Genomic DNA, 104,951 nt, shown 5'->3' with positions numbered 1-104,951 from the left:
CGGGCCGGTTATGAAGGACTTGGGATGGCAATACCTATTCCCATCTTCGACAAGATGCGTTCACCCCATCGCTGGCTATGTGTGCCGGCACCATCTTCATCGTTCTTCTTATTCGCGGCAACTGAGGCAGGCGGTTCTGGATAGCGGCACCACCAAACGAGTGTCAGCACACACCTTTAGGCATGCTTTCGCGACGGAGTTATTGAGATCAGGGAGTGATATTCGAACAGTTCAGGAAATCCTCGGCCACAGCGATATTCGGACGACTGAAATCTACACCCACATTATTGGCGATCGACGAGCTGGAACAGTTAGTCCATTTGATCGCTTGCCAGGTTCTTGAGAAGCGACCAAGCGCTTAACTGGGGCAGATAACGCCAAGGATATGAGGTACTCCGAATGTTCGCTTTTGTTTAAAAGCGGCTTAATCGTTAATGACAGAAATTCCGGGTCGACTTGGCGGGCACAAAGCATCGAATGGCTTTTATAGTGCTCGCTCAAAACGGACAAACTAAGGCTTGAAAACCAAAAGCCCCCGAACGTGTCCTGACACGCCGGGGGCCCAATTTTACTTGAAATGTGGTTATAGACTCAGGGCTTCATGACCAGATAGATTGCCCGACCCTGCCTTACAATCCGGACCGAAACCGCCCGGTTTTCCGGCAAGTCGCGGACCACCGACCGGAAGTCCTCCACCGAGCGAATCTGCTGGCGGTTGATCTCGGTAATGATGTCCCTGGCACGAATACCAGCCTCAAAAGCCGGGCCACGATCCACCCCAGCGACTACAACACCGCCTTCCACGCCAACTGAGCGGGCAGTCTCGGGGGCCAGTGGCTCAACGGACAACCCAAGCGGTGCGCCCGCGCTATTGTCGCGGCTACCGGTTGAGGGCTGGGCAGCGTCATCGCCGTCTTCCGGCAACTTGCCAATTTCCACGTCGAGGGTGATTTCATCACCACCGCGCAACACGGTCAGGCGCGCCGATTCACCTACCGGTGTGCGGCCAACCATGGGCGGCAGGTCAGAGGACAACTGAACATCCTCGCCATTGTATTCCAGCACAATATCACCGGCCTCAAGGCCACCCTTTTCCGCCGGTGAATCCGGCATCACTTCGGCAATCAACGCGCCGCGGGGACGGCGCAGCCCGAAACTCTCGGCCAGATCCCGGTTCACTTCCTGAATAAGCACGCCCAACCAACCCCGGGCGACGGTGCCTTTGTCACGGAGCTGGCGGAATACGTTCATGGCATCGTCAATCGGAATGGCGAACGACACCCCCATGAAGCCGCCGGAGCGGGTGTAAATCTGGGAGTTTATGCCCACCACTTCGCCTTCCAGGTTGAACAGCGGGCCACCGGAGTTACCGGGGTTAATGGCAACGTCGGTCTGGATAAACGGCACGTAGTTCTCGGATGGCAGCGAGCGGCCCAGAGCACTGACAATGCCCGCCGTCACCGTGTAGTCAAACCCGAATGGCGAGCCGATCGCGAAAACCCATTCGCCGACTTTCAGATCCCGGGAACGTCCAACGCTGACCACCGGCAGGTCTTCACCATTCTCGATTTTGAGAACCGCCATGTCCGAGCGGGGATCGGTACCCACGATGGTGGCGGAAAACTCGCGGCGGTCATTCAGGCGCACAATCACCTCATCGGCACCCTCAACCACGTGGTTGTTGGTCAAGACGTAACCATCCGCTGACACAATAAAGCCGGAGCCCATGCTCCTGCGCGGCTGCTGCGGGCGAGGGGAACCACCAAAAGGAGACTGTGGGCCGCGGAAGAAATCCTGAAGGAAAGGCGGCAACTGCTCCAGTTGCCTTTCATCAAAAGGGAGCCCATGGAAGCCAGAGCTCTGGCTGCCCGGATCCGTCGTAGTGCTGATATTCACCACCGCACTGGAGTTATCTTCCACCAGCTCAGTGAAATCCGGCAGGCCTCTGGCTGCGACGCCCTGGCTCCAGAATACCGACACCATGGCAGCCAGCATCAGCAGAACGCCCAGCATGGCCCCGGGCCTGGCCAGGGAAGGCATACGGGCAGCTTCTATATTTTTTTCTGGCATGTAGAACCCCCTGATTTTACTTGCGTTTATTGAGCTATTCTGGGGCTGGGGCGTGAATTTTCAACTTAAAAAACGGTAGGGATCATGGACATGTCGAGGATGGAATTGTCTTTATCCTCAACAACCGCGGCTGGTAGCGATCACCGGCCCCGGCCTGCCAACGCTGCACCAGCCAGAACCCGACGCCCAGGCCTGCCACCGCTCCGGCTATGGCGCCCAGGTCTGACCCCGCGGCCCAGGTATGCGCCATCACACTGGCAAGCACCATCAGCACCAACGGCAAACCATAAATAATCAGCGAGGCATTCAGCAGCGACTGTTCATCCAGACCGATGACCACTTCATCCCCCACCCGGGCGCCCACGGAATTATCTACCAGTACCTGGTTCGCCCGGCCGCCGGATACCGCAGCCAGGGCTCGCTGCCCGCAGCCCGAGCGGGCCGAGCAACTCTGACAGGCACTGGTTCTTATCGTCTGAACCCAAACCTGATCACCCACCAGGGCCACGACTTTACCGGTTTCCGTGATCATGACCGGACAGCTCAGCTACGAAATCGTCATCCACTTCCACGGCATCTGCCACCTTTCGTGCAGTGCCCGGCGGAATTTCACCAACCACCGCTATCAGGAAGGGGCGATCAGAGACCATGACTTCGCGCATGTAGATGGTGGTTGCCCCGATACGGGAAGCGCCTGTCGGCATTTTCAGCCGCCCGACAGGCTCGACAAATACGGAAAACGCAGCCAGGCCATCGGAGAACGCCACGGCCTTGCCACTGCCCGAACGTGGTGCAGCCGCCGGCACAAAGCCCTCCGGCTGCCAGGACAGAGTCCAGCCATTCATCCGGCCAACCGATGACTCCTGTTTCCGGCCATCGTCCAGGGTACGGCTAATCTCACGACCACGGGTCTGAACCTCGAGTTCCTCGTCGGAAATATCGTCAGTGATCTCAAGATCGGTGAACTGAAAATGCTCCAGTACCTCACCGTTTACATCCCGCACCTGGCTCTTGACCAGTAGCCCCGTCTCTTTTTCCAGCCAGAGGCGGTGGCTGTAGCGATCATCATCCCGGGCCCCGAGCGCCACGATCACCACATCGTAGCCGGCGACCCGGTCTTCACCCGCCAGTTCAGGCAGATACCAGCGGCCAAACGGCATCAACTGACTGGTAAACGCTTCTGCGAACGGGCCCGAAGGAATCACCTCGTCCAGCCGGACCCTGCCCCGGTCAGGCAATACACAGACCACGTTCATGCCTTTACGGACGATTTCACCACTGCCGCCGTCCTGCATCACCAGGCGTTCCTCAACACGCCCGTTCCGGTAACGGTGGGCGATGCGCATGGAATGTACCTGTTCGCCCCGGGCATAAACAAAGACCCCGCGGTACGATGTCATGTTGAGTGCAGGGCCAAGCCGCTCCAGCCAGGCCATGGCCGCCGGGGCTTCACCGCTTTTCGTTGTCTCGCTGGCCAACTCGGCCCTCACCGGATTGATCAACAGGCACAGCAGAGCCACAAGAGCGGCAACCGCTCCGAATACCGACCTGCTGGATACCCGGTTGTTCATAAACCCATGCTCCCGGTTCAATAGTTACCACTGGCGCTGACCAGGCGGGCGTAACCCACCGAGCCACGACCTGCACCCACGCTGTTGTGCTGGGCATGCTCAAGCAGGTACTGACGCATCTGGCGCAACTGGTCTTCGTCCAGCCGCTGTAGTGCCACTTCCTCAACCGCCGCCGATAGCGTTACCCCAGAGGCTGAAGGCTCGGCACTGCCGCCGGCCAGTGCCTGAACAGGTACTCCGGTGCGGGTATCCCAGCCGGCTCCGGCGCCGAAGCCCACAATCAACGCCATGAACACCATGGCGGCCACCGGCCAGCGCCAGACCGACACCCTGGGCACCTCCACCGGCGACCGGGCCTGTTCTGAGCGAGCATGGCCATCGAGCGCTTCCCTCACCGCGCCGGCAACATCAATACCATCGGCAGGACCGTGCTGCTCGTGCATCAGATCACGTATCTGCTGCCATCGCTGCCACTGGCCGCGCACGTCCTCCTGGTTGCCATGTGACAACAACCGACGAACCGATAGCTCATCGGCCTCGTCATCCATCATCGAAGACAGTGTTTCTCTGAGACGCTCATCCATAGGATGCAACCTCATTCACGTTACTGACTGATCAAGGAGCGGGCCAAGGTGGCGATCCACCGAGTCCCGCGCCCGGAAAATTCTTGAGCGCACGGTACCTATGGGGCACTCCAGTATCCGGGCAATATCTTCATAACTCAGGCCATCGTATTCCCTGAGCAGGAACGCCGACCGCAGTTCCTCCGGCAGGCTGGCAATGGCTTCCGCAAGAGCTTTCTGCAACTGCTCCCTCTGCAGCAACCGCTCCGGCGAGGCCGGGTCACGCAGTCGGCCGCCATCATCAAAGTTTTCCGCATCGGTGACATCCGCCGATCCCTGGGGCCGCCTGCCGCGGGCCTCAAGGAAATTCTTGGCGGTGTTTACGGCAATCCGGTACAACCAGGTGTAAAACGCGCTGTCGCCGCGAAAGCGATCAATCGCGCGGAAGGCTTTGACAAAGGTTTCCTGAGTCAGATCCATGACTTCCTGGCTGTCGTAGACATAGCGGCTGATAATAGACGCGACCCTGGACTGGTATTTCACCACCAGCAGATCGAAGGCCGCACGATCTCCGTTCCGGACCTTGCGAACCAACTGCAGATCCGTCTGGCTGTCGGACTGCTCACCGGGTTTCCAGTCATTTTCAGGCGTCATGGACGAAGCAACAGAAAGTCCTGTTTTGGGAGCCAGTGGTCTGGCCTCGATACGAGTGGCTTGTGTCATTGGGCTGTTCCAGCGTTCGTTCACTAACCCTTGATGCAGACCGCACCCGGCTGACAGGGTTATCCGTTAGCCCAAATAGACAGCAAGCGTAAAGTTTAGTTCAATACACGTCCACATTATGGCCCGCGACCACGACTCAATGCCACAGTCCTACGAATACGATGTTCTGATCATCGGCAGCGGCGCTGCCGGCCTTACCGTTGCACTGAATCTTCCGGAGCACTTGCGGGTTTGCGTCATCAGCAAAGCCGATATCAGCTCTGGCGCCACCCTCTGGGCCCAGGGAGGCATCGCTGCGGTTCTGGACGATACCGATTCCGTGGAGAATCACATACAGGACACCCTCAACGCGGGCGGCGGTCTGTGCCACGAGGATGCGGTCCGCTTTACCGTGGAACACAGCAAGGAAAGCATCAAATGGCTGATCGACTCCGGCGTGAAGTTCACCAGGCAGGACGATGGCGAGGACTACCACCTCACCCGCGAAGGCGGCCATAGCCATCGCCGGATTATCCACGCCGCCGATGCCACCGGCCACGCGGTTTCCACCACCCTGGCGAGCCAGGCCCAGGCCAGGCCGAATATTCACCTGAAAGCCGGCCGGGTGGCTGTGGACCTGATTACCAACCGCAAGCTTGCGCTTCCCGGCAACCGCTGCGTCGGCGCCTACATCCTGAATCTCGAAGACAATCATGTGGAACTGTTTCGAGCCAGGTTCACCGTCATCGCCACCGGCGGCGCCTCCAAGGCGTATCGCTACACGACCAATCCGGACGGCGCTTCCGGAGATGGAATTGCCATGGCCTGGCGAGCCGGTTGCCGTGTTGCCAACATGGAGTTCAATCAGTTCCACCCCACCTGCCTGTACCACCCGCACGCCAAGTCCTTCCTGATTACCGAGGCGGTTCGGGGCGAAGGTGGCGTGCTCCGGCTGCCGGATGGCAGTCGATTTATGGACCGGTTTGATGAACGGGCGGAACTCGCGCCCCGGGACATTGTTGCCCGGGCGATTGACCATGAGATGAAGCGCCTGGGTGCAGACCACCTGTTCCTGGATATCAGCCATAAGCCGGCCGACTTCATCAAACAGCACTTCCCGACCATTTACGAAAAGTGTCTGAGCTTCGGGATCGACATTACCCGCGAACCCATCCCCGTGGTGCCTGCTGCCCATTATACCTGCGGCGGAATTGTCAGTGATGAACGGGCGCGTACCGACATCAACCAACTCTATGTCGTTGGCGAAGCCGCCTTCACCGGCCTGCACGGCGCCAACCGCATGGCCAGCAACTCGTTGCTGGAATGTCTGGTCTATGGCCGGGCCGCGGCTCAGGACATCACCCGCAGGGAGGCTGACATTCCACCACCACCGTCAGCCCCGGACTGGGACGAAAGCCAGGTGCGGGACTCCGACGAAGACGTCATCATCTCCCATAACTGGGACGAACTTCGGCACTTTATGTGGGACTATGTCGGCATCGTCCGAACCACCAAACGCCTGCAGCGGGCGAAACACCGGGTTGATTTGCTGTCCCGTGAAATCGGCGAGTTTTACAGTAACTACCGGGTCTCCAATGACCTGATCGAGCTGCGCAACCTGGTCACAGTCTCCGACCTCATCATCTGCTCGGCACTGCAACGCAAGGAAAGCCGAGGCCTGCATTACACACTGGATTATCCGGGCCTGTTGAATGACGCCCAGGATACCGTGCTGGTGCCGACGACTTACCGCACCCCGTCTCCCTGAGACCGGGCCTTACTCCGTTTCCAAAGGCAGAATCCGTTATGTCCGAAACCAATACTTCTCAGGATCACACTGAATTTCATCGCCTGTGGTGGCACAGCCGCCGCGGCATGCTGGAACTGGACGTCCTGCTGCTCCCGTTCCTTGAAGAGGTATACCGGGATCTTTCAGCGGAAGACCAGGCCCGTTACCGCAAGCTGTTAAGTTGCGAGGATACGGACATGTTCGAGTGGTTCATGCAGCGCAGCAAGCCGGAGGACCCGGATCTTCGTCACATCGTTGACATGATCCTGAACCGTGTCCAACCCGATTGAACTGAACCTGTCGCCCTCCAGGGCCGCGGGTATTTGCGCCAGCCTGCCCTGGCTGGCGCTGTCTGCTGTACTACTGGCAATCAGCCTGTCCATCACCCCGCTGGCACTGGTGTTGTTACCGGTTTCCCTGCTTCTGGGCTGGCAGGAATTCCGTCGTTGTGGCCGGCTCCGTGGAGCCAATGCCATTATCAGCCTAACCACTGACGACCGGCATCTTCGATGCCAGCTGGCCAATGGCCAGGAAGTTACCGCCAGAGTTTGCGGCTGCAGCTCGCTCGGTGCATCCTTTCTGGTCTTGAAAGTAGAGTCCGTTGTCACCAGATCAGACACCATGACCGCGATCCTGCTCAGCCCATCCCGGCTATGTCGTGGCAATGTTTCCGAACAGGCATTCCGTCGGCTGCGCATGTGGCTCCTTGCAGGGCCAGCAGCTATTTCACGGTGAACCCCCGATTCCATCCGGAGTTTTCGATGACTAACGCCAATACCGAAACGCCAGCCAATCCCACTTACGAGGGTTGGGCTCATCTGACCGACCGGGTTCTGGCCAGAATCAGCGGGCCGGGTACCGACAAGTTTGTCCAGGGCCAGTTCAGCCAGAGTGTGGACGAAGTCACTGCCGGACAGTCGCTCAGGGCAGCAGCCTGCACCCCGAAGGGCAGGGCCTACTGCATTACCCGACTGGTCCGGGATGGCGAAGACTTGCTGCTCAGCCTCGAGCGGGAGACCGCAGAAGACACCGTTCAGCACCTGAACAAGTACCTGATGCTGTTCCGGGGCACATCGCTTGCCGTTCTTGACGCAGGCCGGATCACCGGTCTGCTGGGGATCGAGACCGCCCGACAGGTTGCCGGCGCGGCCACAGACGAACTGACCCGCCCCGGTCAGGTGTTAAGTACCGATAACGGGTACCTGATTCGTGTCGAAGATGACAGCAACCACCTCGCTCGCTTCGAACTCTGGCAAACCGATGCCCAGCCTTCGTTGCCGCCCACCTCCGAACTTTCCATGCCGACCTGGCAGGCCTCGGAGATCAGCGCCGGCGTACCCTGGCTGACCGAGGCAACCCGGGAAGCCTATGTTCCCCAGATGCTCAACCTTCAGCATCTGCAAGGCATTCACTTCAAGAAAGGCTGTTACACCGGACAGGAAGTGATTGCGCGGATGCATTTCCTCGGCCAGTTAAAGAAAAGCCTGTTCCGGGTCGCTTTCTCCGGCACTGATGCCGCCCCGGCACCCGGTACCCGCCTGATCGCCGATGGCAGTGCCGTGGGCGAGGTGGTTAACTCAGTACTGACTGGCGAGCAGCAGGGGGAAATGCTGGCGGTGATCCGACATGACGCGGCCAGCAAGCATCTGGGCGTAGACGGTCATGAGGGCCTGCAACTTGAGGTGCGGCCGATACCCTATCCGGTCCCTGAACGAGAGAAAGCCGAACAGCCGGATACATAAGTTGACAGGAAATACCGGAAAAATTTGCTATAAATTAAAACACATACCGGTTTTATCCCCGTACGTGGGATGCCTCCAGACAAGTGGAACCTAACTGACCATGGCCAATATTGTTGAAACCATCAAGTCTGACCTGACGGCTGCCATTGAAAACGACAAGCTGGTACTTCCAACCCTGCCTGAGGTAGCGCTTCAGGTGCGGGAGATTGCCGAGTCCGAAGACTCTGCCATTGCCGATCTGGTGAAGGTCATCAGCAACGATACGGCGCTCTCGGCGCGTATCATCCGGGTGTGCAACAGCCCGCTGTTTCGCGGCAGTCGCGCCATCGAAAACCTGAACATGGCGGTCAGCCGGCTGGGTATGGCTTACACCAGTAATCTGGCCATGGGGCTGGCGATGGAACAGATGTTCCAGGCCACGTCAGATATGATCGACAAGCGCCTGCGCGCCACCTGGCAGACCAGCACCGAAGTGGCGGGCGTGTGCCATGTTCTGGCGCAACATTACACCCGCCTGAAGGCGGATCAGGCAACGCTGGCTGGCCTGGTGCACCTGATCGGTATTCTGCCGATTCTGCGTTATGTGGAGGATCAGGATATCCAGATCAGCAGCATCATGCTGGACAATGTGATTGATGAGCTGCACCCACGTATTGGCTCTATGATTCTGAAAAAATGGGATTTTCCAAAGGAACTGCAGAATGTGCCTCTGGAATACGCCAACTTCCAGCGTGAGGTGCCGGCAGCGGATTATGCCGATCTGGTCATGGTGGCCAACCTGCAGCTGGTTGCCGGGAGCGATCATCCCTGGAACGAGATGGACTGGACGAAGATTTCTGCGTTCGATCGGCTGGGACTGGATCCGAATGTCGATATGAGCGAGGAAGAGGATCTGAATGCGCAGATGGAAGCGGCTATGGCGCTGCTTCAGTAATACCTCGTGGTTTTGGGAGTTTGGCGCCCGTCCTTGCGATGGGACCAGCTCCCGAAACACGCTGTGAATACCTCCCTGTATGCTCGGCTCCGCACGGTTTCGGCAGCCTGCCCCGCCCTGAAGACTACCTTTGCATTGCCTTCGTCAGCGCGTCACTTTTTATACTTGGCAATCAACGCAGCTTTGCTTGGCAAAGCCCAATCAACGGAGGGCCTGCCCTGCTCCCTCAGCCATTCGTTAGCCTTCGAGAAATGCCGGCAACCAAAGAATCCACGGTAGGCACTGAGCGGTGACGGGTGTGGGCCATCCAGAACCAGGTGGCGGTTCCGGTCAATGTGCTGGCCCTTTTTCTTGGCGTAGCTGCCCCACAACAGGAACACCACGTTGTCGCGCTCCCGGTTGATAACTTCGATCACCTTGTCGGTAAACTGCTCCCAACCCTTGCCTTGATGGGCTCCGGCATTGCTCTGCTCGACCGTGAGGACACTGTTGAGCAGTAGCACGCCTTGCTCTGCCCACGGCTGCAGACAGCCGTGATCCGGTGGCGCGATACCCAGGTCGGTTTCGATTTCCTTGAAGATATTGACCAGGGACGGTGGTGGCGGAACCTGAGGGCGCACAGAGAAGCACAAACCATGGGCCTGGCCGGGGCCGTGGTAGGGGTCCTGGCCAAGGATCACTACGTTTACGTTGGCCAGCGGTGTGCTGTTGAGGGCATTGAAGCAGTGGGAGCTGGGGGGATACAGAACCTTGCCGGCCTGTTCCTCGGCGGCGAGGAATTCGGCCAGTTGCCGCATGTAGGGCTGGCGGAACTCGTCCGCCAGCCACTGGTCCCAGCCGCGGCCGGGCTTCAGTTGTTGAGCCAGTGCCTCGGCAGGGTGCATGGGCTTACTCGCTTTCCGGTTTCTGTTCGGCCTTGTGTTCCGGGCGCATGGCCGGGAACAGGATGACGTCGCGGATGGATGGCGAGTTGGTCAGCAGCATGGCCAGGCGGTCGATGCCGATACCTTCACCAGCGGTCGGCGGCAAACCGTATTCGAGGGCCATGACATAGTCGTCATCGTAGAACATGGCTTCGTCGTCGCCGGCATCTTTCTCAGCCACCTGGGCCTGGAAGCGTTCGGCCTGGTCTTCGGCATCGTTAAGCTCAGAGAAGCCATTGGCAATCTCCCGACCGCCCACGAAGAACTCAAAGCGCTCGGTCACAAACGGATCGCTGTCTTTGCAGCGGGCCAGAGGCGACACTTCTTTCGGGTACTCGGTGATGAACGTCGGCTGGGTGAGGCGATGCTCGGCGGTGGCTTCGAAGATTTCGATCTGCACCTTGCCCAGGCCCCAGATGTCTTTCACGTGGATACCAAGGTTCTTGGCCACTTCTCGGGCCTGTGCGTCGTCAGCCAGTTGCTCACGGGTGATGTCCGGGTTGTAGCGCAGGATGGCGTCGACCACAGTGAGGCGCTCGAACGGCTTGCCGAAATCGTATTCGATGGTCTCTTCGCTACCGTCTTTCAGTACCCGTGTGTTGATTACAGTGGTGGTACCCAGCACCTTCTGGGTGATGGTACGCAGCATGTCTTCGGTCAGGTCCATCAGGTCGTTGTAATCGGCGTAGGCCTGGTAGAACTCGACCATGGTGAACTCGGGGTTGTGCCGGGTAGACAGCCCTTCGTTGCGGAAGTTACGGTTGATTTCGAACACTCGCTCAAAGCCACCGACCACCAGGCGCTTGAGGAACAGTTCCGGCGCAATGCGCAGATACATATCGATGCCCAGAGCGTTGTGATGGGTCACGAACGGACGGGCGGTGGCGCCACCCGGAATCACCTGCAACATGGGGGTTTCCACCTCCATGAAATCACGCTCGGCGAAGTACTGGCGCATGGCGTTGATGATCTTCGACCGGGCATGGAACACACGGCGGCTGTCCTCGTTCACCATCAGGTCCACGTACCGGTGCCGATAGCGGGCTTCGGTGTCGGTCAGCCCCTTGTGCTTCTCCGGCAGCGGGCGCAGTGACTTGGTCAGCAGTACGTATTCGTCCATGGTCACATACAGGTCGCCCTTGCCGGATTTCGACAGGGTGCCACGCACGCCCACGATGTCGCCCATATCCCAATGCTTGGTGTCTTTCTGGACGTCCTTGGAGGCATAGATCTGGATGCGGCCGGTCATGTCCTGGACCACCTTGAACGCCTTGCGGTCGAGCATCATGCGGCCGGCAATGGCCACCTTGATGCCCAGACCTTCCAGCTCTTCCTTGGATTTATCACCGTACTTCGCCTGCAGTTCGGCGGCGGTGGCATCGCGACGGAAGTCATTCGGGAACGGATTGCCCTGCTCGCGCAGCGCAGCCAGTTTGGCGCGGCGCTCGGCAATCAGCTTGTTATCCTCATGCTGTGCGGCGTTCTGGGTCTGTTCAGTCATCTTGGCTCACTAAAGAAGTCGGAATGGTCCGGTTTGGTTTGGATGGCGCCGTCTACAGCGCCATCTTCAGACTGGCTTCAATAAACTTGTCGATGTCACCATCCAACACCGACTGGGTGTTGCTGGTTTCCACCTTGGTGCGCAGGTCTTTGATACGGCTGTCGTCCAGCACGTAGGAACGGATCTGGCTACCCCAGCCGATGTCAGACTTGGAGTCTTCGGCTTTCTGTTTCTCTTCGTTACGCTTCTGCATTTCCAGTTCAAAGAGCTTGGCCTTGAGCTGCTTCATGGCCTGGTCTTTGTTCTGGTGCTGGCTTCGGCCGGCCTGACAGGCCACCACGATGCCCGTGGGGTTGTGGGTCAGTCGCACTGCGGATTCGGTCCGGTTTACGTGCTGACCACCGGCGCCGGAAGCGCGATACACATCGACCCGCAGATCCGCCGGGTTGATCTCGATTTCGAAGCTGTCGTCCACTTCCGGTGATACAAACACGGAAGAGAAGGAGGTATGGCGACGGTTGCCGGAATCAAACGGGGATTTCCGCACCAGGCGGTGTACGCCGGTTTCTGTGCGTAGCCAGCCGTAGGCGTAGTCGCCCTGGATGTGGATGGTGGCACTCTTGATGCCGGCCACTTCACCTTCCTGCAGTTCAACGATTTCGGCCTTGAAGCCACGACGCTCGGCCCAGCGCAGGTACATGCGCAGCAGCATGTTGCCCCAGTCCTGGGCTTCAGTGCCGCCGGAGCCGGCCTGGATATCCAGGTAGGCGTTGTTGGCATCCATTTCGCCGGAGAACATGCGGCGGAATTCGAGCTTCTCGAGTTCTTTATCAAGGTTTTCGAGATCGGCTTCGATTTCCTGGACGGTGCCTTCGTCGTCCTCTTCCACCGCCATGTCGAGCAGGCTTTCTGCATCGGCCAGGCCGTTGGTGAGGTTGTCGATGGTTTTAACGATCAGTTCAAGGTCTGAGCGCTCTTTGCCCAATGCCTGGGCCCGCTCGGGATCGTCCCAGACGGTGGGTTGTTCGAGTTCGCGTTCGACTTCGGTCAGGCGTTCACTTCGCTGATCGTAGTCAAAGATACCCCCTCAGCGCTTCGGTGCGCTCGCGAAGCTCTTTGATCTTCGTCACTATGGGATTAATTTCCATGAAACCTTGTCTCGCTTTGGAAAATGGTGCGATAAAAACAGAGGGCGGATTCTACCGGAATTTGCGGGTTAAATCAGCAAGCCTAATCAGCCCAAAGGTTCCAGATAATCCACCAGAAGCTGCAAATTGGTCCGCCCCCGGAACGTATTGGCATCCGGCTTATAAACCACCCGCGCGCCACTCCGGGTAAAGTCCGGCACTTCCGGCCCGGTGTTGAAGGCAATGCCATCAATAATGCCCCCGCCGTCAACCGGCTGCAGCACCAGTTTCAGGTGGTTCTCGCCGACAATTCGCTGGCTCACTACCCGGAATTCGCCATCAAACACCGGCTCGGGAAAATGCTGCCCCCAGGGGCCGGCGCGTTTGAGCAGGTAGGCGGTGTCCAGATTTAGCTCTTCCGGGGCCAGTGGGCCGTCGGTGGTGATGGCGGCTTCCAGGTCTTCCGGTTTCAACGTGTCACGCACGGCCTGGTCGAAGGCGTTGCTGAAACGTTCGAGGTCGTCCCGGGCGATGGTCATGCCGGCGGCCATGGCGTGGCCGCCGTATTTTTTCATCAAGCCCGGATTCTTCGCATCGACCACAGCCAGCGCATCCCGGATATGCAGGCCGGGGATGGATCGGGCAGAGCCTTTCAGGTGTTCGCCGTCGTCGTCGGGCGCAAAAGCAATGGTGGGGCGATGGGTCTGTTCGCGGATGCGGGCCGCCAGGATGCCGATCACGCCCTGGTGCCAGTCCTGATCGAACAGGGCCAGGCCCCAGGGCAGGCCGTCAATATCGAGGGACATGGAGGCCAACAGGTCCTGGGCCTGGGCTTTCATGTCTTTTTCAATGGTGCGGCGTTCGCGGTTGAAGTTGTCCAGTTCCCGCGCCAGGCGCAGCGCTTCGTCGCGACTGTCGGCGAGCAGACAGGCGATGCCGATACTCATGTCGTCCAGCCTGCCGGCAGCGTTCAGGCGCGGGCCAACAACAAAACCCAGATCGGTGGCGCTGATTTCGGTGTAGTCGCGGCCGGCTACTTCCAGCAGAGCCAGGATGCCCGGTCTGGCTTCGCCTTTGCGGATGCGGCGGATGCCCTGCTCCACAAAGATGCGGTTGTTATGGTCCAGCGGAACCACGTCGGCCACGGTACCCAGGGCCACCAGGTCCAGCAGGCTACCCAGGTTAGGCTCCGGGTCCGGCAGCCGGTTGTTGTCTCGCAGGTACTTACGCAGCGCCGTGAGCACGTAGAACATCACGCCTACTCCCGCCGCATTCTTGCTCAGAAACGGGCAACCCGGCTGGTTGGGGTTCACAATAGCGTCGGCGTCTGGCAGTTCTTCTCCGGCCAGGTGGTGGTCGGTGATGAGCACTTTGATACCCAGCTTCCGGGCGGCGCGTACGCCTTCGATGGCGGAGATGCCGTTGTCGACAGTCACCAACAGGTCCGGCAAATCCCCGTCTTCCTGCAACCGGTGGATAATGCCAGGCGTCAGGCCATAGCCGTCAGAAAACCGGCTGGGCACCCGGAAATCGATGGCCGCCACACCGAGCATGGACAAACCCAGCATAGCCACCGAAGTACTGGTGGCCCCATCGGCATCGAAGTCCCCCAGCACCATTACCCGCTGTTTCTGCACTATGGCCTCGGCCAGCAGTTCAACTGCGCGATCAATACCGCGAAGCTGCATCGGCGAAGCCAGGTGTTTCAGGGTGTACTGGAGCTGGTCGTCGGATTGCACACCGCGGGCGGCGTACAGACGGCGAAGGATGGGAGGCAGGTTTTGCCCCCATCCCGTCACATCGGACGGCTGGGGGCGACGCAGGATCTTTTTAGGGGTCATGCCGGATCAGGCGTTCTTCCAATGCTTGGCGATAAAACCCTGCACCTCGGACACATTGTTATCCAGCACGGTGTAGCGCTCTTCCCGCTCGAACAGATCAGCCATGTGAGCCGGCAATTGCGGCTTCACGCTCAGGCCGGATTCGGCAATCGCATCCGGGAACTTGGCCGGGTGCGCGGTACCGAGGGTGATCATGGGCACAGCAGAGTCGCGGCGGCAGTTGCGGGCAGCGCGTACGCCAATGGCGGTGTGCGGGTCCAGCAGATATTCATTCTGCTCGTAGACGTCACGAATGGTGTCGCAGGTGGTTTTATCGTCCACCGCATCGCTGTCGAACAGCTTGCGGGCGTGCTTCCAGCGGTAGTCTTCAATGCTGACCGGGCCTTTGGCTGCGTTTTCCAGCAAGGCTTTGACCGCCGCCCCGTCACGGCCGTGCAGATCAAACAGCAGGCGCTCGAAGTTGCTGGACACCATGATGTCCATGCTCGGCGACAGGGTATGCTCCAGCTGGTGCTGCTCATACTTGTTGCCGCTCATGAAGCGATGCAGGATATCGTTGCGGTTGGTGGCAATCACCAGCTGGCTGATGGGCAGCCCCATTTTCTTGGCCAGGTAGCCGGCGAAAATATCACCAAAGTTGCCTGTGGGCACAGAGAACGCCATGCTGCGGTCCGGGCCACCCAGAGCGAGAGACGCCTGGAAGTAGTACACGATCTGGGCCATGATCCGGGCCCAGTTGATGGAGTTCACCGCCGCCAGCTGGGTTTTGCCGCCCAGGAAGGACTGATTGCCGAAGCTCTCCTTCACCATGCGCTGACAGTCGTCGAAGTTGCCTTTGACTGCGATGTTATGGATGTTGTCGCCCTGCACCGTAGTCATCTGGCGGCGCTGCACTTCAGATACTCGCTGATGCGGATGCAGGATAAAGATATCCACGTGCTCGCACCGGCGGCAGCCCTCGATGGCAGCAGAACCGGTATCACCAGAGGTGGCCCCCATGATCACAACGTGCTGGTTGCGCTTCTCCAGAACGTAGTCCAGCAAGCGGCCCAGCAGCTGCAGGGCAAAGTCTTTGAACGCCAGCGTCGGGCCACGGAACAGCTCCATCACCCACTCGTTGGTGTCCAGCTGAACCAGCGGTGCCACCGCCTGGTGGCTGAACACGCTGTAGGTTTCATCCAGCATCTTGCGGAAGTCGTCCGCCGGGATGGCATCCTCTACGAACGGATACATCACTTTATAGGCCAGCTCCGCATAGGGAAGCCCACGCCAGCTACGAATTTCTTCCAGGCTGAAGTGCGGCAACGATTCAGGCACATAGAGGCCACCATCGGTGGCCAGCCCGGTCAGAAGAACGTCCTCAAAGCCCAGTGCGGGAGCTTCACCCCGTGTACTGATGTATCTCACGTGCGTACCTGTCAGTTAAAGTTTTCTGCGCGAATGCGGACAACCTTGCCATCGATGTCGGCGAGGGATTCCATCTCGTCAATGGCCAGGTTCATCTGGCGCTCCTGAACCGTGTGGGTCAGGATGATGACCGGAATCCGGCCATCCTTGAATTCGGATTCTTTCTGCATGATCGACTCGATGTTGATGCCGTGCTCACTCAGAATCGCAGCAATCTTGGCCAACACACCCGGATGGTCAAAGGCCTGGATTCGCAGGTAGTAAGCCGACTGGACATCTTCCATTGGCAGCACCGGCAGGTCTTCCAGGGCGTCCCGCGTAAATCCGAGGTAGGGAATGCGCTGCTGGCTGTTGCTGGCCACCGCACGGGCGACGTCCACGATGTCTGCGATGACCGCAGATGCTGTAGCCTCATCCCCGGCACCAGGACCGTAATACATGGTCTGGCCAACAGCATCGCCATCCACCAGGACTGCGTTAAGAACGCCATCAACCTGAGCAATCAGATGACTCTGTGGCACCAGCGTCGGATGCACCCGCAGTTCAATACCGTCTTCACGACGACGGGCGATGCCCAGGTGCTTCACCCGGTACCCCAGCAACTCTGCGTGGGAAATATCATATGGAGTAATACCGGAAATTCCCTCGGTAAAACCTTTCTCAAACTGCAGGGGAACGCCGAACCCGGACGCCGCCAGGATGGTCAGTTTGTGAGCGGCATCAATGCCTTCCACATCGAACGTCGGGTCCGCTTCCGCGTAGCCCAGTGCCTGCGCTTCCTTGAGAACTTCACCAAATTCCCGGCCCGCGCGCATTTCGGTGAGAATGTAATTGCCGGTGCCATTGATAATGCCGGCAATGGTATCAATGCGGTTGGCGGCCAGGCCCTCGCGCACAGACTTGATCACCGGAATGCCGCCGGCAACGCCGGCTTCATAGGCAACCACGACGCCAGCCTTCTCCGCTGCGTCGAAAATCTCATTACCGTGCACGGCAATCAGGGCCTTGTTGGCAGTCACCACATGCTTGCCGTTGGCAATGGCCGCCAGCACCAGCTCTTTGGCCGCATCATAGCCACCAATCAGCTCCACCACGATATCAATCGAAGGATCGTTCACCACGTCATAAATGTCGGTACTGAACGGGACATTGCCCAGATCAAGGTCATCGCGGCTATGGCGGCTCGCCACCCGGGCAATCCGGATGTTGCAGCCGGCACGACCCGCAATAATCTCGGCGTTGCGAGTCAGGACATTGAATGTACCGCCGCCTACGGTTCCCAGTCCGCAAATTCCGACATTGACGTCTTTCAAGCTCTCACCTCTGATCCCGATGGGGGTGCTGATGGATTGCAATAAGGGGGCATAGTATACCGATTCAGGGCCGGCTGAATAAGCCCTGAATCGGTCACGCTTTCAACAAAGATGACGACTGGCGACGAACACCGACAGGGTCACAGAATACCGAGACCCTCGGCCAGATTTCGGGCCGGCACATAACCCCGAACCATATTGCCGTCTTCCAGCAAAATAGCCGGCGTGCCGGTCACACCAACCTGACCGCCGAGACGATACTGCTCTGCCACCGGGTTCTCACAACTCTTCTGCTCTACCGAACGCCCCGCTTTGGCGGCATCCATAGCGGCCTGCTGATCGTCAGCGCACCAGACCGAGATATATTTATTGAAGGAGGCCGTACCTGGCCCGGAACGGGGAAACGCGTAGTAATTGACGGTAATACCGTACTCATTCAACTGGGGCACTTCATCGTGCAACTTCCGGCAATAGGGGCAATCGATATCGGTAAACACATTAACGACCGCCTTCTCTTTACCCTTGGCCGGATACGAAATCACGCCCTTGCCACCGTAATCCGCCATCAGGTCCTTACGGGAACCCGCACGGGATTCTTCCGTAACGTTGGCAATGCCGTTTTCGGTGATTTTCAGCAGATCGCCCGTCAGCAGATAGGTGCCGTCTTCCGTGGTGTAGATGGTGTCGCCGTTGTTGCTCTGAACTTCGTACAACCCTTTTGCCTCAGATTCGCGAACAGAATTTACCTTGAGACCGGGAACTGCCTCGGTCAGCCGCTGGGCAATGCGGTCTTCGGCTTCGCCTGCCTGGGAGGCTGGCGCCCCGACCAGGGTCAGCGCCAGTCCAACGGACACTGCTACTGATTTGATGTTCATGAGCTTGAAACTACCTCTGTCGGTTTGTGTGGTGTCTGCGACACCGGAAAATCGGATTAGTTCAGCCTCCGGAGCGGCCGCCGTCAACCCCTGGGGTGATGGGCCTGATGAAGATCCTGCAATCTTTGCCGCGCAACATGAGTGTAGATCTGGGTGGTCGACAGATCTGAATGCCCCAACAGCATCTGCACCACCCGAAGATCCGCCCCATGATTGAGCAAATGGGTGGCGAACGCATGCCTGAGTGTATGAGGAGAAAGGTGTTTGGTGATTCCGCAGCGGATCGCATAATGCCGGATTCGATACCAGAAGGCCTGCCGGGTCATGGCGGTGCCACGATTGCCCGGAAACAGGGCATCACTGGTTTTGCCTCGCAGCAGCTCGCCCCGGGCCTGCCGCATATACTGTAATAACCAGTCCACAGCTTCTTCACCCAGCGGCACCAAACGCTCCTTGCCGCCCTTGCCCTGTATGCGAACCACGCCCTGCCTCAGGTTGACCTGGTCCACCGTCAGCCCCGTCAACTCCGAAACCCGAAGTCCGCAGCCATAGAGAATCTCCAGCATGGCCCGATCCCGCAGTTCTACCGGCAGCTCCGGGTCCGGCTCAGTCAGCAGCGACTCCACGTCGGCCTCGGTCAGGGTATCCGGCAAGCGCCGGGGCAACCTAGGGCTGTCAATCCGCAACGTTGGGTCTTCGGCAATAATGCCTTCACGCAAAAGAAAACGATAGAAGCGCCTTACGCCAGACAGGCGGCGGGCCGCCGTGCTGGTTTTCAGGCCGTCGGACAAGCCCCGCGACATCCAGGCCAGAAGATCTGTGCGGCGTGCGCTGCGCAGGGTTGGCGCCCCAGCTTGCTGCTCCAGCCACCCGGACAAACGGTACAGATCACTGGCATAGGCCTGCCGGGTTTTCTCGCCAAGGCCATCCTCAAGCCAGACCGCGTCACTGAAGCGCTCTATCAACTGCTCATCTTCTGGCCTTGGCACAGCACCCTCTTCGATTCCGGAGTCATCGCAGGCATTAAACCATAAAAAAAGCAGCCCCTTGAGGCTGCTTTTTGGTACTGAACAGACGAATCTGAATCAGTTAAGCTTTTCCTTGATACGAGCTGCCTTACCAGACAGGTCGCGCAGGTAGTAAAGCTTGGCCTGACGCACGTCACCACGACGCTTCACACTGACGCTGTCGATCAGCTTGGAGTAGGTCTGGAAAGTACGCTCAACGCCCACGCCGTAAGAGATCTTACGAACAGTGAAGGAAGAGTTCATGCCACGGTTACGCTTGCCGATAACCACGCCTTCAAACGCCTGCAGACGCTCACGGTTACCTTCAGTTACGCGAACCTGTACAACCACGGTATCGCCCGGCGCGAACGCAGGGATTTCCTTGGTCATCTGTTCTGCTTCAAGTTGACTGATGATGTTGTTCTTGCCGCTCATCGTAATGCTCCTGATACCCAATCTTTCAATGCCCTGATGACTCAGAGGCACCCGGTTCGTTCAAAATTTCTTCCAGTAACTGACGCTCTTCTTCCGTAAGTTCCCGCTTTTCCAGCAGGTCGGGGCGCCGCTCACTGGTTCGCCTCAACGATTCTTTCAATCGCCAACGCCGGATCTGTTCATGGTGACCGCCCAACAGAACTTCCGGCACCGCCTGACCTTCGTAAACCTCGGGCCGGGTGTAGTGCGGACAATCCAGCAATCCGTCGGCAAAGGAATCCTGCTCTGCCGACTGCGCATGACCCAGCGCTCCGGGGATGAGGCGTGTTACCGCATCAATTACAGCCATCGCTGCCAGCTCGCCACCCGAGAGAACGAAATCCCCAAGGGATACCTCCCGGTCGACCTCTGCCGCAATCAGGCGCTCATCCACACCTTCATAACGACCGGCAACGAGAATCAGCTGCTGCTCGGCGGCGAGTGACTCCACCACCGACTGATCCAGCCTTTCACCCTGCGGCGAAAGATAGACCACACAGGCCTTGCCGGGTGCCGATGCCCTGGCCGCCTGGATTGCGTCCCGCAGAGGCTGAATTTTCATCAGCATCCCCGGACCACCACCATAAGGCCGGTCATCCACCGTGCGATGACGATCGTGGGTGTAATCCCGAGGATTCCAGCTCTGAAAGGTCAACAGACCTTCACGCACTGCCCTCCCGGTAATCCCGTAATCCGTCACCGCAGAAAACATATCCGGGAACAGACTGACTGCGCCAATCCACACCCGTCAGAACTCCGGATCCCAGTCAACCACCATGCGAGAGCCTTTGAGATCCACCTGCTGAACCACTTGATCCGGCAGATAGGGAATCAGACGCTCGCGCTGGTCAATAGAGCCCGCCGTAGCGTGCACCACCAGGACATCATTGGAGCCTGTCTCCAGAAGGTGATGCACCTTACCCAGGCACTCACCTTCTACCGTGAAGACATCCAGACCTTCCAGCTGATGCCAGTAGAACTCCCCTTCGGGCAGTTCCGGCAGTTGCTCGGTGGGAACCCGGATCTCCGCTCCGCAATAGGTGCGGGCTACTTCACGATCATCAATACCTTTAAGCCTGACGACGATCCCCTGCCCCTGGCGGCGACCTTCCTCAAGCCTGATCGGAATACGCTTGCCGTCCAGGAGCAGAGTCCAGTCACGGTAGTTCAGTATTCCGTCTTTCGGGTCTGTGTAAGAGAAGACCTTAAGCCAACCCTTTACCCCGAACACCGAGGTGATCCGGCCGATCACAGTTTCCTGCGAATTCTGCGTCATGCCTTTACAACCCCGGTACCAACAATGCTATTACTGAGCAGCCTTCAGCAGCTGAGCAACACGCTCACTGGCCTGTGCACCCTGGCCCAGCCAGAAATCAACGCGCTCACGATTAACACGCAGACGCTCTTCCTGACCACGGGCAATCGGGTTAAAGAAACCAACACGCTCAATGAAACGGCCGTCACGGGAGTTACGGCTGTCAGTGACTGTCAGATGGTAGAACGGGCGCTTCTTGGAGCCGCCACGAGCCAAACGGATTGTTACCATTTCGACCAATATCCTGTTCTGTTGTACGAACTTTGTACGATTCCCGACACACCGTTTCACGGCTAACGGGAAGACCCATACTCGAAAGGGGCGCTATTCTATGCGAAAAAAGCGCCAATGAAAACAGGGAAACCACCGGTTTCCCCATTTTATATGTAAGGCTTTTTACATACGGCCAAACGGAGGCATGCCACCACCACCGCCGGGCGGCATCATACCACCCATACCGCGCATCAGGTTAGCCACCCCGCCCTTCTTGCCAAACTTTTTCATCATCTTCTGCATCTGCTTGTGCTGCTTGAGCAGACGGTTCACGTCCTGGATCTGGGTGCCGGAACCGGCGGCAATCCGACGCTTGCGAGAGTTATTGATGACGTCCGGATAGCGGCGCTCTTTTGGCGTCATGGAGCAGATAATGGCTTCCATCTGACCAACCGACTTGTCGTTAACCTGTGCCTGCGCCATCTGGGCCATCTGCCCCATGCCCGGCAACTTGTCCAACAGTCCGCCGATACCGCCCATATTCTTCATTTGCTGGAGCTGGTCGCGGAAGTCTTCCAGATCAAAACCTTTACCCTTCTTGATCTTCTTGGTGAGCTTCTCGGCTTTCTTTCGGTCCAGCTTGCGCTCAGCTTCCTCAATCAGGGAGAGCACATCCCCCATACCAAGGATGCGGGAGGCAACACGATCGGGATAGAAAGGCTCCAGAGCGTCTGACTTTTCACCAATACCCAGGAACTTGATGGGCTTGCCGGTGATATGACGCACGGACAACGCCGCACCGCCACGGGCATCGCCGTCGGTCTTGGTCAGGACCACGCCGGTTAACGGTAACGCGTCGTTAAATGCCTTGGCGGTATTGGCCGCGTCCTGGCCCGTCATGGCATCAACCACAAACAGGGTTTCAACCGGATTCACCGCCTTATGCAGGCGACCGATTTCACCCATCATCTGCTCATCCACGTGCAGACGACCCGCGGTATCCAGGATAACCACATCAATGTGCTTGCGGCGGGCAGCCTCGATGGCACCATTGGCAATATCCACCGGATCCTGCTCGGTGGTGCTGGGGAAGAATTCAACGCCCACTTCACCGGCAAGCGTTTCCAGCTGACGGATGGCCGCCGGCCGATAAATATCGGCACTGACCACCAGCACGGACTTTTTCTCACGCTCTTTCAGGAAACGGGACAGCTTGGCCACCGTCGTGGTTTTACCCGCACCCTGGAGGCCCGCCATCATAATGACCGCGGGCGGACGCGTGGCGAGGTTCAGGGATTCATTGCCCTCCCCCATGACCCGCTCCAGCTCCTGCTGGACAACCTTAACGAAGACCTGGCCCGGGGTCAGGCTGCGCTGAACTTCCTGGCCAATCGCACGCTCACGAACCCCTTCAATAAAGGCCTTGACCACCGGCAGGGCGACATCAGCCTCCAGCAGGGCCATCCTCACTTCACGGAGCGTGTCCTTGATATTGTCGTCAGTCAGGCGCGCCTGGCCCGAGATCTTGCGCAAGCTACCGGATAGCCGGTCCTGGAGATTCTCAAACATGTTGCTCTTCCGTACCCCGGAGAATTTGTTCACACAGATCAAGAAGCCAGCTCGGCCTGCTTGATTCCTGTTGCATAATCGCGACATTATACCCAGACTACGGAGCCTCTGAACAACTCCGCGCCGATTTCACTTCATCAGGCAACACGATTAAGGATGTCATGGGAACGCTGATTCTCGCGGTTACCGCACTTTTCCTCTATAGCGTTGGAACCGCGCTTCAGGCCCTCCATTTACGTGGAAAGGTGCACAGCAACCTGGCGGTTACGACACTGATTGGCGTGCTTGCCCTGATCGGCCATGGCCTGCTCATTGCCCAGACCGTGCACCTGGACGGCGGCTTCGACTTCAGTTTCTTCAAGAGCTCCGTTCTGATCTCCTGGCTCATTGTCTTTCTGCTTCTGGGACTTAATCTGAGCAAACCCGTACAAAGCCTGTTCATTGCGGCCTATCCGATTGCAGCACTGACCATTGTCATGGCGTTGATTACCCACACGCCGTCTCGCCTGGTGTCCGAAGAAAGCTACGGCATGCTGTCTCACATTGCCCTGTCAGTCACGGCATACAGCATGTTTACCCTGGCAGCCATACAGGCGGTTTTACTTTACGTACAGAACCGGCAGCTCAAGCGCAACTACAACAGCCTGCTGGTAAGGAACCTGCCACCGCTGCAAACCATGGAGTCATTGTTGTTTGAAATGGTCTGGGCGGGCGTTGTGCTGCTGGTACTCGCCATTGTCACTGGCGCTGTTTTCATTGAAGACCTTTTTGCTCAGGATCTGGCCCACAAAACCATTTTTTCCCTGCTGTCCCTGCTGGTTTTTGTCGGACTGTTGGTAGGCCGCTACACCAAAGGCTGGCGCGGCATCACCGCCAGTCGCTGGACACTGGCAGGCTGCGCACTGCTGATGCTGGCCTTCTACGGCAGCAAGTTTGTTCTCGAGCTGGTTTTCCACCGGGGCGTCTGAGACCCGCCCCCCCTTACTGACCTAACCCGCTTGACACCTGTTACCTTCAAATCCTATTTTCGCAACTTATCCTCAATATAAGGGCTGCTCTCTTGAACGAAACATCGCTCACCGCGCTGTTTATTCTACTTGTCGGACTGATCATCCTCTCTGCGTTTTTCTCCAGCTCTGAAACCGGCATGATGTCCCTGAACCGCTACCGCCTGAAACACATGGCGAACACCGGCCACAAAGGGGCCCAGCGAGCGCAAGGCCTGCTTAACCGAACCGACCAGTTGATCGGCGTTATCCTGATCGGCAATAACTTCGTGAACATTCTTGCGTCATCGATCGCCACGGTCATCGCAATTCGCCTCTGGGGCGACGCCGGTATCGCAATTGCCACCTTACTGCTGACGATCGTTATCCTCATTTTTGCCGAGGTCACCCCGAAAACTCTCGCAGCCCTGTTCCCTGAAAAAATTGCCTTCCCGGCCAGTCATATTCTTGGGCCGTTGCTGAAACTTCTGTACCCGCTGGTATGGACGGTCAACCTGTTTACGACCGGCATTCTTCGCGTTCTGGGCGTCTCCTCGGCCCAGGCCTCGGAAGATCATCTCAGCCGTGAAGAACTCAGAACCGTGGTGAACGAGGCCGGCGCACTGATTCCGGCCCGGCACAAAGACATGCTGGTCAGCATCCTGGATCTGGAGAATGTCACCGTCAATGACATCATGGTGCCCCGAAACGAAGTCGTCGGCATCGACCTGGAAGACGACACAGACACTATCCTGCGCCAGCTCAGAAGCAGCCAACACACGCGGCTGCCTATCTTCAAGGGTGACATCAACAACATTCAGGGCATTCTGCACCTTCGCAGCGCGGCCAGGCTGCTGCAGGAGACAGACATCAACAAGGCGATGATCATGCAGCTGTGCCAGGAACCCTACTTCATTCCGGAGAGCACTGCGCTCAATACCCAACTACTGAACTTCCAGAAAGGCAAACGCCGGTTCGGCATTGTGGTGGATGAATACGGCGATGTACTGGGCCTGGCTACGCTTGAGGATATTCTTGAGGAGATCGTCGGGGAATTTACCACCGATTATGCCGCCACCTCGCCCGACATCATTCCCCAGGACAACGGCACCTTTATCATCGATGGCAGTGCCGCCGTGCGGACGATCAACAAGACCCTGGGCTGGCATCTGCCAACCGATGGCCCGAAAACCCTGAACGGACTGATCACCGAAACTCTGGAAAATATTCCGGACACCAACGTGTGTCTGAAAGTTGGCGGTCATCGTATTGAAGTCCTGCAAATCAAGGACAACGTGGTTAAAGCTGCCATTGTCCACCCCAAACGCAAGAAAAAGCGTGGTCGGAGTTTATGAACCTGATCGCAGGTTAGCGTTTATTCATGTTAATGCAGATCAAAATGCGCTAAATTTATCCAATAATCAGAACAGACAAGAATCAGGCTCGGTCATGTATCCGGTTGAGGCGTAAACAGGAGTCGGCCATGAACAAGCAGTCCGGCATACATTACCTCCGCGAGCACAGGGAAGCGGCAAGCACCCGACCGGTTCCTGCGGAGGTAGCCCGCATCCGCGACACCGTTGTTGCGGGGCTGGGTGATTTGTTGCAGGGGGCTTTCGATGCCGTCGATGATTCACTCTTCGAACTGGCCAACAATGCCCGCAGCAACAATGAACAAAACCGCTACTTCGAAGCCATGCGCGAGATTCGCATCAAGCGCAAGGGTGTAGAGCGTCATTTTCAGAATACGGTTGCCCAGTTCTTTGCCAACCCGCCCCATGCCGGCCAGCTTCCTTCAACCGAAGCCAGCCCGCAGGCCAGTGCCGACACTCTTTCGCTGGTTGGCAATGACGACCTGGAAGAACAGGTTGCCTTCAACGCCATGACCACCAAGGCCAAGGCGCACTTCCAAGGCCCTTTACTGCAATTGCAGGCCCGTTTTACCGAGATCTATCCGGACGCCACCGAGCAGGAGCCAGTCAACCCGATGGCACCGGAGCACCTGTGCAGCGCTTTTACCGAAGCGATTCAGGCCCTCGATATCCAGATTCGCGAACGGCTCATCCTGCTCAAGCAATTTGACCGTTACGTGATCTCCAACCTGGGCATGCTCCTGGATGAAGCCAATCGCATTCTGATCCAGGCCGGCGTTATCCCGAACTTCCGTTATCACGGCAAGAAGAACCAGAGCCAGAAGCCATCTGCAACGGCAGACAGCTCTGCCGAAAGCCCCAGCGAGGCGACTGCCGGCTACGATCAACGCCCGGAAGACACCGTACTGTTTGACCAGATCCGTCAGATGCTGGCTCTGCAAAGGTCCAATGCCGGCATGCCCCCACGCAGCGCCGATCCCTCTCTGAGAGTGGTCGGAGGCCGGGAACTGGCGGATATGCTCAACGCCATTCCGCTTCAGCAAAACTGGCCGGAAACAGACGACCTTAGCACGGGTGAGCCCGTAACCGTCGACCTGCGCCAGGTCGTTCAGCAACTGCTGGCCAAGGCCGACGCTCAAGATGGTCGCCAGCCCGCACTGAATGAAGTGGATGAAGATCTGATCAATCTGGTCTCCATGCTGTTCGAGTTCATCCTTGATGACTACAACCTGTCCGCCCCGGTTCAGGTGCTGATCAGTCGCCTGCAGATTCCGATTCTGAAGGTTGTGATCAAGGACAAGAGTTTCTTCAGCAAGGCAACCCACCCGGCCCGCAAGCTGCTCAACTCCCTCGCCCGCGCGGGCATTGGCTGGAGCAGCAGCGATGAGAAAACCCGAGACAAGCTGTACGGTCAGATACACAACGTGGTGCAACGAATCCTCAATGAATTCGATGGCAACATTCAGTTGTTCGAAACCCTGAACGAAGAATTTGAGCAATTCCTGGAGCGAGAAAACCGTAAGGCCTCCCTGGTGGAACAGAGAACACGAGAATCGGAACGTGGTCGCATCAAATCCCAGAAGGCCCAGGAAGAGGTGGACCGGCTGTTACGGGAAAAAGTATCCCGTTACCGGCTTCCGGACTCGGTCAGCGATATTCTGATGAATGGCTGGAGCCGGGTTATGTTCCTGGCCTACCTGAAGGACGACACCGAACACCGCTGGCACGAAACAGCACGGGTCGTGGATGACCTGATCTGGTGCCTGCACCCCCATGAAGAAGATGAAGAGCGTGACCAGTGGGTTCGGGTTGTGCCCGGTCTGTTGAAATCACTGCGGGCAGGACTTGAGGAAGTCTCCTACAACGCCACCCGGCTTGATCAGATGATGGGGCACCTGAAGCATGAGCTGGCTGAGGCCTTCCGGACCAACGCCGCCATCGAAGCCCGTCAGGATGCACCGTCGGATGCCGAAGACGAAGCCCCGACCGTGCACCAGACCGCCGTTGAACGGCAACAGGAACTGGAAGATGCTGCGATTGCCGAATATGTGGCCAAGCTCGACACTATCGAAATTGGCAACTGGGTGGAGTTCCGCCTGGTCAACGGCACCAGCTTCCGCTGCAAGCTCTCAGCCATTATTGATGAAGCGGACTGCTTTGTGTTCGTCAACCGTATGGGCCTGAAAGTCATTGAGAAAACCCGTGTTGAGCTGGCTCATGAGATGCGCCGTGGCCGCCTGACGCTGCTCGAACAGGGTGCCTTGATTGACCGGGCCCTGAATGCCGTCGTGGGCAACCTGCGCACAAAAACCGCCTGATATAGATGCCGGACACGGGTTTTCGTTCACCCTCAATGCCGGCATCCTATCGGCTCCTGCTAGCGGTTTCCCTGGCCATACTGGCTCACACTCTGGTACTGGCCGGGCTTCCATCGCCTCTGAAGGAGGCCCGGGAACTGACTCACCGGCTGGTTTTTACGCTGACAACCCCGGCGGCCGTCCCGACACCAGAGAGCGTGGCAAGCCCGGAACCGCCAAAGCCCAGGCACTCCGAGTTCGAGATCCCGCCGGCCGAGCCGGTGGTAACCTCGACAGAATCTACCTTCAGTGCTCCGCCCGAATCGCAAACCGTCACTGCGACACAGCCAGATTCCCCGAAGCGGACAACCGAAAGCACCCAAACCCGGGCAACATCCTTCGAATCCCCTGCATCAGTTGCTACACCTGCATTGACTGCACGTGCAAGCGAGGCCGTAGAAACGCCGGAGCCAGTAAAGCAAAAGACTGAGACTCCCGATGAAAGAGACCCTTTTGTCGCAAAACTCTCAAGTCATTTGTCGGAATATCTCTTCCGAGAGACGATTAGGGTGCCTGTAGACTCGGAGGGATCAAAGACATGGATAGCAGAAATAGAACTCAGATTAATGGGAAATGGCGCGGTGACGGGCGCGAAAATCGTTAAATCAACGGACCTAAAGGATGTAGACGCCGCAATATACCGGGCGGCTTTAGAGGCAAGCCCCTATCCCGCTCCAGAGAGCGGGATAGGAGGTCGTTTTACGATAAAGCTTAAATACCGTTACGAGTAGCAGAATGATCAGGCCTCGGCCTGACCCGCAGCATCCTTGACCATCTTGGCCAGCTCGCCACTTTCTGACATTTCCAGAACGATGTCGCAACCACCCACCAGCTCACCGTTGATGTAGAGCTGCGGATAGGTTGGCCAGCTGGAGTAGACTTTCAGGGCCTCACGCAGTTCCTGATTGTCGAGAATGTTCACAAACGCAAAGCGCTCACCGCACGCCATCAGAGCCTGAACAGTACGTGCCGAGAAACCGCACTGCGGGGCTTGCGGGGTGCCCTTCATGTAAAGAATAACCGGGTTCTCTTCAAGTTGGCTCTTGATGGTTTCATTGATGTCCATGAACTCATACCTCTGGTTGGGAGTCAGCTTTGCCGCCAAACGGCAGTTGAACCTATTGTACACGGGTGCCTCAGGCCTCAACAAACCGTCCGTTTTGACCCAGAACAACAGCACCGCGCCCGGCGTTGTTTTCAGGGTAGCGACGGGCTAGACTTGTTGGCTTTTCCGAACGGGCAGTTTGCTTGAAACAGGGGCCTTTCATGGCAGCAAGACATTTTCTGACACTGAACGACATGACCACGGCGGAACTGGAAGATCTGCTCGATCATGCTTCCAAATTACGCAAAGAGTGGCGTTCAGGCCAGACCAGGGACACCCTTAAAAACCGGGTGCTGGCAATGATCTTCGAAAAATCGTCCACCCGGACCCGGGTTTCCTTCGAAGCCGGCATGACCCAGCTCGGGGGTAGCGCCATGTTCCTCTCGCCCAAGGATACACAGCTTGGCCGCGGCGAACCGATCGAGGATTCTGCCATTGTGATCTCCAGCATGGTCGACGCGGTGATGATCCGTACCTTTGCCCACGAAACGGTCGAGCGCTTTGCCACTGCCTCCAGCAAGCCCGTGATCAACGCTCTCACCGACGAATTCCACCCCTGCCAGCTGCTGGCCGACATGCAGACCTATCGGGAGCTTCGCGGCAGCATCCGTGGTGCCACCGTGGCCTGGATTGGTGACGGCAACAATATGTGCCACTCGTACATAAACGCTGCAGAGCGTTTCGATTTCCACCTGAACGTTGCCTGCCCAGAGGGTTACGAACCGGATCAACAGCTGATCGAACAGCATGCTGACAGGGTGACCGTTGTGCGCGCGCCAGAAGAGGCAGCACGAGGCGCCCAACTGCTGGTCACCGATGTCTGGGCTTCCATGGGCCAGGAAGACGAGCAGAAAGCCCGGGAAAAAGCCTTCCGCAGCTATCAGATCAACCCGGCTCTGATGGCTCAGGCCGACAAAGACGCCCTCTTCATGCACTGCCTGCCCGCCCACCGGGGTGAAGAGATTTCGGCAGACATGATGGACCACGAAAGCTCGGCAGTCTGGCATGAGGCGGAAAACCGGCTGCATGCCCAGAAAGCCTTGCTGGAATTCCTGATTCTCAATCGTCTGGACTGATCCATGCCCGAAGCCCTGGTGCCCCCCGCAGACTGGCTGCTGGAAGTAAACAATCTGTCCTGTGGCTACCGCGGTGATTCCGTCGTCAAGGACGTCAGCTTTGCCCTCAGCCACGGTGATATTGGCTGCCTGCTGGGCCCCAGCGGCTGTGGCAAGAGCACCATTCTCCGGGCGCTGGCTGGCTTTCTGCCGATTTCCCGAGGTGAAATCCGCCTGCAGTCACAGGCCATCAGCCTGCCCGGGCGGGCACTGCAACCGGAAAAGCGCAAGATTGGCATGGTGTTCCAGGACTATGCCCTTTTTCCGCACCTGAGCATTGCCGATAACGTCGGCTTCGGTCTCAAGTCATTAAGCAAAGCGGAACGTCGACAAAAGGTCATGGAGTTGCTGAACCTGGTGCACCTCCAGGACCTTGCAGACAACTATCCCCACGAACTGTCCGGCGGCCAGCAACAACGGGTGGCCCTGGCCCGGGCACTGGCACCAGAGCCAACACTGATCCTGCTGGATGAGCCTTTCTCCAACCTGGACACAGATCTGCGCCGCCGGCTGAGCCTGGATGTGCGGGAAATCCTCAAGACCCTCGGCATCAGCGCCATCCTGGTTACCCACGATCAGCAGGAAGCCTTTGCCATGTGTGATCAGGTGGCGGTTCTCCGGGACGGGCAGATTCAACAGTGGGATGTGCCCTACAACCTCTACCATGAGCCGGCGAACCGGTTCGTGGCCAGTTTTGTCGGGCAAGGTGGGTTTATTCCCGGCAAGGCCCTGGGCCCTGACACCATAGAATCGGAACTGGGCGTCATCCATGGCAACCGGGCCTACAAATGGCAACCAGGCACCCTGCTGGACGTCCTGATCCGGCCGGACGACATTGTTTTCGATGAAGACTCAGAGCTGAAGCCAAAGGTGGTGGAAAAAACCTTTGCCGGAACCTCCACGCTCTATCGTTTCCGGTGTTCAGAAGACACTGAATTTGAGGCCCTGTTCCGGAGCCACCTGGATTTCAATCTGGGTGAGCACGTACCGGTCCGGGTGGAGGCTGATCATCTGATCGCCTTCGAACGAACCGGCCACTGAACCTCAGTGATTACAGACCCGCTCAACAGCATCCAGCCAGCCGGCATAGAGTGATTCCCGAAGCCCCGGCGCCATATCCGGCCGGAACTGGCGCTCGCATTCCCAAAGCGACGTAATCTGCTCCAGGCTATCGAAAACCCCGGTCTGCAAACCCGCAAGATAGGCCGCCCCGAGAGCCGTGGTTTCGGTCACACTTGGCCGATCAACCGGCACATTGAGAATGTCAGATAAAAACTGCATCACCCAGTCGTTCACGGCCATGCCTCCGTCGACCCGCAGCGATTCCAGCCGGGCACCATCGTTGCGAATGGCGCGCACCAGATCCTTGGTCTGGTAACACACCGACTGCAAACCCGCCGTGACAATCTCGGCGATGCCGGTATCACGGGTCAGCCCCAGGATCGCACCCCGGGCGTTCGGGTCCCAGTGTGGCGCCCCCAGGCCGGTGAACGCGGGGACCAGATACACCGGATTATTCACACCGACCGCAGCCGCATGCTCGGCCGATTCCCGGGCATGGGATATCAGCCGAAGCCCATCTCTAAGCCATTGCATGGCGGCACCGGCAACAAAAATACTGCCCTCAATGGCATAACAGGGTTTGCCGTTGAGGCGGTAGGCAACCGTCGTCAGCAACCGGTTTTCAGAACGCAGAGCCTGCTGACCGGTGTTGAGCATCAAAAAACAGCCGGTGCCATAGGTGCTCTTGGCCATTCCCGGCTCAAAACAGGCCTGGCCGATCAGGGCCGCATGCTGATCACCGGCAATACCGGCAACCATCACCGAAGCGCCCAGGCATTCAGGTTCCGTCAACCCGTACTCTGCTGCACTGTCGAAGACCTCCGGCAACAGAGCGGCAGGCACCCGAAACAACTTGAGCAGTTGAGGATCCCATTCCTGGGTATGGATATTGAACAGCGCGGTGCGGGACGCATTGGTGGCATCGGTACGATGGTGCTTGCCGCCGGTCAGATTCCAGAGCAACCAGGTATCAATGGTGCCAAAGGCCAACTCACCGGCTTCCGCGCGCTGGCGGGCACCGTCAACGTTGTCCAGAATCCACGCTATCTTGGTGGCAGAGAAGTAGGGATCAATCAACAATCCGGTGCGGTCAACCACCAGGGATTCGTGGCCATCCTGGCGCAACTTGGTACACCAGGACGCGGTACGGCGATCCTGCCAGACAATGGCGTGATGAATCGGCTGCCCCGTCGCCCTGTCCCAGATCACAGTGGTTTCCCGCTGGTTGGTAATGCCGATGCCTGCGAGGTCAGATGCCTTGATCTTGCCGTTGTTCAGCGCTGCACGACAGACCGCCAGCGTACTGTCCCAGATTTCCATGGCATCGTGCTCAACCCAGCCATCTTTGGGGAAGTACTGGTGAAACTCCTGCTGGGCAACGGCTACCTGAGCGCCTTTGTCATCAAACACGATGGCGCGGGAACTGGTGGTACCCTGGTCTATGGCAAGCAGATATCGGGACATCAAAACCTCCTGTTGTTTTCAGGAGATTCTAACAGGACGGAGATCGAGCGGTGTGACGCGGCGCGGAAATAAAAAAAGGGCCGGAAAAACCGGCCCTCAAATGACGAATGAAACAAGGAAAGTTCGTAAGAACTACAACCTCAAAAGTCATCCCTTACGCTTTGAAGTATTACCCAGGGCTGCAGAGGGTTCAGTTGTGGTTGTGTAGAGCTTTGTTACATCAGGTGAGGCACCGAGCACTGGTTCACAAATCCGGGTGTGCGGGCTTCAGGCGCGGCCAGACCAGGCTGAACCGGGCTCCGCCCAAGACATCACTGCGGCCCACAAACGCCTGCCCACCGTGCCAGTACAGAATCCTGCGAACAATGGACAGGCCCAATCCGTAGCCGCCTGAGGTGCGGGTACGACTGTCATCAAGCCGGGCAAAGGCGGTGAACACCTTCTCCCAATCTTGTTCCGGAATGCCCGGACCATCGTCTTCCACATCAATCCGGCAATTATCTTCATCCAGATGGCAACTCACCCGCACACGGCCTGCGGCATAGCGCGCGGCATTGCCGACCAGGTTCTGAACCGCCCGGTGAATGTAACGAGGCTCAATATCGGCCTGTGCCCAGCGCTCCGAGGCTTCGTCAATCTGACACTCAATGTCGACTCCCTCCCGGATCAGCCGCTGTTCGGAGACAACCTGCCTGACTATATCCGTGACCGAGCCCTCCCGGAGACTGAACACCGGCCCGCCCTGCTCCAGCCGGGCATAGGTCAGGATCTCGTCAATCAGTTCGTCGAGCTCCTGGATGTCGCCATCAATGCCCTCGAGCTGCTTTTCGAGCACTTCCTGGGTACTACCGGATTCAATCATCTGGACGCCGAACCGGATACGGGCCACCGGCGTTCTCAGTTCGTGGGAAACCGCGTGAATCATTTCCCGCTGCACCTGCACCAGGCGCTGGATATGTTCCGCCATTCCATTGAACGAAGCCCCCAGCCGGGACACGAGCGTGCCCTGCTCGGATTCCACCCGGGCTCCCATCTCACCCCGGGCAATACGAATCGCTACCGACTCAACCTTGCGCAGATGACTCTCTACAAAACGCAACGCAAGAAACAGGGCCACTGCCAGCACGCCCCCGACAACAGCGGTCAGCAGCAAGATAATCGGCCAGCCCCAGGGATTGAAGGGGGGAGGCAATGTCACCACAACCAATGCGCCTTCCGACAAACGAACCAGCGCCCTGGCACGGTTATCACCGTGTTCAAAAATCGCCAGCCCGGTGTCGCCAAGCCGCTCAAGCGCCTGCTGATCCGGCAGATCCTCGGCCTTCTGAACCAGACGGATATCGAGATTCAGAGACTCTGCCAATTGCTGCGCCACATCCGCACGCTGAGCCGCAGGGCTGGTATCCAGATGCCAACGTACCATCAGCGAGATTGCCCGGGCCAGATCCCGGTAGGGTTGCTCCAGATGTATGCCGAGCACCTCGCCACCGAGGCCACGGACATAATAGCCATAGCCGCTATCGGTTGACTGCGCCACCACCTGCCCGTAACCCAGGCGTTCAAGCGCAACCGGGGAAAGCCCGAAGTCGGCCGCAACGCCACTGCGCAGGTCAAACATCGGGGCCATCCAGTGATACTGACTGAGCGGATCCGGAGCCGCGGCCAGCCAACGCATAACCGGTGTCATGGCCTGCTCATGCCAGTATTGTTCGCGAACGGAGTTGATGCCATTAAAGAGCAGGACGCACACCAGCACGACCGCCGCCGCAATGGCCGCAATACGAGCGTAGGCTTTCAGGAAAAAATTCAGGGACATCGGGCCAACCCTGGTAACCGGCGTTGCCACCTGCGGGGCGGCAACGCCTCAGGCGCGATCAGGCTTCCTTGACGAACAGGTAGCCCTTGCTTCGAACAGTCTTGATACGGCGCGGGTGGATGGGATCATCACCGATTTTCGGGCGAATCCTGGACACGCGAACGTCAATGGAACGATCCTGCCCGTCGTATTCGATGCCCCTGAGTGCGGTAAAAATCTCTTCCCGACTCAGCACTCGCCCTGCGTTACTGGCCAGAAGCCAAAGCAAATCGAACTCAGCACTGGTGAGGTCGATACTTTCGTCACTCAACCAGGCCTCACGCATGGAACGATCAACCACCAGGTCGTTGAACTGCAAACGCACCGGCTCCTCCCCGGACGTCTCCTGCCCGGTGACTGGCGAAGTTTCCACACGGCGCAACATGGCTCGAATCCGGGCCAGCAGGACGCGCGGTTGGACCGGTTTGCCAATGTAGTCATCCGCGCCCATTTCCAGGCCCAGGACCTGGTCCAGGTCGTCTGTCCGGGCGGTGAGCATAATAATGGGGCCATTGAAGAACGGCCGTACCCGCCGGCAGATGGACAGACCATCTTCGCCAGGCAGCATCAGATCCAGAACCACAAGATCAGGCTGCTCGTTGCGGATCCGCTCAACAGCGGCTCCCCCGTGGGTTTCCAACGACACTGTCAGGCCATTGTTCTCAAGGTACTCGCGGGTCAGATCCGCAAGCCGCTCATCGTCCTCTACGATCAGGATTCGCCAACTCTCGTTTGTTTGTTCCACGCCATCCATCTCTGATTATTTTATTCCGGTTTCAGGGTTGTACACCCGACGATACAGGCAACGTTCAGTTACAACAATTATACATGCTATTCAGAAATATACATGGAACCGCCAAAGGGTTACAGCCTGTGACACATATCCGTTTTCCTGAAAAGGGTCTCGCACTGTCACAGAGACGTCACTCCGGCGTCACCCATCTGTCATACCCGCTTCATAGCCTTGACCTGAAACAGAAACACAGAGGCCAAGCCATGACTGCAACCACCGCGAGCCTTCAACCCCGCCGGGGCCGTAACCTGAGCACCGAACTGACCCGTGACCCGGAGCTCATAGAAGCGGCCCAGCGCCTGCGTTACCGGGTGTTCTCCGAGGAGTATGGCAGCGATCTCGGCGCCACAATCCCGGGTATTGATGCCGATGCTTATGATGCGGCATGCGATCACCTGATCGTCACCGACGCAGACACCGGTGAACCGGTGGCCACCACCCGCATACTTCACCAGGACGATACGGCTTCCGTTGGCGGCTTCTACTCCCGAGGCGAGTTTGATCTCGCGGCTCTGGAAGCCCTGCCTGGAACACTGGCTGAACTCGGCCGCACCTGCGTGCACCCGGACTACCGCAATGGCGGCACCATCACGCTGCTGTGGTCAGCGGTGGCGGAGTACCTGGTGCAACGCGACGTTACCCATCTGATCGGCTGCGCCAGTATCAGCATGGCCGACGGCGGGGCAAAAGCCTGGCATGTGGCCCGGCTTCTGCAACAACAGCATCTGTCTGAGCCGCATTGCCGGGTAACGCCAAAGCGCCAACTGCCACATCTTGCCCATCCGGAATCAGAACGCTCTGTGGACATACCGCCTCTGATCAAGGCGTACATGCGCCTGGGCGCAAGGGTCTGTGGCGAGCCTTGCTGGGACCCTGAATTCCGCTGTGCCGACATGCTGGTGCTGCTGGAGGTCAGTAACCTGGCCGGCCGCTACAGCCGGCACTTCCTGCGCCGCCCCGCCTGATTCGGAGGATTGCCGATGAGCTGGCTTCGACTGAGCTTTCGCTTAGCAATGTTTGCAGGCTTCCTTGTCGGAGCCTGCGCGCTGGCGGCTTTGCTCCGGATCTCCGATCTGGCCAGGACCAGACCGGTGGACAGGAATCCCTGGGCCACAATCTGTTTTCGGAAGGCATGTCAATGCCTGGGCTGGCAGGTTCAGGTTTATGGCCAGCCCTGCCCGGAAAACGCCCTGTTTGTCGCCAACCACATCAGCTGGTCAGACATCCCGGTTCTTGGCAGCATCACGCCCATGCGGTTTCTGTCAAAAGCGGAAGTAGGTCAATGGCCGGTGATCGGCTGGCTGGCCCGGCAGGCCGGCACGCTGTTCATCAAACGTGGCGGCGGTCAGGCCAGAGCTATCAAAGCCAGTATCGCGCAATGCCTGCAGGCTGGAGAATCGGTGATGGTCTATCCCGAGGGAACCACCAGCACCGGGGTAGCCGTATTACCCATGCACGGACTGTTGATGAGCGCCGCCCGGGACAGCAGCACGGCCATACAGCCAGTGTCCATCGGCTATCGGCGAGAACGGCGCCCTGACGCACTGGCGCCCTTTGTGGGCGATGACAGTTTCCACTGCCATCTTTTCAGGCTGCTGCGACAGCCGCCGGGGCAGATCATCGTAATACTGCATCCGCCCCTTGGACCGGATCCGGATCTATCCCTGAATGAGCTGACCGGGAGCATACACCAGCAGATCAGCCAGGGCCTCGCACGCATTCACTCGGGCGAGTTCGACCAGGTACCCGAACGCCCTCTCAGAACAGCGGGCGACCCTGAGCTACCTCGTCTTCAGTAGCCTCGCGACGACCCACAATTTCCAGATCAAAATAGAGGGTAAAACCGGCTAAAGGGTGATTGGCATCCACTTTGACCAGGTTGCCGTCTATCGCCACCACCTGTACCACCTGGGCCTGATCGCCGGAGTTAGTCTGGAACTTCATGCCCACATCCAGGTTTTCAACGCCCTCAAACAAGGAACGGGGCACCTTGCGCACCAAGTCCTCGCGGTATTCGCCATAGGCCATTTCCGGTGGCACGGTCACTTCCAGGCAATCACCTACGTTTCGGTCTTTCACCGCCTCCTGAATGCCGGCAATGATCTCGGGGCTGCCGTAGATAAAGTGCAGAGGCTCGCTGCCTTCAGACGTATCCACCAGCTCACCGATGCGGTTCTTGAGCACGTAATGGACGGTAAAAACATCCGGCCGGGTGTTCGGGTTATCGGCTTGCATCAGCTGTTTTCGCTTCCTGTCTTTGTCGCGGGTTCAAGTTGCTGCAGGCCATGTATCACCAGTTTGCGATCCAGCTTCTCCCGAATGCCTGAGGGGTTGTTCAACCCCATGCGTTCGAGCAGCACCGCGTACTGGCCAGTATCGTCTTCAGCCCGGATGGCCTGCCAAAGGGTCGCCAGTTTACCACGGGGAGTGGCGGTTGCGGCTTTCAGTCCTTTAAGGGCTTTCCCCAGGGTCAGCTCCTCATCGGTGAAATCCCGGCCGAACGGGAACGCCGGGAACCAGTCGCCCTTACCGGGTGCAGCCAAAGCCTGGCGAACCGACGCCGGCGTATTGTTCTGCCAGTCCGCAGGCAAGCGGAAATCGTCACGGACCTTGCCCGCCTTCTGGGCCTGTTTCAGCAAATCCGCCTGGAAACGGGAATCGGCAATACGGATCAGCGCCAGGAACACATCTTCGTCGGACCGCCCCCGCAAATCGGCAATGCCGTACTCGGTGATCACAATGTCCCTGAGATGTCTTGGAATGGTGCAATGGGCATAGTTGAAGACAATGTTGGACACTACCTGCCCACCCGACATGCGGGTAGCTCTGAGAGCCAGGATGGAGCGCGCCCCGGGCAACTCATGGGCCATCGAAACAAAGTTGTACTGCCCCCCCACACCACTAACCACGCGACCATCATCGAGCCCGTCTGACACTGCCGCGCCATTGAGGGTGTACATCATCGCAGAGTTGATAAACCGACCGTGCAAACGCTGGGCGGCTTTGAGCTTCTGATCTCCGAAACGGTGATCGTAAAGGTGGTTGATGAAATTGACACTGGTCATGCAGATCTTGTCACGCTGCTCTGGCGACAGATCTCTCAGAGCCTGGTAGAAGGCCTCCGGCCCCACGTAGAAGCCCCCGTGCATGGCAATACCACCGCTGAGCCTTGAACCAAGACCCACGGCCGCCAGCGCCTCACGGGTCTGATCCTGGCTGAGATCTGCTTCTACAGCGTGATCTTCACTCAGGCGCAGGCGCCCGCCACGGAATTCCACTGTGTCCCGAAGAATGCCGTACTGAATCAGCCAGTTGACATCCCGCGCCCGCAATGGCGAGTCGATCAGCCCTTCCCGGACCAGCACATCCAGCATATCCAGCGACGGCGTCACGGTAATCTCGCCCCGGTTGATCAGAGTCTGCAAGCCGGCATGATCAAATACTTCCCGCTTCAGGATGCCCTCCTGCATCAGATACAGGAAGCCATCCACCATCATTTCACTACAGCCATACAGGCCGGTCTCGAACGTACCGGTACCGCCGCAGCTGTCAACCACAGGGAACCTGGATCCCACATCCAGGTGGTCATAAACTGCGCGCCAGGCATCATTGTGCTTGTGGCGCAGAATGGCGTTGTGAACCAGCGAGGCTCCCAGTGAACCGATGCCAACCTGAAGGGTTCCGCCATCCTTCAACAGGCAGCTGGCGTAGAATCCGATGAGGTGATCAGACGGACTGATGGCCATCTGAGGAGCCGAGAATAACGGATAGTCTGTGGATGGATGACTGAAGAGAAGATCAAACTGCTGTTCCTCGACGGCTGCATGGTGGCCAAACCAGGGCAGGTACTGATTGATTTCAGCCACCATGGCCACCGGTACCCCCTCCTGTTCACGCTCCCGCAGCAGCGGCAGGATATCGAGCGACAGGTCCGGGTTACAGCTAAAGCTCACCTGGCCCGGAAAACCATTGGGCTCGCCTGGGGAAACCATCTGCCCCACCACATTCACACCCTGCGCCATCAGATCGCGAACGGCATGGGTGTAGTTGGTGCATACATAGTTTCGCTGCTGGTTGCGATTGTTCAGGTAGCTGCCAGCTTTGAAGAAAAATTCAGACACCTGGACATTGCTTGGCAAGCGGTTATTGGCGACATCACGGGCATAGGCCAGTTCCGGAATATCGCCAAACAGGCGCTTGGCGAAGGGCCCCATGAAACGTTTTTCCAGTGAAGAACTGCCCTCAGGCGCTAACAGGGAGAGCGCGGTCACAATATGCAGCTCAACGTCCGGATCATCCTTGGCACGCTGATAGAGCGCATTCACAAACCTCACCGGCTTGCCAAGACCAAGCGGCAAGCCCAGGGTAATGCGCTTGCCAACCCGTTCAATCACCCGATCAACACACCGTTCTGCGTCGTCGCAATAGACTCCGTTCTCTGCTGCCATTACCGGCTCCTCGTCGCTTGAGAATCTCAATTAAGGTGGATGATCACACGGCAGATTCAAGCTGACAATGCGTCAGGTCATGACATTTTGACAAAGCGGAAGGTCGGGAGAAAGATGGCGGGCACGCCAGGGAACAGCGGTCAGAACTTCCAGCGCAGGTTCAGGCAGGCACCTTCGTTCAACAGGGCGATGCCGTGATCAGGCTGAGCCGGATCGGAAGCATAGGTCTTTTCAGCAGTGCGGGAGCGGCTGAGGCTCAGGCTGAGCAGACGGGAGCCGATAGCGGTAAGTGCATCGCTGCGGTCGTCTTCATAATCGCCGGACATCCATTCCTGAAGTTCGTAAACATCCTCCGCCGTCGTCATTTCGTCGCGCTCGGCCATCATGCGCTCGGAAAGCATCGGTTCCGACAACATGGGCTGCGCAGCGTCAGCCCGCATCGCAAAGGCGACGCTATTCAGGGCTAGAAGGACGACGAACAGGCGAAGAATCATGGCAACAGGAAATCCGGTATCGACATTGGCTTTATGTAATTCACAATACCAAAGTCTAATGATTGCGACGAAGATTGGTGTGATTTTGCACACAATTTCGCCAGCGTTCCGTCGCCTGGCACCAGCTTTTTTGTCAATAAATGATCACTTATATTGCAGTATGTAACGACCCTGCCGCTGGTCGGAGCGGCAGGATCGCACCTGGCTACTGCAAGCCCCTGTTCATACAGTCTTCAAGGGCAGGGATAGGTGAACTCGGCATGGATCGCCTCGATGGCGGACACGAGGTCGGGGCTCAGAGTCACACTGGCTGCCCCGATGTTCTCCCTGAGCTGCTCCATGGTGGTTGCGCCAATGATGTTACTGGTTACGAACTCCCGACTGTTCACCCAGGCCAGTGCCAGTTGGGCCGGCGTGAGACCATGCTGGTGAGCCAGCTCAACATAGGCTCTCGTGGCGTCCGCCGCCCGGTCATTGGTGTAGCGACTGAATCGCTCGTACAGTGTCAGTCGGGCCTTTTCCGGCCATTTCCCCCCCAGGTATTTGCCGGTCAGCATGCCAAAAGCCAGTGGTGAATAGGCCAGCAGGCCAGTGCCTTCACGATGGGCAAACTCCGCCAGCCCCGCTTCAAAGGAACGGTTCAACAGGTTGTAGGGATTCTGGATAGAGACCACCCGGGGCCAGCCACGCTGCTCCGCCAGGCGCAGGTACTGCATCGTGCCCCAAGGCGTCTCGTTGGAAAGCCCGATGTGCCTGACCTTGCCGTCACGCACCAGTTCATCCAGCGCCTCCAGGGTTTCCTCAATGGGCGTCATCTGCTCATCGGGATTGCGAGCATAACCAAGCTTGCCAAAGAAGTTGGTGCTCCGGTCCGGCCAGTGCACCTGATAAAGATCGATGTAATCCGTCTGCAGGCGCTTCAGGCTGTCTTCACAGGCAGAACGGATATGCTCCCGGGTCAGCCTCGGGCCACCGCGCAAATACCCGAGGCCATTGCCCGGCCCGGCCACCTTGCTGGCGATCACCAGATCATCACGCCGGCCACGGCGGGCCAGCCAGTTGCCCAGATACTGCTCGGTCAGGCCCTGGGTTTCTGATTTAGGTGGCACCGGATACACGGCGTATGGCTAAGAAAAGTAGCTCCAAAAACACAAAGTGATTTTATGTCATTGTTTTTTAATACCTAAAACAATCAGATTACTTTTTTAGAATACATCTCAGAGCAATTTTGTATTTTTAGCGCTATTTTTTCTGCAATTTAGGCCATTAAAAGACATTTTCGAGAGCTCTTACGACGCGCGTCGTTCAACAAAGGATAATACTCCAATGAACACCGCGACTAAGGAAACCGAACCGATCCTGCCCATTCAAGCAATGGCAAACTAACTGATCGCTGGTGAACCGCACAAAACTCTCCACATTACTTACCGTCATCAGGTATCAAGTCTTTCGGCGAGCACTTCAAGCAACGAGCAAGCATGTAGATTTTTTCGATCGTGATGTTTACCTCCCCCCTCTCAACCCTTCCCACATAGCTCCTATCTATCCCCGATTCGTGCGCTAACCGCTCCTGGGAGAGCCCTTTTGATTTTCGAATTGCACGTAGATTCCGTCCAAACGCCACACAAACCGGTGAGCCCATTTCTTGCCCTCACAAAAGGCAAGACTATGGTTTCTTGAGGCGTGAGGGGCCACGGCATATACTACCCATTTTATAGGGTCGACCAGATCGACACACAGACCAACTGGGCCTTTGGATGGAAAATTTACAGTCATTGCAAGTCGATAAGACGCTGATCGAACTGTTGCGGAAGCAATCAAACGCTCCTTTCTCGACCACTGATCTTCGGGATCTGTATGTGCTTCAGATTTCAGAAGGTCAGCGACCAGGTCGCAACCAGCTCCGAAAATATATCTATAGAGAACTATTGCGACTGGAATCAGCCAAGCTGATTGAAAGACACCACGGATCAACCGGCCGCGGGTGCAAATTCATTTTCTGCCCAGAGCGTTCAAATGTTCAGCTTGAGGATAGGCCGTCGCCGTTTGAAAGCCGTGATCATGATACTGAGTCGACGATGGATGGAGAAACGCAGCGGGCCCTGCAAGAAGAGCTTTCCCAAAGAAGAGTTGAACTTGTCGCCAGCATTGGGGAAGCGGAGGAATATCAACGTCTCTATAACAAATACCCCGCGCTTCGAAGCGCTGTGAAGGAGCAATATGTGGAGTCGCGGGAGAGAAGCACGAAACTTCTTGGGCAACTTCGCGCGGTTGAGTCTGTGATCACCAAGATTGGCCTTCCCTCATGATGAAACTCCGCGCTTGGCAGAGCGAGTGCATTGCTCAGGCCCTGTTATCCTTTGAGCGTCAATCCCATTTCCTGTGCCATGCAACACCAGCAGCTGGAAAAACCGTGATGGTGGCTTCTTTGGCCAAGGCACTGTTTGAGCAAGACAAGATTGATTTTGTTGTATGTTTTTCCCCTTCGCGAGCGATATCCCAAGGCGTTGCCACAACTTTCAGCCAGATTCTTGGAAGAACTTTTAATGGGCAAATTGGTGCTGCCGGCGGGTCGTATACTTACCAGTCGATGGCTACGCTACCTAAGGATCTTTGGCGCGTTTTGAACGATCACCGAGTGCTTGTAGTCTTGGACGAGATTCATCATTGCTCCGGGAGTTACTCAGACAATTTGGCGCTTGGTAACAGTTGGGGGCGAACCATACTAGACCGGATTCAGGGTCATGCGTCCTTTACCATCGCATTATCTGGAACACCCTGGAGGACAGACGATACACCTATAGTGTTGGCGCGATACTCCCAGCCTGACGGCGAGCTCCATTGCGACTATGAATATGGCCTCAGGCGAGCTGTTGCAGATGGCGTATGCCGAGCCCCAAAGGTCGTGCTCACCGACAACCGAGAAATCCACCTGAAATCTTCTGAAATCGGCCTTAAAACCTATTCGAGCATCCGTGAAACCATCAAGCACGGCCATATTTCTTATCCCGACTTTCTTTTTCGAGATGAGGTAATCGACCACACACTTTCGGAAGCATCAGACAAACTATCAGAGATTCGACATCGAACCCCCAATGCCGGCGGTTTAGTTGTCGCGGCGACCGTCGCGCATGCAGAACATATTGCGACCAGACTCACAGCTCTGGGCGAAAGGGCCGCCGTTGTCAGCTGTCGAACACCAGACGCCCACGAAATAATCGATAGGTTCAGGGTGTCCAAAGATCGCTGGATCATCTCGGTGGGTATGATTAGCGAAGGAACCGACATCCCTCGACTCCAAGTGTGCTGCCATCTCAGTAGAATTCGAACAGAACTCCATTTTCGGCAGGTCCTCGGTAGAATCCTTCGGCGCCAAGCGGACGAACCGCCTGACGTTGGAGGTTGGCTCTACGTACTTGCAGAATCGAGCCTGACCGAGTTCGCACGTAGAATTAGCGACGACCTTCCAGAGCAAAACGTGGTTTCGTTTTCACCAAAATCGTCAAAGCAAAACTCGGATGCCGCCTCGGAGTATGCGGCTCTAGCGAAAGACGGTGAAGCTTCAGACTGGGACGGCAGTATCGATGTGAGTGGCACATGGCTTTCTGGACCTGATCAAACAGAGCAAAAGGAAAAAACGGAGCTTTCTATGAGCAATCATTATTGGAGTGAGATTCTGTCGCTGTTCGAGGATCGGATCGTGTGACCCTTTACTCAGAAATGATTGCCGTCAATACCTATTATGCCCGCGAGTTCGCTGGTCAGGACGACCTGAACTCACCGCCGGCAGGGATGCCAGGCGAGCGCGACACCTGCACAGTGGTGTGACACGCCAGGGAGAGGCCTGGTTTCGACTTACCCTTCACCACCGACACTTTTCCTCTCCAGCGCAACTTCATCCAGAAATATTAAAACCCAATCGGCGATTTTCCTCGACTCTCTCGTCTCAGACGTGGAACAGTCGTCAACCATTCTCGCCCTTGCTTTCAAGTGCAATAATTCGCTTCATCAACTCTTCATATGTTGAGTTTTCTCTGAGTTGATTCACCTCGGCTTCAAGTGTGATTGCCTGTCGTTCGAACTGATAGCGGGCTTCATGCGACTGCTTTAACTCTTCCGCCGACTCAAGAAGTCGCTGCGTGGTCTCTGCCAGTCGCTGTTCTAAATCTTCAATGATGGTGTTCGCATCCAAAATCTCGGCTTCTATTTCTGACCTCAACTGTTTGAGCTCACGAGATGTCTCTGAGACCTGTCTTTGTGCTGCTTTCAAAGCACCTTCATAGAGCTGAACTGTCAGTGGGCGGACCTGTTCTATTAGATTGCTCTCAAGCTGCGTATTCCGGCGAACGTGACCGGTCATTCCGGGGATCGTGACCGGTTTGCACACGGCCATCACGCTGGAGTCAGTTTTGTACTCTGAGCGGTCACGATGGGTCAACCGATTCCGTGTTTTGTGCCTTGGCTTTTCTTAGTGATTCTCCTTTTAGATTGAGTCGGTGAGCGCCGTGCAGAAGCCGGTCCAGAATGGCGTCTGCGAGTGTGGCGGAGCCGATGTAGTCGTGCCAGTGTTCGGTTGGTAACTGACTAGCGATCAGGGTTGAGCCTCTTCCGTGCCGATCCTCAATCACTTCCATCAGATCCTGTCGTTGTTGCACGGTGACCTTCTGCATCCCCCAGTCATCCAGGATCAGCAGGTCGGTTTTCAACAGTTGGTTCATCAGGCGGGCGTAACTGCCATCGCCGTGGGCGATGCGCAGCTGTTCGAACAGGCGCGGTACCCGCAAGTAACGGACTGAGAGCCCCTGCCGGCAGGCCTGGTTGCCCAGGGCGCACGCCAGCCAGGTCTTGCCGCAACCGGTAGGCCCGGTGATGCACAGGTTCAGGGACTGGCGGATCCAGTCACAGCTGGCCAGCCCCGCCATACGGGAGCGCTCCAGCCCTCTCGGGTGGCGGTAATCGATGTCTTCCACGCAGGCCGAGACCCGCAACCGGGCCGCCTTCAGCAGCCGTTCCAGGCGGCGGTTTTCCCGGTGCAGCACCTCCCGGTCGATCAGTAAGGCCAGGCGTTCCTCGAACGCCAGGTCGTGGGTGTCGGGCTGTGCCCGCTGCTGTTCCAGGGCATCGCACATGCCGGTCAGTTTGAGTTGGCGCAGGGCGTCGAGGGTGTTTTGAGTCAACATCAGTTTCTCCGGGATCAGTGGTAGTAGCGGGGGCCGCGAACGTTGGTGTGTACTGGCAGCTCTGTCAGTTCCGACTCCTCCTCGGCCAGGGGTAACGGGAGCTGATCCAGCCCCTGTTTCAGGATCGAGCTGATGCTCTGGTAGCTGGCCGAGTTGATAGCTAGTGCTCGACTACAGGCCTGCTCCAACCGGTCACGGCTGTAACGTCGACTCAGGTTCAACAGCCCCAGGCATGATCGGTAGCCATGCTCCGGATGAGGGCGATCCTTAAGCTGTCGCTGTACCACGTCGAGCGTGGCGGGACCGATGTCACTGGCCCAGTTCAGGAACCGTCCCGGTGACCAGTTCTGATGGGCCTGATGGGACTTGGGCATGTGCTCGGTCAGGGTCACGAAGCGGCTCTTGCCGTGGCGAGGATGCAGGGCTACCCGTTGTCCTTTGTGCATGACCTCAACGGACGTATCGGTCACCCGAACATCCAGCTTCACACCCACCAGGGCGTGAGGCACGCTGTACAGGCGTTTGTCGATCTCGATGTGGTAGTCGATGCCCGGTCGTGCCTTGCGCCACTCGGCGTAGACGTAGGACGTTGCCGGCAGTGGCCTGAGTGCAGGTCGGTCCAGCGCTTCGAACAGGCTCTGGCGGCTCTCGGAGCGCCCCTGGAACGGGCGCTGGTTCAGTGCCGGTAGCAGGTCTGCAATCGCCGAGTTCAGTTCGGCCAGTGAGAAGAACGTTCGGTGACGCAACCGGGCCAGGATCCAGCGTTCAACCAGCAGCACAGCGGCTTCGGCCTTCGCCTTATCCTTGGGCTTGTAGGGGCGGGCCGGTAAGACCGCCGTCTGGTAATGGGTTGCCAGTTCCGCGTAGGTCTCGTTGAGCTGGGGCGTGTATCGGTCTGCCTTGGTGACCGCTGCCTTGAGATTGTCCGGAACCAGCAGTTCCGGCACACCACCGTAGAACGCCAGCATCCGCTGGTGGGAGGCGATCCAGTCCGGCAGGCTCTGGCTCCAGGTGGCCTCGGCGAAGGTATAACTGGACGCGCCCAGCACAGCCACAAAGACCTGGGCCTTACGCATCTCGCCGGTGCTGCGGTCCACCACCGGCACGGTGGGACCGCAGTAGTCGATAAAGATCTTCTCGCCGGCCCGGTGGACCTGGCGCATGCTGCGCCGCTGCCGGCCGCGCCAGAGCCGGTAGTGATGGCAAAACTGACTGTACCGGCGGGCCTTGTCGCCGTGGCGTTCGACGTACTCAGCCCAGAGCAATTGCAGGGTGACGCCCTTGGTCTTGAGTTCCTGGTGGACCTGGAAGTAGTCGGGCTCAGCAAATCGAGATGGGGGTGTCTTGGCCGGGAAGAGCTGGGCTTCCAGTCGTGCCTCGTCCGTGCCTTCCGGCAACGGCCAGGTGATGCCCTGCGCGGTGGCCAGGCTGACATACTTGCCGACCACGCCCTTGGAGAGTCCGCAGGCACGGGCAATGCGCTCATGGCTCAGGCCCGCTTCGTACTTGAGGCGCAAGACCTCGATGATCTGTCGCATGGAAATCCTCGCTGCCGGCATCCGCCCTTCCTCGTGATGAAAAAGGAAGGGGTATGCCGGATAAAGTTGAAGAATTCCAGCGTGTTGGCAATGATTCCGGAGGAACGTGACCGGGGATTCCGGCATCGTGACCAGCGATTCCGGAAAAACGTCCAAAATCGGTCACGATAAAACGGAATGAGCGGTCACGATCACCCGGAACAGGCGGTCACGTTCAAACGGAATGGGCGGTCACGATGGGCCGGAATATGCACAAGCTCGGTAACCAGATCTTCTAGCTCGGCAGGTAGGCGAAGATCGGCGTTGTTGTCCACCTTGTCTCTGCTGGCGTATTCGTCCCAGACAGACTTTAGGCGTTTGGGGTCTCCTGCCCCAAGAATTCGGCGGAGCCCATAACCAGTAATGTTTTTGCCAGAAGTTTGCAGTTTTTTACCTGTCTCAATGATCTCTTCATTCGAAATTTCCGCTGGTCGCATCAGTCATGCCTCCAAAAAGAACGCCTTTGATTATACGAAGAAAGAAAGAAAGAAAGAAAGAAACAAAACAGCCCGTTCGTAACTGGCGTAGAGGGTGAGGTCAGGTTCAATGCGGACCAGGGGAAAATAATCGGAGACATCGACTTATTCCAGCCGACCGAAAAATCAGGACGTTTCCGGGTGATTCTCGCCGGCTACTGTCCAGGTACTATCAGGTTCCTGAACGCTGTGCCAAAACGGTTTTAGTCGTCGCGAGAGGAGGAATGCACAGAGCCCCAAGGCCAGTGATGCATGGGAAGTATTATTCTCGTGCTCGTTATCTGGTTACCCCGTACGCTTTGCATCAAAGTAGCGTCGAGCTTCCATAAGATGCCTCATGGAACCTCGCGCCAGAAAGTCCAAGGCAGACGTTCCAGCGAAAGGAGCATCACAGGTTTCCAGGCGCATCCGGCGATTGGCGCGTTCGGCCGTTGGGTACATGGCTCTCAAGGATCTGTAGATGCCCAGGATGTAGCTGATGCGCTCCAGGGTATCCGGTGGGAGCTTAATGTGCGGCAATTTCTGATACTCGGTCAGCGTGCTCTGGGACACACCGCCGAGCATCTGCATCATTTCTTCCTGTGTGCAGTCCCACTCACTGCAGATACCAAAGAATCCTTTGAGCGCAACATGCCCTTTGGCTTCTTCGTCATCGAGGGCCATTATGATTGCCCTTGCTTGGGCTGATCTCGATCTTCCATAAAGTCGTCACTGACGCCTTCCGAGTCAAAATACTCATCCCAAACCGGGTCGGTTGGCCGGTCATAACGTTTGACGGAACCCTTGAGGCGCTCCAGCGGGGTTAGTTCTTGAGCCAGCGGCTGCGCCAGCTCATCGGCATGGGCGGTATGGGCATCGAGGCCGTCCAGGAGCTCTTTTTCGGTTGGGCACTTTGTTGTCATGGTCTGATGTACTCCACATCTATTTCTCTGCTAAACAAGAATGGGCAAATTCAACCGATAAAACTACATAGTGTCGGTACGATTCCCAGATTAGCACCAATTAGTAACGCAAATTATTAATTGATACTAAGCGGCACACCAGAGCGACCAACTCAACGGCGACACTTCTCGAGAAACTCTTGAAACCAGGCCGACTCCGCTGTCGAGGGTTTGAGATCATACCGCTTCACCACCCGAACAAACCGGGCCACATAGCCACACTGACCCGCCGGTGGCAGCCATTCGTCCGGCCCTTTAGCGCCCTTGCTCCGATTCAGGCTCGCCTCAACCGGCAGCAAGTTCACAGGATCATTAGCAAACCGCAATCGCGTCTCTCCGGGCCACTCGCGAGCTCCGCGATCCCAGGACCAGGCAAGCGGCACCGCGTGATCAATGTCAATGTCTGAGGCATTTTGGATGACGTTGCCGGTAAAAGAGCTCACCCAGCGACCGCTAATCACGCGACAGCCACGATCCGCCGCAAAGCGAACCTGGGTGGTGGAGCTGGCTACTAGAGCTTCGGCCCGACTGTCCCGACAGTCGCCATCCGCATCGGCCCAACCATGACCAAACGCCGAGCGCCGATAGTCGCTCAGAGACTCTGAGGACGCGCTTGTAGGCTTTTGGGCGCACCCAGAGACGCTGTCGATATTCCCTTGGGCAGCCGCCCTCCCGCCGCTAGGCACGCCTCGACAGTGTCGAAGGGCGTGTAGTTCTGAGTGCGGTCATACCAACCGCTTTCCGGTGGGTGACACAAACCGCTTGTCGATTGCTTTACGATGCCAGCGGTGACCGTGCCGCTGGCAAACAAGAAAGCGACGAAGACCATAAGATGAAAACAGACAACAACGTGTTTCATAGATCCTTAAGCTCAGGTACGTGATAGGTTGTTAAACGCCGCAAAGCACGAGATTCTGAACGCTTTCACAGTCCATGGCCATCCGTATTCCACGGACACGCAACCCCCAACCAATCCGGCACACTGGGCGAAGTGAGAATTATGCCAAATCGTCGTAAGATGGGTATGAACCACGACACTAACGCAATTAAGAGGGCCGGTTATAAATCTCTGGGCAGGCTTTTTGGGATATTCCGCGTTCGTGCTAACCATGCTTGCCATCGGCGGCCTGGGTTACTGCTACGCCGATGATCTGGAACGGTGGGCGAAACAAACACTGGGGAAAAAGTGATGCCCGCCGGAAACCGCGGTCTGGATCTCAGTGCCGATGAGGTTGCCCTGATGTCCCAGCTGGGCATCGCGGAGGCGCGGATCCGTGAGATCCTCGCCGCGGAGGCCTCGAGCCCTCATCCAAGCGGCCTTTCAACCACGGAACGGGACATCCTCAGAAGCGCGGGCGCTCGCGGCCTGGACGATCCGCCGGTGGCCCATCGTCGGCGTCAAAGAGCGAATCTCGAAGCCCTCATCCAAGCGTGCCGGGCGCTCCTCCAGAGCGCCCAGGACACCGCGACTGTGGCCTCGCGGCTTCATCTGTCAGAAGAAGTGGTGGTGAACCAAGCCCATCACGTCCCACCGCAACTGTCCGCGATCGTATTACCCGCAATAGGTTTAACGTTTCCAGCCTGGCAATTTACCGAGACGGGGACCATTCCGCATTTGCGGGACCTATTGGCAGTGGTCCGTACAGAGATGCCGACGCTTGTGTTGACCAGGACTATGATCATACCTCACGTCGATTTAGATGCCGGTAACGGGGGTTTGAGCCCTCGCGACTGGCTGATTAGCGGCTTCAATCCTGAGCCCGTTCTGGAGGCCCTGCGAGCGATCATAGGCGAGTAAGGCTTCACCATGGCGTCCGAGTATGCATAGCATAGATGACTTGGCTATAGGAGGACGAAAGAGTCGCTATTTAAACAAAAGCGGACATTCGCCCGAATGCAAATTTTTCAAAGCGCGAGCAGCGCTATGAAGGCCGCCGACCCAAAGATAACGCGTTGAAGAGTCGTTGTTATTGAGGGTGTGAATCAGGTTTGGACGGGGAGGCAGCGTTGGAATTTAATAAGAATGCCAACTAATAGGCTGTGAGGAGATAGGGATGTCTGTAAGCATTGAGGTGGCCGAGACCACTGACCAGTTTGATGTAGGTGGCCGGTTGATTCGTGAGTATGCTGAGTTTCTCGGGCTGGATTTAGAGTTCCAGGGTTTTTCCAGCGAGTTGGCTTCGCTGCCAACGATGTACGGCCCACCCAAAGGAGCGCTACTGCTGGCCAAACTGAAGGATATTCATGTTGGTGCTGTCGGTCTTAGAGAGTTTGAGCCCGGCATTGCTGAAATGAAGCGAATGCATGTCATTCCGGATTACCATGGCATGGGGGTGGGCAAGGCGCTGACCGAAGCGTTCTTTGGTCGAGCAAAGGAAATGGGTTATGGCTCGGTGCGGCTAGACACTATTCGTGAGCTTGATAAGGCATTGCGACTTTACAGCGATTATGGCTTTAAGGAAATTGAGCCTTACCGATTCAACCCTCACCCGGAGGCCGTGTTCATGGAGTATAAAATCTACTGACAATCGCGTACACGGAGACTGATTTTCCCCCATTTTTCGGCTCCAAACCGGCGCGCGAAACCGGGTGTTATCACACAAGGAGGTGCTTCAATGAAGCAAAGAGGTAGTTGTCTCTGCGGGGGCATTCAATACGAAATTAACGGTCCCCTTACCGATGTTTTGAACTGTCACTGTTCAATGTGCCGAAAGCTTCATGCCTCGGCCTTCAGAACTCGCGCTAAAGTGCGGTCTTCTGATTGGGACACCGTCAAAGGTCAGGAGCTGCTGAAGTTTTACGAATCTTCTCCGGGTGAGCACAAGGGCTTCTGCTCAAACTGTGGCTCCAGCCTCTATACCAGGTTCGATTCAGCACCCGAGATTTATGGTTTCCCTCTCGGAACACTTGATACCGACCCAGAGGTAAAAGCAGGGCGCCATGTATTCGTAGGCAGCAAGGCCCCTTGGTTCGAGATTACGGATGATCTGCCTCAGCATGCAGAGTATGACTGAGGCAGCGATAACAAGCCGCGTAAGGCGATCGTCCCTGACGAGCCGCGGCTTCGCTTCGCATTATGCACAAGTGGAGGCTTTATGAATCTCAAGGATGATTGGAAGAAGGTGAAGTCAGTTCTAGAGCAGGGCCCGGCTTCTACGGTTTACTGCTCGATTGCAACGGTTAATCCTGACGGCACACCCCACATCACTCCAGTTGGTACTGTTTTCCTTCGGGCAGATCAGAGCGGATACTTTTTTGATCATTACGCCGAGGCTTTGGGTAATAACATCGATCAGAACCCGAATGTTTGCATTATGGCAGTCAACGCCGGTCGATTCTTTTGGCTAAGGTCTCTTCTAAAAGGCCGTTTCGTTGCTCCACCGGGCGTGAGGCTTTACGGCAAGGTCGGACCAATACGCGAAGCCACGTCCGAAGAGATCGAGAAGATAGAAAAACGGGTTAAGCCATCTCAGTGGATGAAGGGGGCGAGGTTACTTTGGAGTGATTTCACTCATGTTCGAGACATTGAATTTACCCATTATAAGCCGATCACCTACCCAGTGATGATGGATGGGATGTGGCCGGAGCATGCATAAAGTGGTCAGCGAGACGCCAACTACGCTGCGTCAAGGCCACCGGTGCGCTCTGCGTTATGTGGCGAATTCCCAGCACACCAAGGAGATAGGTCTACATGGATGAAAGACAGGAACCCGCCGTAAAGGAGTTTTTTCAAGATTTTGTCGCGGTGTTTTCGAGCTTTGACGGCGACCGCGTGGCCACCAAGTTCAGCTTTCCTTATATGGCTAAAGGGCCAGGCGATGTTTGCCATGTTTTTGATTCACGGATCCAGCTGGCAGAGTATTTTCAGTCCTACCTGGATGAGTACTACTCACAAGGGTGTCGTGAATGTCGCTACTCGAACCTTTCTTTAAATTGGCTTGGTTCTGAATCCGTGGTTGCCTCTGTAACCTGGAATCTGGCGGATACCTCTGGCGCAACAGTCATCTCATGGTCAGAGTCGTACATGCTGACCTTTGTAAACGGGCGTGCCTTTGCTTTTGCTACTGTAGACCATGTGGGGGAGTAAATTATGCGCTTGGACGCAGGCTCACATAACCAGTTGTCCAAGTTCGTTCCGGCCTCAGCCGGACGCCCTTTTCATTGGTGCGCCTAAGGGCACATTCTGCTCTGCCTGGAAGTCAGGCACTCACAGCAAAAACATATAGGGGCTCTCTTACGGGGCTTTTGACCCCACTTCAAAGCCGCTCACGCTGGCTGGGGGGTAGGGCCTACAGGGAGGTAGTGGCATGGCAAGGCAGATTATCAGATGCGTGTGTTTGGCGGTTGTCCTCGTCATAGCTTCTTTGCTTGTGCCGGCAAAGGTTGATGGTAGATCTGAAATGGGTAACGTTCCTCACGGCCTCCCCTTTCCGTTTGTATGGCAGAGCTTAGAAAAACTAGACCCACCTTCGTTTCCGCGCTCCTATGCTGTCATGCTTCCCCAGGAATATCCGACGTGGGTATCATTTGCCAAACTATCTTTGAATATTGTGTTGGTTTGGGGCGTGGCATTTGCTGCGTTACAGGTTTTCAGGCGGTGGGGGCTTGGGCGCAATGTCGTATGAATTCAGCGGTTCTAACCAATGTGTAAACATCGCTGCTTCAGTTGCATCGCTGATTCGCTGCGGTTACCGGAAATCAGGGTTGATGACGCCTACCTGGCGGACGTGGAGGTAAAAAGAGCAAAATCGAAGCTGATCAGGCGGAATGCAAACCGAAAAACGATCAGGACTTTGAAACGATGCTTAAGGAAGAGTGAGATAATCTTCAATCAAGGAGCCAAATGTGAAACAGGGAATTCTAGTCTTGTCTGTCGCCTTACTGGCCGGCTGCGCTTCCTATCAAATGCCTGCAGCTACTTCATCCAGCGAACTGAGCGCCGTAGAGCCTGTTTTTGAACAGGCTGCCGTCGGTGAGGACTGGATCATGACTAATCAAGCCCTAAAGTCGTACCGGGAGGGCTACGTAAGTGCCACCAGGCACAAGGCGTTTGCCCAGTCTGCTGTTGGTGCCTGGTCCTGGAAATCAAACCGCACGTCAGCAACGCACGCCATACAAAATGCCTTGATCGATTGTCGGAAGAATAATGGGAGGCATGAAGCGGATCACCCGTGCAGGATTATTAACGTGGACGGTCAATGGTCCGGCAAGCGCTAGTGGCTTATAGCTCGGTGAATCCCGATTATGTTTCTAACGGACACCTTAAAAGAGTCATATACCTCCGTTTTTACTGGTTCTGGGGCAGGCCCGCTTGGGCGTGGTTCTAAGATCCGAATGCCCGCTTTGCGACCGCGCCGAGCTTTTAAACAAAAACGAACATTGGCAAGCCATCCGTAAAGATTCACTTTTATGGGGAAAGCGGATCTTTTTGCTGGGACAAGGTGATGGCCTCTTAGGGCCTGAATAATGCTTAGAAGAGCAAACTAATCAATTGCTGACATAAGAGAAGCTTTTTCAGATTAGCTGTAAGCAATGGGATGGACACCTCCTCGCCTAACTCCGGCGTCAACACGCCATAATGATGAGTGAGGCAAACCACCATCGTGAGGATGAGGAGAATTCCACATGACCATTACCCGAGTTGGCGTCGACATTGCAAAATCAGTTTTTCATGTTCATGGCGTTGACCGTCATGATCAAGTTCTCTGGACCGGCAAATACTCTTGCCAGAAATGGCTGGATGCTGGATGCTGGATGCTTTATGCAGACGCGTACCCGTTGGTGCTGAAATTGGCATTGAGGCCTGTGCTTCCTCCCATCACTGGGCGCGGCAGCTCCAAGCCCGGGGGTATCATGTGAGATTAGTTGCTGCTCAGTTTGTTAAGCCTTACGTGAAGAGCAACAAGAATGATCGGGTCGACGCTGCGGCCATCTGCGAGGCAATGAGTCGCCCGCATATGAGATTCGTGTCGATTTAAACGGTAGTTCAGCAAGACATTTAGGCCACTCACCGGATTCGGGAAGAATTAGTCGGACAACGAACAGCAAAGTCTAACCAGATTCGGGGCCTTGTGGGTGAATATGGCATCGTTGCTCCGGTAGGCATCCACCAATTGCGCAAAGCGTTACCCTGCTGGTTGGAAGATGCCGAAAATGGCCTGACTGATGCCTTTCGCATTCTGTTGAATGGTCTGGCGGAGGATCTTCGTCACCTCGATGACCGAATTACTTCACTTGACGAACAAATTTCTCAGAGTGTTCAGCAAGACCCCGTCGCAAGCAAACTGATAACGCTGCGTGGCGTCGGGCCATTGACGGCCAGCGCCCTGGATGGGGCCTTGGGGAATGGGAAAGCATTCCATAGAGGACGTGACTTCGCCGCGTCATTAGGTCTGACTCCCAGGCAACATAGTACCGGGGGGCGAGATCGAACGGGAAACCAAAGACCTGCCGCCGGATAAACGGCAGGAAATCCGGGAAACCAAGGCTCGACCGATTGCCGATGCACTGCATCAGTGGATGCTGTCGCATCGACAGAAGGTGCCGGATGGCTCCGGCACGGCCAAAGCCCTGGATTACAGCCTCAAACGCTGGGAAGCGCTGACGCGCTACCTGGACGATGGTGTTGTGCCCATCGACAACAACTGGGTGGAAAACCAGATCCGCCCCTGGGCGCTGGGGCGCAGCAACTGGCTGTTCGCGGGCTCTCTACGGAGCGGTCAGCGTGCTGCTGCGGTGATGACTCTGATCCAGTCAGCCAAGCTGAACGGGCATGATCCCTATGCCTACCTCAAAGATGTGCTGACCCGGCTGCCGACGCAGAAGAACAACGCCATCGACGAGCTGTTGCCCCACAACTGGACGCCGGCTACACCTGACAAGGTGTGATGGGCGGACGCTTACTCACCACGAAAACCTGCGCGGTGAAGAGTACTACCACTAACCGGCATCAGAGAGATCGCTATGTTTACCAACCAAACCCTGAACACGTTACGTAGCCTGAAACTTATCGGCATGGCCGAAGGCCTGGAACAACAACTGACGCAACCGGCCACCCACGCTGAGCTGGGCGTTGAAGAACGTCTTGCCCTGATGGTCGACCGGGAAACCACGCACCACAACAATAACAAGGAGGCCCGCCTGCTCAAGGCCGCCCGCCTGACACAACAGGCCCATCCTGGAGAGATCGATTACCAGCACTCCCGTGGCATGCAGCGCAGCCAGTTCGCCGCTCAGCAGGCGATGGATCCATCAGCATCACAACGTCCTCATTACCGGCCCTAATGGCTGCGGTAAGACCTATCTGCGGGTGCGCCCTGGCGAATCAGGCCTGCCGACACGGCTTATCCGTGCGCTACTTCCGAACTTCTCGACTGCTGGAGTCGCTTAGCATTGCCCATGGAGATGGGGGCTTCGCCAAACTGATCCTGCTGTCAATGGCCATTTATTTTGACTCACCTCCAAAGCAGTAAAAACTCACCGTTGTTTACAACCCCTTTCAAGCCCTGCGTGAGCGATGAAGCGCCGAGCGCAAAACGCATTATTTATCTCAAACTCACTCTCCGAAAGTCGTGCCAGCACTGGTTTACCGTCGTTAGCCCCCTTACCCTCTGCGAGTAGGCGAACATTCCCCGCCGAGAGGTAAACAGTGGCAGGATAGGTAGGCGTTTCATCAGCAAAGAATCTGCCTCACGGTAGAGTGACGTCCTGCTAGACGCTGCGGCTGTCTTTTTCGCTCGATCTAATAAAGCATCAACCTCTGCATCATCATTGTACCCAGCATTGAAACCGGCAGGTGATTGGTTTGCGCCATGAAGCACCTGAGCTAGCCAAAGGTCGGACGACATACCCCAACTCATCTCTGTGAAAGCAACATTGGCAGCAGCACCCTCGCGCCACTGGTTGCAGTACGTAACCCAGTCTTCGTGGAAAGTAATCTCTAATTGGATGCCGACTCTTTCTAAGTCCTGGGCCAGCCTCTTGTATATTCCACCCGGGTCGAGCTGTGCAGAACCTGCTCGGGCTGCCTCCACTTTAAGCACTAGCCCATCAGAAAAACCCGCATCTGCCAAGAGCTTTATGGCTAACTCTGGATCATACGAATAGAAGTCTGGCGCGAACTCATCATACGACGGAGCTCCAGGTGGAATTGCACTGACTGCGGGCATAGCAGCACCGGGAAAGAGGTCCGCACACAGTGCCTGGCGATCGATAGCATGTGCTATTGCATGCCGTACACGCAAGTCTGATATCTGTGGGTCTCTCTGGTTAAACACTAGATACCAGAGGTAAGGTGGTGCAAACTCCGGTACGTTAAAGCCCTGCGCAGACAAACTGTCCAAATCTGCCCCCTCCAGACTATACGCAAAGTCCACCCGTCCTTCGATTAGCGCTCTTACTCGATCGTCACGATCAGGAAAAGGCAAAAACTGAATAGCCTCAATCTGAGGACAACCATACCAATAATCTTCGTTTCGACGCAGTTCTACAGCAGAACCATACGCGGTTTCAAATCGACGATAGAACTGAAATGGGCCAGTCCCTGGTGCTCTATCAGCACACTCATCAGGACCATATTTCCGAATTGCTTCAGGACTAATCAATGACTGTGATCCCGGAGCGTCCTCTTGTGTCATATACCGGAGAAACTCCGGATTTGGCTCGGAAAGGCTAAGCTCAACCGTCATCTCATCAAGTGCTCTAACTCTATCGATCAGTCCAACTCCAGAGCGGTTCAAGTCCGCGGCCACAGGTGAGAAAAAAGGTGAATCCGGACAGCATAAGCGCTCGTAGTTGATAACCACAGCTTCTGCGTTTAGTGGAGCACCATCATGAAAGTTCACGCCGTCCCTTATTTTGAAAACATAGGTACGAAAATCTTCTGATATCTCACATTCGACTGCGAGCCTTGGGATAACATCTGTCGGGTCATTGAAATTAGCGGGAGCGGAATCAAAATCGTCTTCGAATAGGCTTTCATGGGTCTGCTGCACTACTCGACCCGTATTCCACCCCCCGAACGATCTGGGGGGATCAATCTCATCTACCGACCAATCAAGAGCAACCCTCAGGATCTTGTCTTCTTGCATATGCTTTTCCTAATTGAAATTTATTTAAGTGGCAAATAACCGACTATGATCTCGGGCATGGCGCATTGACGCGATCTCTAAACCTGCTGCGGCACCACATTCCATCTCACCGATCCCCGTGCCAAGAGATATCCCCGCAGACCCAATAATCTCAGGGGCAAGAACGACCAACATCGCTTGAGCTGCAGACGCAGGAATCACGTCCAAACGAACGGCAGCTGACAGGATCATCGTGACGACGCCTCGTAACTCCATAAGCACAGCATCTTCCCTGCTTATTCCCATTGCAGCTGCAACGGCTCCAGATACTACTGATACATGGCCTGGGGTTTTTTTGTCCGCGACTTCCTGGACAAATTTTACGAGCGTAGAGTTAGCGTGGAAAGCGGGTGCCAACGAAGCTAGCCTGCTACCGCAACGACGAGAAGCCGCTTGTGATGAAGCTGTCAGCTTGAGGAGGTCTAGCCGGGCATCTATCTCAAGCAAACCGCTAAGAAGGCCAGCTCCAAGCGCGTCATGGGCCAACGCGGCAGCTGCACCATCAGCTCGTGCAACCCCGTGAGTCAGAGCCGACGTAATCATGCTTTGCAGATCTTGTGGCGTTTCGACTCGCCCATCTCTGAACAAGCGCTCAAGACCAAATGCATGTGCATGCCTCCCAATCGGCAATGCTGAATCAGAAAGCTGCATCAGTGCCAATACAGAGCTAGCGTGAGTATCGAAGGTACAGTTAGTCATGGAGGTGACGATGGGAACCATGGTCTGAGACGGTCGCGCCACTCGGGGGCGCGTCAGCAGCAAAAGCTCGCTCCTCAAACCGAATCTGGATATTCCGGAAGCCTAGTGCGCGAACTGGCCGTGCGGTTAGGTCTGGTGTGTCAGTTACGGGTACCAGAATTTCATCATTGCGGAATTCAGCAGGGGTATGCCGATTACCTAGTGCATGACCAATCTGGAAGGCCTGTGAAGGTTCTAACTCGCTCAAGGCGACGACCATCACTAACTCAGGTCGCCGGGCAACAACTAGAATTCGTCTAGTGTCATCGTGGACTACAGCCCCATCAAAGAGCCAATCTGGTCTGGGTAAATCTATCCCGACTTGCTCTCCATTTTCACTAACCGCACGCAATCGGCGACGTCCTGCGTCTGCGGCTGTGATCCAGATTTTATCTCTAGCTCTTCCGTTAAAAGCCCTGTCATCGTAACGACCTAGAATTTCGTGTATTAGCAACATTGTTCTTCTACTTCCTTAATGTTGGTGCCGGGCGACCTCGAACATGATGTCGGGCGATAGCCCACACGCTCTGCATAGCATTTCGTAAAGCCGGAGCATCGTCGGCAAGAAAACGGACGATGGCGCCGCAACCGGAAGCGAGAGCTGCAGCCCCGCCATAGACCATTTTTAATTCCTCAAGCCGTGCACTAATTTTCGTGGCCAGCTCTTCTTGATCGTTTTTCTGGCTCAAGATCACAAGAGAGCCAATATATCCGGCTTGCCCCAACGCTCCTATTAACGCCGGGCTCGCTTCGCCCGGCCTAAACGTCGACGCGTCGACCAATACCGGCTGACCGTTAAAACTTGCCTCAAGGCGTAACGAGACCGCGTCATAAACGTATTCCTCACCGCGGGCAACCCTACCAGGAGCAATGCTTTCACCCAGGATTGCCTCTGCCCCCTCAGCCAGGTCAATGTGAGTTTCCTGCCGGTACACAGCCTTGGGATGCGCGATAATCATGTCCGGAATCGATTCGATAAACGCCCCTCGGCCCAGCTTGATGTGCGTTGTCTGAGCAGCCAATCCATTGCCTTGAATACGAGTTGCGGAGGGCGTTGAGATGCAAACTGAGGCATCGTCCTCAAGATGCAAATCGGTATGAAGCCGGTCCCCCCCAAAAACCGACCCCGCCGCATTCTGGGTGTAGATCAAGGCGCCAGATTCAGACTCAAATGGAAGCACTCCCGTAGTAGTCATCGGATACCGCTGCCTACGCTCCACTAGTCTAGTACGGCCGTATTTGTCGGTGCGAAAACGCAGCGCCAGCAGACCGTCGTTCATCCGGTCAGCTTTCCGAAAAGCGCACTTCGTTTAATTTCCTCAAACACTGCCTTTACTCCCAGGCCACTGCGGAGGTCGGTGAAAAGAGATGCTCTATCTGGGCGCGCTAACGAGACGTCGCCTGTGATCCGTTCCAAATCGGCATCTACATGCGGAGCTAGATCTATCTTGTTGACCACCAGCAAATCTGCTCTCAACACACCCAAACCTCGCTTTCGGGGAATATCATCTCCGCCAGATACATCTATGACAAAAGCCCACCAGTCCACAAGCTCACTAGAGAAAGTGGCAGCTAAGTTATCCCCTCCGCTCTCGATGAGAATGACGTCAGGCTGAAAGCGTCGCTCTAACCGTTCCGCTGCTTCAAGGTTTACAGATGGGTCTTCACGGATGGCAGTGTGAGGACAGGCCCCGCTTTCGACACCTAGAACTCTCTCGGGATCGATTAAGCCCGAACGCTTGACCCGCTCAGCATCCTCATCTGTAACAAGATCGTTTGTTATCACTGCGACAGAGATAGATTCCTCACTAAACAAAGGGAGCAAGCGTTCCACTAACCGCGTTTTTCCACTACCAACTGGGCCTCCGAACCCTAAACGAACCGCTGCCATAGCCTAGACTCCTTACTTAAGCATGTATGATTGTCCCAGCGTCACCCGAGTTAAAGGTGTGCTGATGAGTGGCTGACCATCGATTCGTACTTGAAAAGACTCTGCGTCAACATCGATGTTCGGCACTAGATCATTCAGCAACATATCGCTTTTTCTGGTCCCTCGTGTGTCAGCTACGGGTACCATGGCGGACTTGAGATCTAGTCGACGAGCAATGCCTGAAGTGATCGCGGCTGGAGAGACGAAGCGCACACCCAAAGCCTGAGGTGCCCGCCCGAAATAGCCCCACATAGGTCTGTAACGAAGTGGCTCACAGCTCATCAGCGATGCGTTGGCCTCACCCAACGGCGCCCACACAGGAAAGCCAGATTTCATAATGAGTTCCGGCTTGGCTCCAAAGTATTCCGGTTTCCAAAACACGAGATCGGCCAATTTCCCTACCTCTAGCGAACCAACTTCAGCATCAATGCCAAACATTCGTGCTGGGTTGATCGTATATTTTGCAAGATACCGACGAATTCTGAAGTTATCTGCTCCACTACCGCGGTCTTCCGGTAACGTCCCCCGAAGCTCTCTCATATGATCGGCAAGTTGCCAGCACCGCGTAATAGTCTCTCCGATTCTCCCCATTCCTTGGCTATCTGATCCGATCGCGCTTATGGCGCCAATGTCATGCAAGACATCCTCGGCCCCAATAGTTTCTTTACGGATTCGGCTCTCCGCAAATGCAACATCTTCGGGCAGCCGAGGATTAAGGTGGTGACTCGTCATGGCCATATCGAAGTGTTCATCGAAGGTGTTTATGGTGAACGGGTTCGTCGGGTTGGTCGATGAAGGCAAAATGTTGGCTTTTCCGCACATTCGAATGATGTCTGGCGCGTGGCCTCCACCAGCACCCTCTACATGGTATGCATGGATGCCACGTCCGGCGATGGCACGCATTGTGTGTTCGACGAATCCGGACTCATTAAGCGTATCGGTATGCAGCTGAATTTGACCCCCACCGATCTCGGCAGCCTTGAGAGCAGCATCAATAACCGCCGGAGTCGCACCCCAGTCCTCGTGAATTTTTAACCCCGCTGCGCCGGCGGCTAACTGTTCTAGTAACGGCTCAACTGTGTGGGAAGCGGCCTTTGCAATAAATCCAAAGTTGACAGGGAAGGCTTCTGCTGCCCGCAACATGTGCCCCAAATTTGTCGTTCCAGTTGAGGCTATAGGAACAGTAGTCGGGCCGAGACCGCCGCCCATCAATGTTGTGAAGCCAGCCGAAAGCGCTTCCTCTACTTGTCCCGGGTCGATGAAATGAACATGACAGTCAATCGCGCCAGCAGTGACGATTAACCCCTCAGCCGCTCGAACATCTGTGTTAACTCCCACGATAAGGCCAGCAGTCACGCCGTCCATTATGTTTGGATCACCTGCTTTACCTATGCCAGCAATCCGGCCATTCTTGATGCCAATGTCCGCTTTAATAACGCCAAGAACCGTATCGATGATCAAAGCGTTAGTGATGACGAGGTCAAGCACGCCATCAGCCGCAGTTAAAACACCATCGCATCCAGTGCCGCACCTCATGGTTTTACCTGCACCGAACACTAACTCGTCACCACCAACACAGCTGTCGTGCTCCACTTTTGCCCATAAGCCGGTGTCACCCAACCTAACAGAATCCCCTACAGTAGGCCCATAAAGCTGTACGTACCTCGAACGTTCGATTGAATGAGCCATACACTACTCCTGCAAGAAGTCTGATAGTCGGGATTTTGCGGCGGAATAGACGTTTGGGTCGTCCAGAGAGCCGTTAACCAAACCTGCAAGGCCGTTTACAATTCTGGCTCCGCCAATTGCCACTAGGTTGACCTCCCGCAGGTCCCCTGGCTCAAAGCGCAGTGTTGTTCCAGCAGGGATATCGAGGCGAAATCCGTATGCGGCCGTACGATCGAAATATAGCGCTGGGTTGACTTCGAAGAAGTGATAATGCGAACCAACTTGGACGGGGCGGTCAGCTTTGCTTTGGACCCTTAAGCTCGTCGTATCGCGCCCGCTGTTTACCTCTACTGGTGCTTTACCAAGCTTCCATCGCGGGTTGAGGGGTACCATAAGATCCGACGTTCCCGGCCCGATCGGATCATGGACGCAAACGAGTTTCTGCCCATCTGGAAAAAATGCCTCAACCATAACGACGTCGATCCGCTCAGCAACGCCCGGCATCACATCATCTTCGGTTAACAGGCTTGCTCCTAAGGAAACCATGTCAGAAACGGTTCCCCCTTTACGCGCACCTTCACAGATAGCGTCGGCGATCATAGCCCGGGCTTCAGGCTCACTGACAGAAAGTCCTTTTTTATGACGAGACCTCGCAAGCTCTGCTGCCTGGTGCAACAGAAGCCGATCAATTTCGCGCGGAAAAAGCCGCATTACTTACCTCCTAACAATTGCGCATGATCTGTTCACTACTGACCTTGCACTTGAAATGGGCGACCACACCCGCGCCTGTTTAGACCGCTAGATGAGCCGACAACTGATCGCTTGTTACTTGGCTATCCACTACCCCTTGGTCAACTATCTCGCCGAGCTTCAGGATCATGAAGCGGTTCGCAATGCTTAAAGCAAAGTCCAGGTGCTGTTCCACGAGCAGTACGGAAATACCTAGGTCATCACGTGCCTTGACCAATACTTCTGCCATACGGTCAACCATTGCGGGTTGGAGGCCTTCCGTTATCTCATCGATAAGCATCAATCTCGGGTGTGAAATTAGGCCTCGACACATCAACAACATCTTTTGCTCACCTCCAGAAAGAGTGCCGGCCCGCTGTTTCATCCGTTCAAGGATACGAGGGAAGAGTGACTCGATTGTTGGCAGGCGCTCCCTGAAGAGGCGGTCCGAATTGACCCCAAGCCGTAAGTTATCTTCGACTGATAGGTCAGGGAATAAGGTGTTTTCCTGTGGAATATGAGCAACGCCAGATCGCGCCATCATATGCGGGGGGGTCTGCGTAACGTCCTTATCTCTTAAGATTACTTGTCCGCCAAAAGGACTAACAAAGCCCATAATAGTCTTGAGAAGAGTAGACTTGCCCATACCGTTCTTTCCCAGTACTGCCAAGATCTCACCCTGTTTTATATCCAGCGAAACGTCCCTCACCACGGCAGCTGAACCGTACCCGCTTGTAATATCGCTTAGTGTTAGGATCGCATCGCTCATGCCGATTCATCCTCTTTGTGGCCCGCGTACACGGCCTTGACCAAGTCAGACGCGACGACCTCTTCTACAGTACCCTCCATCAGGATTGCCCCTTGATGAAGAACGACAACGCGATCACTAATCGCTCTAACAAAGTCGAGGTCATGTTCGATAAGAACGATGCAAAGACCGAAGTCCCGTGTCAGTTTTGTCAGGACACTACCTATAGCCATGCGCTCTGGTCTTGTTAGCCCTGCCGTAGGCTCATCGAGCAGAAGTACCGACGGTTCAGTTGCCAAAACCATCGCTAGCTCCAGGCCACGCTTCATCCCATGGGAAAGGTTCTTAGTTTCTTCGGAAAGTTTTTTGTCTAGGCCTGTTGCTTGCAGAATGTCCAGTGATGGCTGAGGTAGGGCGACAGTGTCGCTACGACTGAAGAGACTGGCGCCATCAATCCGGTAACGAGCCAGCTTAAGACATTCCGAAACGGTTAGTGTCTCGAATAGATTGGTGTTCTGAAAACTTCTGCCCACGCCCAGACCCACTACTTGCTGAGGTGAACTGTGCGCTATCTCGACATTGTTGATGTAAAGCGTCCCGGTCGTTCTTTCTTTTCCGTCGCTGATGCAGCGCATCAAAGTAGTCTTCCCCGCACCATTGGGACCAATAATACCCAGCAGTTCGGTACCCTTTCCTATGAGGTTCACATCCCTTAAGACCTCTAAACTACCGTACCGACGTGAGAGCCCTACTATTCTTAAGGGTGGTGCATCTCCGAAAGATCCCTGCAACATTCTGGTCCCCGGTGCTTTAACAACGCTGGCCTCAAAATCAATGGCATTTCGTTGCGGACGGAGGCGATTCCATAGGCCGCTGATAAGGGGTGCGAGACCACGGGGTAACGCAACTATAACCCCTACGAAAGCTATGCCGGTGAGCAGTTTCCAGAAGAAGGGCATTGCCCCTGAAAGCCAGGAAGACATGGTATCAATACCGATGGCCGCGAAAACGGGGCCAAGCAAGGTCGCCCTCCCTCCTAAAGCAGTCCAGATTAAAAGCTCGGTACCAAGCTGAAAACCCGCTAGCTCTGGCGCAACAACATTTGAGAACGCTGCGTACGCAAACCCGGCAACTGAGGCTACCATTGCCGCAGCCACCATCAGCATCGTTTTGATACGCGATACAGGTATGCCCAAGTATGCGCTGCGGTCCTCGTTCTCACGGATAGCAATAAGTACACGACCGAAGTCGCTACGAACCAGCAACCATCCTGCGGTAGTGGTTAGTACAAGAAAACACCCAGCTATCCAGAACCAAACTTCCAGGCTCCAGAAATACGTCGGAAAGCCCGAAAGTCCGCTGGACGATCCAGTGTAGCTACCGCCGGAATATATGACCTGAGTGAGAACGATAGGTAATGCGAGGGTTATAATAGACGCATAAATAGGTGACGAACCGTGGAAAAAGGCCAACCATCCCGTACCAGCTGCCACGACTGCCGCTGAACCCAATGCCAAAGCTAGGCCACCTAGAGCCCAGCCAGGCCCGAATCCGTAGTGAGTAAATACAAGGCCACATGCATACGCGCCTATACCAAAAAAGGCGGATTGGCCAAACGTCAGAATACCTGTATATCCCCAGAGTATATCCACCGTCATAACCACGGCAGCAAGAAGCAATGTCCTAATGAGGATGTTGGTAAAGTAAGTGTCAAGAAACAAAGGCGCGATGGCTACTGTACACAGCCCAACCAGACACCCAATAAGGGCTGTGCGATGAGTACGAGATAGCGTAATTTCTTTTCTAAGCACGACTAAACCCCTTCGGATTTAAACGGAGAATCATTGCTGCAAGAACCACGATTGTCATACCTCCGAGAATAGGGCTGATGAAAGTACTGATGAGCACTTGAGTTCCCCCCAGAACTAGCGAGGCAAGCAGAAGGCTTGGGAAAGAGACTCCCGATATCAGAACCAGCATGAAGCTGTTGACCAGCCAAGGTAGTCCCATATTGGGATCAACCGATAGTAACGGCGTTATCAGGGCGCCAGCAGCACAAGCCAATCCCGCACCTAAGCCAAAAGTGATGGCGCGGACCCTGGTGCTATCAATGCCCAAACCGCGGGCGAGATCCTCATTGACAATCACAGCCCGAGCATTGAGGCCAAAACGTGTCAGACTAAGTAATCCTATTAAGGCAATTGCGAGCAGTACGGCGATAACGCTAACTGCTAATCGGTACGCGGAATATTCAATCCCGAGAACCTCAATAGTTCCCGATAATGGGGATGGGGCAAACTGAACGCCGCGTCCAAAGGTCAGCGCAAATATCTGACTAATTACAATACCTAGCCCCCAAGTGGCGAGGATGGCATCAAGCGGTCGGCTATAAAGTGGCCTTATGATGGTGCGTTCGACAACCAATCCAAAAGCAACTCCAACGATCCCGGCGAGTGGCACGGAAAACCATGGGCTTATACCCGCAGCACCAGTTAGATAAGCAGCATATCCGCCGGCAGTAAGAAACGCGCCGTGGGCGAAGTTCAAAAGCTTCATTACCCCAAGGATGATCATAAGTCCGCTTGCGACTACAAATAGAATTCCGGCTGTCGTCAGAATGTCGAAGGTGACGCTACCCACATTGAACCTCTTACCAGTAGAGGGCGCGGATCTAAATATATAAGACCGCGCGCCACAAGCTAATTAGTCGGCGAATTGCGGGCACTGTTCGCCCGGGTCAACGTTCTTAAAAGACTTCACGACCTCGACGGAACCATCGCTTGCCACTTTACCAAGGTACATAGTTAGGGCGGCATGCCGTTGTTTATCCATCTTTATTGCCCCTCTTGGACCCTCGACAGTTACCTCGGAGAGGGCGTCTATGACTGCGGATGGTTCAGTAGATCCAGCCTTCTCGACAGCGGCAGCGTATGCGTATATCCCGTCGTACAGAGGAACAGACAGCTCATGAGGTGTCTCCGCATCATCGCCAAACTTATCCTTTATAGCTTGAAGAAACTCTCTGTTGGCTGGTGTGTCCAAGCTTGATATATAAGACGCTGCTAAATAGACTCCTTCCGCGTTCCCGCCCATGCTTTTTGCAGTGCCCTCGTCGATCGCATAGTTCCCGTATGGAATATCCACTCCTGCTGACCGGAGCTGCCGCGTGAGTGTCACATTAGGAGCACCACCCGATGTAGAAGTAATCAATGCATCAGGATTTGCCGAACGCAACTGCGAAATGATTGCTGTCCAATCGGAGCCTTCGATGGGCAGATAGGATTCACCGACGACGGTTCCCCCTTTGCTCTCCACATACTCACGCGTAAATTTAAGCATTCCCCGACCGAAGGCATAGTCACTGCCAATCAGGAAAAACTTTTTAGCGTCATATTCAGACATAAACTGATCTACGATAGGTTCTACCTGTTGCTCCGGAACCCAGGCATTTATATACATCCATGGCGAGCAGGAACGACCCTCATAGAAGGATGTATAGATGAGAGGAACTCTGCCACGGTTTACAATTGGCAGGCCTGCATTTCGAGCCGCCGTAGTCTCCATTGCGACAATGCCGTCGACCTCTTTTTGATAGATCAAGCTATCGTATGCTCGCTGGGCGCCCTGAGCACCGGAACCATCATCAGCAATCTCGAGCTGCAAAGGTCGGCCTATTACTCCTCCTTTGGCATTAATTTCGGCGACCGCCAACTCAGCCGCCTGAACCATGGATGGCGCGACAACGCTATTGGCTCCGCTCAGTCCAACAGGAATTCCAATCTTTATCGGATCGGCGGCGTAAGCAGAAATATTCAAGCAAATCCCAAGACCGAAAACTAAACTTTTTAATCTCATGGTTTCTCCTTTTATAAATGGACAGTATCTTTTCTTGCTTTAATGTCTAAACCTTCGAATTCGGAATAAACGTCGGTTCTCCTATCATTCAAAAGATGATTAAAACGGTTGGGGGATAAGTATTGGATAGCCGACCCAATATCTGCATTACCAATTACTATTTCTTCTTTATAGCCACTTGCAGGTCCAGCCATCGGCCAGCCTGTGTGGTCAATGATTAGACTGTTCCCTAGAAATTCCTGACCACGCTCTATCCCTACCCTGTCCGCACAAGCGATAACAAGGCAATTACTATAGGCCGCGGCCTGATGTAGCACTGTAGCCATGGGTTTTTGGTCTAATTGCCAACCCGGAAGCGGTACCCAATTAGTGGGAATACAGACTATATCTGCCCCCTGAAGCGCTGCCATTCGAAAGGTTTCAGGGAACCAGCCGTCATAGCATATCGCTACACTTAGCCGACCAAACGGCGTTTCAAATACAGGGGCACCAAGGTCACCTGGCTCAAAGACGATATTTTCGTCTCCCCATAGGTGCAGCTTTCGATAAACACCTAAGACTCCATAGCGGTCAATAATGACTGCGCTGTTATAAATGTTTTTGCCTTCAAGCTCTGCAATTCCTGCAATGAGGACAACATCTAATCGTTTTGCGACTTCGCTCCATGCTTTAGTAGTGGTTCCATCTGAGATCGTCTCGGCAAGCTCTGTTGCTTCAGATTTAGATTTAAAAACATACCCTGTACTGCAAAGCTCGGGCAGAACAATTATGCGAGCGCCTTCTTTTGTGGCTTGCTCTATTAGTTCAATACTCCGACGTACATTAAGTGAGACATCGCCAAATACCGGCTCGAATTGAATACAGGCAATCTTCACCTGTCTCTTCTTATCTTCACTTCTTCGTTCTGTTGAGTTTAATGTTGTTTGATTCTGAGACATCGGATAGCTGATTCCCTCTCTCCCCAATAATAGAAAGTCGGCATAAAGCCCTTATCACTGCCGTACGCAAAGTGGTCCTAATCTCGCTATTCCAGACAGCTGTAGGAATAAAGATAAGTTGCGCAGATTTCTAGCAAAGGACGGGCCAAGTCGGGAAAAGCTCTGTTTTTCAGCGCTAGCTCACTTGGGATCGCGGTGTGCACACTTGCGTGTTTTTCTAAAACTAAACCAAGGCACACTCAAAAATGCTCCATAATTGAGCGCACCCGCACCAAACCAGCTCACTATGGTAACAATGGCAGGCCTGACCCTGACCCCGTATTAGGCCCATCCGGAGTTGGAAAAATCCGGCTCCAGTTGCTTCTGTTTTCCTCGTGAAACCGCATGTTTTCTGGCGTAGTCAGACGGCGTGGACCACGTAAATGCAGAATGGGGTCGGACTTGAGTATAGAACGTCCGCCACGCTTCGATTTTCTCCCTGGCGTCGGCCAGTGACAAGAACCAGTTTTCGGTGAGGCACTCCTGTCGCAGCCGTCCATTGAACGATTCTACCGTTGCGTTGTCGGTAGGTTTTCCGGGCCGTGAGAAGTCGATTTCGATGTCCCGCTCATACGCCCAGCGATCCATGACCTTGCCGGCGAACTCCGACCCGTTGTCGGTCTTAAGAACGTCCGGGTTGCCCCGGAAGCGCGCAATCGCCGTCAAGGCTTCCTGAACATCATGGCTCTTCAGGCTCTGTCCAACCACGATGCCGAGGCACTCCCGGGTGAACAGATCAATGATCGTCAGCAGGCGCAGTCGCCGACCATCGAACAGCGCGTCTGAAACAAAATCCATGCCCCAGATGTGATTGGGATGGTTGGCCTGCTGTAGCGGCTGTCGGTTCTTGGCCGCCTTGTTGCGCCTAGCCCGGCCCGCCTTCGAACAAATTGTTCGATAAAGGTATCGGGGCTATCGGCCGGAAAGATCTCGCCGAGCGCCACCGGGATGTCCGGCCGCGACAATGGGTGAGCGGCGAGAGCATGCTGTATCTGGGCCGGCGGTATGTGCTGAAGGTCATCCAGGCCCCGGAGCAGCGCAAGGTTACCTGCAAACTGATTGGCGGCCAGCTGCGCGTGCAGGGCAAGGAGCTGAGTGCGGATCGGATACAGAAAGCCGTGCGCTAGTGGTACCGGGATCGCGCCCTGGAGGTGTTCCAGCGCAGGCTCGACCTGATGGTTGAGAGTCTGCCCTGGACAACGACGGCACCGACCTGGCGCATGGTGGAGATGCAAACCCAGTGGGGGAGCTGCTCACCGGAAGGGGCCATCCTGCTGAACCCTCACCTGATCAAAGCCCCGATCTGTGCCATCGACTACGTGCTGCTGCACGAGCTGTGTCATCTGGTGGAGCATAACCACAGCCCGCGCTTTTATGGGCTACTGGATCGGTTTATGCCGGATTGGCGGTCGGTGAAGGAAAGGCTGGATGGTCAGGCAGATTCAATTTTGACTAGAATCTAAAGTCAAAAATTGGTTGTAGTGCTCTTGGAGAAATTGTCTGGTTTTGAGGTAGAACACAATCTCCTTGAACACCTATGATTCCTTTTTGATAGGCGTTAGTTGCTCATCGTTTTTTGCAGGAAGATTGGATCGGAGCTTTTCCAATTCCTGCTAATGTCTATGCCGGTGATTGTCCAAAAGCCGAGTAGCCCCCAATCTTTCCAGCCAGCATTAAAAGCGACGATTAAGAATCCTGCCCCTCCCAGCGAGCCCTGGATCGTTGAGCTGACTCGAACGATCATTGACGTCTACGACTCCCAATGAGGATATCGATCAAGCGTTCGATCAATCCAGAGTGATGAGCGCCTCAACTGGTTGCTCATCACAGTTATGCCCTGGCCCACCCCTGTCAACAACGAGAAACTCACCCTCGCACTCCAGCACCGAATGCACCGCATGCCAGGTGCCTGCGCGATAATTAATACCCTGACGTCCGTCGGTTACGAACGCGCGTACGGAGTCGGGATCAATACCGTCACCCGGCGGAGCCACAACAACCAGAAAACGCTCACCGTGCATGGGGATGAACGCCTGGCTTCCCAATGGATGCCTCTCCAGGCAGTCAACCTGCAATGGAACCTGAACCCGCTGGCTTGCGAAGATACTGATCATGGGCCGTCCACCCTCACCCAGTATCTCAACACTTGCCAGGTCGTGGTGGCAGCACATCCAGACAGGTGTGTATTGGCAGAGGTTACTTTTTGGTAGCTATAGTTGCCTTGAGCAGCGGCCAGTTCTCCGGGATTTTCTGGCCTATTGAGTTTTGGCCTGCCGCGTCCGCTTCAGCCCCTGCTTAAGCGTGTCTTCAATCTCTTCCCGCAACCACGTCGGTTCCAAAATATCGCAATGCAGCGCTTGAGCGGTGAGCCACCAGCGCAAGTCCTGGGTGTCGCCCACGGTGACGGCCATTTCGAAGGTCTGGTCATCAATCTCGGTGGTGATCTGATCAAATCCCAGTGGCGATTCAATCAGGTGATTCAGCACCGGTTTGTCGCAGCGCAACTTCAGATACACCGGCTCATCGGACTTCAGAATGCCCATGGCGCCAGAGTGGATGTACAAATCCAGATCAAAATCTTCCGGGCGCTCGATGAGCTCTTCCACCACTTCACCGGCCGTCGCCCTGTGCAGCACCAGCTGACGAACCCCTTCCCTGCCTTCGATAGTGCCGATCAGGTACACATTCGGGTCCCGGATTATCAGCCCGAACGGATGCACCACAATCTCTTCCGGTTCCGGCCAGCTGCGAGCCTGGTAGGTAAGTTTGCACTGGTACTCCCGAAGCAAGGCTTCGGTGACCGCTTCCAGAACATCGGCATCAACGGGCGGGCGCGCACCTCCTAATCCCCGATTGATCACCCTGACCCGGTCTGGCCATTGGCCCAGGGGGTTCTTTTCACGCAACAGCGTGCGGTGGGCTTCATCGAAGTGAGGCTTTAAGTGGGACAGTGCCCTTGGGGGCAGCATTGGTGAGAGGTAGGCCTTCGCCAGTTCAAAGGTCAGGGCTGCCGGCAGATCCAGGGCCGGTATGATGTCCATGGTGGCCTTGCGGTCGAACGACCAGCGGTAAGGTCTGGAGTTCTCGTCTACCTGCAGGGGGAAATCCGCGCTCAGCTTTTCCAAATCCCGCTGGATCGAGCGCATGGTTACCGAAAAGCCCTGCTCTTCCAGGCGGCTCGCCAGTTCGGTGGTGGTGATGGATCTTGGGTGCCGGGGCACCATCCGGAGCATGGTGAGGTAGCGAACGGCCGTGCTGGACATAGCGGGATCCTTGTCGTGTTGGTTCTTTCGTGCGACTGGTTATGTCGCGTTACTGTAGCCAACAATTGCGGATCTAACCACTTATATATCGGCGGGAATGAGCTCTATCTCTCCTGTAAGCTCCAACAGTTTGGTACTCCGCACCGGCTCGCACACCAACGGTGCAGAAATATGCGTTCGCATCAGCCCCCGAAACGCATCCGTCTCATGAAACTCCGGATCCAGCCACAGATCAAACTCCTCTGGCCGCAGCATTAGCGGAATGCTTTTCGGGTGGATATGGCTGAACCTCGAGTGCGGCGGCAGTGTGATGACGGTGAAGGAATTCACCTGCTCGTCCCCGAAATGCCAGGACTGCCATAGCCCCGCCAGTGCCGTGGCTTCATTCTGCGGGTGAATGTTGTAAACCTGCTTACCTTTCCATTCGTGAAATGCGCTGACCGGGATAATGCAACGCTTGGTCGGATACACCTTTTTCCATAACGGACTGCTGGCCAGCCGATCGCCGCGGGCATTGAAGGTGTGGAATTTCGGGTTGGGCCGGAAGCCATAGCCGTTCGGGTTTGGCTCGATCAATAGCGACCAGATACCTGGTAGCAGATACCGGTCATCCGCCGCTTCTATGACAAACTCGCCGATTCCGCCCGGTGGGACGTTGTGCTGGGGTCTGGGTGCAATGCCAGACAGCCCCAATTGTTCCATCAGCGTTTGGACTTCCGGAGAGTCGGTTACGTTGTAACGTCCGCACATAACTGAATCCTTGCCCGACCTATCTCAGGCAGTGTAGCCAAAATCCAAGGGCGCTCTAGGCCCAGGCTTGAGGCGAATTCGCAGTTACCAGGCATAGTGCAGGACATGCTTACCTCGTACACTGTTCTAATGTACAGTATTTTGGCGAGACAACACGAGCGGATCAACCCATCGCCGGACACAATGTCCTATACTCGGACTAATGCAGCTGCCTAGAAGGCGGGAGAAGTCTGTATGAAAAGCGTGATACTGATGTTTGTTGGTGGCTTGGTCGGCGGCCTGATCGGACCGGTGACAGCGTTGGTCGGTGTGGCAGCCGGCTACGTGGTAGGCCGCGCCCTGACGCACTCAGGAGTTACCCGGAAGCCTGCTGAGAATCAAGCTCCCTGTCGGTGAGGCCTCAATATAAACCGTATTTCCTGATCCTTTTGGCGTAACAGGTGACCTCGGGGGCAGCTCCAGATATCTGTCCACCAGAAATAGGCCCTGCCGGCCTGGACTTCGTTTGCCTTCGTGATCGCAACGTCTTGGACTTCATGGCCGCATTCCGGGCAATACACCGTAGCGGTTCCATCGGTCACCCAGTGATTAATCCGCTCTTCAACGAGGCCGAAATGGCCGCCCGGTAACCGACTCACCTTGCGGGTGTCGAAGGTCGAGTTCGCTAGCCAGATCGGCAGAGCCTCCCTCGCCGCTTGGGCACTGACGTTTTGAATCACCGTTCTCTCGGCGTCTTCCCTGGCCCAGGCCAACAACACTCTTGCAGGCACCGTCACATCGCAGAAAAAACCCTCTTCCTGGTCCTCGCTGGTGGCTACCAGTATTTGCCCCTCACATCTGGGAAGTTTCTCAAGATGCTCTTGAATCAAGACCTTCAGCTCGCTTTGGCGTTCTTCAGCGGCAAGCTGTCGGCGATACGCCCGGGAAAACAGTTTCTTCAGGTAGTGCGGCATGGGGTTCATAAAGTGTGTTGCTTACCGTTTCGTGGACGTCGACCAAGTCGGAGCTAATTAGAACGATACACCAAGCCCCACACTGACACCCTGCACCATATAATCAGATTTCCAGAGGTAGGTGCCATAATCCAGATAGGTATAGAGGTTCTCAGTAATGGCGAGATTAACAAAGGCGCCAAGAGATGGGCCACTATCGGAATCTTCGCCCCAATAGGGTCCGTAACTGAATTTCATTTTACCGGCCGTCGCACCACCGTAGACTCCGATCCGGTGGTTATTACCAATCTCACTCGAGAGTGTTAACAAAAGAGATCCGGCACCTTCCAGGCTGACATCCACGCCACCCAGGTCGTCCTCACCACCGGCTGCATAGCGCCCTTCGATACCGATCATATCGGTTATCTGGACTCCGAGCCTTCCCTGTAAACCCGCACCCACTGCGGCCCCTTCAACCTGATCGTTAACATAGATCCAGAGCATAGGGCCTGCACCAGCGTAGACATACGGCTCAAACGGATCATCCTGTCCCATTGCAGGGGTGTGGAGGCCGCATAGTGTGAGGGCGGCGGTACAAACGGCGAGCTTGTGAATCATACAAAGTCCTTGAGTTATCTATCACGACTCCTACAAGATAACGCAGTTACACGACAAGGAGCGTCGCAAGCCAAAAACCGGTTAAGCCTCAACCTCCCCAAAACCTCGCATACCGATTACGGCCAAGCTCCTCGCTTTGGTACATCGCGCTGTCAGCGCGGCTAACCGCTGCTGCAATATTCTTTCAATCCTACTTGATTGATCAAGACTGGGCGTACGTTAACGAGGGGCTGCGGAGAATCCCGTAGCCATCCAGAGCGGGTATATGAACCTGGATGTGGTGAGTTTGGGTTTCCTGGACAAGACCCTTTTCATCACTCCACCTGATCCCCCCGTTGATAAGCTCGCTGGCCAGAAACCTCAGGCAGGGCGAACAATGATCTCTAAGCAGCGTGTGGCTCTTATCCTCCTACTGGAGGGTCTCGCCAGTTCTGGCGTACAAATGGTCACTATCCGCCAGACGGTGGCGTTTGTCGGCAGTTCCGTGCTTTGCACCTCTATTATCATCAGTTGCTTTTTAGCGGCCCTGGCGCTTGGCTATTATCAGGGCGGGAAAACGGCACCTGAAAAATTTACCAGAGCCCTGTTGGTAAATCTCATTGTTGCCATCGGATTGTTCGGCATCGGTCTCTCCTACCCGTTTGTCAGCTGGTATTTTCTGACGGTCGCAGACATTACTGCGGGCATCCCGGGACTCCGCAATCCCCTGATCCATCTGCTGAGTTTCTGTGTGGTCATCATGGGACCACTGGTTTTCTTACTCGGACAGACAGTTCCCCTGCTACTCAACACAGCAGACCAAAACACTCGAAAAAGTGAAGCGGCCGGCAGCGCCACGGCTTTGAGCACAATCGGCAATGTTGTTGGCTGCCTGCTAACCTCTTTGGTGCTGATGTACTTTCTTGGCGTGGGCTATTCCATCGTCATTAATTGCGCAATACTGGCTATTTGCGCTGTATTGGTGATGAGTCCCGAGCGATCGCCCTTGAAATCCGCCCTGCTGGGCGTCGCCGCAATCTCACTCGCCATCACATTTGTTGCCAACGTGCGCATCCCGGGCCAGCTGTTTGCCGCGACCACCCCGTACAGCGATATTCATATTGCGCAGGATGCCGAAGGCAAGCGCTTAATCATCAACCGCAGCTCCGCCTCCTATATTGGCAGGGAGAATCGCGAAGGCTGGCCCTACATTGAGATGATGAAGCAGGCCATTTTTTCCGATGATGTGACCGGAAAGCACATCCTCGTGTTGGGCGCCGGCGGATTCACTTTGTCCGCAGAAATGACCGGTGGTGCGCGGTTTACCTACCTCGACATTGATCCAAAGCTGAAATCAGTGGTTGAGGAAAACTTTCTGGAGGAAAAGATTCAGGGGGACTTCGTTGCTCAAGATGCCCGAGCCTATTTGCTGACCAGTAAGCGGCAATGGGATGTCATCGTCGTGGATCTTTACACGAACGCCGCCACCATCCCGATGCATACGGCCACCTTTGAATTCTTTTCGCTCGTATCCGAACGCCTGTTACCTGACGGCAAAGCCATTCTGAATATCGCAGCCAACCCCAGGCTGACGGATCAGTATTCCCTGACTATGGATAACACGGTTCGCCGGGCGTTTTCCCGGTGCGTGACAGACATCACTGGCTACCGGGATGGACTGGAGAATCTCGTGTACCTATGCGGAAAGCCGTCCAGCAAAGACCCAGTTGCGGGTTTGTATCGAGATGATACAACCAGAGTAACGGTAGACGGATATTTGTCTGCACTGAATGGCACGACCGAGCAGGACTGAACATGGGGAAGAATCAGCCTCAACAACGAACAGAGTGGATTTCGGCTTCTGACGTCGGACGCACCGTTTTCTGCCCGCATTCTGTGGCGCTCAAATATCAGGGTGCCACGCCAACCAAGCAGGCTGTCCTGGCCCGGCAGCAGGGTGACTTAAAGCATGAGGCATTGAACCGGCAGGCTCGACAGGACAGGCGCTGCTACGTGGCGTCATATCTTTATGGCGTGGATGATCCACGAACCAATGTTCTCCGAAAGTTTCGAGATGACGCGATATTAAAGTGGCCCGGAGGAGCCCTGCTCGTCAGGCTCTATTATCGACTGTCCCCACTGGCCATTCACTTGAGCCAGTCATCGCCCAGGATTACAGGCATTTTGCGCTTCCTGGTGGATCGACTGGTGTGCTGGTGCTCCCGAAGAGGGAATCAGTCATGACAGGTTTTCTTGCCTCGGCACTGCTTTTATTCGCTATCGCAGTCGTCATTCTCTGGCACCGTCTCAAACGTTCAGATGCGCTTGGCATTGATGGCCGTTTAATCTGGGTCGACGACGGACGGCGTACCAAGCCGTTTTTTAACGCCAGGTACAAGGTGTTCGGCAAACCGGATCTGCTCTATCGCGTGAACGGCGGTGTTCTGGCGGTCGAATACAAAAGCCGGAATGGCCCGATCTTTGAGAGTGACATCGTGCAGGCAAAATGCGCCGCATTGTCCGCAAGGGGCGATCAGTACAAGGTCTCCAGAATCCTAGTCAAAACAGGACAGGCCGAGAAATACATTACCCTGCCCCGCTCTGACCATGCCCTATACAGGGAGATTGAATCCGCAACAATTCTGGCCAGAAAAGCAAAAAATGGCGAGGCGGTACCCTGTCTGCCGGCGCCCCGGAAATGCCGTTCCTGTGCCTACCGGAACAATTGCCTGGAATCTGTAACAGGGTGATCAAGAAACCGGACCTTCAATAGAGCCCGACCTAAGGGGGTCGGTACCATAACCGCCCCCCAACCAAACTAATCATGAATCAGGGGTGTACTCACGCTCCGGTGGTTCAAAGCCGAAGTCCCGACCATCCACCACCTTCACATCATTTTCCCAAGGCAGTTTGTATTCTCCACGAGCCATATCTTGCATGTACGTATAGGGGCAATCACGAGCACCGCCCTTCACGGCCACATATCCCCGGTGGCCTAACTGATAAATATTGTTCTCAACACCCCAGTGAAGGCGAGCCTCATCCACAAGATCCGGTCGAACTTCCGCGGTAATAATTTCATCAGCAAAGCCACTGCCCTCCACCATGGGTTTGCCATCGAAATTGACCACCATACCCTCCCCCATGGAATTGAAGGTGCCGTCAGTGCCGGCCAGGCAGACATTCGCTGTAACCATCAGATTGCAGAATGCATTAGCCTGATTGGTAATCCTCCAGGCATGACGGATGGGTGGCGTGTAGCCTGCAGTCCGTAGCATGATATTAGCCCCTTTGTAAGCGCACTCCCGGGCCACCTCCGGGAACATGCCATCATGACAGATGGCCAGCGCCAAGCGGCTGCCATTGGGGCCGTCGCACACCGGAATACCGAGATTACCCGGTTCCCAAGGCTCTACCGGGACCCAGGGATGTAGCTTGCGGTAAAACAGGCGGACTTCGCCCGTGTTATCAATAATCACACCGGTATTGTAGGGGTTGCCACCGGGGTTACGTTCCATGATGGAAAAGCAGCCCCAAATGTCATGCTCCCGGCAGGCATCACGGAAGGCGGCCATTTCCGGGCCGTCCCGATCACACATGATGTCGGAATCAGTTTTCATCGAGAGACCGTGCAGGCAGTATTCTGGAAAAACCACCAGATCCATAGCCGGCGACTGCCGGCGCGCCTTAGCCACTAGCTGACAGACGCGGAGGGTCTGTGCCTGCAGTTGTCCCGGAGTTGCAACTTCAGGCAGCTGAAGCTGCACCAGCCCGATCACCACTCCGTTCGGAGATTTGTTTAATCCACCTAGTCCACTCATTCGTCTATTACTCCTGTTTAATATGACAATGCAGGAAACGAATGAGCATGAAGCATGCCAATCGCGGTTTATTCGCTACTGGATTTTGCCGTCAGGGCCCGCTCTCGGCGGCGACTTTCCAGCTGAGCCAGCGTCACCTCCCGGCTCTTAGCCTGGCTTTCATGAATATGAGTCCTTAGCATGGTTGCAGCACCGTCCAGATCGTCGGCCAGGATACGCTGACAGATCTCATAATGCTCCTGATAGGTCTTTAGCACACTGTCCTCGTCCGGGAGGCCAAGACGTCGCACGATTCGGATATGATCATTAACGTCACGAAGATACTGCACCAGCACCGAGTTGCCGCAAAGCTCCGCCAATCGTATGTGGAACGACTCCTCGGCATCCTTGAACTCCTCTGACCCCTCCACACCGTACACGACGCGGCATGGATTCCAGTCCTCTGCCAGCTGCGCCACCTCCCTGTACGGAATGCGCTTCCCCATTAAAGAGAGTCCCTCCAGCTCCAAGCCAACCCTGGCATCGTAGTATTCAGCCAACTCAAATACATCAAGCTGCCGGATGTAGCACCCATGCTTAGGCCGGACGGTGAGATATCCTTCTACCGCCAACCGTTGAAGCGCCTCACGCACTGGGGTTCGACTGACTCCATAGCGCTGTGCCAACTCTGTTTCGGTGACGCGGCTTCCGGGATACAACTCCAGATTCATGATGCCTAGGCGGAGTTTCTGGTAGATACGGTCGGCAGTCCATTTCCCAGGAGCTTCAGTCATGATTCGTTCCTTCTCTTTTGTTGCATACATCATTCAGCATCAACAAGAACATTTCAACGCCTACAAATCTTGCCCCTATGATTACCGCACCAAATTCGAGCATGAGCCAAACAAGCGCCCCATGTTAGCGCCTCAACATCCTGTTTAATTGTTATTTTTTTTGCAAAATTAAGGAGGGTGGCAATAACAACCCCAGCGCTACGGACCTTAATGACACATGGCATGATCCATGCTTTCTTGTATACAACAACGTCATTGATCAAGGCTCGCTCGTATGGAGATTCAACTTTACAACATCACCAAGAAATTTGGGGGCGTGACGGCCAACGACTGCATTTCTCTAAATATCCGCCAAGGTGAAGTCATCGCTCTACTTGGGGAGAACGGCGCCGGCAAGAGTACTCTGATGAAGATGCTGTTCGGTCTCTATCCGCCGGATGACGGCAGCATTCTGGTCAACGGCCGAGAAACCATCATCGACTCTCCCCAAAAAGCCATGTCGTTGGGTATCGGTATGGTGTTCCAGCAGTTCAACCTAGTGCCGGCACTGTCCGTGCTGGATAACCTGTTGCTGGCTTACCCGAAACCACCATTCTGGACCTTCCGAAGGTTGTTCGGCAACGGTGCGTCTCTTCGACAAGTGCTTCTTTACTTAGAGGAGCTCGCTCCGGGGCTGGCCCCCAACACCCTAGTGCGAGACTTGTCCGTCGGCCAGCGACAGCTGTTGGAGCTGGTAAAGGTCCTGAACCTCGATGCCAAGGTGCTAATCCTGGATGAGCCAACCTCGGTGCTGCCACCTCAGGAAGCGGAACGCCTATGGGGTATGATTGGCAAGCTGGCAGAGGCCGGACGAAGCGTAGTACTCATAACCCACAAGATGCAGGACGTTATGGCCTGCGCCCATCGGGTGGTCGTCATGCGGGCCGGCCAGATGGTAAAAACGCTAGAAAGAGAAGAATGCACTGAGACCTCGTTGGTCAGCCTGATGATGGGCGACAGCAGCGATCGCTCGCCTATCGACACCGACACGCTTGCAGACTTCGCCGGCAAACCACCCCGGATCAGCATTCGCAACCTCAGTGCCCGCCAAGGCACCCAGTCTATTGAGGACATAAACCTAGATATCGGCCCTGGCGAAATTCTTGGCATTGCCGGGATCTCCGGCAACGGTCAACACCTGCTAGCCGATTCACTGGTTGGGCTTACGCCCCTGATTCGTGGCGAGGTCATCATCGACGGAATCAGCCTTCACTCAGCGGGTCGTGCTCCCCAGACATCGGATCAGGTGGCTTATGTTCCGGAACAGCCAGCAGTCAATGCCGTAGCCAGCGACTTGTCACTGACCACTAACGTCGCACTCTCCCATTTCCGAAATCTAAGCTTCTTCCCTGACTGGCGCCCAGAGGAGGAAAGTACCCGAGACATCATCTGGCGTTACCAGGTACGCCCTGACAACCCCGCACTGCAGGCTGGCCGACTCTCCGGCGGCAATCTGCAGAAACTAGTAGTTGGCCGCGAACTTCAGGGCCAACGGGACCTTATTGTGGCCGCCTACCCCACCATGGGGCTGGATGCTGGTGCGGCCCACGATATCTACCAGGCCCTGTTCGCCAAGGCCCGTGAAGGTGCCTCCGTGCTGTGGATTTCCGAAGACTTAGACGACCTGATGTCCTACGCCCACCGCATCGCAGTTCTGCAGAACGGCCGCATATCCGGCATTTTTCACCCTCAGCAATGCGATCGACTGGACATTGGCCGCGCTATGACCGGTGAACAGCAAGCCCCTTCCGATTTCCGCCATGAAAACAAACCGCTTGAATCCTACGCGAGGACGGCCTGATGACTAGTACCACCCAACCCGCCCTGCGCGTCACGCTGCACCTGCTGAGGGGCCCTACTGGCGCCATTCTGGTCATGGCTGCCGTCTTTGTGATGGCGTCACTGGCATTCTTCTCCATCAACGGTCGGGAATCGGTGCCCCTCTTCCAAGAAATGGTCATGGGTGCGTTCGGCGACAGTTATTCTTTCAGCGAAACTCTGGTCAAGGCCGCTCCAATCCTGCTGACCGCCCTGGCCGTGGCCTTGCCCGCCCGCCTCGGTCTAATCAGTGTCGGTGGTGAGGGCCAGCTTTATCTGGGCGCCCTGCTCGGCACCGGTGCGGTACTGTTAGCCTTCGACCAACCAGGCTGGTTGCTGATGCCACTTATGCTGGCCGGAGCCATGGCCGGTGGCGCACTAGGCGGGGTGATACCCGGATTGCTCAAAACGCGACTCGGGGTCAACGAAACCATCTCCACCCTGCTGCTCAACTACGTGGGCGTACTGCTGGTGAGCTTCGTGGTCCACGGCCCTTGGAAAAACCCCGACTCGCTCGGTTGGCCGGCCACCATCGATTTCCCGGCAGGCGCCATCCTACCGCAGTTTTTTGACACCCGGGTCCACATGGGGCTGGTGTTCGGTGTGGTTGCCGCCATCGCGCTACACATCCTAGTGACTCGCAGCCGCTGGGGACTGGGCCTGCAAGTCAGTCGCAGCAACCCCCGGGTGGCAGCCACTGCAGGCATTTCCTACGAGCGTAATGTACTGATTGTAATGGCTTTGGGCGGCCTGCTGGCCGGGTTGGCTGGTATCGCCGAAGCCTCGGTCATCCAGAACCGTCTGCAGGACGGCCTGGCCAGTGGCTACGGCATGACCGGCTTTCTGGTGGCCTGGCTCGCGGGCCAGCACTTCATTCGCATCATCCCACTGTCGGTCCTGATGGGCGGACTGCTCGCGTCAGCGGATTCACTACAACTTTATGCTCAGCTTCCCAAGGCTAGTGCCGACATTCTTCAAGCACTTCTATTCATAACGGTGCTGGCAGTAGCCAGCCTTTGGGGCCGGCGCCATCTGGCCTGAGCGAACCATCTCTCCGGAGTACACTGTATGGAATCATTTATCACCGAATTACTCACCCTAATATTTGCAGCCCTGCGCAGCGCCACCCCAGTTCTGGCTGTGGTTTTGGGCGAGACCATGACCCAACGCAGTGGCGTGATCAATCTCGGCGTCGAGGGCCAGATGCTGATGGGCGCCATGACCGGTTTTGCGGTGGCCTCCATAACTGGCGACCCATGGCTTGGTGTGCTGGCTGCCTGTGGTGCCGGTGTTGCGCTCTCCATGGTGCATGCCACGCTGGTGCTAGGTTGCCGTGCCAACCAGATTGCTAGCGGCGTGGCGGTGCTGATCCTCGGCGGCGGCCTAAGTGCCTACTATGGCATTCCGTTTGTGGGCGACAAGATCGACACCCTGGGTAACCTCAATAATACCTTTATCAGCAACATTCCGTTACTCGGCCAGTTCCTCGGTCCGATCACCCCAACAGTACTAATTACGCTGCTGGCGATACCCGTTACCTCCATTTTCCTGTTCCGTACCCAGTTAGGCCTGCGCTGGCGATCCACCGGTGAATCCCAGGACATTACTCGCAATCTAGGCCACAACCCAGCCCCCTACCAGCTAGCGGCCATTGCTTTTGGAGGTCTTATGTCTGGTTTCGCCGGTGCGGCACTAGCGGTGGACTATACCGCCAACTGGGTGGAGGGCATGACCGCTGGCCGTGGTCTGGTGGCAGTTGGCCTAGTAATCGTGGCCCGCTGGAACCCCTGGTACGCGCTGCCGGCGGCTTTGCTGTTCGGGGCATCGGAAGCACTCAATCTGAAACTACAGTCCTGGGGGGTGAACATCTCACCCTACCTCCTGGCGACCCTGCCATATCTTATTCCCCTGAGCGTGCTCATGCTCAGCTATCGCGGCCTGCGGGCCAGCGGTGGCGGCATGCCTGCCGGTCTCAGTGTGGTATTCCAAAGTGCCCGATAACTGAATGAAAAAACCATGAAACGGAGAATTACCATGAAAAAAGTAATCCGCACTCTACTGGCCACGTCCATCCTCGCGGCAAGCCTTCCGGCTGTCGCCGAAACCAAGGTTGGCTTCATTTATGTTGGCCCGAAAACCGACTACGGATACAACTACGCCCAAGAACAGGGTCGTTTATATCTGGAAGAACACCTTGAAAATGTGGAAACCGTAGCCTTCGAGAATATCGCGGAGAATGCTGACGTCCAGAGGGTCATGGAGCGCATGGTGCGTTCCGGTATCGAAGTAGTCTTTCCAACCAGCTACGGCTACCTAGACCACGCGTTAAAAGTAGCGGAGAAGTACCCAGAGGTCTACTTCGCCCACTCCGGTGGTCTCAAAACCTCAGACAACCTGATGACCTACTTCGCCGAGATCGATCAGGCCATGTACCTGTCTGGTGTCGCCGCCGGCCTGACCACCAAAACCAATCATTTGGGTTTTATCGCCGCCCACCCGATCCCTCAGGTGCTGCGTAACATCAACGCATTTACGCGGGGGGCCCAGAGCGTCAACCCTGAAGTCACCACTTCGGTGATCTGGACCTCCAGCTGGTCCGACCCGACCAAGGAAGCCGAGGCAGCGGAAGCCCTGATTAGCGAAGGCGCCGACGTACTGACAGGGCACGTGGACTCCCCCATCAACTATGTGCAAGTAGCCGAGCGCCGGGGCGTCTACTCAGTGGGCTACCACGCCGATGCCAGTCAGTTTGCACCACAAGGCTGGCTGGTGGGCGCCGTGTGGAACTGGGGCCCGATGATGGTCAACATCGTCAACTCCGCCAACAACGGCACCTGGAAATCCGAGCACCTCCGTGGTGACCTGCTAACCGGGGCCGCCAAGCTCAGCGACTTCGGCAGCGCCGTCAGTGCAGAAGACCGGCAAACCGTGCTGGACCGACAGGATGCAATCATGAACGAGGGCTTCAAGGTCTGGGCAGGCCCGGTGATAGGGCAGGACGGCACCGTCCTGGTTGAAGAAGGTGATGTTATGACACTGAACGAGACTGAGAAGATGGACTTCCTAGTCCAAGGCGTCAAAGGGAGACTGAAGTGATCACCGCCGCTCCGGTTACGGTTCCTGATGCACGGCCTTATCCCTGGCCATGCATTGCGCCGGCGGAACCCCACCGGCTGGCCCTGATGGTTATCGACATGCAGAAGGACTTCTGCGCGCCAGGGGGATATATCGACTCCCAAGGCATCGATCTGGCTCCCACCCAGGCCACCATCGAACCGATCCAGCGGGTTCTGGCAGCGTTTCGCGCCTTGCCGGACACGCTGGTGATTCATACCCGTGAGGGGCACCGCCCCGAACTGGTAGACCTGCCGGCCAACAAACAGTGGCGCAGCAAACAGGTCTGCGCCGGCATTGGCAACAAAGGTCCACTGGGCAGGATTTTAATCCGTGGCGAATCTGGCTGGGAGATTATCCCAGAACTGTCCCCTGCACCCGGCGAAATCGTGATCGACAAGCCTGGAAAGGGCGCTTTCTATGCCACCGACCTGGACCATATCCTGCGGCTGCGGGGCATCACTCACCTGATCGTCGCCGGCCTAACCACCGACGTGTGCGTGCATACCACCATTCGAGAGGCCAACGACCGGGGCCTTGAAACGCTGATTCTGCGAGATTGCACTGCAGCTACCCAGGCCCAGCACCGGGATGCAATCTTTGCCATGACCGAGATGCAGGGCGGCCTATTCGGCGCCACTGCCACCTCCAAACAGTTGCTCGATGCTCTCAGTCATCGACTCCCAATTCAGGAGTAAAAGACTATGACCCCCACCCTGAACTCCCGTCCCTATGCCTGGCCTTGGGACAATAACCTGAGCAAGCACAATACGGCCCTGTTGATAATCGACATGCAGACAGATTTCTGTGGCACAGGCGGTTATGTGGACACCATGGGCTACGACCTGTCCCTGACCCGCGCGCCCATCGAGCCCATCAGCCGGATGCTGGCCCGGTTCCGGGCATTGGGTATGTTGGTGATCCACACCAGAGAAGGCCACCGCGCCGATCTTAGTGACCTGCCCGCCAACAAGCGTTGGCGCTCGCAACAGATCGGTGCTGGGATCGGTGACCCAGGCCCCTGCGGTCGCATCCTGATCCGGGGTGAACCAGGATGGGAAATAATCCCGGAACTGACCCCTCTTGCCGGTGAGCCCATCATCGACAAGCCTGGGAAGGGGTCGTTTTATGCCACCGACCTAGAACTTCTCCTCAAAACCCGGGGTATCCAGAACTTGGTACTGACTGGCATCACAACCGATGTTTGCGTACACACCACCATGCGGGATGCCAACGATCGGGGTTTGGAGTGTGTCCTCGTGGAAGACTGCTGCGGCGCCACCGATCAGGCCAACCATGACCACGCCATCAAGATGATCCAGATGCAGGGGGGCGTTTTCGGCGCCGTCACCGATTCCGATAGTTTACTGCAGCGCCTGGAGACATTATGAGGAAGAGAGTCACGCCGCCTGTTCGACTGGATATCGATCACCTGCAGTCACTTTACCGAAGCGGCAAACTGACCCCGCGCCAACTCCTGGAACAGCTGGACAGCTACCAGTGCGCTTTCGACGACCACAACATCTGGATCCATTATCTTTCCCCAGCGGAGCGTGAGCCGTTCCTACAGGCACTAGAGGGAAAGTCACCGGACTCCCTGCCGCTGTATGGGGTTCCCTTTGCCATTAAGGACAATATTCACCTAAAAGGCATTCCCACCACAGTAGCGAACCGCCATGTGCGTATTATCCCGGAGGCCAGCGCCTTTGTTGTGGACCTGTTGCTGGACGCTGGCGCCATCCCACTGGGAAAGACCAACCTAGACCAGTTCGCCACCGGCCTCAACGGCACCCGTTCCGATTTCGGTCCCTGCGGCAACGCCTTTGATCCCGCGTGGATATCCGGAGGCTCCTCCGCAGGGTCGGCCGTCGCCGTGTCCCTAGGGCTGGTCAGCTTTGCTCTGGGTACCGATACCGCTGGTTCCGGCCGGGTGCCGGCTGCCCTGAATCATGTCGTCGGCCTAAAACCCACACTGGGCAGGCTCAGTGTGGAGGGTGTAGTCCCCGCCTGTCAGTCTCTCGACTGCGTATCCATCTTTGCTCGCACTGCGGCTCAGGCCGATCGGATTCTAAACCTTACCGACCGCCGCAACCCGTCGGATCCGTGGCAAAAGTGCCGTCAGGCGCCTAAGCGTTTAATCGGCCAGACCTTCCGTTTTGGCGTGCCGGCAGCCGAGCAACTTAGACTGGTGGAATACCCGGAGGCTCAGGCCCTGTTCAATGCCACTGTCGAACACCTCAAAGCCTTGGGTGGAGAGGCCGTGACCATTGATCTCGCGCCTTTCCATGAAGCTGCAGCACTGCTTTACGATGGTCCCTGGGTCAACGAACGGCAACTAGCGGTAGACGCATTGGTGGAAAGCCGGGGCAAGGTCCACCCGGTAGTACGAGAAGTGCTTGCAGTAGGTGATCACCTGTCGGCCAGCGACGCCTTCAGGGCTCAATACCAGCTCGCCGCCCTGAAGCAGGCTGCAGACACAATACTGGCTTCCGTGGACACCATCCTCACGCCCACTTGTCCGGCGCCGTATACCATTGCTGGTATGACCTACGACCCGGTCGCACTCAATGCTCGCCTTGGTGTCTTTACCAATTTCATGAACCTACTGGATTACTCAGCAGTATCGGTACCCGCCGGATTCCTCGAAAACCAGATGCCCTGGGGTGTAACCTTGTTCGGCCCTGCCTGGAGTGATTCGGTAATGAATGCGCTGGCCGAAAAACTGCATCATCGGGTCACCAACCAAATGGGGGCAACCACTGATCTGCTGCCGACTATTTCCACCCTGACGCCCCCACTGACCCTAGAGATTGCCGTTTGCGGTGCCCACCTAGATGGCTACCCGTTGAATCACCAGTTGACGGAACGTGGCGCTGTGTTGGTAAAAAGCACCCATACCGCTCCGCGCTATCGTTTTCATGCGCTCGCCGGCGGACCGCCGTACCGCCCAGGGCTTGTTCGCTCTGAGGACACTGGCACTGCCATTGAAGTAGAGGTTTGGCGCATCCCCGAGGACCGGTTCGGCACCTTTGTCGCCGGCATTCCCCATCCCCTGGGCATCGGCCAGCTGGAACTAGAAGACGGCACCTGGTGCACCGGCTTTATCTGCGAGCCCTGCGGCATCGACGGCGCCACAGACATCAGCAACACCGGTGGCTGGCGTCGGTACATGGCCGACAAGGCCGCAACGGAGACTACTGCATGACAGACATGACCATCAACGCGCCAGAAACGGTTTCTGTCGTCACAAAAATATTCGAAACCTATGAAAAAGCCCTTATCAACAATGACCTGCCGGTACTTGACGACCATTTTTGGGATTCGGAATTCACCCTACGATTCGGTGTGGAGGAGAACCTCTATGGAAGCAAGGCCATTCAGGCTTATCGCAGGCACTGCCAGCCGGTGGGTCCTGGGCGCACACTTCGCAATACTGTGGTGACCACCTTCGGTGATTCGTTTGCTACCGTCAGCACACAGTTCTGGGATGGGGAAAACGACGAACAGGGTCGCCAGATGCAGACATGGGTCCGCTTTGCCGATGGCTGGAAAGTGGTGGCTGCCCACGTCAGTGTGATGAGGACAGGTTCTGGATTAAAACGCTGACAATGCAGCAGTCAATCTGCGTTTCCGGTGCTAACAGCTTAACGGTTGAGTTTGCCTGCGTTGTGCGGGTTGTTCAGCCTTCGCGTCATAGCGATGAGGCCGCTCAGTTGGCCAGCGATCAAGTTCTCATAGAGCTTCAAGTCAATCGTGAAGTTCCCGGTGGGCCAGATATATTCAGTGATTGAAGGGCCTCAGGGCCCGTCATCACCACCCGTCGACGGGTGTCCAGAAGCCTCCCAGAAAGGCCAGTATTTCGCATAATGCTTGCAGCGCATCTGTAAGCTCTTGCTGGGCCAGTTAAAGCATCGAAATAAAAACCTTTACCCCCCCCTCATAACGATGTGTGAACTGAAATTAATACTAGTTACCGCCGTTCCGACCGAACTCAGCGATTTTGGTACTCTGAAATCTCCTGCTTCAGGCTGGCATACCATCCCAGCAAATCATCCTCGGTGACCTCACCCTGGGTTTGCTCACTGGCCTTTTGACGCTCGATCTGGGCGCGTTGTTCAGCATACACATCGTGAAGTGCTTCAACCGAGATGTTGTAGCCTTCATGCTCGTTGAGTTGTTTACGAAGCGCTTTGAAGGCAGAAGGGCCAACCGGATGTTTGCGCTTCATTTCAATATCTTTAGGCCGAATATCGAAAACCTTGCCCCAATGGACGACCGCTTGCTCCCAGGCTTGAGATAAGGTGCAGTCTTTTGTGATGAAGAAGCGGACTGGGTTGCCGGGCTCATTCACGGAGAAATAACACCGCTCCTGATCAATCCGTTCCCCGGTAGTGATCCCCATCGTGATACCCCGGAACCCCACACCACGGCATGGGCGCGTGTTTGGGTGATTCGTTTTTAAGGCATCGATGTATTTCAAAGCCGCCGAGCGGGCAGACCAACGGGCATCGTAATAACGCGCTCGTGTTTCCTGATAGCGATGCCAGAATTCATTTGGAATCGCAGACACTGGAGGAATCAGGCTGAAGTACTTTTGGTAGCGCTTACCTCTTAGTGTCGCTGTCACCTGCCAGCCGTGAAAACCAGAGGATAGCTGGCCTTTCTCATAGAAATGGATGGCCATAGGTCGGTATCAGACCTCCGTTTTGGTTAGTGGAAAATTGCACAAATGGGTCTTACTTCTGAAAGCAGTCCGCCAAGTACCAGGAATACGACTCACCCCAGCATTCAGTTTCCCATCAGCGAGGCCCTTTCTCCGCCGGGTCGCCCTCGACTAAAAAAGGATGCAACGTCTTGCGGCGGGCTCAAACAATCAGGAGAACCATTTCTGACTCACGGAGTTTCCCGGCTCAAGGTAAGAACGCCTGATTGCTGAGTGAAGTTCAGCTGGCTGAGGACGCTCATTCCCAACAACACCATGTCGGGATCCATGGCGGGACTGATGGTGCCGGGCACGTTAGTGAACCTCATATCGCCCAGACGGAGCTCCGGTATGATAGTACTCCACACTTTCACCTTACCAGCCGCCGTCTGTGCAACGCCAGGGCGGCCCCGAGTAAGGCCCGCTTTCTGGGCTACCGATTCTGAAATTGACACGGTAGTGGCGCCAGTGTCCAAAATAAAGGTGACGCTGTGGTTATTGATGGTGCCGTCCACCAGATAATGCCCTTGGCGATTGGCTTTCAGCTCAATTTCGGTGGCACCGCCACGGACATGGCTGACAAGTTGCTGATTGGGGTTGTTATTGCGGGCATCCACTCGGTCGAATAAATATGTCACAACACCGATCAATACAGCCCAAAAAACAGCAAAGTAAAGAATGTATCTGATTTCGGGTCTGATGGCACCGGGTTTACTCATCCCATTCCTTGCTGTGAATCCGCGACAGGCTGTTCTCTATTCTAACCCATCCTGAATTCCGGAACAGCCGGCCAACACGACGATGAATTCGAATCAGTATCCGTAAAGTACGGGCCACCAGAGCCGCACATAAATCACGGTTGTTCTGTCGCCCCTCCTCCTCGCGTACGAAAGGATCACGCAGAATCTGCAACGGCGCTCAGTTCAACTGCAGGCTGAGCTGGTGGGAGTCGCACTTTTCGGGCTCATTATCTAAACAAGCCACAATCAAGAGCTCCGCTGTTTTAGGAATGACATTCAGAAACTCTGTGATATCCACCACATGACTTTCAAGCCCCCGTTCTCGCCCAGCCGGTAAGCTTGAGCAGACAAGCTCATGTCTATTGTCAGGGGCATAGTCACACCGGAACGATGCAAACTGACCACAGGCCGTCTGTTCTGAGGAGGGAAAAACACACTGAACCGAAAACAGCTCTACGTCATCTTCCACCTGGAACGCGCCGTCCTCACTCAGATAAACAGACGCTGTATAGGGAAAGGTCTCATCGAACCCGGGAACCGAGAGGTCGTCATAGTAGACATCCGTATTCCAGGTCAGACTGATGATATCTCCCGGTGAGAACTGATTTTCCTGGTCTTCTGAGAACGCGGCCAGATTGAAAACACTCGGTTCCAGTGGTGAACCGGAAAACTCGAAAACAAGTTCCTTGTTTGCGTCAGTGTTGCCTGATGATGAGGATTTCTCGATACCAGCCCCATCGCCCCCTCCCCCACCACAACCGAGGAGAAGAGATGTTGTGAGTCCTATTAACGCAAACTTAAGGTGGGGCATGGCAAGGCTCCTCAGAAAAAAATCCATGGTATGCCGGGACTGCGGGGAGTAAATCGAGAATGGGTCTTTCGTTGATGTCCCTTTAACGGTTGAAAAAGGGCCCTCTTTCGAGGGCCAACCTCACTCAACACCCACCACAGGATCCGCACACTCTCGATATGAGTAATGTCTCATGGGTTTTGAAACCCGCAACCCCAGGGGCAGGCCCGCCTCTATACAGAGTGTTGCCGCCGGGCCGCTTGGTCCTATACTGAGATAAGCGCAGTCGGATCCGTCAATCCTTTGAAGATCGCTTGGGTTTGGGCCTACCCCCGGCCGTGAGTGGTGTTATTGACAGCATATTTTGGCCGGCTCGACCAAGTTATGGTGACATAACCCTTAGTCGTGACCGCCGCTCTTAAACAAAAGCGGGCCCTCATGTCTCCGGAAGACCTGACCTGATACGGCGTATTTGTCAGAATACCCACGTGCGTAAAGCTCTAATCAATACTGCAACTGAAACGGAGATGTTTAGAAGGATCCTGGATAGTTGCAAGCGGCTTGGTTCTAGCTTCAATATTGTCGGTGCTTTAGTTGCTAATATTGGCGCTGCGGTTTTTTCTGAATAAACATGCGTTCGGATTATCGTTTGCTATTCTGTAATCTGAATTATTCTAATGAAGTCGAAGGATTGTCTATGAATTGTTCAAGGTCGATAGCTCTGTTCCTGATTTTGCTAGTTGTCACCGTTGCTCGTGCTGAAGAGAATCAATTTTTTTGCGTTGCGGAGGAAGTAGTTGGATTTGCGTACTCGCCTACAAAGGGCTGGCACGGGTCGAATTTCGATTCAGGTGATAAGAAATTTGTTATCAGAAAGCTTCAGAAAGACGAACTCGGGTTCAGCGAGGACAAAGTAATGTACGGCTTTTTCGAACTAGGCGCTGACTCAACTTTGGATCTTTGTGAGATTCAACATGGTGGTCTGATTTCATGTCGCAGTTTTATGGGTGAGGCAATCTTTGAGCCAGGTAGCGGACGTTTCATCCGCACTTATACCTTCGGGTATTGGCTGGGCGGAAACGAAGAAAGCGACACTCCATACATTATGAGAGGAAGGTGCTCGAAAATCTGAAAACGCCTATGGTGGCCTTATCGCTTGGCTATCCTGCCCCTACCTATGCAGAAAGCGGTTCAGCTAGAGGCTGGCAATCAGGCTCCTCCAGTCGCTAAACAAAAACGAACATTCACGTAAGCCCTTGATCAGTGCCTCTAGGCCAATCACTGATTCTCCATGCAGTATTGTTGGTGGAGCAAATCAAAGACGTCAGACGATTACATGGAAAGGAAACTAGGCCTAAGATAAGCTTCTGTTTTATAAATCTATAGGCAGATTGATCGAAGGCGCAGCAATCTTAATAACGAAGATGTCAGATTTCTGCAATATCGAATACCTCTGCCTAGTTGTGAGATATCGCATAAAGGATTGTCGATGACCCCTCCTGAGCGACTAAAAGACCTGCTAATGAGAGTCCGAGACTCCATACCAAACGAAGAGTTCTGCGGCGTTGGCGTTGTTGTATCGGCGGATTTTGAGCGTTTGCCTATTGCTTCGCTTTGTACTAGCGCCACTTTTCCTGTCCAGCAGGATCTTGCCGAGCAGATTGCCGAATGCAGCCTATACAGCCGGTCTTGCCATGACGGATTCCAAATCGTTTCTGATCAGTGGCAGCTGGTGCAGCGAAATCAGTATTTTGCACCTTTTCCTGCGGCAGAATGTAGAGAGCTTATTGGTAGTGTAAACGTAGGTTCTCGGTACATGGCAGCTAGATTTGGGTCGCTAATCGAGGGAGTTGTGTGTACGGGACTTCTGAGCGAAAGAGACGGAATCGTGGTTTTTGAAGGTGGTCTGCCCGTTGATTAATCTATTACCGATAACAAAGTTGATCGCTTGGGTAGCCGGTCTGTACGCGGGTATGGTGGTGCTAATTTCAGCACTGGTCGGAGCCTCTGGGCTCGCATCATTGGAAACGGCTTTAAAAGGCGTGGCCATTCTGAATCTAGTGTTGCTTGGCGTGGCCATAGGCGGGTGGAGGACGGTGTGGCGGTGGATTCCTAAGTTAAACGACTGGGTGTTCCCCGATCTTAACGGCAAGTGGACGGTTGAGATTCAGTGGAACTGGGGCAACAAATCTGGCGAGAAGAACGCGACTGCCTTCATCAAACAGAGCCTTCTGAAGGTAAGTATCGAACTGTCTTCGGACGAATCTGAGTCTGAGACATTGATGGTTGCTCCCCACAAAGACGCCCAATCTTCGCGTCCTGGCTTGTATTACATCTACAGAAACGTGAGTATCGCTGGTGCGGCAAAGAAACAGGACCCTCACATAGGGGCAGCTATTCTCAAGATCAGCCAAGAATCAAATGACGTGCTTCGGGGTAATTATTTTACCGATAGGTCAACAAATGGGCAGTACACCATGCGCCGTGCCGGCGAAATCTAACAGTCGGCTATTGGCGGCGCACGGGTGCTGGCGCTCAGGTTAGCCGCAAAGCCATGGCGTGAGTTGCTTTTCCAGATCAGGAGTAGATAAATGAGCAGGGATTGGGAGTCTGTATTTGCTAATTGGTCGCAAGGGCCAGGAAAGGCAGAGCAAGAACGAGCGGAAAATGCCGAAAGGCAGATAAGGCAGGCGATACAAGCAAGTGATAAGTTAAAAAATCGGAATATCCGAGTATTCACACAGGGTTCTTATAGGAACAGAGTAAATGTAAGGCAGGACAGCGACGTAGACGTTGGCGTACTGTGTTTTGACACGTATTTTCCTGAATACCCTGACGACAACGTAAAAATGGAGCTTGCAAAAAGTTTCGTGCCGGCAACTTATGAATACGCCACATTTAAAAATGAATTGGAAGAAGCGCTTGTAGATAGATTTGGAAGAGCAGCTGTTACACGTGGCAGTAAAGCTTTTGACATAAAGGAGAATACTTATCGCGTAGAGGCAGATGTAGCTGCGTTCTTCGAGCATCGCCGATATGTAACCACAGGCTATTATCATTCTGGTGTAGAACTGATACCAGATGATTGCAACCCGCCTAGGGTCAGGAATTGGCCGGAGCAGCATTACCGGAATGGCGTTTCAAAAAATGGCGCCACAACACGAAGATACAAAAGATCTGTTCGGATATTAAAGAAGTTGTCGAATGAGATGGCGTCAAACGGTATCAAATCGGCAGAAAATGCGCCGAGCTTTCTTATTGAGTGTTTAGTGTTCAATGCATCAATTCCATGTTTTCAGTATCAATTATTTAAGCCGATGATGAGAGCAGTTCTCGCAGAACTGTTCAACAACACTTTGTCTATCGAAAAGTGTTCCGAGTGGGGGGAAGTAAGTGAATTGAAATATCTTTTCAGAGGCTCCCAGCCATGGACGAGAGAGAGTGCGCACCAGTTTTTGAGTGATGCATGGAACTACATAGGCTACGAATAATGTTAACGCGACTCCATATTTCCACTTTTATTGGTCTAACTATTGCTGTTTGGTTGTTGGCGCTCTGGATTCAAGGGATGCCGGTATTGAGCTCGGATTTTGTTAAACCATTTGGCGTCGTGGTTGGTGTGATCACTGCTGTCGTAGCGCTTTTTAATAAATACATGTGGGCATGGAAAGTATTTAAAGGATGGTATGTTAAGCGCCCTGACTTAAGAGGAACATGGAGGGTTGAGCTAAAAAGCAGCTGGGTAAATCCAGAAACTCGGGAAGAAATTGCCCCAATATATGGTTATGCAGTAATTCGTCAATCATTGAGTTTTCTAAGCTTTCGCCTAATGACCAAAGAATCTCGGTCAGTGTTGGTGGCACATAGTATTGAGCAGCAAGAAGATGATGATCTTTTCAAATTGGTAGGTGTATATCGCAATGAGCCAAAAATTGAGCTCCAAGGTGTGCGTAGTGAGATCCATCATGGCTCGTTTGCATTAGAAATTCATGGGGCACCGGTTTATGAATTGGAGGGGCATTACTGGACGGATCGCGCAACTAAAGGCGCAATGAAGCTCAGTGGTCGAGTGGAAAAGCTATACGATACGTATGAACAGGCAGAGCGCGAGATAGGCAATTAACAAGGCACTGCTGCTGGACATGGACTTCCCCCGATTTGCTGAAGCTTTGCCACAGGTTATGGCGGGCGTTATGAGCAACCTGAATGTCCGCTTTGCGACCTTAACGTAACGCCGATTATGCGCAGTGGGTTCGGAAGAGACTCAGCACCTGTCGTTCCAAAAAATTTCCCGCGTCGACTCACCTCCCGGTCCTAGATCCATTCACCGATACTCTCGACATTGGCGTTGCTGCTCCGGGTTTAAAAACCCGAAAGCCGCCGATTCACATTCCGAACCAACACAAAGGTGATGATCATGTCTAAGCCACATAATGCGCCCAGTACAACCGGCAACCCCTCTGGCGGCGGTCGCGGGAATAATCCTCCCAAGGGTAAGTAGTAGTATGCCTCTCAAGCCGCGAGAATCTTCGCGGCTTGAGATTTGTATTTGGCCCAGTACGCCGGGTAGCTTTCAAAAGCGGGCAAGGTATCGTTCAGCGCATTTATCAGGCCGCATTTCTGAAAATTGCCCAGTTCATCTAGTATAAAGGCCCCGTAAATACACGCGATATCCAGCTTCATCTCAGCCAAAGGCACATCGTCTTCTCTTGGGGTCAGGTTTCGAACAAATTCGCTCAGTTGCTCTGGTTTGGGCCGGGTCCCGTTACGCCATTCCAACAGCCTCGATTTTTTGTTTTCGCGCACCCTCACCTTCCGCTCCTCAACCGTCTGATTTCGAGCCAAGGATTCAGTGGCATCTAAGCCGTAGGGATCCGGTAGGTGCTCCGCGATCTGGCCCCAGGATAGATCTTGACCGTTGATACCGGCACCTTTCCGCCAATTATCGAGTAGTCTCTCGAAGGGTAACGTCAGCCTTTCACCATCGAACACTGGCAACATATCTCCAAAAAAGCTGTTGTCGACCAGCCATTGTTTCTCATGGCTCTGGAGAGTGTCTTGCTCGGCATACCAGCGTATGAGGTCTAGGGAGATATTGCTCAATAGGTGGTAATAGAAGTCAATTCTAATGCGGGTGTATAAACCTAACAGCAGGCCTAGCTGCTCGCGCCTAGCGTCGCCTGCACTGGCTTTGATGGTTCCGGCGGCCTGTAGACCTTTCTCAATATGGTAGAAGTCCACAAGGGTATTCGCTTTCAGGAAGCCTTTTACGCTGTCTCGCCACTTCTCTTCGCACCCCGAGGCCGAGGTATCGCTCTCCCTAAGCTCCAAGCCGGACCGAAGTAACTCCATCTCGAGTTCGGCCCGCCTTCGAACAAATTGTTCGATAAAGGTATTGGGGCTATCGGCCGGAAAGATCTGCAAGCTCGCGCCTTTGGTCATGCAAAGCCAGGCCAGCCCATTGTTATTCAGCGAGGTCTCGATCCAAGGCGCTAATTCTGAGCTATTTATGTAATCGTGCAACCCAGGCGACGGGACAGCTTTCAGCATGTCGGTAATTTTTGCAGCACTTCTAGGCGAGACTCCCTCTTTAATCGCCTTACGCACGGTTTTGGGATCCGGTAAAGGCTGGTTCAAGTGCTTTCCCAGTGCATTGATAAACCCTGCCATCCCCCCGGGCTTACCGAGATACTCCAGAAATTTATCTGCCGAAGGAATGAAAGGGAACGCAGTTTCCGGTGATCCTATACGGATTCTTTCAGCCATATCCGGTTATGTTCCTGGAACGAAATAGGTGCGAGCCGCTTCTATCGGATGATACTAAGGCTTGGTGGTGCTGAGTAGCGCTTTGGTAAGCTCGAAGGCTACCGCATCTCTAGCGCTCTTTGGCCAACAAACCGTGCCTTGAGCCCTTCCATTCTCCGGAAACTGTTTTAATCATCTGCCTGCGACGCAAGTAGTCGCTCGTTTTAACAATAATTAGAGCACGTAGCCGTCACTTTAATAGTTGCATCTTGCGGAATGATGCGTTTATGTCTACCTTGAGCAACATGAAATGCATCATTGAGCATACTGCATGATCGAACTCGCCAAACACCAACTGCCTCTGCGCAGCCTGGCCACCATCCACCCCGGCTACCCGTTCCGCGGCAAGCTGCCGGCGGACAAAGATGGCAATGCGTTCGTGGTGCAGTTCCGGCATCTGGTCGTGGGAGAGCCCCTGGACGACAAAGACGGCCAAACCCTTGATCGGGTGACCCTGCCAGGCCGACGGCGCCCCGACTTCCTTTGGCCCGGCGACATCCTGTTCATGGCACGGGGCACCCGGAATGATGCAGCGGTGGTCAAGGCACTGCCCCATAACACCGTCTGCACCCCGAATTTCTTTCACCTGCGCCTGAAACCCGAGGCCTTCAACCTCATGCCCGAGTTTCTGGCCTGGCAGCTGAACCATGTGGACGCCCAGCGATACTTCGCCATGTGTTCACAGGGCTCTGCGGCCCCCAGCGTGACCAAAACCCAGTTGGGCGACCTGCCCGTTGTGGTACCGTCCCCCGAACAGCAAAAGCTGATGATGAAGCTGGTCGGGGCCGCACAGCGGGAACAAGCCCTCTTGGAACAACTCATCGAGAACCGGCAACGCATGACCGATGCGGTTGCCCGACACATACTTCGTCCGGATACGACAACAGGGAAATAACTTCTATGAGCAACGATTCGATCAAGCAGGATCAGATCAACAAAGCGGTCTGGAACGCCTGCGACACCTTCCGGGGCACCGTAGATCCCAGCATCTACAAGGACTACGTGCTGACGATGCTGTTCGTGAAGTACCTGTCCGATGTGTACCAGGATCACTACGACAACTACGTGGCCGAATACGGCGATACGCCGGAGCTGATCGAAGAGCTGATGAAGAACGAGCGTTTTGTGCTGCCCCGGGACTCCGGCTTCTACGCGCTGTATGACCAGCGCCATGAGCCAGGCAACGGTGAGCGGATCGACAAGGCCCTGCACGCCATTGAAGAGGCCAACATCGTCAAGCTGGCCGACGTATTCCAGGACATCAGCTTTAACTCCAACAAACTGGGGGATGAGAAGCAGAAGAACGATATTCTGCGCCACCTGCTGGAAGACTTCGCCCGGCCGGAGCTGAACCTGCGTCCGAGTCGGATCGGCAAGCTGGATGTCATCGGCAACGCCTACGAATACCTGATCAAGAACTTTGCGGCCACCTCCGGTAAGAAAGCCGGTGAGTTCTATACCCCGCCAGAAGTCTCCGAGCTGATGGCGGAGATCGTCGAGCCGAAAGAAGGCGATGAGATCTGCGACCCGGCCTGCGGCTCCGCGTCCCTGTTGCTCAAATGCGCCAACCAGATCCGTAAAGGCAGCGATGGCTCCAAGAACTTCGCCCTATTCGGACAGGAGGCCATCGGCAGCACCTGGGCCCTGGCCAAGATGAACATGTTTCTGCACGGCATCGACAACCACAAGCTGGAATGGGGCGACACCATCCGCAACCCCAAGCTGCTCGATGAGAACGGCGGCCTGAAGCACTTCGACATCGTGGTAGCCAATCCTCCGTTCTCACTGGAGAAGTGGGGCTTCGAGGGCGCAGACAGCGATCCCTACGCCCGATTCCGTCGCGGAGTACCGCCCAAGTCCAAGGGCGACTACGCCTTTATCCTGCACATGATCGAAACCCTGAAGCCGAAGACCGGCCGCATGGCGGTGGTCGTACCCCACGGCGTCCTGTTCCGGGGCTCCAGTGAAGGCAAGATCCGTCAGAAGTTGATTGAAGAGAACCTGCTGGATGCCGTGATCGGCTTGCCCGAGAAACTGTTCTACGGCACCGGCATCCCGGCGGCGGTTCTAGTGTTCCGCAAGGATAAAACTGACAACAACGTGCTGTTTATCGACGCCAGCCGCGAGTTCCAGGCCGGCAAGAACCAGAACCAGTTGTCCGAAGAGAACATCGCCAAGGTGGTCGAGACCTACAAGCAGCGCGAGAATCTCGACAAGTACGCCTACCTGGCCACTCTTGATGAGATTCAGGAGAACGACTTCAACCTCAACATCCCACGCTACGTGGACACCTTCGAGGAAGAGGAAGAGATCGACCTGATGGCAGTGCAAGCGGAGCGAAAAGAGATCGAGGCCGAGATCGCGAAGCTGAACGAACAGATGGACGGCTATCTGAAGGAGTTGGGTTATGGTGCCTGAGGGGTGGAAGCTAGATTATCCAACTGAACTGGTGTCTTTCTTTAGCGGATTTGCCTTCAAAAGCACGGATTCTGTTGATGCAGGCGTACGGTGGCTCAAAATCGCAAACGTAGGGATTGGGGAAGTAAAGTGGGACGATGAAAGCTATTTACCTCAGCACTTCCAAGAGTGCTATCACAGATTTTATCTACAAGTTGGTGACATCGTCGTTGCCATGACTCGGCCCACTCTCGGCAACCACTTAAAAGTTGCAAAGATCAAAGATAAAGACGACGAAGCTCTCCTAAACCAACGAGTTGCAAAACTTGTTATTAAAAAAGGGAATGACAGTGAGTTTGTATATCAAGTTTTCAGAACTGAGAGCATTGCCGCGAGGATAAACTCAGCTCTTTTGGGTACAGATCCACCAAATTTAAGTGTGTCAGTCTTGCGAGACTTTACAATACCAATCCCCCCCCTCCCCGAACAAAAAAAGATCGCCCAGATCCTCTCCACCTGGGATCAGGCCATCACCGCCACCGAGCGCCTGCTTGAGAACAGCCAGCAGCGGAAGAAAGGGTTGATGCAGCAGTTGCTGACCGGGAAGAAGCGGTTGCTGGGGTTTGAGGGGGAGTGGGAGCAGGTACCACTTGGCTCAATATTCGAGCGTGTTACAACGCGGAATGAAGGCCAAAGTACAAATGTTGTCACTATTTCAGGCCAGCAAGGTTTGATCCGTCAGCAGGAGTTTTTCAAGAAGAGCGTCGCTTCTGAAACACTTGATAACTATTTTTTGCTCAAGAAAGGCCAGTTTGCCTACAACAAGAGTTACTCGAATGGTTACCCGATGGGAGCTATCAAGCGCTTGAATCGGTACGACGATGGAGTAGTTACGACGCTTTATATCTGCTTCGAGCTTGCAGATGAGCATGCGGCAAATAGCGACTTCTATGAGCAATATTTTGAATCAGGACTGCTTAATCAGGGGTTGATGCAAGTGGCACATGAAGGCGGCCGGGCTCATGGGCTTCTGAACGTGAAGCCTTCAGACTTCTTCTCCCTGATGCTTCAAAAGCCGGATATTGACGAACAAAAGGCAATCGCAAATGTGCTCTGTATCGCTGATAGCGAAATAGACGCTCAAAAAGCCAGACTTGAGCAGTTGAGGAGCGAAAAACGTGCCCTGATGCAGCAACTCCTTACCGGCAAGCGTCGGGTGCAAGTGGAGACGGAGGCCGCATGAACACCACCCCTCAAGGGAATGAGCAGCATTCCAGTCACATTCCCGCCCTGGCCACCCTGATCAACTTAGGCTGGACGTTTCTGCCGGCCACGGAGTGTCAGGCCCTTCGGGGCAGCCAGCGGGAGGTGGTGATGAAGCCGGTGCTGGAGCGGGTGTTGCGCCAGCGCAAGTTCGAGTTCAAGGGGCAATGGTACCCGCTGTCCGAGCAGGCGGTGGATCAGGTGATCCGGGAAGTTACGACACCCTCCATGGCCCAGGGCCTGATGGACGCCAACCAGTCCGTGTACGACACACTGACCTTGGGGGTTACTGTCACCGAGTTCATCGGCGGTAAGAAGGCCCAGCCCACGATCCACCTGATCGACTGGGAGAGCCTGGACAACAACGAGTTCCATGTCACCGAAGAGATGGAAGTGCTGTCCACGCAGGGTACCCACACCCGCCGGCCCGATGTGGTGGCGTTCGTCAACGGCATTCCCCTGGCGGTGATCGAGGCCAAGAAGGCGGCCTCCGGCAACCCCAATAAGAACATGGTTGAAGAAGGCATCAGCCAGCACCTGCGCAACCAGAAGAACGATGAAGTCCCGTACCTCTACGCCTTCGCCCAGCTGCTGTTTGCGATCAGTCGCAACGACGGGCGCTACGGCACCACGCACACTCCGCTGAAGTTCTGGTCAAAGTGGACGGACGAGGAGTTCGACGACCGGTACGTGCAGGACATCAAGAACCGCACGTTGTCCAAGTCGGACAAGGACGCCCTGTTCCAGGATAAACCCCCGAAGATCCGGGCCTACTTCGAGCAGCTCTGGTCGCAGTCCGTCATGCCGACGGAGCAGGATCGCCTGCTGGTCGGCCTGCTCGACCGGTACCGGTTTCTGGAATTTCTGCGCCTATTCATCCTGTTCGACCGGAAAATCGGCAAGATCGCGGCCCGGTACCCGCAGGCCTTCGGCATCAAAGCCCTGCTGGAACGTATCTCCGATTTCAAACCCAGCGGCGAGCGTAAAGGCGGTGTCCTCTGGCACACCACCGGCTCCGGCAAGTCGTTCACCATGGTCTATCTGTGCCGGGCCCTGCTCCTCAGTGACGCCCTGAAGAACTGCCGGATCATCGTGGTCACCGACCGGGTGGATCTGGAGAAGCAGCTGTCCAAGACCTTCCTGACCGGCGGAGCCTTTGGTTCCGACATCGCCGGCAAGAAGAGCGGCGACTCACTGGCCAAGACCCGCTCCGGACGCGATCTGGCCAAGCGCATCGGCCAAGGCAACGAGCGAATCATCTTCACCATCATCAACAAGTTCGCCTCGGCCGCCAAGCAGCCGGAGTGCTACAATCCGTCCAACAACATCATCGTCATTGTCGACGAGGGACACCGCAGCCAGGGCGGCGAGAACCATCAACGGATGCGCCAGGCCCTGCCCAATGCGTCGTTCATCGCCTTCACCGGCACCCCGTTGCTGAAGAAAGAGAAGAGCGAAACCGCCGAAAAGTTCGGGGCCATCATTCACGCCTACACCATGAAGCGGGCGGTCGAAGACGGCACCATCACGCCGCTGCTGTATGAAGAGCGCAAACCCCTGCTGGATGTGAACCAGAAGGCCGTGGATACCTGGTTTGAGAAGGTCACCGCGTCCTTGTCGGACGACCAGAAGGCGGATCTCAAGCGCAAGTACGCCAAGCAGGGCCAGATCTACACGGCCCAGGATCGCATCAAGCTCAATGCCTTCGACATCAGCGTGCATTTCAGCGAGAACTTCAAAAAAGCCGGACTGGAGCTCAAGGGCCAGCTGGCCACCGACAGCAAACTGAGCGCGATCCGTTACAAGCAACACCTCGACGAGGTGGGCCGGGTCACCAGCGCTATCGTCATTTCCGCACCGGATACCCGCGAGGGCCACACCGACGCCGACGAGTCCAACCTGCCGCTGGTACAGGAGTGGTGGAAGAAAAACGTCACAGGCGACCCTCAGGACTATGAGAAGCAGATCATTGAGCATTTCGGTACCGACGGGCCGCCGGACATCCTGATCGTGGTGGACAAACTGCTGACCGGCTTCGATGAACCCCGTAACGCGGTGCTCTACATCGATAAGCAGCTCAAGGGCCACAACCTGATTCAGGCCATCGCCCGTGTGAACCGGCTACACCCCCAGAAGCCTTTCGGCTACCTGATCGACTACCGGGGGATTTTGAAGGAGCTGGATACGGCCATCACCGATTACCAGAACTACGAAGAGCAGACCCAGGGTGGCTTTGCCATCGAGGACATCGACGGCCTGTATTCCAACGTGGACACCGAGTACAAGAAGCTCCCGGCCCTGCACGACAAGCTCTGGAGTTTCTTTGGCGAGGTCCGCAATGTGCTGGACCAGGAGCAATACCGGCAGATCTTCATGCCGAAGTACGAGACCGACGAGGACGGTGTGGAGATGGATACCCGGCAGGCGCTTCGGGAAGACTTCTACGAGGCCCTGACCGAGTTCGGGATGTGCCTGAAAACCGCGCTCTCGACGCAGAGCTTCTTCGAAGACAAGGCCTTCACCGAGACCGACATCCGCCGGTACAAATCCGACCTGAAATGGTTCTCCGACCTGCGCAAGGTCATCCGTCTGGATGCTCAGGAAACCGTGGACTACTCCGAATACGAGGGCCAGATCCGGGATCTGATCGACCGGTACGTGACTGGCGTAGATGTCGCCCCCGGTGATGAGCCGGTGCTGATTGACGCGGTGGACGACAAGCCCGAAGACTGGTCAGAGGAAAAGACCAAGAACGAAACCGACAAGATCAAAACCCGCACCAAGAAAACCATCGAGGAAAAGCTCGGCGACGATCCCTACGCCAAGAAGGTGTTCTCCGCCCTGCTGAAGGACGCCATCGAGAAAGCGGAGTCCATGTTCGACTACAAGGCCCAGTTCAAGCTGTTCAGTGATCTGGAAGCTATGGTGGAAGATCGGGACGTACCGGATCTTCCGGTAGACCGGTTCGAGGGCAACAAACACGCTCAGGCCTATTATGGCGCGCTCAAGCTGGTATTGGGCGACGAGTTCGCCGCACTGGAAGCCGAAAAGGGTGAACAGCTGATTCAGGAAGCCTTCGAGATCGACCAGGTGGTGAACCGGGCCGTGGCCGAAAACTCCCTGAACCCCGCGGGCATTGAGCAGGATGTCCGTAAAAACCTGCTGCCCCGGCTATTCGGGCTGATCGGGCTGGATAAGGCCAAAGCCATGCTCGATGAGGTGGTGCAGATTCTCCGCAATGGAGTGGCCCGGTGATGACCTCCGTAGAGTCGCATCAGGACGAACAGCCACTGGAGTACGTAGCCCGGTACGGTGACCGGGAGTTCCGGTACCACCTGTGCTACGTGCCCGACCACAAGAAGGCAACCATAAGAGTGCATGTGCATCCCAATGGCATGGTGCAGGTCGATGCCCCTGAGTCAGCACAGCTGACGGCGATCAAATCCGCCGTTCAGCGCCGGGCACGCTGGATACTTAAACATCTGGACGACATCGCCGAGCGCCACCGGGATGTCCGACCGCGACAATGGGTAAGTGGCGAGAGTGTTCTGTACCTGGGCCGGCGGTACGTCCTGAAAGTCATCCAGGCTCCAGAGCAACGCAAGGTCACCTGCAAACTGATCGGCGGCCAGCTCCGGGTGCAGGGGAAAGACCTGACATCGGATCGGATTCAGAAAGCCGTGCGCCAGTGGTACCGGGATCGCGCCCTGGAGGTATTCCAACGACGGCTCGATCTGATGGTTGAGAGTCTGCCCTGGACAACGACGGCGCCGGCCTGGCGCATCATGGAGATGCAGACCCAGTGGGGGAGCTGTTCACCGGAAGGGGCCATTCTGCTGAATCCGCACTTGATCAAAGCCCCGACACGAGCCATCGACTATGTGCTGTTGCATGAGCTGTGTCATCTGGTGGAGCATAATCACAGCACGCGCTTCTATGGGCTGCTGGATCGTTTCATGCCGGAGTGGCGGTCGGTGAAGGAGCAACTCGATGGCAGAGCGGAGTTACTACTGAAAGAGCAAGAAATGTAAACGCTCGAATAGCACCAATATAAATACTAAGACGAGTAAAAAGCCATCGAATGAATAGGATCTTGTCTAATGTGTAACGCATGGAATCACCCGCAGGAGTGTCGTTGCGGCTGGGGTGGCGACGGACATACGGGCAAACGACTGGACGGCACTCACTACACCCAATGGGTACCGCCGTTGGACTTTTCATTTGAAAGCTATACTCGCCCCAACGCATCCTGCCCTGCCTGCGGTCAGCCTGTCTTCTTCTATTCTTCGCCAGATGGAGGCCGCGTCTTCTTCGATGAACTGGGCCCCCCTTGGCCAAAACACCCCTGTACAGACAACACGAGCGCGCCAGCCAGGTTTCGGGGCAAAAGCAACAATAGTTTGAAGTGTGGAGTCGAGAGTCAGTGGTTAAAGGATGGCTGGATGCCAATTCAGCTTCGACACGATATAGAGGTCGACAAGTATTTTGCTCGACTTCATGTGATATTTCGCAATGAAGAAGCTGATTTTTATTTGAGAAAGTCAGCCCTTACAAAGTATGGAAGGAGAGTATCCATTAACGGTAACCTACCGGCGCACCTCAAAGAAATTGCAGACGGCGCATTTGAGCTTTCGATGCTCGACACCTTCGCGAGACCCTTTCGAGTTCTATGTTACGCGAGTCTCGCATCAGCAAGGGATCACGAACCGGTTCCGACTCCCAAAAAGGGTCGAAACAAAACGGCTAAACCCTTTAAGGTAGCTCCAGAGGAAACTGATAAGCAAAAGCGGTTGAGAAAAAAGAATTTCAGGCGTGGTCTTCGGGTAGGAAAGCTCTGATCGGCATTTGCTCCGTGCCGTCAAATTAGCTCGCCTTTTTCAAGTACACACCATCGAAGTTTACATTCATTCCACCGCACATTTTATTGTCGTAGACAACAAGATACTCTCGAACAAGCCTCAGATGAACCTTGCAGTCGTATGTCTCATCGCCAGATTTCACCTCTAAATTCATTCCACTGGGAGTTCCAATCTCATCAAATGAACCGAAATTAATAAGACCTCTGCCATTCGACCAGCTCGCCTCACCACTGACTTTCAGTCCATCTTTTTGGACCTGGGTGATCTTTAGAAAAGTATCTGTTCCGGTGAACCGCCATTCGCCAACCCAATCACTGAGCCTATAACTTTCCTCGTATAGCTTCAGCCCTAGATTCTCAGACCTCATCCAGCCAACAAATTCACGGTCTACACCCTGATACCAGACGCAACTCCACCCATCCTGGGTCTTGGCAACCAAAACCTCATCGCCTGGGACAATGTATGCGCTTGTTTTACAGGTATCCTGGTGAGGACAGCTTGCATCGTCATCGTAAAAATAGCTTCGAGCTGAGGAGCCCTCTCTCACAAAGCCGAGCTTCATATCTTGGTATGAGGGGAAAGCGCCATTGCGGCACGAATAAGGCTCGATTTCCGCAAGCACCTCTGGAGAGTGCGCTGAAATCAAAGATGCTACCAGCAAGGCTTTTCTTGAAAATCTCATGTTGATGACAAGTCTCAAAAGGGCTTTATGATCCGGCCAATTTATGAGCACTGCCGCGAAATTACTAGTCTTCGTCGGCACCTCAACACAACATGGACTGACTATCCAACCTCGGTATGCCGTGTTGCGTCAGTCTGGGTCTTAAGATGGCCGCGGCCGAAAACGCATCGTTTCGAGGGCAACTACAGCTCTGCTGATCGGCAAATAATCACCTCAATAAAAGCAAAAACTAAACCTCCCCAAGCCGGGATAGAGAGGCGTTCAGTGTAGTTCTTGATACCCCAAAATGCTGGGCTACTTCTACTTTGGTTATGTTTGGGTCTAACAGCATTGCGGCAGCCTTCTTTACGTCGGCAGCCGACATGGCTGGCTTTCTGCCACCCTTGCGCCCCCGTGCTCTCGCGGCATGCAGGCCAGCTATCGTTCGCTCCCGAATCAGGTCACGCTCAAACTCAGCCAGAGCCCCAAAAATATGGAAGACCAAGCGTCCACCTGAACTAGTGGTGTCGATGGATTCCGTCAGGGACTTAAAGCCGATGCCGCGATCCTGGAGTGCGTAAACCGCTGAAGGTTGCCACCCATTCCACGTGAAGCCTGCCACCCGGACCGGAGCAAGGCTGCCACCCATCGGAGCGTAGCGACGCGGGGTTTCTCTTCTTACTCCGAAGTCT

At 55.6% G+C, this 104,951-nt stretch carries 106 protein-coding genes and 5 pseudogenes; 51 read left to right on the top strand and 60 right to left on the bottom strand.

Annotation, left to right across the window (positions count from 1 at the left end):
- Positions 1–10 precede the first annotated feature (10 nt).
- Positions 11–343 carry a tyrosine-type recombinase/integrase gene (locus QPL98_RS14290; protein WP_236072911.1) on the top strand — a complete coding sequence of 111 codons (333 nt, stop codon included), beginning with the start codon at positions 11–13 and terminating at the stop codon, positions 341–343.
- A gap of 248 nt (positions 344–591) precedes the next feature.
- On the opposite strand, the gene QPL98_RS14285 is transcribed toward QPL98_RS14290, so the two are convergent.
- The 5 genes from QPL98_RS14285 to rpoE form a co-directional block, all read right to left on the bottom strand.
- On the bottom strand, positions 592–2,040 hold the full coding sequence (locus QPL98_RS14285; protein WP_222448472.1) for a DegQ family serine endoprotease: 1,449 nt from the start codon (positions 2,038–2,040) through the stop codon (positions 592–594).
- Between the two features lie 112 nt (positions 2,041–2,152).
- A complete protein-coding gene (locus tag QPL98_RS14280) occupies positions 2,153–2,602 on the bottom strand; it encodes a SoxR reducing system RseC family protein (protein ID WP_022991048.1) in 450 nt (149 codons plus the stop codon).
- Positions 2,583–3,641: a MucB/RseB C-terminal domain-containing protein gene (locus tag QPL98_RS14275; RefSeq protein WP_011785726.1), complete on the bottom strand. Its 1,059-nt coding sequence runs from the start codon at positions 3,639–3,641 to the stop codon at positions 2,583–2,585. The genes QPL98_RS14280 and QPL98_RS14275 overlap by 20 nt, the downstream gene beginning before the upstream one ends.
- 17 nt (positions 3,642–3,658) lie before the next feature.
- A complete protein-coding gene (locus QPL98_RS14270; RefSeq protein WP_011785727.1) occupies positions 3,659–4,225 on the bottom strand; it encodes a sigma-E factor negative regulatory protein in 567 nt (188 codons plus the stop codon).
- A gap of 15 nt (positions 4,226–4,240) precedes the next feature.
- Positions 4,241–4,927, bottom strand: coding sequence for an RNA polymerase sigma factor RpoE (gene rpoE, locus QPL98_RS14265; protein WP_031211465.1), 687 nt, complete (start codon positions 4,925–4,927; stop codon positions 4,241–4,243).
- Positions 4,928–5,066: 139 nt separating this feature from the next.
- Between rpoE and nadB the strand changes: the two genes are divergently transcribed.
- From nadB to QPL98_RS14240, 5 genes are all read left to right on the top strand, one after another.
- Positions 5,067–6,674 (top strand): L-aspartate oxidase, encoded by a 1,608-nt coding sequence (gene nadB, locus QPL98_RS14260; protein WP_181800070.1) that lies wholly within the window; start codon positions 5,067–5,069, stop codon positions 6,672–6,674.
- Between the two features lie 38 nt (positions 6,675–6,712).
- The gene (locus QPL98_RS14255) at positions 6,713–6,985 is read left to right on the top strand and encodes a succinate dehydrogenase assembly factor 2 (RefSeq protein ID WP_011785730.1); all 273 of its coding nucleotides are present in this window, start codon (positions 6,713–6,715) and stop codon (positions 6,983–6,985) included.
- On the top strand, positions 6,969–7,430 hold the full coding sequence (locus QPL98_RS14250) for a hypothetical protein (RefSeq protein ID WP_303293486.1): 462 nt from the start codon (positions 6,969–6,971) through the stop codon (positions 7,428–7,430). Before QPL98_RS14255 ends, QPL98_RS14250 begins: the two co-directional genes overlap by 17 nt.
- Before the next feature lie 26 nt (positions 7,431–7,456).
- Positions 7,457–8,437 carry a folate-binding protein YgfZ gene (locus QPL98_RS14245; protein ID WP_023008841.1) on the top strand — a complete coding sequence of 327 codons (981 nt, stop codon included), beginning with the start codon at positions 7,457–7,459 and terminating at the stop codon, positions 8,435–8,437.
- Between the two features lie 100 nt (positions 8,438–8,537).
- Positions 8,538–9,371, top strand: coding sequence for an HDOD domain-containing protein (locus QPL98_RS14240; RefSeq protein ID WP_014420748.1), 834 nt, complete (start codon positions 8,538–8,540; stop codon positions 9,369–9,371).
- A 152-nt stretch (positions 9,372–9,523) separates the two neighbouring features.
- Here QPL98_RS14240 and ung read toward each other — a convergent pair whose 3' ends face one another.
- The 13 genes from ung to ffh form a co-directional block, all read right to left on the bottom strand.
- Entirely contained in the window at positions 9,524–10,255 is a 732-nt protein-coding gene (ung, locus tag QPL98_RS14235; protein ID WP_022991041.1) for a uracil-DNA glycosylase, read from the bottom strand.
- Positions 10,256–10,259: 4 nt separating this feature from the next.
- The gene (lysS, locus tag QPL98_RS14230) at positions 10,260–11,795 is read right to left on the bottom strand and encodes a lysine--tRNA ligase (protein ID WP_014420746.1); all 1,536 of its coding nucleotides are present in this window, start codon (positions 11,793–11,795) and stop codon (positions 10,260–10,262) included.
- Positions 11,796–11,847: 52 nt separating this feature from the next.
- A protein-coding gene (gene prfB, locus QPL98_RS14225; protein WP_113879872.1) for a peptide chain release factor 2 occupies positions 11,848–12,943 on the bottom strand; the annotation gives its coding sequence in 2 pieces (ribosomal slippage) (positions 11,848–12,870 and positions 12,872–12,943; 1,095 coding nt in all).
- 86 nt (positions 12,944–13,029) lie between these two features.
- Complete coding sequence (gene recJ, locus QPL98_RS14220; protein WP_303293485.1) at positions 13,030–14,763, bottom strand: single-stranded-DNA-specific exonuclease RecJ; 1,734 nt, start codon at positions 14,761–14,763, stop codon at positions 13,030–13,032.
- Positions 14,764–14,769: 6 nt separating this feature from the next.
- Complete coding sequence (gene thrC / locus QPL98_RS14215; protein WP_011785738.1) at positions 14,770–16,170, bottom strand: threonine synthase; 1,401 nt, start codon at positions 16,168–16,170, stop codon at positions 14,770–14,772.
- An 11-nt stretch (positions 16,171–16,181) separates the two neighbouring features.
- Positions 16,182–17,483: a homoserine dehydrogenase gene (locus QPL98_RS14210; RefSeq protein WP_114434400.1), complete on the bottom strand. Its 1,302-nt coding sequence runs from the start codon at positions 17,481–17,483 to the stop codon at positions 16,182–16,184.
- Positions 17,484–17,623: 140 nt separating this feature from the next.
- Entirely contained in the window at positions 17,624–18,358 is a 735-nt protein-coding gene (locus QPL98_RS14205) for a DsbC family protein (RefSeq protein ID WP_121208421.1), read from the bottom strand.
- An 83-nt stretch (positions 18,359–18,441) separates the two neighbouring features.
- Positions 18,442–19,347 (bottom strand): site-specific tyrosine recombinase XerD, encoded by a 906-nt coding sequence (gene xerD / locus QPL98_RS14200; RefSeq protein WP_011785741.1) that lies wholly within the window; start codon positions 19,345–19,347, stop codon positions 18,442–18,444.
- A gap of 96 nt (positions 19,348–19,443) precedes the next feature.
- Positions 19,444–19,800, bottom strand: coding sequence for a 50S ribosomal protein L19 (rplS, locus tag QPL98_RS14195; protein WP_011785742.1), 357 nt, complete (start codon positions 19,798–19,800; stop codon positions 19,444–19,446).
- A gap of 25 nt (positions 19,801–19,825) precedes the next feature.
- The gene (gene trmD / locus QPL98_RS14190; RefSeq protein WP_014420741.1) at positions 19,826–20,584 is read right to left on the bottom strand and encodes a tRNA (guanosine(37)-N1)-methyltransferase TrmD; all 759 of its coding nucleotides are present in this window, start codon (positions 20,582–20,584) and stop codon (positions 19,826–19,828) included.
- 3 nt (positions 20,585–20,587) lie between these two features.
- Positions 20,588–21,115 (bottom strand): ribosome maturation factor RimM, encoded by a 528-nt coding sequence (gene rimM / locus QPL98_RS14185; protein WP_011785744.1) that lies wholly within the window; start codon positions 21,113–21,115, stop codon positions 20,588–20,590.
- A 30-nt stretch (positions 21,116–21,145) separates the two neighbouring features.
- Positions 21,146–21,385 (bottom strand): 30S ribosomal protein S16, encoded by a 240-nt coding sequence (gene rpsP / locus QPL98_RS14180; RefSeq protein ID WP_011785745.1) that lies wholly within the window; start codon positions 21,383–21,385, stop codon positions 21,146–21,148.
- 165 nt (positions 21,386–21,550) lie between these two features.
- Positions 21,551–22,936 (bottom strand): signal recognition particle protein, encoded by a 1,386-nt coding sequence (ffh, locus tag QPL98_RS14175; RefSeq protein ID WP_014420740.1) that lies wholly within the window; start codon positions 22,934–22,936, stop codon positions 21,551–21,553.
- A 161-nt stretch (positions 22,937–23,097) separates the two neighbouring features.
- Between ffh and ccsA the strand changes: the two genes are divergently transcribed.
- The 4 genes from ccsA to QPL98_RS14155 all read left to right on the top strand — a co-directional run bounded on the left by ccsA (position 23,098) and on the right by QPL98_RS14155 (position 28,383).
- Positions 23,098–23,904: an inner membrane protein YpjD gene (gene ccsA, locus QPL98_RS14170; RefSeq protein WP_273029691.1), complete on the top strand. Its 807-nt coding sequence runs from the start codon at positions 23,098–23,100 to the stop codon at positions 23,902–23,904.
- 92 nt (positions 23,905–23,996) lie between these two features.
- The gene (locus tag QPL98_RS14165; RefSeq protein WP_023008846.1) at positions 23,997–25,277 is read left to right on the top strand and encodes an HlyC/CorC family transporter; all 1,281 of its coding nucleotides are present in this window, start codon (positions 23,997–23,999) and stop codon (positions 25,275–25,277) included.
- A gap of 128 nt (positions 25,278–25,405) precedes the next feature.
- Positions 25,406–27,613, top strand: coding sequence for a DUF1631 domain-containing protein (locus QPL98_RS14160; RefSeq protein ID WP_023011512.1), 2,208 nt, complete (start codon positions 25,406–25,408; stop codon positions 27,611–27,613).
- 35 nt (positions 27,614–27,648) lie between these two features.
- The gene (locus tag QPL98_RS14155; protein WP_223268842.1) at positions 27,649–28,383 is read left to right on the top strand and encodes a TonB C-terminal domain-containing protein; all 735 of its coding nucleotides are present in this window, start codon (positions 27,649–27,651) and stop codon (positions 28,381–28,383) included.
- Between the two features lie 8 nt (positions 28,384–28,391).
- On the opposite strand, the gene grxD is transcribed toward QPL98_RS14155, so the two are convergent.
- Positions 28,392–28,718 (bottom strand): Grx4 family monothiol glutaredoxin, encoded by a 327-nt coding sequence (gene grxD, locus QPL98_RS14150; protein WP_014420735.1) that lies wholly within the window; start codon positions 28,716–28,718, stop codon positions 28,392–28,394.
- A gap of 200 nt (positions 28,719–28,918) precedes the next feature.
- Between grxD and argF the strand changes: the two genes are divergently transcribed.
- Positions 28,919–29,833, top strand: coding sequence for an ornithine carbamoyltransferase (argF, locus tag QPL98_RS14145; protein WP_023008850.1), 915 nt, complete (start codon positions 28,919–28,921; stop codon positions 29,831–29,833).
- 3 nt (positions 29,834–29,836) lie between these two features.
- Entirely contained in the window at positions 29,837–30,913 is a 1,077-nt protein-coding gene (locus tag QPL98_RS14140; protein ID WP_303293484.1) for an ABC transporter ATP-binding protein, read from the top strand.
- A gap of 3 nt (positions 30,914–30,916) precedes the next feature.
- Here QPL98_RS14140 and glpK read toward each other — a convergent pair whose 3' ends face one another.
- The 3 genes from glpK to QPL98_RS14125 all read right to left on the bottom strand — a co-directional run bounded on the left by glpK (position 30,917) and on the right by QPL98_RS14125 (position 35,007).
- Positions 30,917–32,398 carry a glycerol kinase GlpK gene (glpK, locus tag QPL98_RS14135; RefSeq protein ID WP_303293483.1) on the bottom strand — a complete coding sequence of 494 codons (1,482 nt, stop codon included), beginning with the start codon at positions 32,396–32,398 and terminating at the stop codon, positions 30,917–30,919.
- A 244-nt stretch (positions 32,399–32,642) separates the two neighbouring features.
- Positions 32,643–34,214 (bottom strand): ATP-binding protein, encoded by a 1,572-nt coding sequence (locus tag QPL98_RS14130; protein WP_303293482.1) that lies wholly within the window; start codon positions 34,212–34,214, stop codon positions 32,643–32,645.
- Positions 34,215–34,272: 58 nt separating this feature from the next.
- Positions 34,273–35,007: a response regulator gene (locus QPL98_RS14125; RefSeq protein ID WP_303293481.1), complete on the bottom strand. Its 735-nt coding sequence runs from the start codon at positions 35,005–35,007 to the stop codon at positions 34,273–34,275.
- Positions 35,008–35,249: 242 nt separating this feature from the next.
- Here QPL98_RS14125 and QPL98_RS14120 point away from each other — a divergent pair, with 242 nt between their 5' ends.
- Together QPL98_RS14120 and QPL98_RS14115 are read left to right on the top strand one after the other, a co-directional pair.
- Positions 35,250–36,011, top strand: coding sequence for a GNAT family N-acetyltransferase (locus tag QPL98_RS14120; protein ID WP_303293480.1), 762 nt, complete (start codon positions 35,250–35,252; stop codon positions 36,009–36,011).
- A 15-nt stretch (positions 36,012–36,026) separates the two neighbouring features.
- The gene (locus QPL98_RS14115) at positions 36,027–36,845 is read left to right on the top strand and encodes a 1-acyl-sn-glycerol-3-phosphate acyltransferase (protein WP_303293479.1); all 819 of its coding nucleotides are present in this window, start codon (positions 36,027–36,029) and stop codon (positions 36,843–36,845) included.
- Here QPL98_RS14115 and QPL98_RS14110 read toward each other — a convergent pair.
- The 5 genes and pseudogenes from QPL98_RS14110 to QPL98_RS14090 all read right to left on the bottom strand — a co-directional run bounded on the left by QPL98_RS14110 (position 36,805) and on the right by QPL98_RS14090 (position 41,630).
- Positions 36,805–37,281, bottom strand: a complete 477-nt coding sequence (locus QPL98_RS14110; RefSeq protein WP_011785787.1) for a peptidylprolyl isomerase — start codon at positions 37,279–37,281, stop codon at positions 36,805–36,807. The two genes, QPL98_RS14115 and QPL98_RS14110, sit on opposite strands and share 41 nt — an antisense overlap.
- On the bottom strand, positions 37,281–39,494 hold the full coding sequence (locus QPL98_RS14105; protein WP_303293478.1) for an acetyl-CoA hydrolase/transferase C-terminal domain-containing protein: 2,214 nt from the start codon (positions 39,492–39,494) through the stop codon (positions 37,281–37,283). Before QPL98_RS14105 ends, QPL98_RS14110 begins: the two co-directional genes overlap by 1 nt.
- A gap of 140 nt (positions 39,495–39,634) precedes the next feature.
- Positions 39,635–39,988, bottom strand: a complete 354-nt coding sequence (locus QPL98_RS14100) for a hypothetical protein (protein WP_011785789.1) — start codon at positions 39,986–39,988, stop codon at positions 39,635–39,637.
- 233 nt (positions 39,989–40,221) lie between these two features.
- Positions 40,222–41,106 (bottom strand): annotated as a pseudogene (locus QPL98_RS14095) (aldo/keto reductase); the annotation flags it as partial.
- Between the two features lie 302 nt (positions 41,107–41,408).
- The gene (locus tag QPL98_RS14090; RefSeq protein ID WP_248182416.1) at positions 41,409–41,630 is read right to left on the bottom strand and encodes a helix-turn-helix domain-containing protein; all 222 of its coding nucleotides are present in this window, start codon (positions 41,628–41,630) and stop codon (positions 41,409–41,411) included.
- Positions 41,631–41,745: 115 nt separating this feature from the next.
- On the opposite strand from QPL98_RS14090, the gene QPL98_RS14085 reads away from it, so the two are divergent.
- Genes QPL98_RS14085 through QPL98_RS14075 form a run of 3 tightly spaced genes read left to right on the top strand, consistent with a single transcriptional unit; the run spans position 41,746 to position 43,816 of the window.
- Complete coding sequence (locus QPL98_RS14085) at positions 41,746–42,297, top strand: hypothetical protein (protein WP_248182414.1); 552 nt, start codon at positions 41,746–41,748, stop codon at positions 42,295–42,297.
- Complete coding sequence (locus QPL98_RS14080) at positions 42,294–43,694, top strand: DEAD/DEAH box helicase (RefSeq protein ID WP_303293477.1); 1,401 nt, start codon at positions 42,294–42,296, stop codon at positions 43,692–43,694. Before QPL98_RS14085 ends, QPL98_RS14080 begins: the two co-directional genes overlap by 4 nt.
- Entirely contained in the window at positions 43,691–43,816 is a 126-nt protein-coding gene (locus QPL98_RS14075; protein ID WP_303293476.1) for a hypothetical protein, read from the top strand. The genes QPL98_RS14080 and QPL98_RS14075 overlap by 4 nt, the downstream gene beginning before the upstream one ends.
- A 136-nt stretch (positions 43,817–43,952) precedes the next feature.
- On the opposite strand, the gene QPL98_RS14070 is transcribed toward QPL98_RS14075, so the two are convergent.
- The 7 genes from QPL98_RS14070 to QPL98_RS14040 all read right to left on the bottom strand — a co-directional run bounded on the left by QPL98_RS14070 (position 43,953) and on the right by QPL98_RS14040 (position 48,605).
- Positions 43,953–44,426, bottom strand: a complete 474-nt coding sequence (locus QPL98_RS14070; RefSeq protein ID WP_303293475.1) for a hypothetical protein — start codon at positions 44,424–44,426, stop codon at positions 43,953–43,955.
- Positions 44,413–45,168 carry an IS21-like element helper ATPase IstB gene (gene istB, locus QPL98_RS14065; RefSeq protein WP_011786423.1) on the bottom strand — a complete coding sequence of 252 codons (756 nt, stop codon included), beginning with the start codon at positions 45,166–45,168 and terminating at the stop codon, positions 44,413–44,415. Before istB ends, QPL98_RS14070 begins: the two co-directional genes overlap by 14 nt.
- A 14-nt stretch (positions 45,169–45,182) precedes the next feature.
- On the bottom strand, positions 45,183–46,727 hold the full coding sequence (gene istA, locus QPL98_RS14060; protein ID WP_011786424.1) for an IS21 family transposase: 1,545 nt from the start codon (positions 46,725–46,727) through the stop codon (positions 45,183–45,185).
- A 170-nt stretch (positions 46,728–46,897) separates the two neighbouring features.
- Positions 46,898–47,182 carry a DNA-binding protein gene (locus tag QPL98_RS14055; RefSeq protein WP_303293474.1) on the bottom strand — a complete coding sequence of 95 codons (285 nt, stop codon included), beginning with the start codon at positions 47,180–47,182 and terminating at the stop codon, positions 46,898–46,900.
- Between the two features lie 324 nt (positions 47,183–47,506).
- Positions 47,507–47,884, bottom strand: a complete 378-nt coding sequence (locus QPL98_RS14050; protein ID WP_291825418.1) for an antitoxin Xre-like helix-turn-helix domain-containing protein — start codon at positions 47,882–47,884, stop codon at positions 47,507–47,509.
- The gene (locus QPL98_RS14045; RefSeq protein WP_291825417.1) at positions 47,884–48,123 is read right to left on the bottom strand and encodes a hypothetical protein; all 240 of its coding nucleotides are present in this window, start codon (positions 48,121–48,123) and stop codon (positions 47,884–47,886) included. The genes QPL98_RS14050 and QPL98_RS14045 overlap by 1 nt, the downstream gene beginning before the upstream one ends.
- Before the next feature lie 152 nt (positions 48,124–48,275).
- Positions 48,276–48,605: an HNH endonuclease family protein gene (locus tag QPL98_RS14040; protein ID WP_303293473.1), complete on the bottom strand. Its 330-nt coding sequence runs from the start codon at positions 48,603–48,605 to the stop codon at positions 48,276–48,278.
- Positions 48,606–49,351: 746 nt separating this feature from the next.
- Between QPL98_RS14040 and QPL98_RS14035 the strand changes: the two genes are divergently transcribed.
- The 11 genes and pseudogenes from QPL98_RS14035 to QPL98_RS13985 all read left to right on the top strand — a co-directional run bounded on the left by QPL98_RS14035 (position 49,352) and on the right by QPL98_RS13985 (position 55,634).
- Positions 49,352–49,960: a hypothetical protein gene (locus tag QPL98_RS14035; protein WP_303293472.1), complete on the top strand. Its 609-nt coding sequence runs from the start codon at positions 49,352–49,354 to the stop codon at positions 49,958–49,960.
- 256 nt (positions 49,961–50,216) lie between these two features.
- Positions 50,217–50,687 carry a GNAT family N-acetyltransferase gene (locus QPL98_RS14030; RefSeq protein WP_303293471.1) on the top strand — a complete coding sequence of 157 codons (471 nt, stop codon included), beginning with the start codon at positions 50,217–50,219 and terminating at the stop codon, positions 50,685–50,687.
- A 90-nt stretch (positions 50,688–50,777) separates the two neighbouring features.
- Entirely contained in the window at positions 50,778–51,176 is a 399-nt protein-coding gene (locus QPL98_RS14025) for a GFA family protein (protein WP_224849698.1), read from the top strand.
- An 81-nt stretch (positions 51,177–51,257) separates the two neighbouring features.
- A complete protein-coding gene (locus QPL98_RS14020) occupies positions 51,258–51,758 on the top strand; it encodes a pyridoxamine 5'-phosphate oxidase family protein (protein ID WP_303293470.1) in 501 nt (166 codons plus the stop codon).
- 95 nt (positions 51,759–51,853) lie between these two features.
- Positions 51,854–52,249: a hypothetical protein gene (locus QPL98_RS14015; RefSeq protein WP_226595502.1), complete on the top strand. Its 396-nt coding sequence runs from the start codon at positions 51,854–51,856 to the stop codon at positions 52,247–52,249.
- Between the two features lie 758 nt (positions 52,250–53,007).
- Complete coding sequence (locus QPL98_RS14010) at positions 53,008–53,379, top strand: hypothetical protein (protein ID WP_149600513.1); 372 nt, start codon at positions 53,008–53,010, stop codon at positions 53,377–53,379.
- A 408-nt stretch (positions 53,380–53,787) separates the two neighbouring features.
- The gene (locus QPL98_RS14005) at positions 53,788–54,021 is read left to right on the top strand and encodes a hypothetical protein (RefSeq protein ID WP_303293469.1); all 234 of its coding nucleotides are present in this window, start codon (positions 53,788–53,790) and stop codon (positions 54,019–54,021) included.
- 212 nt (positions 54,022–54,233) lie between these two features.
- The gene (locus tag QPL98_RS14000; RefSeq protein WP_303293468.1) at positions 54,234–54,623 is read left to right on the top strand and encodes a transposase; all 390 of its coding nucleotides are present in this window, start codon (positions 54,234–54,236) and stop codon (positions 54,621–54,623) included.
- Positions 54,586–55,050: pseudogene (locus QPL98_RS13995) on the top strand (transposase); the annotation flags it as partial. The gene QPL98_RS14000 and the pseudogene QPL98_RS13995, both read left to right, overlap by 38 nt.
- Positions 55,051–55,125: 75 nt before the next feature.
- Positions 55,126–55,446, top strand: a complete 321-nt coding sequence (locus tag QPL98_RS13990; protein ID WP_303293467.1) for an ATP-binding protein — start codon at positions 55,126–55,128, stop codon at positions 55,444–55,446.
- Complete coding sequence (locus tag QPL98_RS13985) at positions 55,446–55,634, top strand: ATP-binding protein (RefSeq protein WP_303293466.1); 189 nt, start codon at positions 55,446–55,448, stop codon at positions 55,632–55,634. The genes QPL98_RS13990 and QPL98_RS13985 overlap by 1 nt, the downstream gene beginning before the upstream one ends.
- Before the next feature lie 72 nt (positions 55,635–55,706).
- Here the strand turns inward: QPL98_RS13985 and QPL98_RS13980 are convergent, their stop codons facing one another.
- From QPL98_RS13980 to QPL98_RS13930, 13 genes and pseudogenes are all read right to left on the bottom strand, one after another.
- Positions 55,707–57,251 carry an ABC transporter substrate-binding protein gene (locus QPL98_RS13980; RefSeq protein ID WP_303293465.1) on the bottom strand — a complete coding sequence of 515 codons (1,545 nt, stop codon included), beginning with the start codon at positions 57,249–57,251 and terminating at the stop codon, positions 55,707–55,709.
- Between the two features lie 24 nt (positions 57,252–57,275).
- Positions 57,276–57,941, bottom strand: coding sequence for an urease accessory protein UreF (locus QPL98_RS19475; protein WP_244177419.1), 666 nt, complete (start codon positions 57,939–57,941; stop codon positions 57,276–57,278).
- 40 nt (positions 57,942–57,981) lie between these two features.
- On the bottom strand, positions 57,982–58,485 hold the full coding sequence (locus QPL98_RS19470) for an urease accessory protein UreE (protein ID WP_368389060.1): 504 nt from the start codon (positions 58,483–58,485) through the stop codon (positions 57,982–57,984).
- A gap of 7 nt (positions 58,486–58,492) precedes the next feature.
- Positions 58,493–59,308: an urease accessory protein UreD gene (locus tag QPL98_RS13975; RefSeq protein ID WP_303293464.1), complete on the bottom strand. Its 816-nt coding sequence runs from the start codon at positions 59,306–59,308 to the stop codon at positions 58,493–58,495.
- Positions 59,305–59,919 carry an urease accessory protein UreG gene (gene ureG / locus QPL98_RS13970; RefSeq protein WP_035232430.1) on the bottom strand — a complete coding sequence of 205 codons (615 nt, stop codon included), beginning with the start codon at positions 59,917–59,919 and terminating at the stop codon, positions 59,305–59,307. Before ureG ends, QPL98_RS13975 begins: the two co-directional genes overlap by 4 nt.
- Before the next feature lie 12 nt (positions 59,920–59,931).
- Positions 59,932–61,647, bottom strand: a complete 1,716-nt coding sequence (ureC, locus tag QPL98_RS13965; RefSeq protein WP_035232431.1) for an urease subunit alpha — start codon at positions 61,645–61,647, stop codon at positions 59,932–59,934.
- Positions 61,648–61,650: 3 nt separating this feature from the next.
- Positions 61,651–62,337 (bottom strand): urease subunit beta, encoded by a 687-nt coding sequence (locus QPL98_RS13960; protein WP_035232433.1) that lies wholly within the window; start codon positions 62,335–62,337, stop codon positions 61,651–61,653.
- 79 nt (positions 62,338–62,416) lie between these two features.
- Positions 62,417–63,124, bottom strand: a complete 708-nt coding sequence (locus tag QPL98_RS13955) for an ABC transporter ATP-binding protein (protein ID WP_303293463.1) — start codon at positions 63,122–63,124, stop codon at positions 62,417–62,419.
- Positions 63,121–64,914 carry an ATP-binding cassette domain-containing protein gene (locus QPL98_RS13950; RefSeq protein ID WP_303293462.1) on the bottom strand — a complete coding sequence of 598 codons (1,794 nt, stop codon included), beginning with the start codon at positions 64,912–64,914 and terminating at the stop codon, positions 63,121–63,123. The genes QPL98_RS13955 and QPL98_RS13950 overlap by 4 nt, the downstream gene beginning before the upstream one ends.
- Positions 64,907–65,743 carry a branched-chain amino acid ABC transporter permease gene (locus QPL98_RS13945; RefSeq protein ID WP_303293461.1) on the bottom strand — a complete coding sequence of 279 codons (837 nt, stop codon included), beginning with the start codon at positions 65,741–65,743 and terminating at the stop codon, positions 64,907–64,909. The genes QPL98_RS13950 and QPL98_RS13945 overlap by 8 nt, the downstream gene beginning before the upstream one ends.
- A 63-nt stretch (positions 65,744–65,806) precedes the next feature.
- Complete coding sequence (locus QPL98_RS13940; protein WP_303293460.1) at positions 65,807–66,958, bottom strand: substrate-binding protein; 1,152 nt, start codon at positions 66,956–66,958, stop codon at positions 65,807–65,809.
- 11 nt (positions 66,959–66,969) lie between these two features.
- Positions 66,970–67,896, bottom strand: coding sequence for a nitrilase family protein (locus QPL98_RS13935; RefSeq protein ID WP_303293459.1), 927 nt, complete (start codon positions 67,894–67,896; stop codon positions 66,970–66,972).
- A gap of 321 nt (positions 67,897–68,217) precedes the next feature.
- Positions 68,218–68,808 (bottom strand): annotated as a pseudogene (locus QPL98_RS13930) (IS3 family transposase); the annotation flags it as partial.
- Positions 68,809–68,825: 17 nt separating this feature from the next.
- On the opposite strand from QPL98_RS13930, the gene QPL98_RS13925 reads away from it, so the two are divergent.
- Entirely contained in the window at positions 68,826–69,062 is a 237-nt protein-coding gene (locus QPL98_RS13925; protein WP_303293458.1) for a hypothetical protein, read from the top strand.
- Between the two features lie 12 nt (positions 69,063–69,074).
- Positions 69,075–69,398 (top strand): annotated as a pseudogene (locus QPL98_RS13920) (M48 family metallopeptidase); the annotation flags it as partial.
- A 324-nt stretch (positions 69,399–69,722) separates the two neighbouring features.
- Here QPL98_RS13920 and QPL98_RS13915 read toward each other — a convergent pair.
- From QPL98_RS13915 to QPL98_RS13895, 5 genes are all read right to left on the bottom strand, one after another.
- Positions 69,723–70,106 (bottom strand): ureidoglycolate lyase, encoded by a 384-nt coding sequence (locus tag QPL98_RS13915; protein WP_303293457.1) that lies wholly within the window; start codon positions 70,104–70,106, stop codon positions 69,723–69,725.
- An 84-nt stretch (positions 70,107–70,190) separates the two neighbouring features.
- Positions 70,191–71,198 (bottom strand): YafY family protein, encoded by a 1,008-nt coding sequence (locus tag QPL98_RS13910; RefSeq protein ID WP_303293456.1) that lies wholly within the window; start codon positions 71,196–71,198, stop codon positions 70,191–70,193.
- Positions 71,199–71,279: 81 nt separating this feature from the next.
- Positions 71,280–71,948, bottom strand: coding sequence for an SOS response-associated peptidase (locus QPL98_RS13905; RefSeq protein ID WP_303293455.1), 669 nt, complete (start codon positions 71,946–71,948; stop codon positions 71,280–71,282).
- Between the two features lie 377 nt (positions 71,949–72,325).
- On the bottom strand, positions 72,326–72,910 hold the full coding sequence (locus QPL98_RS13900; RefSeq protein WP_303293454.1) for a hypothetical protein: 585 nt from the start codon (positions 72,908–72,910) through the stop codon (positions 72,326–72,328).
- A 48-nt stretch (positions 72,911–72,958) separates the two neighbouring features.
- Positions 72,959–73,498 carry a porin family protein gene (locus tag QPL98_RS13895; RefSeq protein WP_303293453.1) on the bottom strand — a complete coding sequence of 180 codons (540 nt, stop codon included), beginning with the start codon at positions 73,496–73,498 and terminating at the stop codon, positions 72,959–72,961.
- 265 nt (positions 73,499–73,763) lie between these two features.
- On the opposite strand from QPL98_RS13895, the gene QPL98_RS13890 reads away from it, so the two are divergent.
- Genes QPL98_RS13890 through QPL98_RS13885 form a run of 3 tightly spaced genes read left to right on the top strand, consistent with a single transcriptional unit; the run spans position 73,764 to position 76,227 of the window.
- Complete coding sequence (locus tag QPL98_RS13890; RefSeq protein WP_303293452.1) at positions 73,764–75,290, top strand: fused MFS/spermidine synthase; 1,527 nt, start codon at positions 73,764–73,766, stop codon at positions 75,288–75,290.
- Between the two features lie 2 nt (positions 75,291–75,292).
- Positions 75,293–75,721 carry a CFI-box-CTERM domain-containing protein gene (locus QPL98_RS19465; protein WP_368389059.1) on the top strand — a complete coding sequence of 143 codons (429 nt, stop codon included), beginning with the start codon at positions 75,293–75,295 and terminating at the stop codon, positions 75,719–75,721.
- A complete protein-coding gene (locus QPL98_RS13885) occupies positions 75,718–76,227 on the top strand; it encodes a PD-(D/E)XK nuclease family protein (RefSeq protein ID WP_303293451.1) in 510 nt (169 codons plus the stop codon). The genes QPL98_RS19465 and QPL98_RS13885 overlap by 4 nt, the downstream gene beginning before the upstream one ends.
- Before the next feature lie 72 nt (positions 76,228–76,299).
- Here QPL98_RS13885 and QPL98_RS13880 read toward each other — a convergent pair whose 3' ends face one another.
- On the bottom strand, positions 76,300–77,298 hold the full coding sequence (locus tag QPL98_RS13880; protein WP_072678457.1) for a formamidase: 999 nt from the start codon (positions 77,296–77,298) through the stop codon (positions 76,300–76,302).
- Positions 77,299–77,366: 68 nt separating this feature from the next.
- The gene (locus QPL98_RS13875) at positions 77,367–78,071 is read right to left on the bottom strand and encodes a GntR family transcriptional regulator (protein ID WP_303293450.1); all 705 of its coding nucleotides are present in this window, start codon (positions 78,069–78,071) and stop codon (positions 77,367–77,369) included.
- On the opposite strand from QPL98_RS13875, the gene QPL98_RS13870 reads away from it, so the two are divergent.
- From QPL98_RS13870 to hpxZ, 9 genes are all read left to right on the top strand, one after another.
- Positions 78,070–78,219, top strand: coding sequence for a hypothetical protein (locus tag QPL98_RS13870; RefSeq protein WP_303293449.1), 150 nt, complete (start codon positions 78,070–78,072; stop codon positions 78,217–78,219). The two genes, QPL98_RS13875 and QPL98_RS13870, sit on opposite strands and share 2 nt — an antisense overlap.
- Before the next feature lie 126 nt (positions 78,220–78,345).
- Positions 78,346–79,911: an ABC transporter ATP-binding protein gene (locus QPL98_RS13865; protein WP_303293448.1), complete on the top strand. Its 1,566-nt coding sequence runs from the start codon at positions 78,346–78,348 to the stop codon at positions 79,909–79,911.
- Positions 79,911–80,969 (top strand): ABC transporter permease, encoded by a 1,059-nt coding sequence (locus QPL98_RS13860; protein WP_303293447.1) that lies wholly within the window; start codon positions 79,911–79,913, stop codon positions 80,967–80,969. Before QPL98_RS13865 ends, QPL98_RS13860 begins: the two co-directional genes overlap by 1 nt.
- Before the next feature lie 27 nt (positions 80,970–80,996).
- Positions 80,997–81,929, top strand: coding sequence for an ABC transporter permease (locus QPL98_RS13855; RefSeq protein ID WP_072678453.1), 933 nt, complete (start codon positions 80,997–80,999; stop codon positions 81,927–81,929).
- Between the two features lie 33 nt (positions 81,930–81,962).
- On the top strand, positions 81,963–83,024 hold the full coding sequence (locus QPL98_RS13850; protein ID WP_178338805.1) for a BMP family ABC transporter substrate-binding protein: 1,062 nt from the start codon (positions 81,963–81,965) through the stop codon (positions 83,022–83,024).
- Between the two features lie 53 nt (positions 83,025–83,077).
- Positions 83,078–83,740 carry a cysteine hydrolase family protein gene (locus tag QPL98_RS13845; RefSeq protein WP_303293489.1) on the top strand — a complete coding sequence of 221 codons (663 nt, stop codon included), beginning with the start codon at positions 83,078–83,080 and terminating at the stop codon, positions 83,738–83,740.
- Between the two features lie 6 nt (positions 83,741–83,746).
- Positions 83,747–84,433: a cysteine hydrolase family protein gene (locus QPL98_RS13840; RefSeq protein ID WP_072678451.1), complete on the top strand. Its 687-nt coding sequence runs from the start codon at positions 83,747–83,749 to the stop codon at positions 84,431–84,433.
- On the top strand, positions 84,430–86,247 hold the full coding sequence (atzF, locus tag QPL98_RS13835) for an allophanate hydrolase (protein WP_303293446.1): 1,818 nt from the start codon (positions 84,430–84,432) through the stop codon (positions 86,245–86,247). The genes QPL98_RS13840 and atzF overlap by 4 nt, the downstream gene beginning before the upstream one ends.
- 5 nt (positions 86,248–86,252) lie before the next feature.
- Positions 86,253–86,648, top strand: coding sequence for an oxalurate catabolism protein HpxZ (hpxZ, locus tag QPL98_RS13830; RefSeq protein WP_143151247.1), 396 nt, complete (start codon positions 86,253–86,255; stop codon positions 86,646–86,648).
- Between the two features lie 385 nt (positions 86,649–87,033).
- On the opposite strand, the gene QPL98_RS13825 is transcribed toward hpxZ, so the two are convergent.
- From QPL98_RS13825 to QPL98_RS13815, 3 genes are all read right to left on the bottom strand, one after another.
- Positions 87,034–87,726 carry a hypothetical protein gene (locus tag QPL98_RS13825; RefSeq protein ID WP_303293445.1) on the bottom strand — a complete coding sequence of 231 codons (693 nt, stop codon included), beginning with the start codon at positions 87,724–87,726 and terminating at the stop codon, positions 87,034–87,036.
- Between the two features lie 209 nt (positions 87,727–87,935).
- On the bottom strand, positions 87,936–88,463 hold the full coding sequence (locus QPL98_RS13820; RefSeq protein ID WP_303293444.1) for a TIGR02281 family clan AA aspartic protease: 528 nt from the start codon (positions 88,461–88,463) through the stop codon (positions 87,936–87,938).
- A 199-nt stretch (positions 88,464–88,662) separates the two neighbouring features.
- Positions 88,663–89,295 carry a hypothetical protein gene (locus tag QPL98_RS13815; RefSeq protein ID WP_303293443.1) on the bottom strand — a complete coding sequence of 211 codons (633 nt, stop codon included), beginning with the start codon at positions 89,293–89,295 and terminating at the stop codon, positions 88,663–88,665.
- Between the two features lie 610 nt (positions 89,296–89,905).
- Between QPL98_RS13815 and QPL98_RS13810 the strand changes: the two genes are divergently transcribed.
- From QPL98_RS13810 to QPL98_RS13795, 4 genes are all read left to right on the top strand, one after another.
- Entirely contained in the window at positions 89,906–90,406 is a 501-nt protein-coding gene (locus tag QPL98_RS13810) for a hypothetical protein (RefSeq protein ID WP_303293442.1), read from the top strand.
- A gap of 769 nt (positions 90,407–91,175) precedes the next feature.
- Positions 91,176–91,775: a hypothetical protein gene (locus tag QPL98_RS13805; protein ID WP_303293488.1), complete on the top strand. Its 600-nt coding sequence runs from the start codon at positions 91,176–91,178 to the stop codon at positions 91,773–91,775.
- Positions 91,776–91,865: 90 nt separating this feature from the next.
- The gene (locus QPL98_RS13800; protein WP_303293441.1) at positions 91,866–92,765 is read left to right on the top strand and encodes a nucleotidyltransferase; all 900 of its coding nucleotides are present in this window, start codon (positions 91,866–91,868) and stop codon (positions 92,763–92,765) included.
- Positions 92,765–93,397, top strand: a complete 633-nt coding sequence (locus QPL98_RS13795) for a hypothetical protein (RefSeq protein ID WP_303293440.1) — start codon at positions 92,765–92,767, stop codon at positions 93,395–93,397. The genes QPL98_RS13800 and QPL98_RS13795 overlap by 1 nt, the downstream gene beginning before the upstream one ends.
- Positions 93,398–93,786: 389 nt before the next feature.
- On the opposite strand, the gene QPL98_RS13790 is transcribed toward QPL98_RS13795, so the two are convergent.
- A complete protein-coding gene (locus tag QPL98_RS13790; RefSeq protein WP_303293439.1) occupies positions 93,787–95,040 on the bottom strand; it encodes a hypothetical protein in 1,254 nt (417 codons plus the stop codon).
- Between the two features lie 310 nt (positions 95,041–95,350).
- Between QPL98_RS13790 and QPL98_RS13785 the strand changes: the two genes are divergently transcribed.
- Genes QPL98_RS13785 through QPL98_RS13765 form a run of 5 tightly spaced genes read left to right on the top strand, consistent with a single transcriptional unit; the run spans position 95,351 to position 102,770 of the window.
- Positions 95,351–95,974 (top strand): hypothetical protein, encoded by a 624-nt coding sequence (locus QPL98_RS13785; protein ID WP_303293438.1) that lies wholly within the window; start codon positions 95,351–95,353, stop codon positions 95,972–95,974.
- A gap of 5 nt (positions 95,975–95,979) precedes the next feature.
- Positions 95,980–97,497, top strand: a complete 1,518-nt coding sequence (locus tag QPL98_RS13780) for a type I restriction-modification system subunit M (RefSeq protein WP_303293437.1) — start codon at positions 95,980–95,982, stop codon at positions 97,495–97,497.
- Positions 97,487–98,719 (top strand): restriction endonuclease subunit S, encoded by a 1,233-nt coding sequence (locus QPL98_RS13775; RefSeq protein WP_303293436.1) that lies wholly within the window; start codon positions 97,487–97,489, stop codon positions 98,717–98,719. The genes QPL98_RS13780 and QPL98_RS13775 overlap by 11 nt, the downstream gene beginning before the upstream one ends.
- Positions 98,716–101,994 (top strand): type I restriction endonuclease subunit R, encoded by a 3,279-nt coding sequence (locus tag QPL98_RS13770; protein ID WP_303293435.1) that lies wholly within the window; start codon positions 98,716–98,718, stop codon positions 101,992–101,994. Before QPL98_RS13775 ends, QPL98_RS13770 begins: the two co-directional genes overlap by 4 nt.
- Positions 101,994–102,770: a M48 family metallopeptidase gene (locus tag QPL98_RS13765; RefSeq protein ID WP_303293487.1), complete on the top strand. Its 777-nt coding sequence runs from the start codon at positions 101,994–101,996 to the stop codon at positions 102,768–102,770. The genes QPL98_RS13770 and QPL98_RS13765 overlap by 1 nt, the downstream gene beginning before the upstream one ends.
- A gap of 832 nt (positions 102,771–103,602) precedes the next feature.
- On the opposite strand, the gene QPL98_RS13760 is transcribed toward QPL98_RS13765, so the two are convergent.
- Together QPL98_RS13760 and QPL98_RS13755 are read right to left on the bottom strand one after the other, a co-directional pair.
- The gene (locus QPL98_RS13760) at positions 103,603–104,298 is read right to left on the bottom strand and encodes a hypothetical protein (RefSeq protein ID WP_303293434.1); all 696 of its coding nucleotides are present in this window, start codon (positions 104,296–104,298) and stop codon (positions 103,603–103,605) included.
- Positions 104,299–104,509: 211 nt separating this feature from the next.
- Positions 104,510–104,833 (bottom strand): annotated as a pseudogene (locus QPL98_RS13755) (recombinase family protein); the annotation flags it as partial.
- Between the last annotated feature and the right edge of the window lie 118 nt (positions 104,834–104,951).

Source organism: Marinobacter sp. ST-43 (assembly GCF_030541085.1).
GTDB lineage: Bacteria > Pseudomonadota > Gammaproteobacteria > Pseudomonadales > Oleiphilaceae > Marinobacter > Marinobacter nauticus.
Note: the sequence above shows the minus strand (reverse complement) of the source record. Positions and strands in the feature narration are given on the sequence as shown.

What these genes read in the sequence shown, in the direction of transcription:
- QPL98_RS14290 (WP_236072911.1), top strand. Translation starts at nt 11, where the DNA reads ATGAAGGACTTGGGATGGCAATACCTATTCCCATCTTCGACAAGATGC.
- QPL98_RS14285 (WP_222448472.1), bottom strand. Translation starts at nt 2,040, where the DNA reads ATGCCTTCCCTGGCCAGGCCCGGGGCCATGCTGGGCGTTCTGCTGATG.
- QPL98_RS14280 (WP_022991048.1), bottom strand. Translation starts at nt 2,602, where the DNA reads ATGATCACGGAAACCGGTAAAGTCGTGGCCCTGGTGGGTGATCAGGTT.
- QPL98_RS14275 (WP_011785726.1), bottom strand. Translation starts at nt 3,641, where the DNA reads ATGAACAACCGGGTATCCAGCAGGTCGGTATTCGGAGCGGTTGCCGCT.
- QPL98_RS14270 (WP_011785727.1), bottom strand. Translation starts at nt 4,225, where the DNA reads ATGGATGAGCGTCTCAGAGAAACACTGTCTTCGATGATGGATGACGAG.
- rpoE (WP_031211465.1), bottom strand. Translation starts at nt 4,927, where the DNA reads ATGACACAAGCCACTCGTATCGAGGCCAGACCACTGGCTCCCAAAACA.
- nadB (WP_181800070.1), top strand. Translation starts at nt 5,067, where the DNA reads ATGCCACAGTCCTACGAATACGATGTTCTGATCATCGGCAGCGGCGCT.
- QPL98_RS14255 (WP_011785730.1), top strand. Translation starts at nt 6,713, where the DNA reads ATGTCCGAAACCAATACTTCTCAGGATCACACTGAATTTCATCGCCTG.
- QPL98_RS14245 (WP_023008841.1), top strand. Translation starts at nt 7,457, where the DNA reads ATGACTAACGCCAATACCGAAACGCCAGCCAATCCCACTTACGAGGGT.
- QPL98_RS14240 (WP_014420748.1), top strand. Translation starts at nt 8,538, where the DNA reads ATGGCCAATATTGTTGAAACCATCAAGTCTGACCTGACGGCTGCCATT.
- ung (WP_022991041.1), bottom strand. Translation starts at nt 10,255, where the DNA reads ATGCACCCTGCCGAGGCACTGGCTCAACAACTGAAGCCCGGCCGCGGC.
- lysS (WP_014420746.1), bottom strand. Translation starts at nt 11,795, where the DNA reads ATGACTGAACAGACCCAGAACGCCGCACAGCATGAGGATAACAAGCTG.
- recJ (WP_303293485.1), bottom strand. Translation starts at nt 14,763, where the DNA reads ATGACCCCTAAAAAGATCCTGCGTCGCCCCCAGCCGTCCGATGTGACG.
- QPL98_RS14205 (WP_121208421.1), bottom strand. Translation starts at nt 18,358, where the DNA reads ATGAACATCAAATCAGTAGCAGTGTCCGTTGGACTGGCGCTGACCCTG.
- rplS (WP_011785742.1), bottom strand. Translation starts at nt 19,800, where the DNA reads ATGAGCGGCAAGAACAACATCATCAGTCAACTTGAAGCAGAACAGATG.
- rimM (WP_011785744.1), bottom strand. Translation starts at nt 21,115, where the DNA reads ATGACGCAGAATTCGCAGGAAACTGTGATCGGCCGGATCACCTCGGTG.
- rpsP (WP_011785745.1), bottom strand. Translation starts at nt 21,385, where the DNA reads ATGGTAACAATCCGTTTGGCTCGTGGCGGCTCCAAGAAGCGCCCGTTC.
- ffh (WP_014420740.1), bottom strand. Translation starts at nt 22,936, where the DNA reads ATGTTTGAGAATCTCCAGGACCGGCTATCCGGTAGCTTGCGCAAGATC.
- ccsA (WP_273029691.1), top strand. Translation starts at nt 23,098, where the DNA reads ATGGGAACGCTGATTCTCGCGGTTACCGCACTTTTCCTCTATAGCGTT.
- QPL98_RS14160 (WP_023011512.1), top strand. Translation starts at nt 25,406, where the DNA reads ATGAACAAGCAGTCCGGCATACATTACCTCCGCGAGCACAGGGAAGCG.
- QPL98_RS14155 (WP_223268842.1), top strand. Translation starts at nt 27,649, where the DNA reads ATGCCGGCATCCTATCGGCTCCTGCTAGCGGTTTCCCTGGCCATACTG.
- grxD (WP_014420735.1), bottom strand. Translation starts at nt 28,718, where the DNA reads ATGGACATCAATGAAACCATCAAGAGCCAACTTGAAGAGAACCCGGTT.
- argF (WP_023008850.1), top strand. Translation starts at nt 28,919, where the DNA reads ATGGCAGCAAGACATTTTCTGACACTGAACGACATGACCACGGCGGAA.
- QPL98_RS14140 (WP_303293484.1), top strand. Translation starts at nt 29,837, where the DNA reads ATGCCCGAAGCCCTGGTGCCCCCCGCAGACTGGCTGCTGGAAGTAAAC.
- glpK (WP_303293483.1), bottom strand. Translation starts at nt 32,398, where the DNA reads ATGTCCCGATATCTGCTTGCCATAGACCAGGGTACCACCAGTTCCCGC.
- QPL98_RS14130 (WP_303293482.1), bottom strand. Translation starts at nt 34,214, where the DNA reads ATGTCCCTGAATTTTTTCCTGAAAGCCTACGCTCGTATTGCGGCCATT.
- QPL98_RS14125 (WP_303293481.1), bottom strand. Translation starts at nt 35,007, where the DNA reads ATGGATGGCGTGGAACAAACAAACGAGAGTTGGCGAATCCTGATCGTA.
- QPL98_RS14120 (WP_303293480.1), top strand. Translation starts at nt 35,250, where the DNA reads ATGACTGCAACCACCGCGAGCCTTCAACCCCGCCGGGGCCGTAACCTG.
- QPL98_RS14115 (WP_303293479.1), top strand. Translation starts at nt 36,027, where the DNA reads ATGAGCTGGCTTCGACTGAGCTTTCGCTTAGCAATGTTTGCAGGCTTC.
- QPL98_RS14110 (WP_011785787.1), bottom strand. Translation starts at nt 37,281, where the DNA reads ATGCAAGCCGATAACCCGAACACCCGGCCGGATGTTTTTACCGTCCAT.
- QPL98_RS14105 (WP_303293478.1), bottom strand. Translation starts at nt 39,494, where the DNA reads ATGGCAGCAGAGAACGGAGTCTATTGCGACGACGCAGAACGGTGTGTT.
- QPL98_RS14100 (WP_011785789.1), bottom strand. Translation starts at nt 39,988, where the DNA reads ATGATTCTTCGCCTGTTCGTCGTCCTTCTAGCCCTGAATAGCGTCGCC.
- QPL98_RS14090 (WP_248182416.1), bottom strand. Translation starts at nt 41,630, where the DNA reads ATGGGCTCACCGGTTTGTGTGGCGTTTGGACGGAATCTACGTGCAATT.
- QPL98_RS14085 (WP_248182414.1), top strand. Translation starts at nt 41,746, where the DNA reads ATGGAAAATTTACAGTCATTGCAAGTCGATAAGACGCTGATCGAACTG.
- QPL98_RS14080 (WP_303293477.1), top strand. Translation starts at nt 42,294, where the DNA reads ATGATGAAACTCCGCGCTTGGCAGAGCGAGTGCATTGCTCAGGCCCTG.
- istB (WP_011786423.1), bottom strand. Translation starts at nt 45,168, where the DNA reads ATGTTGACTCAAAACACCCTCGACGCCCTGCGCCAACTCAAACTGACC.
- istA (WP_011786424.1), bottom strand. Translation starts at nt 46,727, where the DNA reads ATGCCGGCAGCGAGGATTTCCATGCGACAGATCATCGAGGTCTTGCGC.
- QPL98_RS14055 (WP_303293474.1), bottom strand. Translation starts at nt 47,182, where the DNA reads ATGCGACCAGCGGAAATTTCGAATGAAGAGATCATTGAGACAGGTAAA.
- QPL98_RS14050 (WP_291825418.1), bottom strand. Translation starts at nt 47,884, where the DNA reads ATGGCCCTCGATGACGAAGAAGCCAAAGGGCATGTTGCGCTCAAAGGA.
- QPL98_RS14045 (WP_291825417.1), bottom strand. Translation starts at nt 48,123, where the DNA reads ATGACAACAAAGTGCCCAACCGAAAAAGAGCTCCTGGACGGCCTCGAT.
- QPL98_RS14035 (WP_303293472.1), top strand. Translation starts at nt 49,352, where the DNA reads ATGCCCGCCGGAAACCGCGGTCTGGATCTCAGTGCCGATGAGGTTGCC.
- QPL98_RS14030 (WP_303293471.1), top strand. Translation starts at nt 50,217, where the DNA reads ATGTCTGTAAGCATTGAGGTGGCCGAGACCACTGACCAGTTTGATGTA.
- QPL98_RS14025 (WP_224849698.1), top strand. Translation starts at nt 50,778, where the DNA reads ATGAAGCAAAGAGGTAGTTGTCTCTGCGGGGGCATTCAATACGAAATT.
- QPL98_RS14020 (WP_303293470.1), top strand. Translation starts at nt 51,258, where the DNA reads ATGAATCTCAAGGATGATTGGAAGAAGGTGAAGTCAGTTCTAGAGCAG.
- QPL98_RS14015 (WP_226595502.1), top strand. Translation starts at nt 51,854, where the DNA reads ATGGATGAAAGACAGGAACCCGCCGTAAAGGAGTTTTTTCAAGATTTT.
- QPL98_RS14005 (WP_303293469.1), top strand. Translation starts at nt 53,788, where the DNA reads ATGACCATTACCCGAGTTGGCGTCGACATTGCAAAATCAGTTTTTCAT.
- QPL98_RS13990 (WP_303293467.1), top strand. Translation starts at nt 55,126, where the DNA reads ATGTTTACCAACCAAACCCTGAACACGTTACGTAGCCTGAAACTTATC.
- QPL98_RS13985 (WP_303293466.1), top strand. Translation starts at nt 55,446, where the DNA reads ATGGCTGCGGTAAGACCTATCTGCGGGTGCGCCCTGGCGAATCAGGCC.
- QPL98_RS13980 (WP_303293465.1), bottom strand. Translation starts at nt 57,251, where the DNA reads ATGCAAGAAGACAAGATCCTGAGGGTTGCTCTTGATTGGTCGGTAGAT.
- QPL98_RS19475 (WP_244177419.1), bottom strand. Translation starts at nt 57,941, where the DNA reads ATGCAGCTTTCTGATTCAGCATTGCCGATTGGGAGGCATGCACATGCA.
- QPL98_RS19470 (WP_368389060.1), bottom strand. Translation starts at nt 58,485, where the DNA reads ATGTTGCTAATACACGAAATTCTAGGTCGTTACGATGACAGGGCTTTT.
- QPL98_RS13975 (WP_303293464.1), bottom strand. Translation starts at nt 59,308, where the DNA reads ATGAACGACGGTCTGCTGGCGCTGCGTTTTCGCACCGACAAATACGGC.
- ureG (WP_035232430.1), bottom strand. Translation starts at nt 59,919, where the DNA reads ATGGCAGCGGTTCGTTTAGGGTTCGGAGGCCCAGTTGGTAGTGGAAAA.
- ureC (WP_035232431.1), bottom strand. Translation starts at nt 61,647, where the DNA reads ATGGCTCATTCAATCGAACGTTCGAGGTACGTACAGCTTTATGGGCCT.
- QPL98_RS13960 (WP_035232433.1), bottom strand. Translation starts at nt 62,337, where the DNA reads ATGCGGCTTTTTCCGCGCGAAATTGATCGGCTTCTGTTGCACCAGGCA.
- QPL98_RS13955 (WP_303293463.1), bottom strand. Translation starts at nt 63,124, where the DNA reads ATGAGCGATGCGATCCTAACACTAAGCGATATTACAAGCGGGTACGGT.
- QPL98_RS13940 (WP_303293460.1), bottom strand. Translation starts at nt 66,958, where the DNA reads ATGAGATTAAAAAGTTTAGTTTTCGGTCTTGGGATTTGCTTGAATATT.
- QPL98_RS13935 (WP_303293459.1), bottom strand. Translation starts at nt 67,896, where the DNA reads ATGTCTCAGAATCAAACAACATTAAACTCAACAGAACGAAGAAGTGAA.
- QPL98_RS13915 (WP_303293457.1), bottom strand. Translation starts at nt 70,106, where the DNA reads ATGTGCTGCCACCACGACCTGGCAAGTGTTGAGATACTGGGTGAGGGT.
- QPL98_RS13910 (WP_303293456.1), bottom strand. Translation starts at nt 71,198, where the DNA reads ATGTCCAGCACGGCCGTTCGCTACCTCACCATGCTCCGGATGGTGCCC.
- QPL98_RS13905 (WP_303293455.1), bottom strand. Translation starts at nt 71,948, where the DNA reads ATGTGCGGACGTTACAACGTAACCGACTCTCCGGAAGTCCAAACGCTG.
- QPL98_RS13900 (WP_303293454.1), bottom strand. Translation starts at nt 72,910, where the DNA reads ATGAACCCCATGCCGCACTACCTGAAGAAACTGTTTTCCCGGGCGTAT.
- QPL98_RS13895 (WP_303293453.1), bottom strand. Translation starts at nt 73,498, where the DNA reads ATGATTCACAAGCTCGCCGTTTGTACCGCCGCCCTCACACTATGCGGC.
- QPL98_RS13890 (WP_303293452.1), top strand. Translation starts at nt 73,764, where the DNA reads ATGAACCTGGATGTGGTGAGTTTGGGTTTCCTGGACAAGACCCTTTTC.
- QPL98_RS19465 (WP_368389059.1), top strand. Translation starts at nt 75,293, where the DNA reads ATGGGGAAGAATCAGCCTCAACAACGAACAGAGTGGATTTCGGCTTCT.
- QPL98_RS13885 (WP_303293451.1), top strand. Translation starts at nt 75,718, where the DNA reads ATGACAGGTTTTCTTGCCTCGGCACTGCTTTTATTCGCTATCGCAGTC.
- QPL98_RS13880 (WP_072678457.1), bottom strand. Translation starts at nt 77,298, where the DNA reads ATGAGTGGACTAGGTGGATTAAACAAATCTCCGAACGGAGTGGTGATC.
- QPL98_RS13870 (WP_303293449.1), top strand. Translation starts at nt 78,070, where the DNA reads ATGATTCGTTCCTTCTCTTTTGTTGCATACATCATTCAGCATCAACAA.
- QPL98_RS13875 (WP_303293450.1), bottom strand. Translation starts at nt 78,071, where the DNA reads ATGACTGAAGCTCCTGGGAAATGGACTGCCGACCGTATCTACCAGAAA.
- QPL98_RS13865 (WP_303293448.1), top strand. Translation starts at nt 78,346, where the DNA reads ATGGAGATTCAACTTTACAACATCACCAAGAAATTTGGGGGCGTGACG.
- QPL98_RS13860 (WP_303293447.1), top strand. Translation starts at nt 79,911, where the DNA reads ATGACTAGTACCACCCAACCCGCCCTGCGCGTCACGCTGCACCTGCTG.
- QPL98_RS13855 (WP_072678453.1), top strand. Translation starts at nt 80,997, where the DNA reads ATGGAATCATTTATCACCGAATTACTCACCCTAATATTTGCAGCCCTG.
- QPL98_RS13850 (WP_178338805.1), top strand. Translation starts at nt 81,963, where the DNA reads ATGAAAAAAGTAATCCGCACTCTACTGGCCACGTCCATCCTCGCGGCA.
- QPL98_RS13840 (WP_072678451.1), top strand. Translation starts at nt 83,747, where the DNA reads ATGACCCCCACCCTGAACTCCCGTCCCTATGCCTGGCCTTGGGACAAT.
- atzF (WP_303293446.1), top strand. Translation starts at nt 84,430, where the DNA reads ATGAGGAAGAGAGTCACGCCGCCTGTTCGACTGGATATCGATCACCTG.
- hpxZ (WP_143151247.1), top strand. Translation starts at nt 86,253, where the DNA reads ATGACCATCAACGCGCCAGAAACGGTTTCTGTCGTCACAAAAATATTC.
- QPL98_RS13825 (WP_303293445.1), bottom strand. Translation starts at nt 87,726, where the DNA reads ATGGCCATCCATTTCTATGAGAAAGGCCAGCTATCCTCTGGTTTTCAC.
- QPL98_RS13820 (WP_303293444.1), bottom strand. Translation starts at nt 88,463, where the DNA reads ATGAGTAAACCCGGTGCCATCAGACCCGAAATCAGATACATTCTTTAC.
- QPL98_RS13815 (WP_303293443.1), bottom strand. Translation starts at nt 89,295, where the DNA reads ATGCCCCACCTTAAGTTTGCGTTAATAGGACTCACAACATCTCTTCTC.
- QPL98_RS13810 (WP_303293442.1), top strand. Translation starts at nt 89,906, where the DNA reads ATGCGTTCGGATTATCGTTTGCTATTCTGTAATCTGAATTATTCTAAT.
- QPL98_RS13800 (WP_303293441.1), top strand. Translation starts at nt 91,866, where the DNA reads ATGAGCAGGGATTGGGAGTCTGTATTTGCTAATTGGTCGCAAGGGCCA.
- QPL98_RS13795 (WP_303293440.1), top strand. Translation starts at nt 92,765, where the DNA reads ATGTTAACGCGACTCCATATTTCCACTTTTATTGGTCTAACTATTGCT.
- QPL98_RS13790 (WP_303293439.1), bottom strand. Translation starts at nt 95,040, where the DNA reads ATGGCTGAAAGAATCCGTATAGGATCACCGGAAACTGCGTTCCCTTTC.
- QPL98_RS13785 (WP_303293438.1), top strand. Translation starts at nt 95,351, where the DNA reads ATGATCGAACTCGCCAAACACCAACTGCCTCTGCGCAGCCTGGCCACC.
- QPL98_RS13780 (WP_303293437.1), top strand. Translation starts at nt 95,980, where the DNA reads ATGAGCAACGATTCGATCAAGCAGGATCAGATCAACAAAGCGGTCTGG.
- QPL98_RS13775 (WP_303293436.1), top strand. Translation starts at nt 97,487, where the DNA reads ATGGTGCCTGAGGGGTGGAAGCTAGATTATCCAACTGAACTGGTGTCT.
- QPL98_RS13770 (WP_303293435.1), top strand. Translation starts at nt 98,716, where the DNA reads ATGAACACCACCCCTCAAGGGAATGAGCAGCATTCCAGTCACATTCCC.
- QPL98_RS13765 (WP_303293487.1), top strand. Translation starts at nt 101,994, where the DNA reads ATGACCTCCGTAGAGTCGCATCAGGACGAACAGCCACTGGAGTACGTA.